The 110,662-nt window shown below is 72.1% G+C and carries 112 protein-coding genes, 2 pseudogenes and 1 riboswitch (2 of these 115 running past the window's edge); of the genes and pseudogenes, 59 read left to right on the forward strand and 55 right to left on the reverse strand.

All coding sequences use genetic code 11. The annotated features are described in order from the left end of the window. The 9 genes from OG276_RS17290 to OG276_RS17330 all read left to right on the forward strand — a co-directional run. Window positions 1-896, forward strand: the 3' portion of a protein-coding gene (locus OG276_RS17290) for a DEAD/DEAH box helicase (protein WP_266906462.1). The gene continues 637 nt to the left of window position 1, outside the view; only the last 896 of its 1,533 coding nucleotides appear in the window; its start codon lies beyond the left edge, outside the window; the stop codon is at window positions 894-896. Window positions 897-957: 61 nt separating this feature from the next. Beyond that, the gene (locus tag OG276_RS17295) at window positions 958-1,371 is read left to right on the forward strand and encodes a CBS domain-containing protein (RefSeq protein ID WP_266912892.1); all 414 of its coding nucleotides are present in this window, start codon (window positions 958-960) and stop codon (window positions 1,369-1,371) included. Window positions 1,372-1,423: 52 nt separating this feature from the next. Further along, window positions 1,424-1,738 (forward strand): SCO5918 family protein, encoded by a 315-nt coding sequence (locus OG276_RS17300; protein ID WP_266906464.1) that lies wholly within the window; start codon window positions 1,424-1,426, stop codon window positions 1,736-1,738. Window positions 1,739-2,705: 967 nt separating this feature from the next. Next, window positions 2,706-3,044 (forward strand): MerR family transcriptional regulator, encoded by a 339-nt coding sequence (locus tag OG276_RS17305; RefSeq protein WP_266906466.1) that lies wholly within the window; start codon window positions 2,706-2,708, stop codon window positions 3,042-3,044. A 406-nt stretch (window positions 3,045-3,450) separates the two neighbouring features. Further along, the gene (locus OG276_RS17310; RefSeq protein WP_266906468.1) at window positions 3,451-3,882 is read left to right on the forward strand and encodes a hypothetical protein; all 432 of its coding nucleotides are present in this window, start codon (window positions 3,451-3,453) and stop codon (window positions 3,880-3,882) included. Between the two features lie 28 nt (window positions 3,883-3,910). After that, entirely contained in the window at window positions 3,911-5,263 is a 1,353-nt protein-coding gene (locus tag OG276_RS17315) for a hypothetical protein (RefSeq protein ID WP_266906470.1), read from the forward strand. 35 nt (window positions 5,264-5,298) lie between these two features. Continuing rightward, window positions 5,299-5,793, forward strand: coding sequence for a hypothetical protein (locus tag OG276_RS17320; protein ID WP_323182341.1), 495 nt, complete (start codon window positions 5,299-5,301; stop codon window positions 5,791-5,793). A gap of 2 nt (window positions 5,794-5,795) precedes the next feature. Further along, entirely contained in the window at window positions 5,796-6,257 is a 462-nt protein-coding gene (locus tag OG276_RS17325) for a hypothetical protein (protein ID WP_266906474.1), read from the forward strand. A 202-nt stretch (window positions 6,258-6,459) separates the two neighbouring features. Further along, window positions 6,460-6,696: a hypothetical protein gene (locus OG276_RS17330; RefSeq protein WP_266906476.1), complete on the forward strand. Its 237-nt coding sequence runs from the start codon at window positions 6,460-6,462 to the stop codon at window positions 6,694-6,696. A 66-nt stretch (window positions 6,697-6,762) separates the two neighbouring features. Here the strand turns inward: OG276_RS17330 and OG276_RS17335 are convergent, their stop codons facing one another. Beyond that, on the reverse strand, window positions 6,763-8,856 hold the full coding sequence (locus OG276_RS17335) for a SpoIIE family protein phosphatase (protein ID WP_266906478.1): 2,094 nt from the start codon (window positions 8,854-8,856) through the stop codon (window positions 6,763-6,765). A 509-nt stretch (window positions 8,857-9,365) separates the two neighbouring features. On the opposite strand from OG276_RS17335, the gene OG276_RS17340 reads away from it, so the two are divergent. From OG276_RS17340 to OG276_RS17350, 3 genes are all read left to right on the forward strand, one after another. Next, a complete protein-coding gene (locus tag OG276_RS17340) occupies window positions 9,366-9,941 on the forward strand; it encodes a DUF5994 family protein (protein WP_266906480.1) in 576 nt (191 codons plus the stop codon). A 93-nt stretch (window positions 9,942-10,034) separates the two neighbouring features. Further along, window positions 10,035-10,301, forward strand: coding sequence for a hypothetical protein (locus tag OG276_RS17345; protein WP_266906482.1), 267 nt, complete (start codon window positions 10,035-10,037; stop codon window positions 10,299-10,301). 51 nt (window positions 10,302-10,352) lie between these two features. Next, window positions 10,353-10,625 carry a hypothetical protein gene (locus OG276_RS17350; RefSeq protein ID WP_266906484.1) on the forward strand — a complete coding sequence of 91 codons (273 nt, stop codon included), beginning with the start codon at window positions 10,353-10,355 and terminating at the stop codon, window positions 10,623-10,625. A gap of 59 nt (window positions 10,626-10,684) precedes the next feature. On the opposite strand, the gene OG276_RS17355 is transcribed toward OG276_RS17350, so the two are convergent. From OG276_RS17355 to OG276_RS17365, 3 genes are all read right to left on the reverse strand, one after another. Next, window positions 10,685-11,287 carry a barstar family protein gene (locus OG276_RS17355; protein WP_266906486.1) on the reverse strand — a complete coding sequence of 201 codons (603 nt, stop codon included), beginning with the start codon at window positions 11,285-11,287 and terminating at the stop codon, window positions 10,685-10,687. A 124-nt stretch (window positions 11,288-11,411) separates the two neighbouring features. Then, window positions 11,412-12,071 carry a response regulator transcription factor gene (locus tag OG276_RS17360; protein WP_266906488.1) on the reverse strand — a complete coding sequence of 220 codons (660 nt, stop codon included), beginning with the start codon at window positions 12,069-12,071 and terminating at the stop codon, window positions 11,412-11,414. After that, entirely contained in the window at window positions 12,068-13,216 is a 1,149-nt protein-coding gene (locus tag OG276_RS17365) for a sensor histidine kinase (protein WP_266906490.1), read from the reverse strand. Before OG276_RS17365 ends, OG276_RS17360 begins: the two co-directional genes overlap by 4 nt. Window positions 13,217-13,421: 205 nt before the next feature. On the opposite strand from OG276_RS17365, the gene OG276_RS17370 reads away from it, so the two are divergent. The 6 genes from OG276_RS17370 to OG276_RS17395 all read left to right on the forward strand — a co-directional run bounded on the left by OG276_RS17370 (window position 13,422) and on the right by OG276_RS17395 (window position 19,143). Next, window positions 13,422-13,775, forward strand: a complete 354-nt coding sequence (locus OG276_RS17370) for a DUF6223 family protein (RefSeq protein WP_266906492.1) — start codon at window positions 13,422-13,424, stop codon at window positions 13,773-13,775. Window positions 13,776-13,903: 128 nt separating this feature from the next. Then, entirely contained in the window at window positions 13,904-14,461 is a 558-nt protein-coding gene (locus tag OG276_RS17375) for a hypothetical protein (protein WP_266906494.1), read from the forward strand. A gap of 192 nt (window positions 14,462-14,653) precedes the next feature. Further along, window positions 14,654-15,442: a hypothetical protein gene (locus OG276_RS17380; protein ID WP_266906496.1), complete on the forward strand. Its 789-nt coding sequence runs from the start codon at window positions 14,654-14,656 to the stop codon at window positions 15,440-15,442. A gap of 25 nt (window positions 15,443-15,467) precedes the next feature. Beyond that, the gene (locus tag OG276_RS17385) at window positions 15,468-16,637 is read left to right on the forward strand and encodes a sensor histidine kinase (protein WP_266906498.1); all 1,170 of its coding nucleotides are present in this window, start codon (window positions 15,468-15,470) and stop codon (window positions 16,635-16,637) included. Between the two features lie 49 nt (window positions 16,638-16,686). Continuing rightward, complete coding sequence (locus OG276_RS17390; protein WP_266912894.1) at window positions 16,687-17,415, forward strand: response regulator transcription factor; 729 nt, start codon at window positions 16,687-16,689, stop codon at window positions 17,413-17,415. 93 nt (window positions 17,416-17,508) lie between these two features. Continuing rightward, a complete protein-coding gene (locus OG276_RS17395; RefSeq protein WP_266906500.1) occupies window positions 17,509-19,143 on the forward strand; it encodes a carboxylesterase/lipase family protein in 1,635 nt (544 codons plus the stop codon). Between the two features lie 19 nt (window positions 19,144-19,162). Here OG276_RS17395 and OG276_RS17400 read toward each other — a convergent pair whose 3' ends face one another. Both OG276_RS17400 and OG276_RS17405 read right to left on the reverse strand, forming a co-directional pair. Then, window positions 19,163-20,119: a sigma-70 family RNA polymerase sigma factor gene (locus tag OG276_RS17400; RefSeq protein WP_266906502.1), complete on the reverse strand. Its 957-nt coding sequence runs from the start codon at window positions 20,117-20,119 to the stop codon at window positions 19,163-19,165. Window positions 20,120-20,136: 17 nt separating this feature from the next. Then, window positions 20,137-21,384, reverse strand: a complete 1,248-nt coding sequence (locus OG276_RS17405; protein ID WP_266906504.1) for an NAD(P)/FAD-dependent oxidoreductase — start codon at window positions 21,382-21,384, stop codon at window positions 20,137-20,139. A gap of 317 nt (window positions 21,385-21,701) precedes the next feature. On the opposite strand from OG276_RS17405, the gene OG276_RS17410 reads away from it, so the two are divergent. Both OG276_RS17410 and OG276_RS17415 read left to right on the forward strand, forming a co-directional pair. Next, window positions 21,702-22,232, forward strand: a complete 531-nt coding sequence (locus OG276_RS17410; protein ID WP_266906506.1) for a hypothetical protein — start codon at window positions 21,702-21,704, stop codon at window positions 22,230-22,232. Between the two features lie 203 nt (window positions 22,233-22,435). After that, window positions 22,436-23,665: a transposase gene (locus OG276_RS17415; protein WP_266906508.1), complete on the forward strand. Its 1,230-nt coding sequence runs from the start codon at window positions 22,436-22,438 to the stop codon at window positions 23,663-23,665. A gap of 421 nt (window positions 23,666-24,086) precedes the next feature. Here OG276_RS17415 and OG276_RS17420 read toward each other — a convergent pair whose 3' ends face one another. Further along, on the reverse strand, window positions 24,087-24,947 hold the full coding sequence (locus OG276_RS17420; protein ID WP_266906510.1) for a helix-turn-helix transcriptional regulator: 861 nt from the start codon (window positions 24,945-24,947) through the stop codon (window positions 24,087-24,089). Window positions 24,948-25,212: 265 nt separating this feature from the next. Between OG276_RS17420 and OG276_RS17425 the strand changes: the two genes are divergently transcribed. Further along, window positions 25,213-26,052: an alpha/beta fold hydrolase gene (locus tag OG276_RS17425; RefSeq protein WP_266906512.1), complete on the forward strand. Its 840-nt coding sequence runs from the start codon at window positions 25,213-25,215 to the stop codon at window positions 26,050-26,052. Between the two features lie 6 nt (window positions 26,053-26,058). Here the strand turns inward: OG276_RS17425 and OG276_RS17430 are convergent, their stop codons facing one another. After that, on the reverse strand, window positions 26,059-26,454 hold the full coding sequence (locus tag OG276_RS17430) for a hypothetical protein (RefSeq protein ID WP_266906514.1): 396 nt from the start codon (window positions 26,452-26,454) through the stop codon (window positions 26,059-26,061). 64 nt (window positions 26,455-26,518) lie between these two features. Continuing rightward, on the reverse strand, window positions 26,519-27,145 hold the full coding sequence (locus OG276_RS17435; protein WP_250750119.1) for a TetR/AcrR family transcriptional regulator: 627 nt from the start codon (window positions 27,143-27,145) through the stop codon (window positions 26,519-26,521). A 162-nt stretch (window positions 27,146-27,307) separates the two neighbouring features. Between OG276_RS17435 and OG276_RS17440 the strand changes: the two genes are divergently transcribed. Continuing rightward, window positions 27,308-28,294 carry a GlxA family transcriptional regulator gene (locus OG276_RS17440; protein WP_266912896.1) on the forward strand — a complete coding sequence of 329 codons (987 nt, stop codon included), beginning with the start codon at window positions 27,308-27,310 and terminating at the stop codon, window positions 28,292-28,294. A 16-nt stretch (window positions 28,295-28,310) separates the two neighbouring features. On the opposite strand, the gene OG276_RS17445 is transcribed toward OG276_RS17440, so the two are convergent. Continuing rightward, window positions 28,311-29,246, reverse strand: coding sequence for an alpha/beta fold hydrolase (locus OG276_RS17445; RefSeq protein WP_266906517.1), 936 nt, complete (start codon window positions 29,244-29,246; stop codon window positions 28,311-28,313). A gap of 131 nt (window positions 29,247-29,377) precedes the next feature. Here OG276_RS17445 and OG276_RS17450 point away from each other — a divergent pair, with 131 nt between their 5' ends. Continuing rightward, a complete protein-coding gene (locus tag OG276_RS17450) occupies window positions 29,378-30,016 on the forward strand; it encodes a TetR/AcrR family transcriptional regulator (protein WP_266906519.1) in 639 nt (212 codons plus the stop codon). On the opposite strand, the pseudogene OG276_RS17455 reads toward OG276_RS17450, so the two are convergent. From OG276_RS17455 to OG276_RS17475, 5 genes and pseudogenes are all read right to left on the reverse strand, one after another. Further along, a pseudogene (locus OG276_RS17455) lies at window positions 29,970-31,464 on the reverse strand (alpha/beta hydrolase). The gene OG276_RS17450 and the pseudogene OG276_RS17455 overlap by 47 nt on opposite strands. 87 nt (window positions 31,465-31,551) lie before the next feature. Beyond that, window positions 31,552-31,839: a hypothetical protein gene (locus OG276_RS17460; protein ID WP_266906521.1), complete on the reverse strand. Its 288-nt coding sequence runs from the start codon at window positions 31,837-31,839 to the stop codon at window positions 31,552-31,554. A 115-nt stretch (window positions 31,840-31,954) separates the two neighbouring features. Further along, window positions 31,955-32,707 (reverse strand): CbtA family protein, encoded by a 753-nt coding sequence (locus tag OG276_RS17465; RefSeq protein ID WP_266906523.1) that lies wholly within the window; start codon window positions 32,705-32,707, stop codon window positions 31,955-31,957. Between the two features lie 30 nt (window positions 32,708-32,737). Then, window positions 32,738-32,956, reverse strand: coding sequence for a CbtB-domain containing protein (locus OG276_RS17470; protein ID WP_266906525.1), 219 nt, complete (start codon window positions 32,954-32,956; stop codon window positions 32,738-32,740). Between the two features lie 38 nt (window positions 32,957-32,994). Continuing rightward, a riboswitch (cobalamin riboswitch) is annotated at window positions 32,995-33,131 on the reverse strand. Between the two features lie 90 nt (window positions 33,132-33,221). After that, on the reverse strand, window positions 33,222-34,508 hold the full coding sequence (locus OG276_RS17475) for a phytase (protein WP_266906527.1): 1,287 nt from the start codon (window positions 34,506-34,508) through the stop codon (window positions 33,222-33,224). A 121-nt stretch (window positions 34,509-34,629) separates the two neighbouring features. Between OG276_RS17475 and OG276_RS17480 the strand changes: the two genes are divergently transcribed. Continuing rightward, window positions 34,630-35,097 carry a histidine phosphatase family protein gene (locus OG276_RS17480; RefSeq protein WP_266906529.1) on the forward strand — a complete coding sequence of 156 codons (468 nt, stop codon included), beginning with the start codon at window positions 34,630-34,632 and terminating at the stop codon, window positions 35,095-35,097. A 9-nt stretch (window positions 35,098-35,106) separates the two neighbouring features. Here the strand turns inward: OG276_RS17480 and OG276_RS17485 are convergent, their stop codons facing one another. From OG276_RS17485 to OG276_RS17500, 4 genes are all read right to left on the reverse strand, one after another. Further along, window positions 35,107-35,724 carry a TIGR04222 domain-containing membrane protein gene (locus OG276_RS17485; protein WP_266906531.1) on the reverse strand — a complete coding sequence of 206 codons (618 nt, stop codon included), beginning with the start codon at window positions 35,722-35,724 and terminating at the stop codon, window positions 35,107-35,109. Window positions 35,725-35,940: 216 nt separating this feature from the next. Continuing rightward, on the reverse strand, window positions 35,941-36,858 hold the full coding sequence (gene pucL, locus OG276_RS17490; protein ID WP_243330865.1) for a factor-independent urate hydroxylase: 918 nt from the start codon (window positions 36,856-36,858) through the stop codon (window positions 35,941-35,943). 255 nt (window positions 36,859-37,113) lie between these two features. After that, window positions 37,114-38,493, reverse strand: coding sequence for an aspartate aminotransferase family protein (locus OG276_RS17495; RefSeq protein WP_266906533.1), 1,380 nt, complete (start codon window positions 38,491-38,493; stop codon window positions 37,114-37,116). 97 nt (window positions 38,494-38,590) lie between these two features. Next, window positions 38,591-39,367, reverse strand: a complete 777-nt coding sequence (locus tag OG276_RS17500) for an SDR family NAD(P)-dependent oxidoreductase (protein ID WP_266906535.1) — start codon at window positions 39,365-39,367, stop codon at window positions 38,591-38,593. 396 nt (window positions 39,368-39,763) lie between these two features. Between OG276_RS17500 and kdpF the strand changes: the two genes are divergently transcribed. Genes kdpF through kdpC form a run of 4 tightly spaced genes read left to right on the forward strand, consistent with a single transcriptional unit; the run spans window position 39,764 to window position 44,273 of the window. Then, on the forward strand, window positions 39,764-39,853 hold the full coding sequence (kdpF, locus tag OG276_RS17505; RefSeq protein WP_243330869.1) for a K(+)-transporting ATPase subunit F: 90 nt from the start codon (window positions 39,764-39,766) through the stop codon (window positions 39,851-39,853). A gap of 5 nt (window positions 39,854-39,858) precedes the next feature. Then, window positions 39,859-41,523 carry a potassium-transporting ATPase subunit KdpA gene (gene kdpA, locus OG276_RS17510; protein ID WP_266906538.1) on the forward strand — a complete coding sequence of 555 codons (1,665 nt, stop codon included), beginning with the start codon at window positions 39,859-39,861 and terminating at the stop codon, window positions 41,521-41,523. Next, complete coding sequence (gene kdpB / locus OG276_RS17515) at window positions 41,520-43,619, forward strand: potassium-transporting ATPase subunit KdpB (RefSeq protein WP_266906540.1); 2,100 nt, start codon at window positions 41,520-41,522, stop codon at window positions 43,617-43,619. Before kdpA ends, kdpB begins: the two co-directional genes overlap by 4 nt. A 21-nt stretch (window positions 43,620-43,640) precedes the next feature. Then, complete coding sequence (kdpC, locus tag OG276_RS17520) at window positions 43,641-44,273, forward strand: potassium-transporting ATPase subunit KdpC (protein ID WP_266906542.1); 633 nt, start codon at window positions 43,641-43,643, stop codon at window positions 44,271-44,273. On the opposite strand, the gene OG276_RS17525 is transcribed toward kdpC, so the two are convergent. Beyond that, window positions 44,263-44,646, reverse strand: coding sequence for a Ser-Thr-rich GPI-anchored membrane family protein (locus OG276_RS17525; protein ID WP_266906544.1), 384 nt, complete (start codon window positions 44,644-44,646; stop codon window positions 44,263-44,265). The two genes, kdpC and OG276_RS17525, sit on opposite strands and share 11 nt — an antisense overlap. Window positions 44,647-44,939: 293 nt before the next feature. Between OG276_RS17525 and OG276_RS17530 the strand changes: the two genes are divergently transcribed. After that, entirely contained in the window at window positions 44,940-45,881 is a 942-nt protein-coding gene (locus OG276_RS17530) for an SMP-30/gluconolactonase/LRE family protein (protein WP_266906546.1), read from the forward strand. Window positions 45,882-45,924: 43 nt separating this feature from the next. Next, window positions 45,925-46,476, forward strand: a complete 552-nt coding sequence (locus OG276_RS17535) for a GNAT family N-acetyltransferase (RefSeq protein WP_266906548.1) — start codon at window positions 45,925-45,927, stop codon at window positions 46,474-46,476. Window positions 46,477-46,606: 130 nt separating this feature from the next. On the opposite strand, the gene OG276_RS17540 is transcribed toward OG276_RS17535, so the two are convergent. Then, window positions 46,607-48,109, reverse strand: coding sequence for a hypothetical protein (locus tag OG276_RS17540; protein WP_266906550.1), 1,503 nt, complete (start codon window positions 48,107-48,109; stop codon window positions 46,607-46,609). Between the two features lie 128 nt (window positions 48,110-48,237). Here OG276_RS17540 and OG276_RS17545 point away from each other — a divergent pair, with 128 nt between their 5' ends. The 5 genes from OG276_RS17545 to OG276_RS17565 all read left to right on the forward strand — a co-directional run bounded on the left by OG276_RS17545 (window position 48,238) and on the right by OG276_RS17565 (window position 52,388). After that, window positions 48,238-49,491, forward strand: coding sequence for a 3-oxoacyl-[acyl-carrier-protein] synthase III C-terminal domain-containing protein (locus OG276_RS17545; RefSeq protein WP_266906552.1), 1,254 nt, complete (start codon window positions 48,238-48,240; stop codon window positions 49,489-49,491). A 35-nt stretch (window positions 49,492-49,526) separates the two neighbouring features. Then, on the forward strand, window positions 49,527-50,408 hold the full coding sequence (locus OG276_RS17550) for a hypothetical protein (protein ID WP_266906554.1): 882 nt from the start codon (window positions 49,527-49,529) through the stop codon (window positions 50,406-50,408). Window positions 50,409-50,912: 504 nt separating this feature from the next. Beyond that, the gene (locus OG276_RS17555; protein WP_266906556.1) at window positions 50,913-51,581 is read left to right on the forward strand and encodes a class F sortase; all 669 of its coding nucleotides are present in this window, start codon (window positions 50,913-50,915) and stop codon (window positions 51,579-51,581) included. 135 nt (window positions 51,582-51,716) lie between these two features. Then, entirely contained in the window at window positions 51,717-52,097 is a 381-nt protein-coding gene (locus OG276_RS17560; protein WP_266906558.1) for a hypothetical protein, read from the forward strand. A gap of 132 nt (window positions 52,098-52,229) precedes the next feature. After that, window positions 52,230-52,388, forward strand: a complete 159-nt coding sequence (locus OG276_RS17565; RefSeq protein ID WP_266906560.1) for a hypothetical protein — start codon at window positions 52,230-52,232, stop codon at window positions 52,386-52,388. A gap of 269 nt (window positions 52,389-52,657) precedes the next feature. Here the strand turns inward: OG276_RS17565 and OG276_RS17570 are convergent, their stop codons facing one another. From OG276_RS17570 to OG276_RS17580, 3 genes are all read right to left on the reverse strand, one after another. Beyond that, window positions 52,658-53,071, reverse strand: coding sequence for a hypothetical protein (locus tag OG276_RS17570; RefSeq protein ID WP_266906562.1), 414 nt, complete (start codon window positions 53,069-53,071; stop codon window positions 52,658-52,660). Window positions 53,072-53,139: 68 nt separating this feature from the next. Beyond that, entirely contained in the window at window positions 53,140-53,547 is a 408-nt protein-coding gene (locus OG276_RS17575) for a RidA family protein (RefSeq protein WP_266906564.1), read from the reverse strand. A gap of 61 nt (window positions 53,548-53,608) precedes the next feature. Further along, window positions 53,609-54,082 carry an Rrf2 family transcriptional regulator gene (locus OG276_RS17580; protein ID WP_266906566.1) on the reverse strand — a complete coding sequence of 158 codons (474 nt, stop codon included), beginning with the start codon at window positions 54,080-54,082 and terminating at the stop codon, window positions 53,609-53,611. Window positions 54,083-54,202: 120 nt separating this feature from the next. Here OG276_RS17580 and OG276_RS17585 point away from each other — a divergent pair, with 120 nt between their 5' ends. The 4 genes from OG276_RS17585 to OG276_RS17600 all read left to right on the forward strand — a co-directional run bounded on the left by OG276_RS17585 (window position 54,203) and on the right by OG276_RS17600 (window position 59,695). After that, window positions 54,203-55,030, forward strand: coding sequence for a hypothetical protein (locus tag OG276_RS17585; protein ID WP_266906568.1), 828 nt, complete (start codon window positions 54,203-54,205; stop codon window positions 55,028-55,030). Window positions 55,031-55,123: 93 nt separating this feature from the next. Next, window positions 55,124-57,166, forward strand: coding sequence for an FUSC family protein (locus OG276_RS17590; protein WP_266906570.1), 2,043 nt, complete (start codon window positions 55,124-55,126; stop codon window positions 57,164-57,166). 523 nt (window positions 57,167-57,689) lie between these two features. After that, window positions 57,690-58,421 carry a hypothetical protein gene (locus tag OG276_RS17595; protein WP_266906572.1) on the forward strand — a complete coding sequence of 244 codons (732 nt, stop codon included), beginning with the start codon at window positions 57,690-57,692 and terminating at the stop codon, window positions 58,419-58,421. 17 nt (window positions 58,422-58,438) lie between these two features. Beyond that, window positions 58,439-59,695, forward strand: coding sequence for a HAMP domain-containing sensor histidine kinase (locus OG276_RS17600; protein ID WP_266906574.1), 1,257 nt, complete (start codon window positions 58,439-58,441; stop codon window positions 59,693-59,695). A gap of 126 nt (window positions 59,696-59,821) precedes the next feature. On the opposite strand, the gene OG276_RS17605 is transcribed toward OG276_RS17600, so the two are convergent. Then, window positions 59,822-61,924 (reverse strand): PhoX family phosphatase, encoded by a 2,103-nt coding sequence (locus OG276_RS17605; RefSeq protein WP_266906576.1) that lies wholly within the window; start codon window positions 61,922-61,924, stop codon window positions 59,822-59,824. A gap of 292 nt (window positions 61,925-62,216) precedes the next feature. Here OG276_RS17605 and OG276_RS17610 point away from each other — a divergent pair, with 292 nt between their 5' ends. Then, window positions 62,217-63,881, forward strand: coding sequence for a VWA domain-containing protein (locus tag OG276_RS17610; protein ID WP_266906578.1), 1,665 nt, complete (start codon window positions 62,217-62,219; stop codon window positions 63,879-63,881). Between the two features lie 60 nt (window positions 63,882-63,941). Here OG276_RS17610 and aspS read toward each other — a convergent pair whose 3' ends face one another. Next, on the reverse strand, window positions 63,942-65,747 hold the full coding sequence (aspS, locus tag OG276_RS17615) for an aspartate--tRNA ligase (protein ID WP_266879572.1): 1,806 nt from the start codon (window positions 65,745-65,747) through the stop codon (window positions 63,942-63,944). A 147-nt stretch (window positions 65,748-65,894) separates the two neighbouring features. On the opposite strand from aspS, the gene OG276_RS17620 reads away from it, so the two are divergent. The 3 genes from OG276_RS17620 (at window position 65,895) to OG276_RS17630 (ending at window position 70,942) form a co-directional block, all read left to right on the forward strand. After that, window positions 65,895-68,075: a SpoIIE family protein phosphatase gene (locus tag OG276_RS17620; protein WP_266906581.1), complete on the forward strand. Its 2,181-nt coding sequence runs from the start codon at window positions 65,895-65,897 to the stop codon at window positions 68,073-68,075. Between the two features lie 92 nt (window positions 68,076-68,167). Beyond that, complete coding sequence (locus OG276_RS17625) at window positions 68,168-69,826, forward strand: hypothetical protein (protein WP_266906583.1); 1,659 nt, start codon at window positions 68,168-68,170, stop codon at window positions 69,824-69,826. 72 nt (window positions 69,827-69,898) lie between these two features. Continuing rightward, window positions 69,899-70,942: an AI-2E family transporter gene (locus OG276_RS17630; RefSeq protein ID WP_266906585.1), complete on the forward strand. Its 1,044-nt coding sequence runs from the start codon at window positions 69,899-69,901 to the stop codon at window positions 70,940-70,942. Between the two features lie 131 nt (window positions 70,943-71,073). Here OG276_RS17630 and OG276_RS17635 read toward each other — a convergent pair whose 3' ends face one another. Both OG276_RS17635 and OG276_RS17640 read right to left on the reverse strand, forming a co-directional pair. Then, on the reverse strand, window positions 71,074-71,595 hold the full coding sequence (locus OG276_RS17635) for a hypothetical protein (RefSeq protein ID WP_266906587.1): 522 nt from the start codon (window positions 71,593-71,595) through the stop codon (window positions 71,074-71,076). 97 nt (window positions 71,596-71,692) lie between these two features. Next, complete coding sequence (locus OG276_RS17640; protein ID WP_266906589.1) at window positions 71,693-72,367, reverse strand: TetR/AcrR family transcriptional regulator; 675 nt, start codon at window positions 72,365-72,367, stop codon at window positions 71,693-71,695. A 128-nt stretch (window positions 72,368-72,495) separates the two neighbouring features. Here OG276_RS17640 and OG276_RS17645 point away from each other — a divergent pair, with 128 nt between their 5' ends. Beyond that, window positions 72,496-73,401 (forward strand): NAD(P)-dependent oxidoreductase, encoded by a 906-nt coding sequence (locus tag OG276_RS17645; protein WP_266906591.1) that lies wholly within the window; start codon window positions 72,496-72,498, stop codon window positions 73,399-73,401. Between the two features lie 6 nt (window positions 73,402-73,407). Here the strand turns inward: OG276_RS17645 and OG276_RS17650 are convergent, their stop codons facing one another. Next, window positions 73,408-74,097, reverse strand: coding sequence for a hypothetical protein (locus tag OG276_RS17650; RefSeq protein ID WP_266906593.1), 690 nt, complete (start codon window positions 74,095-74,097; stop codon window positions 73,408-73,410). A gap of 239 nt (window positions 74,098-74,336) precedes the next feature. Beyond that, complete coding sequence (locus tag OG276_RS17655; RefSeq protein WP_266906595.1) at window positions 74,337-75,335, reverse strand: pirin family protein; 999 nt, start codon at window positions 75,333-75,335, stop codon at window positions 74,337-74,339. 224 nt (window positions 75,336-75,559) lie between these two features. Here OG276_RS17655 and OG276_RS17660 point away from each other — a divergent pair, with 224 nt between their 5' ends. Beyond that, the gene (locus OG276_RS17660) at window positions 75,560-76,774 is read left to right on the forward strand and encodes an NAD(P)/FAD-dependent oxidoreductase (protein ID WP_266906597.1); all 1,215 of its coding nucleotides are present in this window, start codon (window positions 75,560-75,562) and stop codon (window positions 76,772-76,774) included. Between the two features lie 148 nt (window positions 76,775-76,922). On the opposite strand, the gene OG276_RS17665 is transcribed toward OG276_RS17660, so the two are convergent. Then, window positions 76,923-77,303 (reverse strand): hypothetical protein, encoded by a 381-nt coding sequence (locus tag OG276_RS17665; protein ID WP_266906599.1) that lies wholly within the window; start codon window positions 77,301-77,303, stop codon window positions 76,923-76,925. A 194-nt stretch (window positions 77,304-77,497) separates the two neighbouring features. On the opposite strand from OG276_RS17665, the gene OG276_RS17670 reads away from it, so the two are divergent. Next, a complete protein-coding gene (locus OG276_RS17670; protein ID WP_266906601.1) occupies window positions 77,498-77,935 on the forward strand; it encodes a hypothetical protein in 438 nt (145 codons plus the stop codon). A gap of 68 nt (window positions 77,936-78,003) precedes the next feature. Here the strand turns inward: OG276_RS17670 and OG276_RS17675 are convergent, their stop codons facing one another. The 5 genes from OG276_RS17675 to OG276_RS17695 all read right to left on the reverse strand — a co-directional run bounded on the left by OG276_RS17675 (window position 78,004) and on the right by OG276_RS17695 (window position 81,010). Next, entirely contained in the window at window positions 78,004-78,369 is a 366-nt protein-coding gene (locus OG276_RS17675) for a peptidase inhibitor family I36 protein (RefSeq protein WP_266906603.1), read from the reverse strand. 102 nt (window positions 78,370-78,471) lie between these two features. Beyond that, complete coding sequence (locus OG276_RS17680) at window positions 78,472-79,431, reverse strand: helix-turn-helix domain-containing protein (protein ID WP_266906605.1); 960 nt, start codon at window positions 79,429-79,431, stop codon at window positions 78,472-78,474. A gap of 27 nt (window positions 79,432-79,458) precedes the next feature. After that, window positions 79,459-79,926 carry an SseB family protein gene (locus OG276_RS17685; protein ID WP_243330916.1) on the reverse strand — a complete coding sequence of 156 codons (468 nt, stop codon included), beginning with the start codon at window positions 79,924-79,926 and terminating at the stop codon, window positions 79,459-79,461. 48 nt (window positions 79,927-79,974) lie between these two features. After that, window positions 79,975-80,178: a DUF397 domain-containing protein gene (locus OG276_RS17690; RefSeq protein WP_266906611.1), complete on the reverse strand. Its 204-nt coding sequence runs from the start codon at window positions 80,176-80,178 to the stop codon at window positions 79,975-79,977. Continuing rightward, the gene (locus tag OG276_RS17695) at window positions 80,159-81,010 is read right to left on the reverse strand and encodes a helix-turn-helix transcriptional regulator (RefSeq protein WP_266906613.1); all 852 of its coding nucleotides are present in this window, start codon (window positions 81,008-81,010) and stop codon (window positions 80,159-80,161) included. Before OG276_RS17695 ends, OG276_RS17690 begins: the two co-directional genes overlap by 20 nt. A gap of 118 nt (window positions 81,011-81,128) precedes the next feature. Between OG276_RS17695 and OG276_RS17700 the strand changes: the two genes are divergently transcribed. From OG276_RS17700 to OG276_RS17720, 5 genes are all read left to right on the forward strand, one after another. Next, a complete protein-coding gene (locus OG276_RS17700) occupies window positions 81,129-81,335 on the forward strand; it encodes a hypothetical protein (protein WP_266906615.1) in 207 nt (68 codons plus the stop codon). Next, window positions 81,332-81,739: an ATP-binding protein gene (locus OG276_RS17705; protein ID WP_266906617.1), complete on the forward strand. Its 408-nt coding sequence runs from the start codon at window positions 81,332-81,334 to the stop codon at window positions 81,737-81,739. The genes OG276_RS17700 and OG276_RS17705 overlap by 4 nt, the downstream gene beginning before the upstream one ends. A 67-nt stretch (window positions 81,740-81,806) precedes the next feature. Continuing rightward, complete coding sequence (locus OG276_RS17710; RefSeq protein ID WP_266906619.1) at window positions 81,807-83,633, forward strand: acyl-CoA dehydrogenase; 1,827 nt, start codon at window positions 81,807-81,809, stop codon at window positions 83,631-83,633. Window positions 83,634-83,815: 182 nt separating this feature from the next. Further along, window positions 83,816-84,559 carry a hypothetical protein gene (locus OG276_RS17715; RefSeq protein WP_266906621.1) on the forward strand — a complete coding sequence of 248 codons (744 nt, stop codon included), beginning with the start codon at window positions 83,816-83,818 and terminating at the stop codon, window positions 84,557-84,559. A gap of 99 nt (window positions 84,560-84,658) precedes the next feature. After that, entirely contained in the window at window positions 84,659-85,954 is a 1,296-nt protein-coding gene (locus OG276_RS17720) for a M18 family aminopeptidase (protein WP_266906623.1), read from the forward strand. Between the two features lie 73 nt (window positions 85,955-86,027). Here the strand turns inward: OG276_RS17720 and OG276_RS17725 are convergent, their stop codons facing one another. The 3 genes from OG276_RS17725 to OG276_RS17735 form a co-directional block, all read right to left on the reverse strand. After that, on the reverse strand, window positions 86,028-87,866 hold the full coding sequence (locus tag OG276_RS17725; protein WP_266906625.1) for an NHL domain-containing thioredoxin family protein: 1,839 nt from the start codon (window positions 87,864-87,866) through the stop codon (window positions 86,028-86,030). A gap of 99 nt (window positions 87,867-87,965) precedes the next feature. Next, complete coding sequence (locus tag OG276_RS17730; protein ID WP_266906627.1) at window positions 87,966-88,850, reverse strand: hypothetical protein; 885 nt, start codon at window positions 88,848-88,850, stop codon at window positions 87,966-87,968. Next, window positions 88,847-89,368, reverse strand: coding sequence for a SigE family RNA polymerase sigma factor (locus tag OG276_RS17735; protein WP_266906629.1), 522 nt, complete (start codon window positions 89,366-89,368; stop codon window positions 88,847-88,849). Before OG276_RS17735 ends, OG276_RS17730 begins: the two co-directional genes overlap by 4 nt. A 339-nt stretch (window positions 89,369-89,707) precedes the next feature. On the opposite strand from OG276_RS17735, the gene OG276_RS17740 reads away from it, so the two are divergent. Continuing rightward, a complete protein-coding gene (locus OG276_RS17740; protein WP_266906631.1) occupies window positions 89,708-90,139 on the forward strand; it encodes a hypothetical protein in 432 nt (143 codons plus the stop codon). Here the strand turns inward: OG276_RS17740 and OG276_RS17745 are convergent. Next, window positions 90,136-90,657, reverse strand: coding sequence for a DUF4240 domain-containing protein (locus OG276_RS17745; protein WP_266906633.1), 522 nt, complete (start codon window positions 90,655-90,657; stop codon window positions 90,136-90,138). The two genes, OG276_RS17740 and OG276_RS17745, sit on opposite strands and share 4 nt — an antisense overlap. Window positions 90,658-90,685: 28 nt before the next feature. Further along, the gene (locus OG276_RS17750; RefSeq protein WP_266906635.1) at window positions 90,686-91,486 is read right to left on the reverse strand and encodes a hypothetical protein; all 801 of its coding nucleotides are present in this window, start codon (window positions 91,484-91,486) and stop codon (window positions 90,686-90,688) included. 32 nt (window positions 91,487-91,518) lie between these two features. Here OG276_RS17750 and OG276_RS17755 point away from each other — a divergent pair, with 32 nt between their 5' ends. After that, entirely contained in the window at window positions 91,519-92,022 is a 504-nt protein-coding gene (locus tag OG276_RS17755) for an LURP-one-related/scramblase family protein (protein WP_266906637.1), read from the forward strand. Between the two features lie 39 nt (window positions 92,023-92,061). Here OG276_RS17755 and OG276_RS17760 read toward each other — a convergent pair whose 3' ends face one another. After that, window positions 92,062-92,817 carry a hypothetical protein gene (locus OG276_RS17760; RefSeq protein WP_266906639.1) on the reverse strand — a complete coding sequence of 252 codons (756 nt, stop codon included), beginning with the start codon at window positions 92,815-92,817 and terminating at the stop codon, window positions 92,062-92,064. 88 nt (window positions 92,818-92,905) lie between these two features. After that, complete coding sequence (locus tag OG276_RS17765) at window positions 92,906-93,685, reverse strand: carbon-nitrogen family hydrolase (protein WP_266906641.1); 780 nt, start codon at window positions 93,683-93,685, stop codon at window positions 92,906-92,908. Between the two features lie 172 nt (window positions 93,686-93,857). On the opposite strand from OG276_RS17765, the gene OG276_RS17770 reads away from it, so the two are divergent. Further along, a complete protein-coding gene (locus tag OG276_RS17770) occupies window positions 93,858-94,688 on the forward strand; it encodes a maleylpyruvate isomerase family mycothiol-dependent enzyme (RefSeq protein WP_266906643.1) in 831 nt (276 codons plus the stop codon). Between the two features lie 27 nt (window positions 94,689-94,715). After that, on the forward strand, window positions 94,716-95,708 hold the full coding sequence (locus OG276_RS17775) for a helix-turn-helix domain-containing protein (RefSeq protein WP_266906645.1): 993 nt from the start codon (window positions 94,716-94,718) through the stop codon (window positions 95,706-95,708). A gap of 413 nt (window positions 95,709-96,121) precedes the next feature. On the opposite strand, the pseudogene OG276_RS17780 reads toward OG276_RS17775, so the two are convergent. The 4 genes and pseudogenes from OG276_RS17780 to OG276_RS17795 form a co-directional block, all read right to left on the reverse strand. Further along, window positions 96,122-97,411, reverse strand: a pseudogene (locus OG276_RS17780) (nitrate/nitrite transporter); the annotation flags it as partial. After that, complete coding sequence (locus OG276_RS17785) at window positions 97,408-98,067, reverse strand: GntR family transcriptional regulator (RefSeq protein WP_266906649.1); 660 nt, start codon at window positions 98,065-98,067, stop codon at window positions 97,408-97,410. The gene OG276_RS17785 and the pseudogene OG276_RS17780, both read right to left, overlap by 4 nt. An 83-nt stretch (window positions 98,068-98,150) precedes the next feature. After that, window positions 98,151-98,486: a protease inhibitor I42 family protein gene (locus OG276_RS17790; protein WP_266906651.1), complete on the reverse strand. Its 336-nt coding sequence runs from the start codon at window positions 98,484-98,486 to the stop codon at window positions 98,151-98,153. Between the two features lie 30 nt (window positions 98,487-98,516). Continuing rightward, window positions 98,517-100,433: a C1 family peptidase gene (locus tag OG276_RS17795; protein ID WP_266906653.1), complete on the reverse strand. Its 1,917-nt coding sequence runs from the start codon at window positions 100,431-100,433 to the stop codon at window positions 98,517-98,519. A 265-nt stretch (window positions 100,434-100,698) separates the two neighbouring features. Here OG276_RS17795 and OG276_RS17800 point away from each other — a divergent pair, with 265 nt between their 5' ends. Then, window positions 100,699-102,222, forward strand: coding sequence for an MFS transporter (locus OG276_RS17800; RefSeq protein WP_266906655.1), 1,524 nt, complete (start codon window positions 100,699-100,701; stop codon window positions 102,220-102,222). 57 nt (window positions 102,223-102,279) lie between these two features. On the opposite strand, the gene OG276_RS17805 is transcribed toward OG276_RS17800, so the two are convergent. From OG276_RS17805 to OG276_RS17830, 6 genes are all read right to left on the reverse strand, one after another. Beyond that, window positions 102,280-103,110, reverse strand: coding sequence for a hypothetical protein (locus OG276_RS17805; RefSeq protein ID WP_323182342.1), 831 nt, complete (start codon window positions 103,108-103,110; stop codon window positions 102,280-102,282). 69 nt (window positions 103,111-103,179) lie between these two features. Continuing rightward, window positions 103,180-103,812, reverse strand: coding sequence for a hypothetical protein (locus OG276_RS17810; RefSeq protein ID WP_266906657.1), 633 nt, complete (start codon window positions 103,810-103,812; stop codon window positions 103,180-103,182). A gap of 131 nt (window positions 103,813-103,943) precedes the next feature. After that, window positions 103,944-104,822, reverse strand: coding sequence for a hypothetical protein (locus OG276_RS17815; RefSeq protein ID WP_266906659.1), 879 nt, complete (start codon window positions 104,820-104,822; stop codon window positions 103,944-103,946). 210 nt (window positions 104,823-105,032) lie between these two features. After that, complete coding sequence (locus OG276_RS17820; protein ID WP_266906661.1) at window positions 105,033-105,518, reverse strand: GNAT family N-acetyltransferase; 486 nt, start codon at window positions 105,516-105,518, stop codon at window positions 105,033-105,035. Beyond that, window positions 105,515-105,694: a DUF397 domain-containing protein gene (locus OG276_RS17825; protein ID WP_266906663.1), complete on the reverse strand. Its 180-nt coding sequence runs from the start codon at window positions 105,692-105,694 to the stop codon at window positions 105,515-105,517. The genes OG276_RS17820 and OG276_RS17825 overlap by 4 nt, the downstream gene beginning before the upstream one ends. Further along, window positions 105,691-106,563 carry a helix-turn-helix transcriptional regulator gene (locus tag OG276_RS17830; protein WP_266906665.1) on the reverse strand — a complete coding sequence of 291 codons (873 nt, stop codon included), beginning with the start codon at window positions 106,561-106,563 and terminating at the stop codon, window positions 105,691-105,693. Before OG276_RS17830 ends, OG276_RS17825 begins: the two co-directional genes overlap by 4 nt. Before the next feature lie 222 nt (window positions 106,564-106,785). Between OG276_RS17830 and OG276_RS17835 the strand changes: the two genes are divergently transcribed. From OG276_RS17835 to OG276_RS17845, 3 genes are read left to right on the forward strand one after another with little or no spacing between them, the layout of a single operon-like run. Then, on the forward strand, window positions 106,786-107,178 hold the full coding sequence (locus OG276_RS17835) for an ATP-binding protein (RefSeq protein ID WP_266906667.1): 393 nt from the start codon (window positions 106,786-106,788) through the stop codon (window positions 107,176-107,178). Between the two features lie 42 nt (window positions 107,179-107,220). Continuing rightward, on the forward strand, window positions 107,221-108,450 hold the full coding sequence (locus tag OG276_RS17840; protein ID WP_266906669.1) for a DUF1266 domain-containing protein: 1,230 nt from the start codon (window positions 107,221-107,223) through the stop codon (window positions 108,448-108,450). Next, a complete protein-coding gene (locus OG276_RS17845; protein WP_266906671.1) occupies window positions 108,447-109,019 on the forward strand; it encodes a GNAT family N-acetyltransferase in 573 nt (190 codons plus the stop codon). Before OG276_RS17840 ends, OG276_RS17845 begins: the two co-directional genes overlap by 4 nt. Before the next feature lie 19 nt (window positions 109,020-109,038). Here OG276_RS17845 and OG276_RS17850 read toward each other — a convergent pair whose 3' ends face one another. Beyond that, window positions 109,039-110,283, reverse strand: a complete 1,245-nt coding sequence (locus OG276_RS17850; protein WP_266906673.1) for a DUF418 domain-containing protein — start codon at window positions 110,281-110,283, stop codon at window positions 109,039-109,041. Between the two features lie 36 nt (window positions 110,284-110,319). After that, window positions 110,320-110,662 carry the 3' portion of a DMT family transporter gene (locus tag OG276_RS17855; RefSeq protein ID WP_266906675.1) on the reverse strand. It continues 602 nt past the right edge of the window, so 343 of the gene's 945 nt are visible here — the last part of the coding sequence; its start codon lies beyond the right edge, outside the window — the gene reads right to left on this strand; it ends in the stop codon at window positions 110,320-110,322.

Below are 110,662 nucleotides of genomic sequence, written 5' to 3' on the forward strand. Positions count from 1 at the left end.
GGCTGAAGGACCTCATCGACCGGGGTGACTGCCGCCTGAACCAGGTCGCCATCACCGTCCTCGACGAGGCCGATCAGATGGCCGACATGGGCTTCATGCCCCAGGTCACCGCGCTGCTCGACCAGGTGCGTCCCGAGGGCCAGCGGATGCTCTTCTCCGCCACCCTCGACCGCAACGTCGACCTGCTCGTGCGCCGCTACCTGACCGACCCGGTCGTGCACTCCGTCGATCCCTCACAGGGCGCGGTGACCACGATGGAGCACCACGTCCTGCACGTCCAGGGCGCCGACAAGCAGCGGACGACCACGGAGATCGCCGCCCGCGAGGGTCGCGTGATCATGTTCCTGGACACCAAGCACGCCGTGGACCGCCTCACCCAGGACCTCCTCGACAACGGGGTCCGCGCCGCGGCCCTGCACGGCGGGAAGTCCCAGCCGCAGCGGACCCGTACGCTCGCCCAGTTCAAGACCGGACACGTCACCGTGCTGGTCGCGACGAACGTGGCGGCGCGCGGCATCCACGTCGACAACCTGGACCTGGTCGTCAACGTCGACCCGCCGACCGACCCCAAGGACTACCTGCACCGCGGCGGCCGTACCGCCCGCGCCGGCGAGTCCGGCAGCGTCGTCACCCTGGTCACCCCCAACCAGCGCCGCGAGATGGCACGCCTCATGCAGGCCGCGGGCATCACCCCGCAGACCACCCAGGTCCACTCGGGCGACGAGGCCCTGAACCGCATCACCGGCGCGCAGGCGCCCTCCGGCATCCCGGTCACCATCACCGCCCCGGTCTCCGAGCGGCCCAAGCGCAGCACGGCCTCCCGTGGCCGCCGCGGGCCCGCTTCAGCCGCCCGGCGCGCGAGCGCACGGCAGAACTCCTTCGACGCGGCGGCCTGAGCACCACGTGATCAGGACACTGACCCACCTCTGCAGGAGGCACCTTTTGACGCTGGTCCAGATGCAGCCCCGCCCGGCGCAGGCCGATGCTCATGCCGACGCTCATGCCGACCTCGTCCTGCGGACGGTGGACGGCGCCATGGAAGCGGCCGGTCCGCAGGTCTGTGACGACATGACCGTCGAAGTGGCCCTGGCCGTCATGGCCGGCTCCCGCACGGATCGTCTGCTCGTCTGTGACGAGGACGGCCTGTGTACGGGGCTGGTCACCCAGGCCCGGCTCGCCGACGTCCGCGAGAGCGCGGCGTACACGGACCGGCTCCGTTTGCGCGATGTCCTCGGCGAACGCGGGCCGTTCACCTCGCCCATGACCACGGTCACCGAGGCCGAGCACGCGATGCACTACCGCAGGCTCACCGCTCTGCCCGTCGTCGACGAGCAAGGCAGCGCTCTGGGCGTCCTCGCCCTCGCCCGCTGAACCACCAGCTCGCCGTGGTCGGACCGTTCCCCTCTTCACCCTGTGAGGCAACATGCGCTGTGTCATCGCCCGCTTCCCGTTCGACCTGACCAAGAGCGGTGTCCTGGAGTCGATGAAGGGCATCAAGCCCGAGGAGATCCTCGGGGAGTCCGTGATCATCGGCCGCCGGATCTACCCCGTCAAGCAGGTCGGCCAGGTCATCACCCGCCAGGACCGCCGCGACTTCAGCGTCGGCGAGGTCCTCCGGGCCATGACCCAGCTCGGCTTCACCTGCCGCGGCAGCCTTCCCCGACCCGCCGTGGCCCCGCGCATGCTCAGCCCCCTGCAGCGGGCCTCCGCGATGCTCGGCACCCCCGTGACCGCCTGACGGGTGCCCGGCGCCTGCCGCCATCCGACCAGTGAAGAGGGCCCGACCGGCACATGCCGCTCGGGCCCTTTCGCGTACCCGGAGGGAAGCGCAGACGGGTGAACCGCGGTACATCGCACTCGCCGCCGTCCCCGCCCACGGCCTGCCCTCGGCCTGAGCGGCCGTTGCGCCCTGACCCACGATTGTTCGATCCGACGGGACCCGATTACCTCACCGACATGCATTCAAAAATCTATCCTGGCCGGAGTAGACATTGGGCGGTGACGTGGTTATGGTTTCTCTCGTAGCACAGAGAGACCGCAGGGCCGGGCAGAGACGAACTGCCGGGCAGCAGTACGCAGTACCCGTAGGTGCAGTACGCAGGACGGTGCGGTGGTGGAGTTCCGAAGCCAGGGCTGGTGCAGGACGGCGACGGTACTGACGACTGGACCGGGTGGCCCGCAGTGATCAGGGGCCACCACGAGCGGTACCCAGCAGTGAAGTCAGTGAGCAGCACCTCGGTGAAGGCGTCGGCTGCGGGCGCGCGCACCGGGAGGTTCGGCAGTGGGGTTCCAAGCCAGAGCAGATGCAGGATGGGCGACGGGGCTGGCTGCCGGAACGTGGCGCCAGGTCGGGCCACGCGCGGTACAAGCAGCATGAGCAGTTCCAGCAGTTCCAGCAGTAGGCATTACCAGCATGACGCAGTACCCGTTGGACAAGTAGTTGATCACTGAGGGAAGAACGGAGGAGCTGAGCGCCATCAGGATCGCCCGGGCCGGCAGGTTGGAGCCCGGGTACCGCAGGACATCGATAGTGAGGTGGTCTCCGGTCAAGCAACCGCGATCCCCGCACCCCGCTCACGTATGAGTCGGGTCTGCGGACACAGAGGGCCGGCGCAGTATCAGGGCCGGCAGATGGTGTAGTAGTTCCTTCGGGGCCCTGGTGCCATAGGCACCAGGGCCCTCCACGCGTTCCAGAAAGAGGTTCAATGACAGCAGGTGACTCGTTCGGCCGTCTCGACGACGACGACTACCCCGCCTACACCATGGGCAGGGCCGCAGCGATGCTCGGCACCACCCAAGGCTTCCTCCGCGCCCTGGGCGAGGCCCGCCTCATCACCCCGCTCCGCTCGGACGGCGGCCACCGGCGCTACTCCCGCTACCAGCTGCGCATCGCCGCCCGCGCCCGCGAGCTCGTCGACCAAGGCACCCCGATCGACGCCGCCTGCCGCATCATCATCCTCGAAGACCAACTCGAAGAAGCCCAACGCATCAACGCCGAATACCGCCGCGCCAACGAAACACCCACCCCACCGACCTCGGCCTGAGGGTGCGTACCGTGCCGGGCGGAGCGCGTGACCGTCATCGTGACCCCGAGCTCACCGCCTGGCCGACGAGCACACCCCGGAACGGGCCGCAGCGAGGATCCGGGCGAGCCGGCACCTGCCCGACGGCCCCGTGCACGACGTGATCCGATCCCCAAGCCCGTAGCGCGGGTTCGATTCCCGCCCTCCGCTCTTCCATGAAGCCCCGGGTCAACGACCTGGGGCTTCGTCGTTGCCTGGGACCGATCGAGGGACCGGGGCGCCCCTGCCCCCATCCGTGGCTCCCATGGGGAGTTGGGGTGGAGGGAGGGTGGACAGTCTGTGTCCCCAATTCCCTTCGGCACGAGGGGGGTTGCAGAGTCGGACGGCACTCGTCCTATGATCACAATCTGCCGACACGGGGGGCACCATGGCCGCGGATTCTGCTCAGGAGTGGGGGCGTGCACCTGCGGGCGGCGCGGACCAGCAGGTGCGTACGCAGGTGAACGGCATCCCGCCCGAGCCGTCCGGACCGGGCGGCGGGAAAGCGGACTTCGCTTCGACGCCGGCGGAGAAGAAGGCGGCGGCCGGCACCATCGAGAACGAGCTGGAGCCCAGCACGAAGAAGGCCGCGGAGCACGCGGATGACTCCACCAGCTCGGCGCACAAGGGCTTCGGCGGCTGGGAGACCGCCGCCGGGCTGAAGACGGTCGCGGACACGTGGGACCAGCAAGTGCGAGCCCTGATGGGCCGCCTGGCAGCGGAGAAGAACGCGCTGCGCGGAACTTCGGGCCTCTTCGTACGCAATGACACCGGCGTGGGTGACCAGCTTCTGTCCCAGTCCAAACTGAACAACCTGTAGGGCTGCGGTGCCGACCTACCACGAAGTCATGACCATGGACCTGGGCCTGCTGACGGCGGCCGCCTCCAAGTGGGAGGCGATGGCGGGCGAGTTGGGCAAGGTGGAGATCCGCTACGGCGACACCGTACAGAAGATCACCATGGGCCCCGGCTGGGCCGGCGTGAGCGCCGGCGCCGCCCGGACGAAGTTCGCGGCCACCCGGTACGAGTACTCCGCGGCCCAGAGCCAGGCCAAGGCGATCGCGAGCCTGCTGCGCGACGCCCACGAGAAGTTCACCGATCTCAGGCAGAAGCTGGAGAGCGCCCGCGACGACGCGATGGCCGCCGGCATGACCGTGTCCGAGCAGGGGCGCATCGGCTTCGACTACTCCAAGCTCACGCCCGCCGAGCGCAGCGCGTACCACCACGATCCCGACGGTCAGAGCATCATCCGCGCCTCCGTCGCGGCATGGCAGCAGCACATCGACGACCGCGTGAAGGCCGTCTCCGAGGCCGACCAGAGCGTCAGGACCGCCTTGAGCGCCGCCGTTGTCGACAGCAACAGGGACGCCTTCGGCGGGGGCGATGACGCCACCTTCAACGGGTTCAACGCCCACCCCGAGGGGGACCTGGCGAAGGCCGGGGCACCGAAGGCGGACGGGGCCGCGACGAAGACCGATGGATGGACCTCCGAGGGCAGCGCCTCGGCGAAGGGCCCCGGCGCCGAGTTCAAGGTGACCGGCCCCAAGTACGGCAAGGAGGGCTCGGTCAAGGCCGCCGCCGACCTCTTCCACGTCAACGCCGAAGGGTCGACGACCAACGGGGACTGGAAGCTCTCCGGGGTCGCCGACGCCTACGGGGGCGCCCGGGCCAGCGCGAACTTCGGTTTCACCGACGCGGGACTGGCCGCCAAGGCCGAGGCGTCCGCGGGACTCCGCGGGCTCGCCGAGGGGCGGGCCGAGTACGGCCCCTACGCCGGCGTCTACGGGCGGGCCGAGGGCTTCGCCGGCGCGGAGGCGAGCGCCGGCCTCAAGGCGGGCAAGGACGGAGTCGTCGTCAACGCGAAGGCGTTCGCCGGGGCGAAGGCCTCCGTCGCCGGGGGCGGCGAGGTCGCCGGCATCGGCTTCGGCGGCACGGCCGAGGGATGGGCCGGTCCCGGTGCGGAGGCCAAATGGGGCTTCGAGAAGAACGACGAAGGCGTGTACAAGCTCGGCGGCAAGGTGGGCCTCTCCCCCGTCCTGGGCGGCTCCGTGGGTCTCGAGTTCACGGTCGACCCGGACAAGGTGGCCAAGAGCGTCGGCGACGCGGCCGACGCGGTGGGCGACGTGGTCGGGGACGGAGTCGACGCGCTCGGTGATGCCGCCGGCTCGGTCAAGGACACCGTCGGCGGCTGGGTGTTCTGATGTACTTCCCCGCGTAAGGAGGGCCCACGATGCCCATGACACTGCCGATACCGATCGAGTTCCGCCTACCGGGAGGCTGGCTCCCGGCCGCGCCCCCGGACGGCGTCGACGTCCCCGGGGTGGCCTTCGCCGCGGTGCATCCACACCCGGACCACGGGTTCACCGCCAACATCACCGTCGCCGGCGAGGTCCCGCGGGATTCGGCGACCCTGGCGGAACTCGCCGACGAATCGGCGCAGCGCCTGCGCGAGGCCGCCCGGCCGGTCGTGGTGGCCCATCGCCGCGAGGTGGGGTCCGCGGACGCACCCGCCCTGACCCAGCGGCTGATCTTCTCGGCCGTCGTGGGCGACGTGCGACACGACCTCGTCCAGTCGCAGGTGTTCCTGACCTTCCCGGACGTCCGGGACCCGCACAGGCGGGCGATGATCCGGCTGGCACTGACCGCCACGGCCGCCCAGCACGACGAAGTCCTGCGGGACTTCCAGGAGTTCGTGCGCACGGTTCGCCCGGACACCGGGGACGGGGCATAGCGATGGGCCTCCTGGACCACTACTTCGGCACCCGGCGTCCCGACGAGGGTGTCGCACCGCGCACACCGCTGGAGGTCCGGTCAGCGCTACTGGCGCTCAACGGGCCGGGCGTCCCCTTCGCCGTACGCAACGGGACCCCGAAGGAGGGCGACCTGGTCGCCGAGTGCCGGCTCCCGCAGCTGCGCGTGCGGCTCTGGACCCGAATGCGGCTGGACGCGGCGAAGCACGAGGTACGGGCCGTCGACGAGCAGTGGGAGGTCTCGCTGAGCGAGCACGTCCTCGGGCAGCGCTCCCGCGGGCCGGCGAACGCGGTGTACCGGGTGTGGGGGAAGGAGACGGGGCCCGACGGGCGCGAGCACAGGGTCGAGACGCTCCGCTTCGAGACCCGCGAGATGAAGGACCCCCTGCGCCAGGCGGTCCTCGACGCCGGCTGGACCTGGCGCGGAGTGCTGTTCCGGCTCTGACCGGCCTTGGCCGGTCCTGCGGGGCGGATCGCGTGGCCGCCCGGCTCGGCGCCGCAGGCACTGCGCCGTGATCGACGCCATGGACAGGGACGGGCGTCACCCGTAAGGCACGCTCCGTAGCCGAAATGATGCAGATTGTCCATCTTCCTGTCAGCGTGATTCGCGAGGAATCCCCGTCCCCCGCATCGAGAGGAATCACGCCATGGGCGCTACACAGGGCAAGCACCAGGAGCCGGGCAAGGGCCGCGAGGCGCAGGAACACCATCGCTCCGGAGACCCCGCGCGCCCCCAGCCGGGCAAGGCCTCCCGCGAGCAGGGAGAGAAGCAGGGAGAGGAGCAGGCTCAGAAGCACGGCCGGAAGCAGGGCCAGAAGGAGAGCTCGCGCCGCCGCGAGGACGACCTGCTGCGCGAAGAGGACCTGCACGACGAGACGTTCTGAGCGGAGCACCGCGCGCCCACGCGCGCCCACGCTCGCCCACCCGCGCCCGCTCGCTCCCGCGCGCGTTCAGCCCCGTACGCGGGCGATGAGCAGGGCGACGTCGTCGTGGTCGCCGGGGTGCCGCAGTGCGCGGAGGAGCATGTCGCAGGTCTCCTCCAGGGAACGCGGCGGCGCCGCGAGGAGGGCAAGGAGAACGTTCAGGCGTTCGTCGATGGCCTGGTCGCGGGTTTCGACCAGGCCATCGGTGTAGAAGACCAGCTGGTCGCCGGGGTGCAGATCGAACAGGGTGGTGTGGAAGAGGAACTCCCCGACACCCAGAGGCACTCCGGTGGGCAGGTCCAGTAGTTCGGGCGGCCGGCCGCGACGCATCACCACGGGGGGCAGGTGTCCCGCGTTGGAGATGAGGCACCGGGTGTGGTGGGGGTCGTAGACGGCGTAGACGCAGGTCGTGATGGTCTGCCCCATGCGGTTCGTCAGGCGGTCCAGGTGGCGCAGTACCTGCGCGGGGTCGAGGTCGAGGTCGGCCAGTGTGCGGGTGGCGGTGCGGAGTTGGCCCATCGTCGCGGCGGCGCTGATGCCGCTGCCCATGACGTCGCCGACGACGAGGGCGGTCTTGTCCGCCGTCAGGGGGATGACGTCGAACCAGTCGCCGCCGACCTCGTCCGCCGCTTGGGCGGGTTGGTAGCGGTACGCGATCTCCAGGCCCGGCGGGTCCGGTGGCTCCTGGGGGAGCAGGCTGCGCTGGAGGGTGAGGGCGGTGTTGCGCGCCTGCTGGTACCAGCGTGCGTTGTCGATGCACACGGCGGCCCGCGCGGCCAGCTCGCCGGCCAGGACCTCGTCGTCGGCGGTGAACGGTTCCGGATTGCGCAGGCGCTTGAGGTCGAGGGCGCCGAGGACTTCGCCGCGGGCGATCAGCGGCACGGCCAGGTAGGAGTGGAGTCCCTCGGCGGCCAGCATGCCGACGGCTTCGGGACTGCGGGCGATGCGGATCAGGTCCTCGGCGTCCACGTGGGACAAGCGGACCGGACGGCCGGTGTTCACGCACCGGGTGACCAGCCGGTCGGCGTCGTAGCGGGCCACCTCACCCGGCTGATCGGCCGCGACCACCGCGTCCGTGGGGTACGCGGCGGCCACGGCCAAGGCCCTGAACACCGTGGCCCCTTCCTGTACGGCAACGGCCGCGCGGCTGTGCAGGATGCTGTCGAGCACGTCCACCGCCGCCACGTCGGCCAGTTCCGGGACGGAGACCTCGGCGAGTTCCCGGGCGGTCTGGTCGAGGTCGAGCGTGGTCCCGATGCGCAGCGAGGCATCGGCCACGAGCGCGAGGCGCTGCCGGGCCCGGGCGGCCTCGGCTTTGTCGCGATGGCGCTCACTGACGTCGACGACGGACGTCGCGACGCCGAGCACCTTCCCGTTGGAAGCCTCCAGCCGGTAGAAGGACACCGACCACACGTGCTCGTGGTCCGGGTCGGCCGGGGTGCTCCCCTTGGACTCGCGGTCGAGGATCGGGATTCCGTCGGCCAGGACCTCACGCATCGCGGACTCGATGGCCTCGGCGTCCAGGAAGGGCAATGCCTCGCTGACGTGCCGGCCGACGTGCTCTGCCGCTGGCAGGCCGTTGATGCGTTCCAGCGCCGGATTGACGGTCACGTACCGCAGCTCGGTGTCCACCACCGCCAGCCCGATCGGGGACTGCGAGATCAGCCGCGTGGACAGCGCCAGATCCCCCTCCACCCGCCGCAACGTCTCCTGGTCGGTGGCCAGGACCAGGGCGTAGACGGCCTTCCGGCCGTCCGCCAGCCGCATGTTCCGGAACTCCACCAGGCGCGTGCCGCCATCCTTGTGGCGCACGGGGAAGACGCCCGACCAGCCCGCCCCGCCGGTCCCGCCCTCCTCGCCCGCCATGACGCGCGCGAACAGGTCGACCACCAGCTCCAGGTGATCCTCGTGGACCAGGAGCGGGCCCGCGAACCGGCCGAGGGCCTCGTCCGCGGTGAATCCGAACAGTTCCTCGGCCTGCGGGCTCCACAGCACGATCCGGCCGTCCGCGTCGAGCACCGCGGCCGCGACCCTCAGGACGTCCAGCAGTCCCCCCGACTCGGGGCGATCACCGTCCGACGGCCGGCCGGGGTGCGCCGGGAAGGATTCGGTTGCGCCCATCCCGGGACTCCTTCCACCCGCTGCCCGCGTCCTTGGCGCCCTGGGGTCCGGGCGTCCTGGGGTCCGGGCGTCCTGGGCGTCCAGGCGTCGTCCTCGGCGTCCAGGCGTCCCTGGCCTCCAGGGCCGGCCTTCGTGCCCGCGCCTCGGTGCCCGCGACTCCCATCGTCCCTCCCCCACGGCCGACCCCGCACCTCTGCCCGAGCGGGGAGGCGGCCGGTCAGCGCGCTGACCGGCGTACGGGCAGCCCGGTCTCGGCGTCGCGCGTGCGCGAGCCCGCCGTCGTTCCTCGACGCCTCGGCCAGGCCCCGCCGCCCCCCGCCCCCCGCGCCCGGCGCCCGGCGCCCGCCGCCCGGCGGAAAATGCCTGGTCACGCCCGGCACAGTCCACCGGACGGGCGTACAGTTGAAGCACCGGGAGTATTTCGCGCACCTGCTTTCACGCGGGTGTCATTCCTGGCGATCGCCTAGAAGCCGGGCCGCCGACGTGCGGTCCGGGGGCAGGCCCGCATCATGATCACCACCCTCGACCGGACCGTGCCCCGCGATCTCACCGCGCAGCCCCCGGCCCGGTTGTCCCTCACCCCGAAGACCATGCTCGCCGGCCAACTGGACGGCGCCTGGTGGCCCCGCTCCCGCGACCTCGAAGCCGAGCTCCCACCGCTCGCCGCCGCCCTGGAGGAACCCTGGGGGCGCATCACCCGCGTCACCGTGAACCCCATCCGCTGGCCCGCCGTACCGCACACGGTGCCGGCGGACGGGCGCACGCTGCACGTGGCCTGGTTCACCGAGCAGGACCCCGACAAGCTGATCCTGCTCTCCTACACCGTCGGCCGCTGGGACCTCCTCGTCATCCCGCCCGGGACCGAGCCCGTCGCCGCGGCCCGGCTGATGGCGGCCGCCGCGATCCCCGGCAGCGTACTCACCGCCGGCGTGCTGATGGCCAACGAAGCCGCCATCGGGCGCGGCATCCGCGACACCCAGCGCCGGGAAGCCGGCTGGGAGAGCGAAGGCGGAGCCTGCATGTCCCCCGTCGGAAGTCCGCTCGACCGGCGCACCCTCACGCTGCCCGGGAACGGCTGGACGTGAGCTCCGTTGTGCCCCCGACCGGGCCCGACGGGCGAGGCGCCCCGCGCCCACCCGCCGCATCCTCCACCCACTAGCGAAGGGGACACGCCCCACGTGAAGTACATCGAGACCCAGATACTGCCTTCGCTCGCAAGCGCCGAGGTCCGGATCGTCGCACACACCCCCGAAGCCGCCCGCGCCGTCGCAGAAGCCCTCCGCGGCTGCTTCGCCGGTTCCGAACAGCGCAGTTACCCCGGTCGCAACGGCGGTACGCGCCTCCACCTCACGGTGGACACGGCGAGACCCGCCGGCGCGGCCCGCACCTGGCTGGCCGCCAGCCGGACCCCCGTCGGCACCGGCGCCCACTCCGACGAGCCCTGACAGCCCCCGCGGACCCCGGAGCCCACCCCCCACATACGAAAGGACGCGGTCATGGCCACACTGCGCGAACGCAAGACCTACCGCGACCAGGTGCTCCGGGTCCTGTACGAAGCCGTCGAAGGCAACCGCCTCCTCGGCATCACCGGAGCACAGCTACGGCGCGACCTCCACGTACCGGAACAGGACCTGGCCGCCGCCTGCACCTACCTGGCCGGCGAAGGCCTGATCACCGTCGACTGGGAGCCGGGCAACACCCCGGCGATGGTCACCCTGACCCACGAAGGAATCCGCCGCATGGAGACCGAGGAGGAGGACCAGGGCTGAATCCCCTCGCCTAGGTGAAGAGCGATCGACGCCTCAGTACCACCTCGCGGTGAAGCCGCTCAGGCCGGCTGGGAGGTGTGGGCGGTCGGGGGCCAGACGGGGTCGCCGCCCCAGGTGTCCTCGGCGGTCAGGGTGAGGACCAGTCGGCCGTCCACCACGGCTGCGGCCACGTCCTCGTCGTTGACGGAGGGCTCGGCGAAGTCGGCGGGTGCGATGCGGTCCAGCAGGAAGACGAAGTGGAGGGCGAACGGTGAGCCGTACGAGTGGGGGTCACCGTCGGCGTCGACCATGAAGTTGGCCCGCCAGGCGCCCGTGCACAGGGTCCACACGAGGTCACCGAGGAAGTCGGCTTCCAGCAGCGGGTCCGCGCCGTCGATCAGCACCGCGACGTCCTGGTTGCCGTGCCCGGGCCCGTGCCAGTCGCCGAGGCAGTCCACCATGGCGTCCCAGTTGTGCCCGAAGTAGCCGGGGAACCCCAGTTCGCGGGCGAACGCCCGGAACAGACAGCCCTTCTCGTGCAGTTCCTCGCCGTCCAGGCGCAGGACGATCCCGCCCCGGGTCCGCAGCTCGGCCTCGGCCGCGGCCACCCACGGGTCGGTGGAGGAGGTGAAGGTGACCCAGGGCGACCGGCGTTCGGTGAGGGTGGGAAGGAAGCTGCTCATGCGGCATGCTCGCACCCCGCCCGCCCCGGTCGCCCCTGGATTACGGCCGCCGGTGGGCGCCACCACTCGCATCACCGCCGCGCCTCCGCTCGCGGCGTCGCTCGCGCACCGCGGGGGCTTCGGGCTAGCTGCGCCGGATCACCAGGCCCGATTCGTAGGCGAGGATCACCAGTTGGGCGCGGTCGCGGGCGTGGAGTTTGGTCATGGCCCGGTTGACGTGGGTCTTCGCGGTCAGGGGTGTGATGACCATGCGGGCCGCGATCTCTTCGTTGGACAGGCCGTGCGCGACCAGGACGACCGCTTCGCGTTCGCGGGCGGTCAGGTCCTTCAAGGCCGTCCTCGTGTCGGTGGGGAGGGGTTGGGTGACGTACCGGTTGATCAGTTTGCGGGTGATCGAGGGGGCGAGGAGGGCATCACCGCGTGCGGCCACGCGTACGGCGTGCAGGAAGTCCTCCGGCAGGATGTCCTTGACGAGGAACCCGGCGGCGCCCGCGGACAGGGCGTCGAAGACGTACTCGTCCAGGCCGTAGTTGGTGAGGATGACGACGTGGACGCCGGCCAGTTCCGGGTCGGCCGCGATGCGCCGGGTCGTCTCGATGCCGTCGAGGACCGGCATCTGGATGTCGATGAGCGCGACGTCGGGCAGGTGCTGCCGGGCGAGCGCCAGGCCCTCCCGGCCGTCGGCGGCTTCGGCCACGACCTCGATGTCGTCTTCGAGGTCGAGGAACGCCCGGAATCCGCTGCGGATGAGCGGCTGGTCGTCGACCAGCAGGACACGGATCACAGAGCACCACCCTCCACGGGGAGTTCGGCCCGGACCGTGAAGCCGCCTCCGTCGCGCGGCGCCGCCCGGAGGTGGCCGCCGAGGGCGGTGACGCGTTCGCGCATCCCGAGCAGTCCGATGCCGGGCACGGGAATGGTGTCCGGCGTGGCCTTGCCGTCGTCGTCGACCCGCAGGGCGACGGCGTCGGGGCGGTAGTCGATGTGGACCGATGCCGTGGTGGCGTCCGCGTGGCGGGCGATGTTGGTGAGGGACTCCTGGACGATCCGGTAGAGCGTACGGCCCACCGCGGCGGGTACGTCGTGCTGCCGGCCTTGGCCCTGGATCGTCAGTGTCGCCCGCACGCCGGTCTTGCCGGCCCGTTCCACCAGGTCGGGGATGTGGTCGAGGCCGTGCGGTGGGGTGGTGTCGTCGTCGCGCAGGGCTTCCAGAGTGGCACGCAGCTCCCTGGAGGCCTCCCGGCCGGCTTCCCGGATGGCCAGCAGGGCCTCCGGGACGTCCTCTCCCCGCTTGCGGGCCACGTGGACCGCTGCTTCGGACTGCACCTTGATGACCGAGATCTGGTGGGTGAGGGAATCGTGCAGTTCCCGCGCGATGTGCAGCCGCTCCTCGTCTGCGCGGCGCCGCGCGGTCTCCTCCCGGGTGCGTTCGGCTTCGTCGGCCCGCTGCTCGGCCTGCCGGAGGGCTTCGCCGGCGGCGCCGGCGGCGATGAGCCAGGCGATCTGCAGGGCTCCCCGGGCCTGGGCGAACGCCTCGCCCGTGTCGTGCAGGCCCGAGGCGAGGGCAGCGACGGGGAGAGCGGCGAGCACGGCCACGCTCACCGCCACCGTGACGACGCGGTGTCCCGCCCGCATGGCCGCGTACACGGCGAAGAGGAACGCGACGGCGGCCACGTCGAAGCCCGCCGCCTGGTAGCCCACCGCGCACAGCCCGGTGACGGCGAGGACGGCGACCGGGGCCCGTCGGCCCGCGGCCAGCGCCAGGCCGCCGGCCACCAGCAGGGCGTAGCCGAGCAGGCCGGGGGCCGTGGCGGAGTGCTGCCCCTGCCCCTGCCCCGACAGACCGGTGACCAGCAGCGCAGCCGCCACGCCCAGGGCGATCAGCCAGTCCCTGACTCCGGCCCGTACGCGGAACCGTCCTTTGTCCATGCGCGCACCGTAACCCCGGGCCGCCGCGGGCGGATCACGCTCGCGGACGAGCGGGCGGCTACCACGCGCGCAGTAGCTCCGCGGGACCTGCCGCGAGCGCGGTAGCGCGAAGTGTCTGCGGCTGCGGGACGACCCGGCGGGGCCCGGCCGACATGCTCGAAGCACATCCCGTCGTGGGAAGAGAAGGAAGACGAGGAGCATCCTGATGTCCGCTCACCACCTGTTCGCCGCCGGTGTCACCGAATTCGGCCCGGGGAGGCTCGGAGCCACCACCGGCGGGCTGCTGGGGCTGGCCGCCGTGGTCGTCGCCGTGCTGGCGGTGACCCGGCCCGCCGGGCGCCTCGGCGTGGCCAACGGCTCGCTCGGGGCCACGGCCGCCGTGGTCGCGGGGCTGATCGCCACGGCCCTCGGCGGGCTGGTCGCGGCCACCGCCGACGGTGGACTCGGCACCGGCAACGGGCTCGGCGGGGCCTACGTGGCCCTGCTCCTCGGGTTGACCGGGTCCGCGTTGGGCGGTCGGGCACTGATCCGCACCCGCCGCGCCCGCCAGACCACTTGACCAGCGGTCCCCCGGCCGGTCGGCACGGACCCGCCGACTCAAGTGAACGCACGTACGAACGCGCCGGACGCCGGACTGCCGCCGAGTCGCCTAGTGCTGTGACCGGAAACCGGAAAGGCCGCCACCACATGCCCGTCGACCAGCGATCCTGGGAAGCCGCGGTCCGCCATCTCTTCGAAGACGCGAACCCCTACGACGCCACGGGCCCGCGCCGCCACGAGGACTGGGTCCTCGATGTCATCGCGCTGATGGAGGGGGTCCCCGACCCGCGGGGCTGGGCCGTTCTCGACGATGCGGCGGAAGGCCGGTACGAGCGGCCCCCCACGTACCACTTCCCGGCGCACACTCCGGAGTTCATCGCACGGCGTCTCCAGGAGATCGACCGGACCGGCGCCGAGAACCTGCTCCTGGCCCTCACGGACGACGGCTGCACCCTGTCCAGCCTCAAGCGCTTCACGGAGAGCGAGGAAGAACTGCGGGCCATGGCACGCACGATCCTCGCCCGGTACGGGGACACCGCGACGTTTCACACCAACGTCAACCGGCCCGGACGCGTCCCCGGCACCCTCGACTTCACGACGCAACACTGGGGGTACAGCCCGCTGAGCTTCTACTCCGAGGACTACGGCCTGATCGTCGTCTCGGACACCGAAGTGGGACTGTTCTGGAACTTCGCCGACTACTGATCCGGCTGCCGATCCCTACACGCGCAGCCCTGACCAGGCGATTTGAGAGAAGAACGCCCCCGTGTCCGTCCCGTATCGGACCGTGGTCCGATACGGGGCCGGGGAACGGGCCTCGTCGGACCTGAGGCCGACGGTGGGAAGCGGACCGTGCTCCGACGCGGTGGGGAGCCGGTGGGCGGGATCGTTCACGCCATGACGAACACGACGCGGAGCACACGGAGCACGCCCCCGGTCTGCGACACCACCGCCCCGGCCGGACAGCGGCTGCTGCCGGTGGACTGGTCCGGCTTCCCCGGGCGTTGGGCGGGCGGGGTCTCGCTCGTCGCCGGTCCGCTGCTGCTGGGCGCCGGGGTCCTGCTGAGACTGCCGTTCCACTTCTTCTACCCCGAGCAGCTCGCCGCCCGCGTCGAGCACCCGGTTCTGATCGCGGTCTCCTACGGTGCCTTCGCCGCCGGGACCGTCCTGCTGTGGCCCGCCGTTGCCGTACTCGCCTCCCGGATCGGCCGTCGCCGCCCCGGACTGGCCCTGTGGGGCGGGATCTTCGCCGTTCTCGGGCTCTTCGCCCGGACCTTCCACGCCGGGGTCGACCACCTCGCCTTCCAGCTCGCCGAACGGCAAGGAGCCGGGGCCGCAGCCTCGTTCGTCGGCGAGACGTACGGCGCGTTCCACGTCTTCAGCGCCCTCAACCTCGCCGTCATGGGCGGCTGGCTGCTCCTCGCCGTCGGCTCCTGGCGGGCGGGCGTACTGGGTCCGGTGCGCGCCCTCGCCCTCGCGGCGGCCTCCGCGCTGCCGCTCGGGGTGCTCAAGGGCACCACCCCGCTGTCGGTCGCGGCCGTCGCCGGGCTCTGCCTGGCCCTGGTCCCGCTGGGGGTCACCGTGCTCCGCGACGGCCCGGCTCCGCGCCGAGCCGTCGTACTGCGCTGGGCCGCGGCGATCGCCTTCACGGTCCTGGCCATGACCCTGATCGGCCGGGCCGGTTGACGATATGGCGATGTACGGTCGGGCCATGCGTCTCCCCCGGCGACCGCACGACAGCCATCTCCTCGCGCTCGACCTGGCCGCCGCGCTGCTGATCGCCGCGACGTACACCGGGTTCGCCCGGATGTCCGGGAGCGATGCCCAGCCCGCCTACACCGGACCGCCGTGGGCGGGCGTGCTCGTCGCCGCGCTGGTCGGCCTCCCGGTGGCGGCCCGCCGGCGGTGGCCCGTGGCGGCCGCCTTCACGGCCCTCGCCGGGCTCGCCGCCGCCACCCTCCTGGACATCACCCGCGAGCCGTACGCCGCCCTCGGCCTGATCCTCTACGCCGTCGCCCTCACGCGGAGCCCGCGGCGCTCGGTGCCCGTACTGGCCCTCGTACTCGCCGCTTCGGCGGCCGCGGTGCTCACCGGGGAGGCCCTGGTCACCCCGGCCGAGACCTGGAGCGGGGCGGCCGGGGTCGCGGCCATCGTCTGGCTGGTCCTCGGCGGCGGCTGGGCGGCGGGCTACGCCGTACGCGCCCGCCGGGCCCGGGAGGCGGACCTCGCCGACCGCCGCACCGAGCACGCCATCGCCGAGGAACGGCTGCGGATCGCACGGGAGTTGCACGACATCGTGTCGCACAGCCTCAGCCTGATCGCGGTGAAGGCGGGAGTCGCCGGGCACGTCGCCCCGCGGCGGCCCGAGGAGGCGGTGGACGCGCTGCGCGTCATCGAGCAGACCAGCCGGGCGGCGATGACCGAGATGCGCCGCACCCTGGGCTTGCTCCGCGCCGACGCGGCCGCCGCCCCGCTGGGCCCGGCACCCGGCCTCGACGCGCTCGACGGGCTGGCGGAACAGGCCCGACAGGCGGGCGTGGAGGTGGAGTTGAACGTGCGGATACCCGACGGCGGTCTGCCCGCGGGCATCGCCCTGGCCGTGCACCGGATCGTCCAGGAGTCCCTCACCAACGCGGTGAAGCACGCGGCCCCCGCACGCTGCCGGGTCGCGGTCGAGGCCGACCCGCGCGAGGTGCGGATCGACGTCACGGACGACGGCGTACGGGGCGCGGCCCGCGCACGGCCTGGGGGTCACGGCCTGGTCGGCATGCGGGAGCGGGCGATCATGTACGGCGGCACGTTCAGCGCGGGACCGCGCCCCGAGGGGGGCTTCGCGGTCTCCGCCCGACTGCCGCAGGACGGCACGAGGAGGACCGCATGACGGAAGCGGCGGACACGACGGAAGCGGCGGGGGTGACGGGGTGACGGAAGTGACCGGCACGACCCGCGTGCTCGTCGTCGACGACCAGGTGCTGCTGCGCGGCTCCTTCCGGATCCTCGTCGAGAACGAACCGGGCCTCACCGCCGTCGGAGAGGCCGGCAACGGCGCGGAAGCCGTCGAGCTCGCCCGCCTGCACCGTCCGGACGTGGTCCTGATGGACGTCCGGATGCCCGTCATGGACGGGATCGAGGCGACCCGGCGGATCTGCGGGTCCCCTGAGACCGCGGGCGTACGGGTGCTGATCCTGACCACGTTCGACCTCGACGAGTACGTCTACGCGGCCCTGCGGGCCGGTGCCGCGGGCTTCCTCCTCAAGGACGCCCCGCCCGCGGAGGTGCTGGCGGCCATCCGGGTCATCGCCGCCGGCGACAGCCTGCTGGCTCCGTCCGTGACCCGCCGCCTCATCGAGGAGTTCGCCCGCAGACCGGAACCGGAACCGGACCCGGACCCGGACCCGGACCCGACCCCCGTCCCGGGCCACGGGCCCGCCCCGCTGGCGGGGGTGACGGAACGGGAGCGCGAGGTCCTGGAGCTGATCGCGCGCGGCCTGTCGAACGACGAGATCACGGCACGCCTGCACCTGAGCATGGGCACGGTGAAGACCCACATCGGCCGCCTGCTGTCCAAGCTCTCCGCCCGCGACCGGGCCCAACTGGTCATCACCGCCTACGAATCGGGAGTCGTATCACCCTCCGACGGCGGGCTGGGCGGGGCCTGAATCCTGTCGAGCGTGTGCTGGGGGTAGCCCCACCCCGCGGTCGGGGGCCTACCGGCCTGTGGGCCACACCCCCGGATCCATACGCTCGTATACATGTTGAAGCGGACAGCACACGCAGTCATCGTCGGCGCCCTCGCGCTGAGCACCGCCGCGGCCGTCACGGTCCCCGCGCACGCGGCCACCACCTTCGGGGCCGACCACACCGACAGCCGCACCGACGGCCCCCATGGCGGGCCAATTGTCCGAACCGAAAAGGGAGTTGTGCGCGGTACGGCCACCGGCGCCGTGCGCACCTTCCAGGGCATCCCTTACGCGGCGCCCCCCATCGGGGCGCGCCGCTGGGCGCCCCCGGCCCCCGCCGTCCGGTGGGAGGGCGTGCGGGACGCCACCGAACCGGGGGCCGCCTGCCCCCAGACGGGGTTCCTCTCCCCCGTCGGTCCCGCGTCCGACCAGGAGGACTGCCTCTTCGTCAACGTGACCACCCCGCGGGCCCCTTCGGCCCGCCCCCGCCCCGTGATGCTGTACCTGCACGGAGGCGACCACACCGACGGCACCGGAGCCATGTACGGGGCCGAGCGGCTCGCCGCCTTGGGCGACGTGGTCGTCGTCACCGTCAACTACCGTCTCGCCGCCCTCGGTTACCTGGCCCACCCGGACCTGGAAGCGACCGGCGGCGAGTCCGGGAACTACGGTTTCCTGGACCAGCAGGCCGCCCTGCGCTGGGTGCAGCGCAACGCCCGCGCCTTCGGCGGGGACCCGGACCGGGTCACCCTGTTCGGCCAGTCCGCCGGCGGCTACAGCACGTGCGCCCACCTCGCCGCCCCCTCCTCCGCGGGCCTCTTCGACCGGGTCATCCTGCAGAGCTCACCCTGCACGGGGCCCGATGGCCGCCGCGACCGCACCGCGGCCCTGGCCGACGGTACGGACGCCGCCGAGGCGATCGAGGCCGCGCCCGGGGTGCCCGACTGGCGCACCGCCGCGCCCGAACACCTCGTCAACCCCTTCGGCACGGGCCCCGAGTACACGCCGGTCTACGGGGGCGGGCTGCTGCCCCGTACCCCCGGCGAGGCGTTCGCATCGGGGCGGTTCAACAAGGTTCCGGTGCTCCAGGGCATCAACCGGGACGAGGAGCGGGCGCGGGTCTACGGCCTCGAACTGGCCAAGAAGGAGCGCACGCACGATCCGGACGCCCGGTTCGACGAGGCCGACCGGCTGGACGTGCTGGAGGACACCTTCGGCGAGGAGCGGGCCGCCGTCGTCGCGGCGCAGTACCCCGTCTCCGCCTACGGAGGTTCCCCCGGCCTCGCCCTCGCGGCGGCCCTGACCGACCGGAACTGGGCCCGGCACTCCGTCGAGACCGGCCGGGCGTTGTCCCGCCACGTCCCCACGTACACCTACGAGTTCGCCGAGCGCACCACCCCGTGGTACTCCGACCCGCAGTTCCCGAAGCCCGGCTTCGAGCCGGGTGCCGGCCACACCTTCGAGCTGCCCTACCTCTTCGAGGTCGACGCCTACGAGAAGCTCACCCCGGAGCAGACGCGGCTCTCCGCCGACATGATCGCCATCTGGGCGGACTTCGCCCGCACCGGCAGGGCCGGCTGGAAGGCCACCACGCCCACGGCCCCGAACGCACAGTCCCTGGCCTCCGGCCCCGGCGGCATCCACCCCGTGGACTTCGCCAAGGACCACCGGTACGCGTTCTGGAAGTCTCTGGAGTCCAACCGGTGAGTCCCCGTGCGCCGGTGGGTCACCACTCGGCGATCAGCGGGGTCCGGGGTGCGTACTGCCGCCAGGCCTCGGCGAGGCGGACGAGGCGGGCGGGGGCGGCGATGCCGCGTACGGCTGCGATCTTGTCCTCGGTGACCTCGAACGCCACGGCGCCCATGACCTGGTCGCCGAGGACGAAGAGGACGGCGGGGGCGCCGTTGACGACCGCGTAGTGGAGGTCGAGCGCGCCGCCGGCGAGCCGCTGCTTCGCGGGCGTGGACGTGAAGCCGCCCCGCATGACGGTGGCGACGCGCCGCGGAGTGTCGTACCGCAGCAGCTTCTCCGCCAGGCCGGCGCCGTCGGAGAGCGCGATCACGTCGTCGGTGAGCAGGGCCACCAGCCGTTCGGTACGGCCCGAGGTGGCGGCGGTCAGGAACTCCTCCACGATCCTGCGGGCCGACGCGGGGTCGATCTCCTGGACGCCGCGGCGGCGGTCGGCGGTGACGCGGGCCCGGGCGCGGTGGAGGTGCTGCTGGCTCGCGGACTCGGAGATGTCGAGGATCCCGGCGATCTCGGCGTGACCGTACGAGAACGCCTCGCGCAGGATGTAGACGGCCCGCTCGACGGGTGACAGGCGTTCCATGACGGTCAGCACGGCCAGGGAAACCGATTCGCGCTGCTCGTAGGTCTCGGCCGGGCCGAGCATCGGGTCGCCGTCGAGGAGCAGTTCGGGGAACCAGGCCCCGGCGGTGCGTTCACGGCGCGCCTGCGCCGAGCGGAGCCGGTCGAGGCACAGGTTGGTGACGACCTTGGTCAGCCAGGCTTCGGGCACCTCGATCTGCTGCCGGTCGGCGGCCTGCCAGTGCAAGAACGCGTCCTGCACGGCGTCTTGGGCGTCGGCGGCGGAACCCAGCAGGCGGTAGGCCAGCGAGGCCAGCCGGTTCCGGCTGGCCTCGAACCGGCTGGTGTCGAAGCGATCGGCAGCACTGGTGTCCACGTTCCCACCCTAGGCGGCTAGGCCCCCGTCCCGGCTACGGGAACGTCCGAGGCGTACGGGACTGCGGGCGCGGCGGACGCGTCCGGTGCGGGGGCCAGGCGGCGTTGGCGCTTGGGCACGCCGAAGGTCGGGTGCGAGGTGCTCCACAGCGACATCTTGAGGATGCCGGCCTTGATCCGCGCGGCCTTCCGGCCGCCCACGTACTTCGGCTTGGCCCGGGCTTCGTGGTCGACGAACTGCAGGATCCCGTCCTGCCGCCCGAGGCTGATGTGGTTGCCCGGGTAGTCCAGCTTGACGTGGCCGGTCTTGCCGCCGGTGAGGGTGCCCACGATGGCCTTCATGGCCTGCATGCCGGTGAAGCCGGCCGAAGCACAGGACATCGGCAGCGGCTGCCCGTTGGCGCCGATGGTGTGGACGCTGTCCCCGGCCGCGTAGACCTCGGGGTGCGAGAGCGAGCGCATGGTGCCGTCGACGAGGATCCGGCCGCTCTCGGTGACCGCGAGCCCGGCGGCGGCCGCGATGGGGTGGACCGCGAACCCGGCCGTCCACACCGTCGCGCCGGAGGGCAGGGCGGTGCCGTCGGCGCACAGGACGCGGGTCGCTTCGACGGCTTGGACGGCGGTGTGTTCCAGGACGGTGATGCCGATCCGGTCGCAGGCCCGGCGCAGGTGGGCGCGCGCTCCGGCGGAGAGGGGGGCGGCCAGCTCGCCGCGGGCGATCAGCGTGACCGACAGGCCGGGCCGGGACTCGGCGATCTCGGTGGCGGTCTCGATGCCGGTCAGCCCGTCGCCGACGACCAGGACGTTCCCTCCCTCGGGCAGGCCGTCCAGGCGCTCGCGCAGGCGCAGCGCCGAGGGCCGGGCGGAGACGTCGAAGGCGTGGTCGGCGGCGCCGGGGACACCGCGGTCGTCACCGTGGCTGCCGAGCGCGTAGAGGAGGGTGTCGTAGCCGAGCTCGTCGGTGCCGGCGCCAGTGCCGGCGTCACCGCCGGTGTCGGCCACGGAGACGACCCGGCGCTCGGGGTCGAGAGCGGTGACCCGGGCCAGGCGCAGGCGGATCCCGGTGCCCGCGAAGACGTCGGCGAGCGTGCGGGTCTCGATGTCCTGGCCGGTCGCGACCTGGTGCAGCCGCAGCCGTTCGACGAAGTCCGGCTCGGCGTTGACCACGGTGATCTCGGCGTCCGCCGGGGACAGCCGACGGGCCAGGTTCCCGGCCACGTAGGCCCCGGCGTAGCCGGCACCGAGGACGAGGATGCGGTGCTTCATGTGGTGCTCCTGTCGGTTCGCTGGGCTCTCGGTGACTTGAGCGGGACAGCGGACCGATTCCTGACAGGAACCGCGTGTGGCGTGGGTCACATGGGGGGGCGGCGTCGTGGCCTTCGCCGGCTCCGCACCGACCCTGAGCGTCACGACCCTCGCCTGACCTCGACCGACAGCCCACATGGCACCACCACCGCGCGCATGGCGCCACTAAAGCCTCGCAGTGGCGCCATTCATGTGCCATGATGACACCACTGCGGCACAGTCAGCGGTCCGCACGTTCACGGAGTCGCCAACGGGATCACCAACGGAGGGGTTGGATCATGGAGACAGTGCAGAGCCGGAAGCAGGACGCAGCCGGCGCCTTCACCGCCTTCTCCCGCTTCGTGCTCTGCGGCGGAGGGGTGGGGGTCGCCTCCAGCTTCGCCGTCGCGGCCCTCGGCTCCTGGATTCCCTGGATCCTGGCCAACGCCCTGGTCAGCGTGGTCTCCACGCTCCTCGCCACCGAGCTGCACGCCCGCTTCACCTTCGGCGCGGGCGGCCGGGCCACCTGGCGCCAGCACGCGCAGTCGGCCGGATCCGCGGCGGCCGCGTACGCGGTGACCTGCGCGGCGATGCTCGTCCTGCGGCAGCTCGACGCGTCGCCCAGCGCCCTGCGCGAACAGGTCGTCTACCTGTCCGCCTCCGCACTCTCCGGCGCCGCGCGCTTCGCGGTGCTGCGCCTCGTCGTCTTCGCGCAGCACCGCTCGAAGACCGCGGCCGCCATCGGTACCACCCGCGCCGTACCCGTGCCCGCGGCCGTGGCCCGTACCGCCGCCCCAGCCGGGGCGGCGGACCTCTGCCGCGCGGCCTGACACCGTCCGCCGGGGACTCAGGGCGTCACGATCGGGAAGCCCAGGGTCGGCTTTGGCCACCTGATTTCTCCTAGGATGCCCCGACCTTTAGGGCGGGGAGGAACAGCTCCTTGGGTCGGAGGCGCGGAGCGCCGGAGTTCGGTTCGCATCTGTTCTGACCTGCTCTTTCGGCTGTTGTCAGTGGTGGGGGATAACTTGCTGGAATGACGAGGGCGCCGATGGTGGGGGATGCCGGGCATGCCCGGTGGACCTTCCGGCTGCGTGTGTCGTCCACGGCCCGCACGGCCCTGGCAGGCGAGTGGGACCGGTGCCGCTGGGTGTGGAACGAGTCCTGCGCGAAGTCGAAGCAGACGCACCTCGCGAACAAGTACCGGCCCGAAGGCACGGACAGGCGGACGTGTGGTCCGGCGCAGCTCGACAAGATGCTGACCGAGGCCCGGAAGGCGAACGCTTGGCTGCGGGAGGGCTCCTCGGTGCCGCAGCAGCAGTTGATCCGCGACTTCGGGAAGTCCCGTGCGAAGGCGCAGAAGGACATCAAGGAACGGCTGCCGATGCGGCAGCGCGCCGGGATGCCGAAGTACAAGAAGAAGCGGGAAGCGCGGCCGTCCCTGAACTACACCAAGCGCGGCTTCCGGATCAAAGACGGGAAGCTGCACCTGGCCGGCGGCATCGCCCTGACCGTGGTGTGGTCGAGGGAAATGCCTGGCGACCCGTCCAGCGTGCGCGTCTACCAGGACAGCACGGGAGCCTGGTATGCCTCCTTCGTGGTCCCTGTCGAGGTGCAGCCGCTCCCCGAAACCGGTGCCGTGATCGGTATCGACTGGGGCGTGCGCGAGACCGCGACCACCACATCCGACGCTCACGACCTTCCCCACGCCCAGCACGGGAAGAAGGCCGCCGCTGGCTTGGTCCGCTATCAGCGGATGATGGCCCGGCGCAAGCCGCCGAGGGGCAAGCCCGGCTCGAAGGGATACCAGCGGGCGAAGAAGCTGACGGCGAAGCTGCACAGGAAGGTGGCCCGGCAACGCCAGGACACCGGCCGCAAGTGGGCCAAGCGCGTGGTCCGCGACCATGACGCCCTGGCGGTGGAGGACTTCAAGCCGAAGTTCCTCGCCAAGTCCACCATGGCCCGCAAGGCTGCCGACGCGGCGATCTCCGCGACGAAGACGGCCCTGATCGAGATGGGCCGCAAGCACGGTCGGACCGTGTACCTGGTCCATCCCGCGCACACCACGATGGACTGTGCGCAGTGCGGAGCGAGAACCAAGCACGCACTCCCTCTCTCAGAACGAACCTACGCCTGCACCGTGTGCGGAGCCGTGTCCCCCAGGGACAAGAACTCCGCCCGCGTGATGCTGGTCCGGGCTGGTCTCAACCCGGCTAGTGCTGATCGCGGAAGACCAGACCAGGCGCTGCCTGGCCTGGCAGCGTGAGCTAGAAATCCCCGATCAGCCCTGGAGGGCGAGGAAACCCTCCCCCCAGGGAGGGGAGGATTCAAGTAGGAGAACAGGCGGCTGAGCTGAGCTGAGGAGGGCCGGGGATCCCGTGGTGGAGATGGTGTCCAGTACCCGGCCCGCCAGGACGGCCAGGGGTTCGGGCTTGGTGAGCGTCACTGTCAGACCCGCAGGGGTGCGGGGATCGGTGACGGTGCGGTGGGTGAGGGCGTCGTTGTGGAGGGTGAGGCGGTGGCGAGGACCAGGTCGATGGAGGCCCGGGGGCCGTCTCGGCGGCTCGGCAGATTTGAGCGGGTCGATGACGATGACTCCGCGGTCTCCCTCGACGAGGTTCATGTTCGAGAGTCGGAGTGGACTGTACGGGCCGTAGGGGCTGCGGGGATCGCCCGCGGCCGGCGCCTCAGCCCGGCTGCGCGAACTGTTCGGTGCCGACGACCCGGAGGAGGTTCAGCCGGTCGGCCGTGTCCGTGCCCGGCGGGGGCGTCAGGAGCAGCAGGCGCTGGTCGCCCTCCGGGGCGAGGAGCACCTGGCAGTCGAGGTCCACGGGACCGACGACGGGGTGGATCACCCGCATGCGGCTGTGCCGGCGGACGGCGACCTCGTGCAGCTCCCACAGGGCGGTGAACTCCTCGCTGGCTTCCTTCAGGCGCTCCACCAGACGGGTGGCGGCCGGGTCCGCGGAGCGCCTGGCGACGGCCGCCCGCAGGTCGGCCACGTGCAGGCGGCTGTACTGCTCGTGCTCCTCCGCCGGGTACGCGTCCCGCGCGGCCGGGTCGGCGAACCAGCGCCAGACGACGTTGCGGCCGTGCTCGGACACCGTGCACACCCCGCCCAGGAGGCTGCGGGCCATCTCGTTCTGGGCCAGTACGTCGCCCAGGTCGCTGAGGACCTGCGCCGGCGTTCCGGGCAACGCGTCCAGCAGGTGCAGCAGGCCCGCGCCGACCTGGTCACCGGCGACCCGCGCGGCGGGCGGGCGGTGCCCCGCGAGCAGGTGGAGGTGGTCGCGGGCGTCGTCGCCGAGGCGCAGGGCGCGGGCGAGGGCGGACAGGATCTGCGGCGAGGGCTGCGGGCCGCGGGCCTGCTCCAGCCGGATGTAGTAGTCGGCCGACATGCCCGCGAGCTGGGCCACCTCCTCGCGCCGCAGCCCGGGCGTACGCCGCCGGGGCCCGGCGGTGAGGCCCGCGTCCTGCGGGCGCACCCGCTCTCGCGAACGGCGGAGGAAATCGGCGAGCTCACTGCGGTCGATCGTCATGTTGATCATCCTGCCGGACGCTTCCCGCGCGGGACATGCGGTGATCACGTCGTGGACGGGGTCACCGCCCATCCAGCGGTGGCCGCCCGCAGTGGCCGGGGTCGCGTCCCATCCAGCGGTCGCCGCCCGCAGTGGCCGGGGTCGCGTCCTATCCAGGGATCGCCGGTCCCAGGTTCACGGGGTCTCTCCCGCCCCCTGCGCCCCGACGGCACTGTTGGTCGAGCCGGAGGGGAAACGCCCCCGGCAGCCACCACCGCCCCGAGGAGCAGCAGCCATGTCCACGACCCTCACCGCCACCGCCGACGCCGCCGCCATCGTGAGCGCCACCGTGCGCGTCGCCGACGCCGAGGTCTACTACGAGCGCACCGGCACGGGCCCCGCACTCGTCCTCGTGCACGGCACCGGCTCAAGCGGCTCCGCCGTCAACTGGGGTCAGACCCGGCCCCGTTTCACCGCCGACCACACGGTGATCACCCCCGACCTCTCCGGCACCGACCGCACCCGGGACGGCGGGGGCGCGCTGACCGTGGAGGGGCTGGCCGCGCAGGTCATCGCCGTCATCGAGGACGCGGGCACCGGGCCGGTGGACCTGCTCGGCTTCTCCATGGGCGCGCCGGTCTCCGCCGCCGTCGCCGCGCTGCGCCCCGACCTCGTGCGCCGGCTGATCCTGGTCTCCGGCTGGGCCCACACCGAGGGCGACGAGTACCTGCGCAACATCTTCACCCTGTGGCAGCAGCTCGGCGCCTTCGACCCGGCTGCGTTCGGCCGCGCCATCACCATGACCGGCTTCAGCCGGGGCTTCCTCAACGCGATCGGCCGCGAACAGGTCGAGCTCCTGATCCCGAACCTGCCCCCCACCCCCGGCACCCTGCGCCACGTCGACCTCGACACCCGCATCGACATCCGCGGCCTGCTGCCGCTCATCGAGGCGGAGACCCTCGTCATCGGCGCCACCCTGGACATCACCGTCCCGGTGGAGAACAGCCGCGCGCTGCACGCCGCGATCGCACACAGCTCGTACGCCGAGATCGAGGCCGGGCACGTCGCCTTCTTCGAGAAGGAGGACGAGTTCGTGGAGCTGGTCGACGGCTTCATCCGCGGGGGTCGGGCGTAGCGCAGCTCAGCCCTGTACGGCCAGCACGATCCGGAGCACGCAGGCCGCGAGCACGGCGCCGGACACGATGCTGGTGATGGCCGCCCCACGGGTGCCGCGGGGCAGCCGGTCCGGCAGGGTCACCGTCTGCGGGCGCTTGGGGTCGTAGATGACATCCATCCGGCCCCCGATCTGGACCGGCGGGAAGACGAACGGGCCCACGGTGTACTGGCGTGCGGGAGAGCCCACCGGGGTGTACTCGAGCAGGATCATCGAACCGTGCGCGACCTGGCCCACGTTGACGCAGACGGCAGAGTGCCGGATGCCCCGCTTCAGCAGCGGGCTCGCGTGGAGGTAGATCCCGAGCGAGACGCAGAACACCACCAGCGCGGCCAACGCGACCAGAAAGACCCAACCACTCACCGACAACGCCCCCGCCCGACGGAAAGACCAGATCATCTCCGACCGTCGGCAGGGCCACAAGGCCTTATGCCGGTGCCGCTCCGGTGAGGGTGTCGACCAGAGCCTGGGCGAGGACGGTCGCGGCGCCGATCCTGGTGTCCTCCCGCTCGTCGCCGGTGACCTTTCCGATCACCGCGTCACGGACGGACACCGAGATGTCGGGGCCCCCGTACAGCTCGGGGAAGGACAGGGCCATCAGGCAGACGCCCACGTTCGCCGAGAGGATCGACTGTCCGGCCAGCGCCGGGGTCGTCCGCAGTCGGCCGGCGTCGCGGCACCGCCCGACGGCCGTCAGGAGCAGGGCCTGCGCCTCCGCGATCGCCTGCGGCTTGGCCGTACCGGCCGGCGTGAACATCAGCCGGTAGAGGTGGGGATTGCCGAGGGCGAACGCGACGTGGCTGTCCCAGGCCGCCCGCAGGTCCGCCACCGGGTCGCCGGTCTGCGGATTGCGGCGCTTGTTGGCGAGGAACCGCTCGAAGCCGAGGTCGGCCACCGCGGTGAGCAGCCCCTCCTTGTCACCGAACTGGCGGTAGATCTCGGGCATGCCGACCTTGGCCCGGTCGCAGATGGCCCGGGTGGAGATCGCCGCCGCGTCCTTGTCCGCGAGCAGCTCCGCGGTGGCTTCCAGAATGCGTTCTCGGGCCGTTGACATGGCGTCGATGGTAGCAGCGCTAACATCATGCGTAAGCATCGCTTACGATCCGTGTTAGCGTTGCACACACCTGCTCGTGAGCGCCTGCCGAGAAGCACCGACGGAGACGTGATGGAGACCCATGGACACCGGCTGGACCTCGATTCCGCGGACGGATCGCCCCTGGAACCCCTCGCGCGACTGATCGTGATCGTGCTCTTCGACGGCGTCGACCTGCTCGACGTCACCGGGCCGCCGGAGGTGTTCTCCCTGGTCCCCCGGGAGACGGACGACGCGGCCGGCTACCGGGTCGTCCTGGCGGCCGGGACCCTCGATCCCGTCACCACCTCGGCCGGGGTGCGCATCCTGCCGGACCTGACCTTCGCCGAGGCCGCGACGCGGAGCATCGACACGCTCCTGGTGCCCGGCGCGGTCGAGCTGGACGCCGAGCGCCGCGTCCGCGCCCTCACCGACCCTGAGGTGGTCGACTGGGTGCGGACGCTCGCCGCGCGCACGCGCCGGGTCGCCTCCGTCTGCGTGGGGGCGCACCTGCTGGCCGCGGCCGGGCTGCTCGACGGCAAGCGGGCCACCACCCACTGGTCCACCGCGGAGCAGCTCGCGGCCGAGCACCCGGCGGTCGAGGTGGACGCCGACCCGGTCTTCATCCGGGAGGGCGAGGTGTGGACCGGCGCCGGGATCAGCGCCTGCCTGGACCTCTCGCTCGCCCTGGTGGCCGAGGACTTCGGCGAGGCCGTCGCCCTGCGCGTGGCCCGGCAGCTGGTGATGTACCTGAAGCGGCCGAGCGGGCAGAGCCAGTTCAGCGTCCCGCTGGAGCCGCCCTCCGCGACGCGGCGCGCCGAGGACCTGCGGCACTACATCCGGCGGCACCTGGGCGGCCGGCTGAGCCTGGCCGACATCGCGGAGTACGCGCACGTCAGCGAGCGGCAGTTGGCCCGGATCTTCAAGTCCGAGCTGGGCATGACCCCGGCCGCCTACATCGAGTCGGCCCGCGTGGAGCTGGCGCGGGGCCGGCTCGAAACCACCGATGCCACGCTCGAACGGATCGCCTCCGCCTGCGGGTTCGGCACGGCCGACACCCTCGTACGGGCCTTCCGCCGCACGCTCGACACCACGCCGACGGAGTACCGGCTCCGCTTCCGGACGGCCTGAGGCGCCCGCCTCCGCGCTACGCGGCTCCGCGCGCGGCCGGGTCGAGGGAGTCGACGTCCTCCATGAAGCTGAGCATCCGGGCGTTGACCAGCTCGGGGTGGTCGAGCTGCGGGCCGTGCCCGGTCGCGGAGACGATCTCGGCGCGGGCTCCGGGGATCACCCGCGGCACCCGCTCCAGCTGGCGCTTCGGGTGCACGAGCAGGCTCCGCTTGCCCATGATCAGGTAGAACGGCGTCCGGATCGTGCCCAGTTCCGCGTCCGACAGCGGCAGCGGGGCGGGGCGCTTGATCCGGAAGGCGCGGACGCCCGCCTGGATCCACCTCCGCAGTTCGGGGACGACCAGGACCGGCTGCTCCAGCCACTTGGCCAGCGTCGGGCGCAGCGCCTTGGGGGCGAAGGTGGCGAAGAGACTGGCGAAGATCCACACGAAGAAGCGCAGCCCCACCTTCTCCAGGCCGCCCGGGTCCAGGGCGGTGACCGAGGCGAGCCGGCCGGGGCGCAGGTGCACCTGGTTGATGACCAGCCAGCCGCCGTAGGAGGAGCCGACCAGGTGGACGTGGTCCAGGCCGAGCGCGTCGAGGGCCTCGTCCATCCACTGGGCCGCGCGCTCGGGCTGCCACATCGGTGCGCGGTGCATACTGCGGCCCGGGTCGCCGGGGGTGTCGAGGGCGTAGACGGGCCGGTCGGCGCTGAGGGCCACGGTGTTGGGGTACCACTGGGCCGAGCAGCCGCCCGAGCCGTGGATCAGGACGATGGGCGTACGGGACTCCGCCGCCGGGTCCGTGGGGCCGTACCGGTAGACGTGCGTGGTCCCGAAGCTGGTCTCCACGTCCGTCTCGGAGCGGGCGGGCGCCCCCTTCGCGTAGAGCGCGTCGCAGGCGGCGAAGTAGCGGTCGCGCAGCTCGTCGCTCACGTAGCGGCCGATGTCACGGCGGGGCTTGTTGTCGGGCACGGGGCACCTCCTGGAGGACCGGGGATCCGTTCTTCGTGATACGACCGTACCATGATGTTGATACGGCGGTACCATGAAAACGAGCCGCGGGCTCATCACCCACGGGCACCGACGGGCGGAGACACCAGAACATGCCGAAACGCGTGGACCACGAGGAACGGCGCACCCAGATCGCCGAGGCACTCATCCGCGTCGCCGGACGGCGCGGGCTGCACGCCGTCGGCATGCGCGACGTGGCGGCCGAGGCCGGAGTCTCCCTGCGCCTGGTCCAGTACTACTTCCAGACCAAGGAGAAGCTGCTCTTCTACGGGCTCCAGCACCTGACCGACCGCTTCACCACACGGGTCGGCGCCCGCCTGGCCGCCGCCGGCCCCGACCCCGGCCCGCGCGCGACGATCGAGGCCCTGCTGCTGGCCTCCCTGCCGACCGACGAGGAGAGCCGCACCTTCCACCTCCTCTACAGCTCCTACTCGATCCTGTCCGTGACCGACGAGGCCCTCGCCGCCCAGCCCTTCATCGACAACCCCGACGCCGCCGAGAACGCGGTGGCCGGGCTGATCGCCCAGGCCCAGGAAACCGGCCTGGCCGACCCGGACGTCGACGCGCGCACGGAGGCGATCAGCCTGCTCGCCATGGCGGCGACCATGGGCACCAGCATCCTGGTCGGCCAGCGGGGCCCCGAGTCGGCCGTCGCGGTGCTGCGCCACCACCTGGACCGGATCTTCAGGACGGGCACACGGAGTCCCGCAGGGGACGCTCCCCCGTCGTGAGGTACGCGGTGACCGTGCGGTCGGAGCAGGCGTTGCCGTTGCCCAGGTAGACCCCGTGGCCGCCGTGGTCGACGGTGAGCAGCCGGGCGCGCGAGCCGAGGGCTTCGCGCATCTTCAGGGAGGCGGTGTACGGGGTCGACGGGTCGCGGAGGTTCTGCACCATCAGGATGTTCGAGGGGCCCCGGTCGGTGATGCGGGTGGGGCGTTCGGCGGGGGCGTCGGGTGACGTTCGCCGGCATCCCGGCCGTCAGGGGGTGCGCGGCGCGGTCCGCGGCCACTGCCCGCTCGTACCCGGAGACGTTCTTGGGCCAGGCCACGACGTTGCAGATGACCCCCACCATCAGCGACGCGTCCGAGTCGGGGAGCACCGCGGCGAGCTCCTTGGGCAGCTCGGGGACCGCCCCGGGGTCCCGGGCCTCGCGGACGAGGCGGGCGAAGGCGGGGAACTGGGCGTCGCCGTAGAGGGCGGTCTGCAGGGCCTGGCGCAGCATCGTGCCCGTCAGCGGCAGGCCGGGTACGTTCGAGGGCTTCGGGGAGCGGTCCAGCTCCGCAGCGAGGGCCAGGAACAACGGGCGTACGTCGTCCGGGTGGTCGGCGAGCCGCAGCCCCTCCCCCGCCCGCGCCGGGTCCGCCGCCCAGGCCGCGAAGTCGGGGAAGCGGTCGTCGGCGCCCTGCGCCATGTTCGCGAGCCAGCCGCGCGCGACCCGCGTCGGGTCGGGGTCCCCGCTGCTGTCCAGCACCAGGCGGTCGGTGCGGTGCGGGAACTTCTGCGCGTACACCGCCGTCACGTAGGTCCCGTAGGAGACGGCCCACACCGAGAGCTTGCGCTCGCCGAGGGCCTCCCGGAAGCGGTCCATGTCGCGCGCCTGGTTGGCGGTGGTGAAACTGCGCAGCTCCGCGCCGCCGTTCGCGGCACAGGCCTCGGCCACCCGGCGGGAGCGGTCGACGTTCTCCGCGATCCCCCCGTCGGCGCCGGGCCAGGAGCGCAGGGTCGTCAGGCGCCGGTCGGCCGCGTCCAGGCCGCATTCGGCGGTGACGCTGCCGCCGACTCCGCGCGGGTCGAGCGCGACGAGGTCGTACGCGCCGTCCAGTTGCCCCGCCAGCGCGGCCCCCTTCTGCGAGAGCCGCTGCACGCCCGAGCCGCCCGGCCCGCCGGGGACCACGGCCAGCGTCCCGCGCCGGGCGGCGGGACGGGTGCTGGGCAGCCGGGACACGGCGAGGTCGACGTGCGGGCCGGCCGGGTCGGCGTAGTCGAGGGGGACGGACAGCTTCGCGCACTGCTGGCCGTCGAGGTGGCCCGTGTGGGTGCACGCCGTCCAGGCCAGGGTGGGCGCGGCGGCGCGGCCGGCGGCGGTGGCGGCCGCGGCGCCGGCGGTACCGGTCAGCGTGGCCGCCACGGCCGTGGCGGCCAGGGCGACGAGTGCGGTCTTGCTGCGGTAAGTGGTCATGAAACGAGGATGGTTGGGCATCCCCGGCCATCACATCCGGGAGCCGGGAAGGTCGTTCGGGGGGCTAGCCCCCCGGCGAGCCCCCCGTCAGACCACGACCACCGCCACTGCCGCCGCACCCATGAGCGCGGCGGCGGAGTGGATGGCCGCATGGCCGTAGTCACCCGACCAGAGGTGGCGGGCCAGACCGGCGACGGCGGTCAGGCCCGCGATGATGCCGATCTGCGCGAGCAGGGTGACGGTGGAGAAGGGGGTCAGCAGCAGGAGCACCGCGTTCAGCCAGAACGGGGCCGCGCCCGTCCAGCCCCGCCACTCCCGCACGTCTCGCCACTGCTGCCGGTTGGGCAGGTGCGGCAGGCGAAGCCAGTGCGGCAAGTGAAGCCAGTGCGGCGCCTCCCGGCGGCCTTTGGGTCTTCGATGGTCCCCGAGCTCTCGGGTCGCCGTCGCCACCGCGCCGTCACCAGCCTCTCATTCACTTGCACGCAAGACGTCAACTCGCAGGCTGTACAGCCTCCTTGGGTGTTGCGGCGGGGACAAGAGCCCGTTCGGCAAGAAATCCGAAAGCCAGGCCGAAAGTTCCCCACATCGCGGCCTGAATGGCGAGCGAGGCGAGCCGGAACTGCCAGACGAGCGCCGCCGGGAAGCCCGTCGGCACCTCGTTGATGCCGGGCAGGAACGCGTAGGCGACGGCGACGGCCACCACGAAGGCGAGCGAGGCTGCGATCGAGGCGTTCCAGTTGCCCAGGCGCGGCGCGAGGCGCCGGCCCAGGATCAGCGCGGCGGCCGCGAGCAGCAGGCCGAGCGCGAGCATCAGGACGTAGAGGGTGGTCCGCTGGACCGTGGTCTCGGGGTCTCCGACGGCCGGCGGGTTGGCGGGGTACTTGAAGAACGGCACCAGGGTGACGGTGACGAACAGACCGCCGGAGACCAGCAGCGCCGTGGCCCGGGGGCCGAAGCGGCCGATCCGGCCCAGGGCGTAGCAGTAGACGAGCGCGGCGATGCCGCCGAGCGCGATCCCGTAGAGCAGGGTTCCGGTGCCCAGCCCGGCCGTGGCCTGGAGGGCCCGGCTGACCGGAGCCGCCTCGGCGTCACCGTGATCGTGGGATCCGGCTTCCTCCAGGGCGATCGCCGCGTCGACCTGGGACTCGCCCAGGAAGTACGCGACGAGGAACGCGGCAACTCCGGCGAGCAGGCCGGCGAGCATGCCCCTGATGAGGAGCACGCGGGGGGAAATGGGGTTCATGAAGTTTTCGGTCCCTTGCGGATCGGTGGATCAGTGGCAGGGGAAGCCGAGGAGGTGGCGGCCGTCGTGCATCCACTCGTGCACGGTGTCGCCTTCGAAGATCGCGGTGGCGCCCTGCTCGGCGCCGACGAGGTAGAGCAGGACCAGCATCAGAACGCCCACGAACAGCGCCCAAGGGGCCAGGGTGGAGAGGGAGATGGGTGCGACGGCCAGCGGGGCGGCAGTCGTGGGCACGGCGGAGTCGGCCATGGCAGGAACCTCCAGAGGGAACACGCGTCCCGGTCAGTGGTGCTTGCGACGACGGTGGCGGGTCTGACTTTCCTCCCCCTCCGGGAGGATTCACAGTGGCGCGACCGTGCCGGATTCTCAACCGGACTTCCGTCATACCGTCGTCTTGTCGTCCGCCACCGTACCGCTCTTTATGGCGGCCTTACAGCGTCCTTGCAGGAGGGTTCCGTCTCACCGGCTCGTCGCACCGGCTCGTCTCACCGGCGCGTCTCACCGGCCGACGGCGTCAGCCGATGGCGTCGACCACCTCGCCCAGGCCGACGAACTTGAAGCCGGTCGCCTCGCGGTCGCCGTCGCCCGGGGTTTCCCGGCCGTCCTGGACGACGAGCAGGCCGCGGGGATAGCGCGTACCGAGGGGGGCGTTGAGGGCGGCGGCGCCGTCGCAGACCTCGGAGCCGTCAAGGGTGGCGGAGGCCGCGGTGATGCGGAAGGCGCCCTCGAACTCGTTGTGGTCCTCGCGCTCGCGGTCGTAGGCGACGAAGGTGTCGTCACCCTGGCTGGAGGCGAGCAGGTAGCCGTCGCCGTCGGCCTCGGTGACCAGGGTCAGGCCCTCGACGTCGGCCTTCAGGCGCTTGCCCCCGTAGCCGGGATCGGCGCCGGGCGCGCACTCCTCGGTCTCCTCGTCGTAGGTGCCGGGCACGCCGTACTCGCGCACCTTGTCGATCAGCTTCGGCGTGCCGCCGAGGCCCGCGTCGATGCGCCAGATCCCGACGTCCTCCTGCCCCGCGTACAGGGTGCCGTCCGCGGGGTCGACGACCATGCCCTCGATCTGCGGCAGTTCGCCCGGCTCGGCACAGGGCGTCCAGGAAGCGCCGTTCGGCAGGCGGAAGGAGGACGGCAGGTCCAGCGTGCGCACCTGGCGGTAGTCGACCGTGCCTGCGGGGGTGGCGACCAGCTCCAGCAGGGCGATCCGGGTGCGGTTGCGCTGACTGACCGCCGCGTAGGACCGGCCGCTCTTGCGGTCCGTCCAGGTGGCCAGGCCGTACGCGGTCTTCTGCTCGTTGATCTCGGCCTGGTCGGCGGAGAAGACCGGGCGCGCTCCCGGGTCGGTGACGTCGGTGAGCGGGCCGCCGGGCCGGTTCCGGTCGATCCGGTAGATCCGCAGCCGGTCGTTGCCCCGGTCGCTGACCACCGCGACATCGGCGCGCCCGCCGCCCAGGCGCAGGCCGCTGACCAGGTCGACGTTGTTGAAGCGGCCGGGTGCGTCGTCGGCGCCCGGTCCGGCCGGGGCGGGCAGCGACTGCACCTGCCGGGCCTCCAGGTCGTAGACCCGCAGGCCGCCCTGCTTGGCGGTCGCGATCACCAGGCTGCGGCCCGGGTCGGCGGCGTTGCGCCAGATCGCCGGGTCGTCCGCGTTGGCGTCGCCGCCGGCCTCGTCGTCGTACAGCGGCGCGGTCTCGGCCCTGGGCCGGACGGTGCCGATCGAGGAGGCCTGTGCGGGGAGCGCCACGGACCCGGCGAGTGCCGTGCAGAGCACGAGTGCGGAGGCGCGGGCGGCGAGACGTGTGGTCAATGTTCTTCCTTTATGAGGGTTTTGCCCTGAGAGGAAGACGCTCGCGGGGTTGATTGTCATGTCCGCACCCAACAGATGGCCGATGGTTGAACGCGGTGCGAAACCCCGGAAGAATCGGACGGTGCACCCCACCACCGTACGAGTCCGTCTCGTGATTCCGCCTCTGGACGAAGCGGGGCGCCTCCACCGCTTCCCGTCCGCAGATCCGTGCCCCGGGCACGAAGGGCTGCGCGGGCAGGACCACGGCGCCTGGGCCGGGCGGGCCATGGACGACGTGGCCGGGGAGGACCCCGAGGGGCTGCGGAGGTGGATGACCGACACCGCGTACGCGCCCCCGGGCGGCGGCGAGTCGGTCGAGACGCTGATCGCGCGGGTCGGCGCACACCTGGGCGCGCTGGCGCCGGGGACGCACCGGGCGGTGGCCGGGCAGGGCGTCGTACGGGCGGCCGTGGTGTGGGCCCTGGAGCTGCCGGCGGCGGCCTTCTGGCGGCTCGACGCACGCCCGGGGTCGGTGACGACGCTGACGGGGCGCTCCGGGCGCTGGAACCTGCTCGTGGGCGGGCCGGAGGATCCGCCGGGCAGTCCCTGACTCCCCGCCTCACTCACCGCCGCCTCCGCCGTCGCCGCCTCCGCCGCCTCCGCCGCCGTCGGAGTACGAGCCCGAGTGCGAGCCGGGATCGGAGTCGCCGTCCATGCGCGGCAGCCTGCGCCCCGACGTCGGGCCACGACGGCGTGGAACCGCCTGCGCGCGGCCGACCGGGCGGCCGACCGGGCGTCGGGCCGTGGCGTCCAGGACGCCGGCGGCCCCGCGCAGGACGTACTCCGGGATGCTCGCGTCGCGCCCGGCCGCCTCCAGGTGTCGTCTCCCGCTACGGGTCACGCGGCGGTCCGCGCCCTTCACCAGGCCCCATGCGGCCAGCCGACGGCCGATCTCGTAGCCCTCCAGGGAGCGGTGCAGGTCGGCGCGGACCGAGTCGACGCTCCTGGTGCGCCCGCAGAACGCGAGCACACGACGCTCGACCGCGTGCCCGGGCAACTCCCCGCCCACCGTACGCACCTGCGCCTTGTGCACCACGAGCAGGCCGCGCCTGTTCAGCGCGACCATCGCGCTGTCCGCCACCCGCCGCGCCCCACCCGCCAGGAACGCGATGTCGTACACGTCCAGGTCCCGCATCTCGTGCGAACCCCTTGCGAACTGCCGGAACACCCACCGCATACCGGGTCCACCCCCCGTTTCGGCCCGCCTCGTCTGTCAGCAGTGTCACCTGACGGTGCGGCGCCCAACCCCCGTCCTGCCGTCTCAGAGCAAGACTTGAGCTTCACGGCGCGGCGTCGGATCGGGGCGGGCCGGGCTGAGTCGGGCCGCGAACGCGCAGCGGCCCGGACCCCGCGACGCGGTCCGGGCCGAACTACCGTGGGTGGGGAGCGGGCGTCAGGCCACGATCCAGTCGCTCGTCGCGATCACCGGCTGCACGCCGTCGCGGTGCACGGTGCCCTCGATGAGGCCGTACATGCGGTCGGCCGCGAAGTAGACCTCGTTGTCGTTCTTGAGGCCGAAGGGCTCCAGGTCGACGAGGAAGTGGTGCTTGTTGGGGAGGTTGAGGCGCACCTCGTTGACCTTGGGGCAGTTGTCGAGCACGCGCTCGGCCATCTGGTTCAGGGTCTGCTGCAGGGAGTACGAGTAGGTCTCCGCGAAGGCTTCCAGCATGTTCTTGCGGACCTTCTTGTACGACTGGTCCCAGTCGTACTCGGCGTCGTCGGCGGCGAGCGCCGAGTGCGCCCAGCGCGCGGTGACCTTGGTCGCCAGGATGCGGTCGTACGCCTCCTGCAGCGTCGTGTACTTGTCCTTGATGAAGCCGTGGAACTCGGAGTTGGTCGAGTTCATCACGGTCAGGTCCTTCAGACCCGAGATCACCTGGAGACCGGTGGTCTCGCTGTACGTGATCTGCGCGGTGCGCACCTCGGTGCCCTTGAGGGCGAAGGAGTGCTGCTCCTTGCGCGTCGGGACCGGGATCCGCTCCCAGGCGTACTCCTCGACGCGGATCTGCGCCTCGCGGATCGGGGCCTGGGAGGAGACGAAGTGCTTGGCGAGCAGGATGCCGAAGGCCTCGGGGGAGGCGACGCCGTGCTCCTTGGAGAAGGCGTACACCGTGTTCTTGGTGGTGTCCGTGGGCAGGCAGTTGGCGTTGTCACCGGTGAGGTGGACGTCGCGGAACTCGCCGCGCAGCGCGACGGAGACGTTGAGGTCGCGGATCTCGTGCCAGGAACCGTCGCTGCCCTTGCGGGTGACCTTGACGATGCGGTTCTCGGCCTTGCCGTACTGGTTCTGGGCGAGGATGTGCTTGCTCATGCGCTGTCTTCCTTCGGGTACTCGGGAACACGGAGTCCGGTCGTCTGGATCCCGTACGCCCGGCGTCCGGCGGACGCGCAGCCCGCCCCCCGCCGTTCGGTCACGCCGATTCCCCGCGTGGACCGCCCCGGGACTGACGTGCATCCCGGTCCGTAGGTGCCTGTTGATTCCAGCACGTCCCCCTGCTGTTCGTAAGGGAGCGGATCCTCCGATAACAAGCACCCACGGCTTGGGCAACCGTACGATCTGCGCAGGTCAGACCGTGTGCGCGTCGGCCACCGACAGGGCCTCGTCGATGATCCGCAGCCCCTTGTCCACATCCTCGGCGGACACGTTGCAGGGCGGTGCGACGTGGATGCGGTTCCCGGCGAGCAGCGGCCACAGCCCGGCCTTCTTCAGGGCCGCCCCGAACTCGGCCATCGGCGCGTTGTCCGCGCCGGCGGCGTTGTACGGGACCAAGGGCTCGCGCGTCTCCTTGTTCCGTACGAGCTCCAGGGCCCAGAACGTGCCGAGCCCCCGGACCTCCCCGACGGACGGGTGGCGCTCCGCGAGGGCGGCGAGGCCCGGCCCGAGCAGCTCCGCGCCGGTGCGGGCGGACTGCTCCACGGTGCCCTCCTCCTCCATGACATTGATCGTCGCGACGGCGGCGGCGCAGGCCAGCACGTGCCCGGAGTACGTCAGCCCGCCCGGGTAGGGCCGGCGGGCGAAGGTCTCCGCGATGGCGGCCGAGATGGCGACCCCGCCGAGGGGGACGTATCCGCTGGTCACGCCCTTGGCGAAGCAGATCAGGTCGGGGGTGACGTCCCAGTGCTCGGAGGCGAACCACTTACCGGTGCGGCCGAAGCCGACCATGATCTCGTCGAGGATGAAGACGATGCCGAAGCGGTCGCAGAGCTCGCGCACGCCGGCCAGGTAGCCGTCGGGGTGCACGAGCACGCCGGGGGCTCCGCCGACGGTCTCCAGGATGATCGCGGCGATGGACTGCGGGCCCTCGAAGACGATGGTGTCTTCCAGGTGGCGCAGTGCGCGCTCGCACTCCTCGGCGGGGGTGGCCGCGTAGAAGGGCGAGCGGTAGGCGAAGGGGCCCCAGAAGTGCACGACGCCGGCGGTGGCGCTGTCGTTGCCGAAGCGGCGCGCGTCCCCGGTGAGGTTGATCGCGGTGGAGGTGGCCCCGTGGTACGAGCGGTACGCGGAGAGCACCTTGGCGCGGCCGGTGTGCACCCGGGCCATGCGGACGGCGTTCTCCACGGCCTCGGCGCCCGCGTTGGTGAAGAAGATCTTGTCGAGGTCGCCCGGGGTGCGCTCGGCGATCAGCCGGGCGGCCTCGGAGCGCACGTCGACGGCGAAGCCGGGCGCGACGGTGCAGAGCTTGCCGGCCTGCTCGGCGATGGCCGCGGCCACCTTCGGGTGCTGGTAGCCGATGTTCGTGTAGACGAGGGCACTGGAGAAGTCGAGGAAGCGGTTGCCGTCGTAGTCCCAGAAGTAGGAACCCTCGGCACCGGCCACGGCGAGCGGGTCGATGAGCTCTTGCGCCGACCAGGAGTGGAAGACGTGACTGCGGTCGTCGGCCTTCACGGTGGCCTTTGCGGAGGAGGCCTGTGTGGCGGCGTCGCGTGCGTCGGCTTCTGCGTTCATATTCCGAGGGTAGTTGTCCACGATGTGGAATCCGGTGGGGACGGCCGGCAGGGGGCCGGGGACGGGCTTGGGGCGGGTCGGCAGCGCGCCGGGGGCGTCAGACGACGTGCCGGCCGCCGTCGACGGTGAGCACGTCGCCGGTCGTGTAGGCGGCGTCGACCAGGTAGAGCGCGGCCTCGGCCACGTCCTCGGGGGTGCCCACGCGGCGCAGCGGGGTGTTCTCGGTGATCCACTCCCGCGAGCTCTCCCAGACCTGGTCCTCGCCCTCGTACCAGGGGGTGTCGATCAGGCCGGGCGCGATCGCGTTCACCCGGACGGCGGGTCCGAGCTGGGAGGCCAACAGCCGGGTCATGTGGTTGACCGCGGCCTTGCTGACGGCGTAGGGGACGGAGCTGCCCAGCGCGCGGGTCGCGGAGACCGAGGAGATGTTGACGATCGAGGCCGGGGAGCCGCTCGCGCCGGATTCCCGCAGGTGGGGGGTGGCGGCGGTGATCATCTGCCAGGTGCCGACGACGTTGACCTCGAATATCTCGCGCCAGGCGTCGGCGTCGGCCGCGTCCAGGTCGCCCAGGGGGATGAACCGGGTGACGCCCGCGTTGTTGACCAGGATGTCGAGCCGTCCGTACGTGTCGATCGCCGTCCGGACGATCCGCCGCGCGTCGGCGGCGTCCGCGACGTCGCCCCGTACGTAGACCGCGTCGGGCAGTTCGGCGGCGAGCGCCTTGCCCGCGTCCTCGCTGCGCGCCGAGTTCAGGACCACGCGGATTCCGGCCGCCGCCAGTCTGCGGGCGATGCCCGCGCCGATGCCGGAGGAGGAACCGGTGATCAGGGCGACACGGTTCTCGACTCGGTTCTCGACTCGGGTCTCGGACATGGGATTCCTCCTGGCAGGGGTTCGCGCTCCGCGTGCGGACGACCGGAGCATAACGCGAATACCACATCCTGGAAAAGAATTTCCGTTATATGGAATTCGATCTTCCACCCCTTAGGCGGGGATCGCCACATACCGGGCATATCACCCCACATCCACTTAGCCTGAGCCAACGACACGTCCACCCGCGTTAGGGACCCGTCAAGGCCGCGCCAACGGGCGTATGGGCCCCGTCAAGGAAGCCTGTGAGCAGCCGAAAAGGCGTTCCACTCAGAGGTGTCCGAAAAACGCCCGCCCTCGAACCCTCCGGGAGCTCACGATGGCCGATCTGGCCTTCGTCGTCACCACGATCGCGGTCTTCGCGCTGGTGGTCCTCGTCGCCAAGGGGGTGGCCAAGCTGTGAACGCCGAAAACGTCATCGGCCTGCTGGTCGCCGTCGCGCTGCTGGGTTACCTCGTCGTCGCCCTCGTCTTCCCGGAGAGGTTCTAGCGCCGATGAGTCCCGTCCTCGCCGGGGTGCTCCAGCTGCTCGCGCTCGTCGCGGCCCTGGCCCTCGCCTATCGCCCCCTGGGCGATCACATGGCCCGCGTCTACTCCTCGAAGAAGCACTACGCCCCCGAGAAGTGGATCTACAAGGCGGTCGGCGCCAATCCGAACGCCGAGATGCGCTGGCCGGCGTACCTGCGCTCGGTCCTCGCCTTCTCCGCGGTGAGCGTCCTCTTCCTCTACCTGCTCCAGCGCCTGCAGGGCCACCTGCCCGGCTCCCTCGGCTTCGTCTCCATCAAGCCGGACCAGGCCTTCAACACGGCCGCCTCCTTCGTGTCGAACACGAACTGGCAGTCGTACGCCGGTGAGCAGGCCATGGGCCCGCTCGTGCAGACCGGCGGCCTGGCCGTGCAGAACTTCCTCTCGGCCGCCGTGGGCATGGCCGTCGCGGTGGCCCTCGTACGGGGCTTCGCGCGCTCCCGCACCGGCGAGCTCGGCAACTTCTGGTCCGACCTGGTCCGCGGCACCGTGCGCATCCTGCTCCCGCTGGCGGCGATCGCCGCAGTCGTGCTGGTGGCCTGCGGGGTCATCCAGAACTTCTCCGGCATCCACGAGGTCGGGCAGTTCCTCGGAGCCAAGCAGCAGTGGAACGGCGGGGCGGTCGCCTCGCAGGAGGCCATCAAGGAGCTGGGCACCAACGGCGGCGGCTACTTCAACGCCAACTCCGCCCACCCCTTCGAGAACCCGACCCCCTTCTCGAACCTCTTCGAGATCTTCCTGATCCTGCTCATCCCCTTCGCGCTGACCCGCACCTTCGGCCGGATGATCGGCTCGGTCCGCCAGGGCTACGCGATCCTCGCCACGATGGTCACCATCTGGCTCGGCTTCACCGCCCTGATGATGTGGACGGAATTCGGCCACCACGGCCCGGCGCTCCAGGCCGCCGGCGGTGCGATGGAGGGCAAGGAGGCCCGCTTCGGGATCGGCGCGTCCGCGATCTTCTCGGTCGCCACGACGCTGACCTCGACCGGCGCCGTCAACTCCTTCCACTCCTCCTACACCGGCCTCGGCGGCGGGATCCAGCTGCTGGGCATGCAGCTCGGCGAGATCGCACCCGGCGGCGTCGGCTCCGGCCTCTACGGCATGCTGATCATGGCGATCATCGCGGTGTTCATCGCCGGCCTGATGGTCGGCCGCACCCCCGAGTACCTGGGCAAGAAGATCGGCACCCGCCAGATCAAGTTCGCGGCCTGCTACATCCTCATCACCCCCGCCGTGGTGCTCGGGTTCACGGCCCTGGCGATGGCCCTGCCCACCCCCGGGCACTCCATGTCCAACGGCGGCGCGCACGGCTTCTCCGAGGTCCTCTACGCCTACACCTCGGCCGGCAACAACAACGGCTCGGCCTTCGCGGGCCTGAACGCCAACACCCAGTGGTTCAACACCACCACCGGTCTGGCCATGCTGCTCGGCCGCTTCCTGCCGATGGTCTTCGTCCTGGCCCTGGCCGGCTCGCTCGCCGAGCAGCAGCCGGTCCCGGCCACCGCGGGCACCCTGCGCACCGAGAAGCCGCTGTTCACCTTCCTGCTCGTCGGCACGATCATCATCGTCACGGGCCTCACCTACTTCCCGGCCCTGGCGCTGGGCCCGCTCGCCGAAGGGCTCGCCTCATGAGCACCGTCACCTCCACCCGAGCCCCGCACGGGGACCTGCCCAGCGGTCACAAGCCCGAGAAGGCCAAGATCGGCGGCGGCATCTTCGACCCGAAGCAGCTGCTGAAGTCCTTCCCGGACGCGGTCCGCAAGCTCGACCCCCGGGTCATGGTCAAGTCCCCGGTCATGTTCGTGGTCCTGATCGGTTCCGTACTGACCACGGCGCTGGCGATCTCCGACCCGGGCAACCTCTTCGGCTGGGCGATCACCGTCTGGCTGTGGCTGACCACCCTCTTCGCCAACCTCGCCGAAGCGGTGGCCGAAGGCCGCGGCAAGGCCCAGGCCGACACCCTGCGCAAGGCCAAGACCGACACCGTCGCCCGCCGCCTGAACGGCGCCGTCGAGGAACAGGTCCCGGGCACGGATCTCCGTATCGGCGACCTGGTGGTCTGCGAGGCCGGCGACATCATCCCCGGCGACGGTGATGTCGTCGAAGGCGTCGCCTCGGTCGACGAGTCCGCCATCACCGGCGAATCGGCCCCGGTCATCCGCGAGTCGGGCGGCGACCGCTCCGCCGTCACCGGCGGCACCAAGGTGCTCTCCGACCGGATCGTCATCAAGATCACGACGAAGCCCGGCGAGACCTTCATCGACCGCATGATCAACCTGGTCGAGGGCGCCTCCCGGCAGAAGACTCCGAACGAGATCGCGCTCAACATCCTGCTCGCCTCGCTGACGATCGTCTTCCTGCTCGCCGTCGTCACCCTCCAGCCGTTCGCGATGTACGCGCACGCCAAGCAGTCGATGATCGTGCTGACCGCGCTGCTGGTCTGCCTCATCCCGACCACCATCGGCGCCCTGCTCTCCGCCATCGGCATCGCGGGCATGGACCGCCTGGTCCAGCGCAACGTCCTGGCCATGTCGGGGCGCGCGGTGGAAGCCGCCGGCGACGTCTCGACCCTGCTCCTCGACAAGACCGGCACCATCACCCTCGGCAATCGCCAGGCCTCCGAGTTCGTCCCCGTCACCGGCGCGATCGCCGCCGAGCTGGCCGATGCCGCCCAGCTCTCCTCGCTGGCCGACGAGACCCCCGAGGGCCGCTCCATCGTGGTCCTCGCGAAGGAGAAGTACGGCCTGCGCGAACGCCACCAGGGCGAGTTGGCCGGCGCCGAATGGATCCCCTTCACCGCGCAGACCCGCATGTCGGGCGTGGACGTCGACGGCCGCAAGGTCCGCAAGGGCGCGGCCGGTTCGATCATCGCCTGGGTCGGCGAACAGGGCGGTACGGTCGCCCCGGACGCGCGGGCCAAGGTGGACGAGATCTCCGGCGCCGGCGGCACCCCGCTGCTCGTCGCGCTGGAGGACGAGAAGGGCGCCCGGATCCTCGGCGTCATCCACCTCAAGGACGTGGTCAAGGAGGGCATGCGCGAACGCTTCGACGAGCTGCGGCGCATGGGCATCAAGACCATCATGATCACCGGTGACAACCCGCTGACCGCCAAGGCCATCGCCGAGGAGGCGGGCGTAGACGACTTCCTCGCCGAGGCCACCCCCGAGGACAAGATGGCCCTCATCAAGCGGGAGCAGGCGGGCGGCAAGCTCGTCGCCATGACGGGTGACGGTACGAACGACGCCCCGGCTCTGGCTCAGGCGGACGTCGGCGTCGCGATGAACACCGGCACCTCGGCCGCCAAGGAGGCCGGGAACATGGTGGACCTGGACTCCAACCCCACCAAGCTCATCGAAATCGTGGAGATCGGCAAGCAGTTGCTGATCACCCGGGGCGCGCTGACCACCTTCTCCATCGCCAACGACGTCGCCAAGTACTTCGCGATCATCCCGGCGATGTTCGCGGCGGTCTACCCGGGCCTGGACAAGCTCAACATCATGGGCCTGCACTCCCCCGACTCCGCGATCCTCTCCGCCGTCATCTTCAACGCGCTGGTGATCATCGCCCTGGTCCCGCTCGCCCTCAAGGGCGTCCGGTACCGGCCCACCAGCGCCGACAAGATGCTCCGCCGCAACCTCACGCTCTACGGACTCGGCGGCCTGGTCGCCCCGTTCATCGGCATCAAGCTCATCGACATGGTCGTCTCCCTCATCCCCGGCCTGCGCTGAAAATCAGGAAGTGCTGACCCCATGAACAACTCCGTAGGCAACACCGCCCGCCTCCTCGGCGCCGGGCTGCGCGCCCTCCTCGTCCTCACCGTGCTGTGCGGGGTCCTCTACCCGCTCGCCGTCACCGGCATCGCCCAGGCCGCCTTCGGCCACAAGGCCAACGGCTCCGAGGTCGAGGACGCGAGCGGCAAGGTCGTCGGCTCCTCCCTGATCGGCCAGTCGTACGGGGACGACCCGCGCTGGTTCCAGGGGCGCCCGGCGGCGGGACTCGCCAAGAACACCGTCAACCAGCAGTACGAGCTGCTGGTCTCCGGCGCCACCAACAAGGCGGCGGACAGCCCGGAGCTGCTGAGGGCGGTGCAGGAGGCCAGGTCCAGGGTCCTGCTCGACAACACCGTGCCGGGCTACGCCCCGCGGCTCTCCGACATCCCGGCGGACGCGGTGACCTCCTCCGGCTCCGGCCTGGACCCGGACATCTCCCCGGCCTACGCGGAGCTCCAGACGGCCCGCGTCGCCCAGCGCAACGGCCTCCCCGTGATGGAGGTCGCGAAGCTGGTGAAGGCCCACACCGAGGGCCGCACCCTCGGCTTCATGGGCGAACCGCGCGTCAACGTCCTGGAACTGAACACGGCCCTTCGGGACCTCAAGCCGTGATGGTGACCGGCTGGCTGTAGGAGTCGAGCGCGCCCGTCGCAGAGGTGACGAGGACGAGGTAGCGGCCCGGGGGGAGGGCGGGGACCGTCACCGTGACGCCGGTGCGGTGGGTGGCGACGCCGGTCACGAGGACGGCCCTCGTCCGGGACCGGCTGCCGTCCATCGTGACGAGCTCGACGTCCACCACGTCCCCGGCCGGGCCCACCACGTACCAGGCGACGGCCTGCCGGGTGCCGCGGGGCCAGACCGCGCCCGCCCCGGGGGTGTGCACCAGGAGGTTCTCCGACTCCAGGAGGACCGCGACTTCGGGGCGGTTCAGGCCCTTCCAGACGTACCTGGCGAGGGACTTCAAAGAGGGGGCGGTGATCGCCATGGGGGGGGCTCCTTCACTGGGTGCGCGGCCGGCTGCGGGTGGTGTCCGTGGTGAGTCCGGTCAGGGGGTCCAATCCCCCATTCAAGAGTCGCCGCCGGACCCCTCGGCCGCCTCGTCCTTTTGGCCGGTCCCGCCTCGTCCCTGCGGGGAGGCGGCCGCGGGGCGGCACCGAGGCAACCGCTGTGATCCACACCTCTCCCTTCGGGAGGATCTTGCGTGGGCCATACGTGATCCTGCAATGTCTCTCTTGAGCCGAAGGACATTCGGCTTCTCTGCGAGATGAGGGGGATCTCATGTACGAGAAGTTCGACGAACGGTTCAGGACCGGCCGGTGCATGAACGGGGACGACGCGCTGGAGGTCCTCCACACCGGCTGCCGCTGGGCCGAGGGCCCCGTCTACGTACCCGCGTGGCGGCAAGTGGTCTGGAGCGACATCCCCAACGACCGGATGCTGCGGTGGGACGAGGAGACCGGGGCCGTCTCCGTCTTCCGGCGGAACGCCGGGCACACCAACGGCAACACCCTCGACCGGCAGGGCCGGCTGGTCACCTGCGAGCAGGGCAATCGCCGGGTGACGCGGACCGAGCACGACGGCACGATCACGGTGCTGGCCGACCGCTGGCAGGGCAAGCGCCTCAACAGCCCGAACGACGCCGCGGTCAGGTCGGACGGCTCGATCTGGTTCTCCGACCCGGACTTCGGCATCACCAGCGACTACGAGGGGTACGTGGCCGAGAGCGAGATCGGCTCCAACAACGTCTACCGCATCGACCCCGGCACCGGTGAAGTCCGCCTGGTCGCCGACTGTTTCGAGGCCCCGAACGGTCTCGTCTTCTCCCCCGACGAGCAGCGGCTCTTCGTCTCCGACACCCGCGGCGGCGCCATCCGGGTCTTCGACGTGCGCGAAGACGGCACCCTCTGCGACGGCAAGGTGTTCGCGGACGCGGCGGCCCGTCCAGGGGCCCGCTTCGACAACCTCCGCTTCGACGACGCCGGCCGGCTCTGGGCGGCCGCCATGAGCGACGGGGTGCACTGCTACGACCCCGACGGCACCCTGATCGGGCGGCTCCGCGTCCCCGAGACGGTGTCCAACATCGCCTGGGGCGGGGCCAAGCGCAACCGCCTCTTCATCACGGCCGAGACCAGCCTCTACTCGGCGGTCATGGGCGTCACCGGCACCCACCCCACCGGACCGGGTCGCAGGCCCTGGCTCGACGGCTCCGGCCGCCCCTGAAATCCCGGTGCCGGGGGCCGGACCGCCCTGGCAGACTCCGCGCATGGACGACACCAGCGGCAGGGATGAGCCCCGCCACCGCGTACGCGAGATGACCGAGCCCGACATCGACGCCGTGGCCGCCGTGCGGGTGAGCGGCTGGCGCTACGCCTACGCCGGGCTGATGCCGCAGTCCTATCTGGACGGGCTCAGCGCCGCCGAGTACGCCGGGCAACGGCGTGCCGCCTTCGCCGATCCCGCCAATGCCGTGACCAACCTCGTGGCCGAGGGACCGGACGGCGCGGTCCTGGGGTGGGCCGCCTTCGGCCCCGCCCAGGGCACGGATCCCGAGGGCGCGGCGCCCGACGAAGGCGAGCTGTACGCCCTGTACGCGCGGCCCGACGTCATCGGCACCGGCGTCGGGCGGGCCCTGCTGACCGAGGTGCTGCGCCGGGCGGCCTACCCCGCGGTACGGCTCTGGGTGGTCGAGGGCAACGATCGGGCACGCCGGTTCTACGAGCGTGCCGGGTTCCGTCCCGACGGCGGAGTCCTCGTCGACGAGACGGACGGCTTCCCGGTGCACGAGGTCGGCTACCGCCGGACCGCTGCGGGCTGAGCGGCCCTCCACGTCCCGGCCTGCCTCGTCCCGTCCCGGCCCTGCCCCGTCCCGGCCCTGCCCGTCCCGTACCGGCCCGCCCCGTCCCGTACCGGCCCGCCCCGTCCCGTACCGGCCCGCCCCGTCGCGTTCACGGCAGCCTCTCCGCCAGCGCCCGGGCCATCGCCACGGTCGGGACCGCCTCCCGCGTCCGCCGGTACGGGGTCAGGTCGCGCAGCAGCCGGCCGAGTGCCTCGCGTACCGCACGCGACTGCACCGCCGGGGCGGCCGTGAGGAACGCCCGCCAGTGCTCGCAGGCCCGGGTGAGGTGTCCGAGGCGCAGCAGGGTTTCGGCGAGCGCGGCGTGCGTGAGCGCGGTGGCCCGGTGCTGGCCGGCCGTGCGGCCGCGCAGGGACCGCTCCAGGGCCTCGACCGCTGCCGGGAACTCCCCGAGGGCGAGGTGGGCCCGGGCCCGCGCGAAGTCGAGATCGGCCCGGGCGTACGAATCGAAGGGCCCGTCGGGCGGCTTCACCGCGTGCCACCCGTGCAAGCGGTCGGCGGCGGCCAGATCCGCTGCGGCGGCGGCCCGTTGACCGGCGTGGGCGTGCGCGGCCGCGCGCTGGACCAGGAGGAACGCCAGCGTGCCGGGTTCTCCGTCGGCGGGCGCGGTCTCCACCGCCGTCCGGGCGAGCCGTACCGCGTGCGCGGGCTGCCCGAGCCGGCCGGCGTGCGCGCTCATCGCGCGCAGGGTGATGGCGTACATCCGCCGGTCGTCGGCCTGCCGGGCCAGTCCGAGGGCGATGCCGTGGTACTCCTGCGCGAGCCCGTGGTAGCCGGAGTCGGCCGTCATCTCCGCGAGCAGATGCGCGAGTTGGGCGTACCCGCGCCACACCTCCGCCTCCCCGCGGCCGCGCCCCGACACCCCCCGGCCGCGTAGGCCGGCGGGCCCCGGGCCGTCCGTGTGGCGGGCCGCGAAGGCGCCGGCGTCCTGGGCCAGCCAGGCGGCCAGGGCCGCGCGGGTGTGGACGCCGCCGTGGGTGAGGTAGAGCCCCGAGAAGCTCACCGCGAGGGCCTTCAACTGCTCTGCGTGCGCCGCGAGATGCCGTCGGGCGGCGAGCTCCGCGATGCTGGTGGCGGTACCTGTGCCCGTGCCCGTGCCTCTGCCCGTTCCCGTGCCCGTACGCGGACCGGTGACGGCGCCCGCGCCGTCCGCGCCGCCCTCCGCCGGATCCGGGTCCCATACCGGGGCCGGCACCGGGACCGGCTGGTACGGGCTGCGCAGCAGCGGCGGCCTGCCGTGCGGGTCCGCGTCCGCCCTGGCCTGGAGCGCGAGTCGGAGCAGCCCCTCACCCCCGCCTCCGGCGGCCGCCCCGGGCCGTCCGCCGGGCCCCGCCGAGCCCGCGCCGAGGCCCGCCTCCGCCACGGTGACCAGCCGCCCGCACCGTTCCGTCAGCGCCGCCGCGATCAGCTCGGGCACGGGCCGGCGCGGCCGGGTGCCCGACAGCCAGTGGGCGACGGCGGTCCGGTCGTAGCGCAGGGCCAGTCCGTGCAGGGTCCCGAGCCCGTTGACGGCCCGCGCCAGCTCCGCCCCGCTCCACCCGGCCTCGGCCAGCAGGTCCCCCAGCCAGGCATTGGCCACCCGCCGCCCGCTCACGAGGACCACCCGCGGCGGGAGTCGGAATTCAACGCTTTCACCACTGCACCCCCCGCATTCCCTTCTCCCCGTCCGCTCCCTGGTGTTCGCTGGAGCCGTCCCCATCGGATTCCACGGACCGGAGAAACATGTCTGCCTCGGAAACGGCCACCCCCTCCGCACCCGCTCCGTACGCGTACCCGTTCCCCTACCGGATTTCCGGTGTCGGCGCGCAGATCGGCGAGATCATATCCGTCGAGAAATGGGCCGAACTCGCGCACATCCCGCACCGCAAGCGGGTCGGCAAGGAAATCAGCGGCACCGATATCGAGCGCATCCTCGGGGTCACCTCCAAGAGCTGGGACCGGGACCGTTTCGCCTCGCTCGACACCGTCGTCGACGTCGCCCGCGCGGCCCTGCGCTCCGCCCTCGCCGAGCCCGAGGACATCGACGCCGTCTTCGTGGCCACCTGCACCCCGTACGAGATCATGCTCGACCAGGACGCCTTCAACCTGCTGCGCCGCCTGCGCATCCCGGACAGCGTGCCCCCCTTCCAGCTCGGCGCCGGCTGCGGCGGGCTCTCCCGCGTGGCGGCGCACCTGGCCCGGACGGGGGCCCGGCGCGCGCTGGTGATCTCGTACAACGCCGCGAGCCCCATCGGGATGGACGAGAACGGCGTCATTTCCCAGTACAGCGGCGCGGACGGAGAGCATCCCTTCGCGCACACCCTGTGGTGTTCCGGGGCGCTGTTCTCCGATGCCGCGACCGCGCTCGTATTCGAGCGGGACGAAAGCTTCGAAGGCGGCCTCGGTTTCTATTCGCGCGATTCCCTCGATTTCGGGGGCGAGCCCGGATTCAGCGATCCGCTCATCCATTACCCCGGCGGCGGCGCCGCCCACCCGCCGGGCTTTGCCGGGTCCGCCGAACTCTCCGCATTCGGGCTCAACGGGCCGGAACTGGCCCGTTATTATTCGCGCGGCATGATGCTGAACCAGGAGACCCTGGACGCCCACCGCCCCGGTTTCGTGGACGAGGTCCGCCGGATCTACACGCACCAGGCCGGCCCGGCCCTGGTCGAGAACTACCACCAGCTCGCCGGCCTGGACACCCGGAAGGCCCCCGCGCACGCCCGCGAGCTCGGCAACCTCGTCACCTCCGCGACCCCGGTGCTCTTCTACACCGACGTGATCAACGGCCTGGTCGGCGCGGGCGACAGCGTCTGCTTCTCCGTCATCGGCGCCGGCCCCGAGCGCGGGGCCTTCCTCACCCGGGTCGCGATCCCGGGCGAGGTCACCGTCACCACACCGCTGCCGCCCGTCCCGGCCGCCGCCGGGACCGCCGGGGCCACCAGGGCCGCCGGCTCCCCCGGAGCCATCAGAACCACCGCCACCGCCACCGCGTAGACGCACGCGCCCACCTCCCTCGAAACGAGTCCGCCGTGCACATCGCCCTCGCCGGGGCCGCCAGCCCCACCGGCATCCGGCTCGCCGCCGAGCTGCTCGGCCGCGGCCACCACCTGACCCTGCTCACCGCCACCGACGTACGGCAGAGCAGGCTCCTGCTGGCCCGTCAGCTCGCGCTGATCGGGCTGTATCCCGAGTACGTGGACCTCCTCTCGGCCCGGCTCCACGCGCGCCGGGGCGCCGAGGTCCTGTCCGGCGCCGCACCCGCGTCCGCGGCTTCCGCAGCCCGGTCGGGCCGCTTCGACGCCGTCTGGTGCGTGGAGCAGCCCGCCGCCACCGCGGCCGCGCTGCTGCCGCTCGCCTCCGGAGGGGAGGGGCGTACGGCGTTCCACCTGGTCACCGTCGGAGACGCGGGTCCGGCCGGGCGTACGGTCGCCGCCGCGGCCGTACGGGACGGGTTCCCGGCCGGGGTGCACTGCCTGGCCCCGACCGTCAGCGACCTGGCCGACCATGCGGAGCTGCCCCGGCCCGCTTTCACCCGGCTCGCCGTCGCCGAGTCCGTCCGGCCGGCTCCGGCGGCGCCACCGTCGCCGGAGCCGGGGGCCCCGGCGACGGTCAGCCTGCTTCCGCTGGCCCCCGCCGCCCGCGCCCTGGCGGAGGCCGCCGGGGAACCGGGCTGGTCGGGGCTGCGCCGCATCGGCTGGGTGCACGCACACCCCACCGAGGGCACGGAGCTGACCCGTGCGGTCGGCCCCGAGCTGGCCCCGGGGCTGCTGCGGCGCCTGTCGGAGCTCCAGCCCGCGGCCGCCACGACCGAGCTGGACGGGCCGCCGCTCGGCGCCGGGTACCTCACCCGGGCTGCGGCGCCCGTCCTGCCTCCGGTCCGGCGGGCCGCCCGGCAGCCGGAGCGGGTGTGAACGCGGCGGAGCGGCCCTGATGGGAGCGGCGCGTGAGGGACGGCCTCGCGGACCCGGCCGGAAGGGTCGGCAGGTGCGGACGGGCCGGCAGGAGCGGACGGGTCGGCAGGAGCGGACGGGTCGGAGGGCAAGGGGCCCCCATGGCCAGGGCATATGCGTATGGGTCATTCATGATCCAAGGACAAGCCGCCCGGACCACCCCCGCAACTCAGGCCGAAGGTCCGGCACATCGGTCCGCTTGACAGGTTTTCGCATGTGGCAGAACGTGCCGCCGATCCGACACGCCCAAGGTCCGCCCTTGACGTTCTCACCCGTTCGGGCGCACACCCCCCACACCCGGTCCGGCCCCGGTCCACCGCCCGCCATCTGCGAAGACGTGTCCGAGGGAGGTCCGTACGGCGATGACCTGCCGTCAGTTGTCCGTGTTACGCGCCCCGCCGGGGGGCGTGGAGGGGTCCACTGCTCTCGGGACCGGCCGCCCGAGCCGGACCAGGAGGGATTCCCATGCCCCGCGCCAAGTGGGTGGTCGGCGTACTGACGGTGGCTCTGCTGTGCACCGGCCTAGGGGTGTTGCGCACCACCGAGGGCGGCAGGCCCGCCGCCCCGACCGCGGGCGACGCACTGCCCTCGCGGGTCCTGGGGCTGTCCGGCCCGCGCCGGCTGGCCCGGCAGCTGGAGCACTCAGGCGGACACACCACCGGCAAGGGCTCGCGGCGGCCCGGACGGTCGGGGGTCACGGCCCTGCCTGCCTCGCCGCCGCTGCGCCTGCTCATCCCGGCCCTCGGAACGGACGTACCGCTGACGGGCGGTACCCCGCCGGACGCCGGGAACGCCGGTCCGCAGGGGCCGTACGCGGCGGAGCTCCAGCCCGGCGCCGCCGACGCCAAGGCGCCCGCCCCCGAGAGCGCCGTGTGGGACTCCGCGGGCCCGGCCCCGGGCGCGGCCGGCACCGCCGTGGTCTCCGGAGACCTCCCCCGGATCGGCGAACTCCGGCGCGGGCAGACGATCGAGGTCGTGCGCGCCGACCGGCGTACGGCCGTGTTCACCGTGACCCGCGTCTCTCCCGGGGCCGCCGGGCGGGGAGGGCCGTCCGCACGGGCCCAACTCCGGCTGGTCAGCGGTGAAACGGCCGTCCTGGCCCGCCTCACCGGCCACCGCCGCACCCTGCGCTGACCTGCGGCCTTCCCCCGGAAGACCGACGCCCCCTGCGGCCACCTGACGGGCCGTGGGGGGTGTCTTCGTCCCCCGGTCGAGGGATGCTGCGGTTCCGGCGGAGAGTCCGCCCGCGTGTCGGGGCACACCCTCCGCATGAGCGGGACACAGCGTGCGCTGACGGCACCGGACAGGGCCCTGATGACGGCCCTGACGGTGCTCTGCGTCGTGCTGCTGTGCCTGTTCGGCGTCGGCGGAGCCGGTCCGTCCACCGCGACGGCCGAAGGCCCCCGCCCGGCGCCCACCGCCCCGGCCGAGCCCACCGAGGCACCGGCCGATCCGGCCGGCGATCCCGAAGTACGGGTGGCGGTACGGGTGCCCGCGCGCGGCGTCCCCGGCGTACGGGGCCTGCAGCGGCCGGTGTTTCACGTGAAACCTCCCCGGTCCGGCCCCATGGAGCCGGCCGCGGACCCGACGGGGGCGCTCGCACCCGCGGCATCCCTGCGGGCGGTACGGAGTGTGGTCCTGCGCTGCTGACGGGGCCGAGAGGCCGAGCAGCAGCACCGCGCGCCCGGCACGGCCGGTCCACCGGGCACACCCGGCTCCCCCGGCTCCCGATGGCCCTTGGCGCGCGTCCCCCCACACCCCGACACACCGTGAGGTTCCGCCATGCCCTTCGACCCGTACCTCGCCCTGAACGCCATGCTCCGCGCCGAGGCCGCCCGCTTCTCCCCGCCGGCCCCGCCCGCACGCCAGCCGGAACCCGAGTCCGCCAAGACCGCCCAGACCACCGCCGAGGCCCCGGCCGGAGACGACACGGCCGCGTAGGGCGTCGCGCAGGGGCATCAGGACATGAGGGGGCACCGGTTCCCGCGCCCTCGGCAACGGAGAGTGGTCACGTGAGGTTCGACCACGGGGCACGGAAACCGGCGCCTCATTGAGTCTCGGTCACCGACCCACTCACTCACCTCGGCCTTTTGTCCGTATGTGACCCGCCGAAAGTACCGCGCCGCCGAGTTGCCCACAGAGGCACACACCGGAGCCCCGGCCACCCGCCACGTGCGGGGGCCGGGGCTGCGGCGTACCGACACCGCGCCCTAGGCGGCGTTGCGCGTGTGGTACCGGTAGAAGGCGGCCGCGCCGACGCCCGCGCCGACGAGCAGGCCCAGGCCGGAGCTCTTCAGGATGGACTCGCCGGCCAGGCTGTAGAGGTAGCCGAAGGAGATGCCCGCGAAGATCCCGTACGCCGCCGCGTGCGGCTCCTGCGCCAGCCGCGGGCCGATCCGGGCCAGCGCCACCAGGCAGGCGGCGAAAATCGCGCCGCACAGGATCCCGTAGAAGACGTTGCCCGCGTCGACGGGCCCCATCTGACGTTTCATGAAGGCGGCGTAGACGCCGTAGACCAGTCCCATGAGCAGGGGTCGCGTGAGGGCGGACCTGCTCGCGTGGGCCGCCGTACGGGACGCCGGCTGCCGGTGCCCCCGGGGGGCGGTGGGTGCCGCATGTGCCATGACGGGCTCCTCTCTCCCATCATCCAGGGCACACCCGCAACCCGGGACCGGCAACCGGAGCAGGCGGCCTAGGCGGTCGGAGCCGCCCGGACCGCCACCGCGTCGATCTCGAAGAGCATGTCCGGCAGGGCCAGCGCGGCCACGCCGATCAGCGTCTGGGCGGGCAGTTCGGTGCCCCAGGCGGCGTGCAGGTGCTTGAGCAGCACCTGCAGCTTCTCCTGGTCGTGCCCGACGACGTACGTCCCGATGCGGACCACGTCGCCGAGGCCCAGACCCACGGCCTCCAGGGCCGTGCGGAGATTCGCGAAGGCCTGGCCGACCTGGGCGTCGAACGCGTCGGAGACGACGTGGCCCGTCGGGCCGGAGCCGTACTGGCCGGCTATGAAGACCTGCTCTCCGGGCGCGGAGACGACGTGGCTGTAGCCGTAGCCGGTGGGGTCGTGGAGTTCTGCCGGGTTGGTGATGCTGCGCGTCATTCCAAGCTCCTGGGTCAGTTGTCCAAGGGGTGGGGCGGCACGGAGCCGCGTCCGTACGCGCCTAGTGGGCGGCGGCGAGCCAGGCGCGCAGGCGTTCGGGGGCGTCGGGGGCCTGCCGTTCGGCCTGCTGCCGGATCTCGTCGAGGGTCTGGGCGGCCAGCGCGCGGCGCCAGGCCAGTTCGGCCCGGCCCATCGCGTGCGCGATGGCGCAGTCGGCCGCGGGCGGCTCCTCGCCGCCACCGGGGCCCTGCTGCCGGATCTCCGCGCACCGGAAGGCCTCGTCCGGCCCTTCCACGGCGGCGACCACGTCCATGAGCGAGATGGAGTCGAGCGGGCGCGCGAGGCGGAAGCCGCCCCGCGGGCCGGGCGTGGAGGTGACGATGCCCGCCCGGGCCAGGGCCTGGAGCTGCTTGTTGAGGTACGCGGCGGGCAGCTCGTGCCAGGCCGCCAGCCGGGCCGCCGGGACCGCCCTGCCGTCACCACTCCAGGCCAGGTTGAGGCAGCTGTGCAGGGCCCATTCGACGCCCTCGCTCATTTTCATAACCTGGATATTAGATGTCCAGAATAAGGTCCGCAAGGGAGACACGCCCGACCGCACCACCCGGCCGCAGCAACCCGGCTCGCGCCGCGCGCCCGGCCCCCTTTCCCTGGTGACGTGCGGACCTTCCTCTCGGCGGTACTCGTCGCGCTCGTGGCCCTGCTGGTGCCCGCGAGCGCCGTCGCGTACTGGGCCGATCACGAACTCGGCAGCGTCGACCGCTACACCGCGGCGATGTCCCCGCTCGCCTCGGATCCCGCCGTCCAGAACCTCGTCGTCACCCAGGCCGGCCGCGCCCTCTCCGGGCAGATCGACGCCGGCCCCTTCCAGGACGGGGTCGACACCCTGCTCGGCGAGGCCCTGCGCTCCTTCGTCGGCACCGCGGCCTACCAAACCGCCTGGGACGCCGCGAACCACGCCGCCCACGGCGCCTTCTTCCAGGCGCTCACCACCGGTGACGGCAACGCCGTGACCATCGACCTCGCCCCCGTGATCGCCCGGGTCAAGGGCGATCTCGTCGAGAACGGGGTGCCGTTCGCCGACCGCATCCCCGAGACCCACCTCTCGGTGAAGGTCATGGAGTACGACAACCTCGGCGCGCTCCGGAAGGGCTTCCGCATGCTGCAGATCGCCGGGGTCTGGCTCCCCGTGCTCACCCTGGTGCTGGCCGCGGCGGCCATCGCCGTCGCCGTCCGTCGCCGCCGGGCCGTCCTGGCCACCGGGCTGGGGCTGGCCGTCGGAGCCGTCCTGCTGTGGGCGGCCGTGGTCCTGTGCCGCCGCCTCACCCTGAACGACCTGCCGGCCGACATCGACCGGCCCGCCGCCGAAGCGGTGTACGACGCGCTCACCGCGTTCCTGCGGACCACCGCCTGGGTGGTGCTGGCCGTCGGGCTGGCCGCCGCGCTGGCCGCCTGGCTGACGGGCCGACTGCGCCGCACCCCATAAGCTCGGAACGGGCGGATTGGCACGCAAATCCGTAGAAGAATCCATAGAGCAGCGCAGAAGAACCGATTCACGAGCGGCGTCACGGAAGCGGGAATGAGCACCGAACGCACCGAAGGCATACCGTCCGGGCGGGCCGGGCGGACAGGACCGGCCGGGCCGGCGGCAGCCGGACGGTTCGGTCCGCTGGCCCCTCCCGCCTGGCTGCTGAAGGGGCTGCGGCCCAGCTCCGCACCGATCCCCTGGGCCGCCGCACTGCGCGCGGCCGTCGCCATGGCCCTGCCACTGGCCGTCGGCTTCGCCCTCGACGAGCCCGAGTACGGCGCGCTGGTCTCGATGGGCGCCCTGTCCGGGGTCATCGGCGACACCGCGGACGCCTACCGGATGCGGATCCTGAACATCGCCGTGCCCCAGCTCTTCGGGGCCGTGGGCGTCGCGCTGGGCACCTTGGTCTTCGGCCACGGCTGGGTTGCGGTCGGCGTCCTCACCCTGATCGCCCTGGTCTCCGGGATGATCTCCTCCATCGGCACGGTGGCCTCCGTCTCCGGGCTGCTGCTCCTCCTGAACGCCGTCGTCGGCGCCGGCCTGCCGATGCCCAGCCCCTGGTGGACGGCCCCCCTCCTGCTGAGCGCCGGCGGGCTGTTCGTCCTCCTGCTGACCCTGCTGGGCTGGCCGCTGCGCGGCCGGCAGCCGGAACGGGCCGCCGTCGCCGCCGCCTACCGGGCCCTGGCCGACAGCCTGGAGGCCGCGGGCGGACCGGGCCCCGCGTACGAGGCGCGCCGCCAGCAGGTCACCCAGTCCCTGAACCACGCCTACGACCTGGTGCTGGGCCGCCGGACCCGGGTACACGGCCACAGTCCCTCCCTCGTGCGGATGCTGGCCCAGCTGAACGTGCTGATCCCGCTCGTCGAGGCCGCGCCCGCCGCGCACCTGCGCCGCAGACCCCTCTCCCCCGCGATCCCGGCGGCCGTACGGGACCTGGCGACGGCCGTCGAGGAGGGCCGCACGGACATCCCCGTACTGGACCTGCCCGCGCCGGACGGCCAGTCCGAGCGGGCCATCGACGCGGCCCTGCGGCACGCCGCGACGATCGTGCCGCTGGCCGAGCCCGACATGCACAACGTCGACGACCGCCTCGGCCGGCCCGCCGCGCTGCGGGTCCGGGCCCGGCGGGTGGTGCGCGACATGATGTTCTCCGAGGCCTCCTGGCGGTACGGGCTGCGGCTCGCGCTGTGCATCGGGCTGGCGCAGTCCCTCGTATCGGTAGTGGAGATCGAGCGCTCCTACTGGGTCGCCCTCACGGTCACCTTCGTCCTCAAGCCCGACTTCGGCTCGGTGTTCTCCCGGGCCGTGCTGCGCGCGCTGGGCACCGCGGGCGGGCTCGTCGTGGCGGCCGCCGTGCTCTCGGAGGTTCCCCGGGGATGGTGGGACGTGCCCGTCATGGTGGTCCTGGCGGCCCTCATCCCCGTCTTCTCGGTCAAGGGCTACGCCTTCCAGACCGCGGCGATCACCCCGGTCATCCTGCTCCTCTCCGACCTGCTCAACCACCAGGGCTTCGACCTGGTCCGGCCGCGGCTGCTCGACAGCCTGATCGGCTGCGCCATCACCCTGATCGCCGGGTACATGCTCTGGCCCGAGAGCTGGCACACCCGGATCGGCGACCGGCTCGCCGACACGGTGGACGACGCCGCCCGGTACGTGGAGCGCGCCTTCGGCGCCCACCCCGACACCGAAGCCGGAGTCCGCGCGGCCCGCACCGCCCGGCTCCAAGCCCGCCGCCGCATCTACCGGGACCTGTCGGGCGTGCGCAACGAGTTCCAGCGGGCCCTGACCGAACCGCCGCCGACCGGGGAACGGGCCGCCGCGTGGTGGCCCCTGGTAGTGGCCGTGGAGCGGATCGTCGACGCGACGACGGCCGCCCGGGTCCGCGTCAACCACGGCGCGCACCCCCCGGGCCCCCAAGAGGTCAAGGCCATCGCCAAGGACCTCCGAGCCCTGGCCCAAGGCGTCCGCCGAGTCGACACCCCCACCCTGCTCCGCCCCACCCCACCCCCCGAGATCGACGAATCCTCCGTCCTCTCCCCGGTCCGCCAGGAACTAACAGCAGCAAGAGCCATCACGGACCCCACCCTCGGCTAAATCCACCCCGGCCGACCCAAATCCAGGCCCGCCGACCCAAATCCCGGCCCGCCGACCCATCCAGGCCCGGCGACCCAAATCCAACCCCGCCGGGCCAAATCCAGCCTCGCCGGCGTTTGAGGCGCGGGGTCTGGGGCGGAGCCCCAGGACACGGCGCCGCAGGTCACCAAGGGGCCGAGCCCAACCCCAGCCCCACCGGGCCAAACCCAACCCCGCCGGGCCACACCCAGCCCCGCCGGCGTTTGAGGCGCGGGGTCTGGGGCGGAGCCCCAGGACACGGCGCCGCAGGTCACCAAGGGGCCGAGCCCAAACCCAGCCCCGCCGGCGTTTGAGGCGCGGGGACCCGGGGGCGGAGCCCCAGGCAACGGCGCCGCACACACCCACCGGGCCGAGCCCAAATCCAGCCCCGCCGGCGTTTGAGGCGCGGGGGCCCGGGGGCGGAGCCCCAGGCAGCGGTGCCGCCCCGTCCCCCCAATGGCTCCGCCCCCGGGCCCACCCCGCCCCCACGAGGGAGCATCGGGATATGAGCCTCCGCCGGCGCAGCCGGGCGATCCTCCTCACGGCCGCCACGGCCACCCTGGCGGCCACGGCGGGCTGCGCCGACGTGGAGGGCCTCCAGGACGACGGAGACCTCGGCACCGCCCACGCCCCCCGCACCCTGTGGAAGAACATCCGCCCCGACCCCCCGGCCCCCGGCCAGCAGCCCGGCACGGCCACCGCCGTCCCCGGTCTCGCCAAGGTCCCCGAGCTGTCCATGCGGGGCGTGAACGCCGTGGACGTCGTACGGGCCGACATCACCGCCGCCACCGCCGCCGACGCCGGCACCGGCCGGCTCGTCGACCCCCGGGCGATCCAGCGCATCGCACTCTGCACACAGGCTGTGGACGGCGGCCCCGACTGCCCGGTCCGGCCCGCGGTGCTGGCCGATGTGACGGGCAACGGCAGGGAGGAGCTGATCACCGCCCTGGACATCGACGGCCGGCTCAGCGAGCTGCGCGTCTACACCGTCCAGGACGACGGGACGATCGCCCGCATCCTGTCGCGGCGCGCGGTCCTGGAGGGCGTGGAGGTGGCCGCCGAGCACCTGGCGGTCCGCGAGCCGACCTCGAACCCGAAGAAGGTCTCCATCTCCGACTACGTGTGGGACCCGGAGGCCGGGATCATGAACCTCGACCAGCTCACCCTCGACGAGTGCCCGAACCAGGGCAACACCTCCCCCTGCCCGGCCCCCCGCACGGGCACGGGCACCGGCTGAGGGGGGCCGGGACCCCGATGCTCCCGACGAGCAGCCTGCGCTGGAAGATCGCCATGACCACCACGGCGGTGTGCTGCGCCGTCGCGGCGGTGCTCGGCATCCTCGTGCACAACGTGGTCGCCCGCCAGCTCGTGGGCGAGGTCCGCAAGGACGTGGACCGGGAGCTGGACTACGCCCTGGCCCAGTACGAGTACGGCACCGCGCGCGGCGAAGGGAACAGCGCCCTCGACCCGCCCGGCCTCCCGGCCCCGCTGCGCGAGCTGGTCGCGCGCGGACTGACCGGCAGCATGACCGGCACCCAGGACGGCAAACCCGTCATGTGGGCGGCCGGCCCCGCCGACGGCAAGCCCCTCGCCGTCTGGGTCCCCTACGAGAGCACCCGCACCCAGCTCCGGGAGACCGACGTCGCCATCCTGGTCTCCGCCGTCCTCGCCGCCGGGGTGGTGGCCCTCGCCGGTCTCTTCCTCGCCAACCGCATCAGCCGCCGGCTCGCCACCACCGCCGCCGTGGCCCGCAGGATCAGCGCCGGGGACCTCGACGCACGCGTCGGGTTCCCCGCCGACGGGGAAGGGCCGCGCCCGCGCTCCCGCGACGAGGTGCGGGACGTGGCACAGGCCCTGGACTCGATGGCGGCCTCGCTCCAGGCCCGGCTGGAGGCGGAGAAGCGGTTCACGGCGGACGTCGCGCACGAACTGCGCACCCCGCTCACGGGATCCCTGGCCGCGGCCGCGCTGCTGCCCGAGGGCCGGCCCAAGGAGATGATCAACGACCGGCTGGGGGCCCTGCACCTGCTCACCGAGGACCTGCTGGAGATCTCCCGGCTGGACTCGGGCGTCGAACGGGCCGACCTGGCCCGGGTGGAGCTCGGCCGCGCGGTGGAGCGGGCGGCGGCGAGCACCGGGCTGCCCGTCGCGGTACGGATCGAGCGGGACGCGGTGGTGCTCACCGACCGGCGCCGGCTGGACCGGATCCTGGCCAACCTGCTGGTCAACGCCCACAAGCACGGGCAGCCACCGATCGAAGTGACCGTCACCGGCCCGCTGGTGACCGTACGGGACCACGGACCCGGCTATCCGCCCGAGCTGATCGAGCAGGGCCCGCGGCGCTTCCGTACCGGGGATCCGGGACGCGGACGGGGCCACGGGCTCGGCCTGACCATCGCCGCCGGGCAGGCGGAGGTGCTGGAGATCGATCTGCGCTTCTCCAACGCCCCCGACGGGGGCGCGGTGACCACGCTGCTGCTTCCGGTCGGGCGCCTGACGGAAGGCAGTTGAGGGGCGCCGGTCGATGTTTCACGTGAAACATCCACGAACATCGACAAGCATCGACCGGTGCCCCTCGGGTCAACTCACCTCGGCTCAGGCGTCAGACGTCAGGCGTCAGGCGTCAGGCGTCAGACATCAGACCCCGATGTTCCTGCCGTCCTTCCGCCAGACCGAGACGACCGACGGGCGGACGATCTTGCCGGGACCGTCGGGCCACACCGACTGCGGCTTCTCGACGGACGCGCCGTCGATCTCGCCCGGGTGCTGCACGGCGACCAGGACGCGCTTGTCCTGGATGATCGGGCCGCAGGTCTCGGCACCGCGCGGGACGGTCAGGAACTGCTTCAGCTCACCGCGGCGGTCACCGGCGGTCGCGACACCGAACAGGCCGTCGTGCGAGCCGAGCTGGTTGCCGTCCGTGGAGATCCACAGGTTGCCGTGCGGGTCGAACGCCACGTTGTCCGGGCAGGAGATCGGGCTGACCTTGTCCTTCGGGAAGCCCGCGAAGTAGGTCGCCGGGTCGTTCGGGTCACCGGCGACCAGGAAGAGGCGCCAGGCGAAGCCGTCGCCGGCCGCGTCGTCGAAGTTCTCGGCGAGCTCCAGGATCTGGCCGTGCTTGTTCAGGTTGCGCGGGTTGGCCTCGGTCGCGCCTTCCTTGCCCGGCTTGCCGCGGTCCGTGTTGTTCGTCAGCGCGATGTAGACGCGGCCGGTGCGCGGGGACGGCTCGACGTCCTCGGGGCGGTCCATCTTGGTCGCGCCGACCTTGTCACCGGCCAGGCGCGTGAAGACGGACACCTCTTCGGCGGTCATGCCCTCGACGTGCGAGACGTTCCCGGAGGGGGAGGAGGTGAGGAGCTTGATCCAGACACCGGAGCCGTCGAACTCGCCGTCGGTGGGGAGCTTGCCGGAGCCGTCGGTCTCGGCGGCCGGGGTGTCGCCGGTGAGCTTCGCGACGTAGAGGGTGCCCTCGTCGAGCAGCGTGAGGTTGTGCTCCTTCGCCGCGCGGGAGTCGCCCTTCTTCATACGCTTCGACGAGACGAACTTGTAGAAGTAGTCGAAGCGCTCGTCGTCGCCCATGTAGACGACCGGGCGGCCGTCCTCGGTCAGGCGGGGCTGCGCGGCCTCGTGCTTGAAGCGGCCGAGCGCGGTGCGCTTGCGCGGGACGGAGTTCACGTCGTACGGGTCCAGCTCGACGACCCAGCCGAAGCGGTGCGACTCGTTGGGCTCCTGCGCGACGTCGAAGCGCTTGTCGAACCGCTCCCACTTGCGCTCGGTGGCACCGGACGTCACGCCGTAGCGCTTCAGGCGGGCGGCCGCGGTCGGGTCGGTGACCTGGCCGGCGTTGCCGAAGTACTGGTTGAAGTTCTCCTCGCCGTGGAGGGTGGTGCCCCACGGGGTGGTGCCGCCGGCGCAGTTGTTGAGGGTGCCGAGCGCCTTGGTGCCGGTGGCGTCGACCGAGGTCTTCACCAGGTCGGAGCCGGCGGCCGGACCGGTCAGCTTGAACTCGCTGGTGGCGGTCAGGCGGCGGTTGAGGCGGTGGCGGTGGACGGCGGTCAGCTTGCCGCTGCGGTGGTCCTCCTGGACCACGACCACGGACAGGCCGTGCGCGGCCCAGGCGATCTCGACCTGCTCGCGGGTCGGGTTCGCCGAGTCGTACGCCTTGAACATGAGCTGCTCGTCCGTGTACTCGTGGTTGGCCACGAGCAGCTGCTGGCGCTCGTAGTCGCCGCCGAGCGGGAGCAGGCTCAGGAAGTCGTTGTTGTAGCCGAACTGACCGGCCTGGGCGGCGGCGGTCTGGTTGTCCGGGTTGAAGCCCGGGGCACCCTTGACGATCGGGTCGCCCCAGCGGATGACCACGTTCTGCTCGTGGCCCTCGGGGACGGTGACCTGGTCGGCGGTGTTCGGCGCGACCGGCTTGAAGCGCAGACCGCGGGCACCCTCGGCGTTGACCCCGGCGGCGCCGGCGCGCTGCGCCTCGACCGTCGGGTCCGCGGAGGCGGCGGAGCCGTTGCCGCTCAGCGTGATGGCCGTACCGGCGGCCGAGGCGACCGTGACGACGGCGGCGGAGCGGAGCATCGCGCGGCGGGAGTAGGCACGGGCTATGACGTCACCGGCGTACTCGTTGTCGCTGGTGTTCGGCACCTCGTGGAAGCAGGCGTCGCCGCAGCGGTAGCGGCAGGTGAGAGCGGAACGGCCGCCGCCATGAGAAGTGCCGATGAGCGGCAGGAGCTTGCGCACGAGTGTCCTCCGTAGATGCACGGTCCCCGACAACGTGTCGGAACAATCCGTCGGTGACGCTATGGGCGGGTTGCGCCGAAGCGGCGGCCGCTGGGTGAACGCCCGGTGAATCCGGCACGTCGGGGCGGCAGTTCGGGGGCGGAACGGGTGTGTTTGAGCACCGGGCGCCACGAAAGGTGCCCCTCCCGAAGTTCCAGCCAAGGGGCCGATAACCTTACGTGTCCACTCTGGGCAGGGATCTACCGCGCAGCTCGGACAAATGATGCACGCACTCATGCGAAAGGCCTGGCCCATGGGTATTCGGAGCTTGTTGCGCAAGGTGTTCGGACGGACCTCAGAATCGGTTCCGGAGACGACCGGCACCACTTCGGCGGCCCTCCCGAGCCAGACCGAACGCACCCCCCTGGACGCGGCGGCCGAGCTGGTCGCCGCCTCCTTCGACAACCCCACTGTTCCCCCGCAGTCCACCCCCCGGGACCTCGAACCGGGCACGGTGCTCACCGCCCCGGCCCCGGCCCCCAACCCGGACCCCACGGTCCCGGAGGCCCGCCGGTCCTCCACCGGGGGTTCGTCGGCAACCCCCGCGACTCCGTCCACCACGACGGCCCCGGCCGCAGCCGAAGCGGAGCCCGTAGCCGCCGAAGCGGAACCGGCCGCCGAGGAGGAGCCCCCGGCTGCCGCAGCCGAGGTTGCGACCGAGGCCGTGGCCGAAGCCGAGCCCGAGGCTGTGGCTGTGGCTGAAGCCGAGGCCGAAGCCGAGCCCGAGGCTGTGGCCGAGGCCAAGGCCGAAGCCGAGCCCGAGGCCGAACCGGCCGCCGAGGCAACGCCGGAGCCCGCCACCACCGAGCCGGAGCCCGTCGCGGCCGAGGCCGAGGCCACCGCCGAGGTGGCGGAGGCCGAAGCCGAGCCCCTCGACGCTCCGGCGGCCGAGGCCGAAGCCGCCACCCCCGAGGTCGAGGCCGAGCCGGTCGCCGCCGAGGCGGAGGCCGAACCGGCCCTGGCCGCGGCGCCCGAGGAGGAGCCCGCCGCCGAGGCGGACACCGAGCCGCAGGGCGACGTAGCCACCCCGGAAGCGGACACCGAGGCCGAGGCCGAGCCGCAGCCCGAGGCGGAGCCCGTCGCGGCCCAGGCCGAGGTCATCACCGAGGCGGAGCCCGAGGCCGCCGAGGCCGAGCCGGTCGCGGCCGAAGCCGAAGCCGAGCCCGTAGCGGCCGACGCCGAGGTCGACGCCGAGGTCGACGCCAAGGTCGACGCCGAGGACGAGCTCCTCACCGCCGATGCCGCCGCAGGCGGCCCCGCGCACAGCCTCGCCGCCCTCAAGCGGCAGGCGCCCCCGCTGGCGGCCGCGTACAAGGCCGCCGGACAGGCCCTGCGCACGAAGGGCAAGGCCGGCGCCCGCGCCACCGTGTTCCTCGTGCTCGACCGGTCGGGCTCGATGCGCCCGTTCTACAAGGACGGCAGCGTCCAGCACCTCGCCGACCACGCCCTCGCCCTCGCCGCGCACCTCGACGAAGAGGCCACCGTCCGTACGGTGTTCTTCTCCACCGAGCTGGACGGTACGGCCGACCTGTCCCTCGACGCCTACGACGAGGCCTGGGTCGAGACCCGCCACGCGGAGCTCGGCCGGATGGGCCGCACGAGCTACCACGTCGCCGTGGAGGCCGTCGTGGAGCGCTACCAGAAGGACGGCGGCGAGGGTCCGGCCCTGGTCGTCTTCCAGACGGACGGCGCGCCCGACAGCGTCCGCCCCGCCCGCCAGGCGATCGCCGACGCCGCCACCGCGGCCCCCGGCATCCACTGGCAGTTCGTCGCCTTCGGCGAGGACGACGCCAAGGCCTTCGACTTCCTGCGCAAGCTGTCCGCCGACTCCGACAACGCCGGCTTCTTCCACGCCGGCCCCGCCCCGGCCGAACTGACCTCGGCGGCCCTCCTCAAGGGCCTGCTGGAGAAGTTCTAGGAGCAACGGAAGAAGGGCCCGGGATCCGTACGGATCCCGGGCCCTTCTTCATGTGACGGCTTACTGGTGCGGCTTGACGGCCTTGTCGACCGGCTCGCTCGTCTTCGTCTCCACCGGCTTGCGCAGCGCGATGTTCAGCTCGCGCAGGCGGGACTCCTCCAGGATGGTGGGCGCGCCCATCATCAGGTCCTGCGCGTTGCCGTTGAGCGGGAAGGCGATGGTCTCGCGGATGTTCGGCTCGTCGGCGAGCAGCATCACGATGCGGTCCACGCCCGGGGCGATGCCGCCGTGCGGCGGGGCGCCGAGGCGGAAGGCGCGCAGCATGCCGGCGAACTCGCGCTCGACGGTCTCGGCCTCGTAACCGGCGATCTCGAAGGCCTTCAGCATGACCTCGGGCTCGTGGTTGCGGATGGCGCCGGAGGACAGCTCGATGCCGTTGCAGACGATGTCGTACTGCCAGGCCAGGATGTCGAGCGGGTCCTTCTCCTCCAGGTCCTTCATGCCGCCCTGCGGCATGGAGAACGGGTTGTGGGAGAAGTCGATCTTGCCGGTCTCCTCGTCCGCCTCGAACATCGGGAAGTCGACGATCCAGCAGAAGCGGAAGACGTCCTCCTCGAACTGTCCGGCGCGCTTGGAGGCCTCGACGCGGACGCCCGCCATGATCTTGGAGACCTCGTCGAACTCGCCCGCGCCGAAGAACACGGCGTGACCGGCGGCGAGGCCGAGGCGCTCGGTGAGGACCTTGACGTTCTCCTCGGTGAGGAACTTGGCGATCGGGCCGGTCAGGCCGCCGTCCTCGCCCACGCGGACCCAGGCCAGGCCCTTGGCGCCCAGCGAGATCGCGTACTCGCCGAGGCCGTCGAAGAACTTGCGGGGCTGGGCGGCGGTGTCCGGGACGGCCAGCGCGCGCACGTGCTTGCCGGCGAACGCCTTGAACTCCGAGCCCTCGAACACGTCGGTGATGTCGACGAGCTCCAGCTTGGAACGCAGGTCGGGCTTGTCGTTGCCGTACTTCATCATCGACTCGCGGAAGGGGATCCGCGGGAACGGCGAGGTGACCGGGCGGCCCTTGCCGAACTCGGTGAAGATCTCCGTCATCAGCCGCTCGATGGGCTGGAAGACGTCCTCCTGCTCGACGAAGGACATCTCGACGTCGAGCTGGTAGAACTCGCCCGGCGAACGGTCGGCGCGGGCGTCCTCGTCGCGGAAGCAGGGCGCGATCTGGAAGTACCGGTCGAAGCCGGAGATCATCAGCAGCTGCTTGAACTGCTGCGGCGCCTGCGGGAGCGCGTAGAACTTGCCCGGGTTCAGGCGGGACGGGACCACGAAGTCACGGGCGCCCTCGGGGGAGGTCGCGGTGAGGATCGGGGTCGCCATCTCGTTGAAGCCGAGGGCCACCATCTTGGAGCGGATGGAGGCGATGACGGCCGAGCGCAGCATGATGTTGCGGTGCATGCGCTCGCGGCGCAGGTCGAGGAAGCGGTACTCCAGACGGCGCTCCTCGTTCACCCCGTCGTCCGTGTTGATGGTGAAGGGCAGCGGGGCGGCGGCGCCGAGCACCTCGACCGCGGTGACCTCGACCTCGATGTCGCCGGTGGCGAGCTCGGGGTTGACGTTGTCCGCGCCGCGGGAGACGACCTTGCCGTCGATGCGGACGACGGTCTCCTTGGTGACGCTGCTGAGCGCCTCGTTCGCGGCGGTGCCGGGACGGGCGACGAGCTGCGTGATGCCGTAGTGGTCACGCAGATCGATGAAGAGGATGCCGCCCAGGTCTCGACGATTGTGCAGCCAGCCGCTCAGCCGGACGTCGGAGGCGACGTCGGAGGCACGAAGCTCGCCGCACGTGTGGGACCTGTACCGATGCATCAGTCATCCAGTTCTACGTGATACCAGGGTGGATTCAACCGTCCCAAGGTTACCGTCCGGGGCGCGAGCCCGTGCGGGCCCGTGCGGGGCCGCCCTCCGGGGGTGGTGAACAGGCACGTCAGGCGGATGACCTGTAAAGATGACCGGGTGCGCACAGAGGACGTCCTGGCCGCCATCGCGACCGGATTGTGGCGATGGGACAACGCGTCCGGGACGGTCACCCTCGACAGCGAGGCCGCCCGGCTGCTCGGGCTGCCCGCCGAGCCCGTCGCGCTGCCCGAGGTCGCCGTGCGCTCGCGCTTCCACCCGGTGGACTGGAACGAGATCAACGGCATCGTGAACCTCGCGGTCGCCGAGGGCACCCTCGCCGAGGCCCGGCTGCGGATCATGGACGAGGACGGGCGCGTGCTGCGCACCGTGCGCAGCCGCTCGAAGCCGCTGGAGAACCGCACCGCGGACGGCCGCCTCGACTACGAGCTGATCGGCACCATCCAGGAAATAGCCGAGGCCCAGCCCGGCACCACCGCCGTACACACCCCCATCACCGGCGACTGGCGCCGCTCGCGCGAGGCGTTCCTGCTCGACGCCGGGCGGGCGCTGGCCGAGGCCCGCTCCACCGCCGAGGTGCTGCGGGTGGCGGCCTCGCTGTCCATGCCCGGGTTCATCCCCGACGGCCTGGCCGTCTTCGGCGTGTCCGGCGACCGGCTGTCGATCATCGGGCACCACGGGCACGATCCCGGGGACGAGGGCCCCTTCGCGGACATGCCGCTGCACACCGACTACCCGGCCGCGGAGGTCGTCCGTACCGGGCGGGCGATCTACCTGCCGAGCCCCGACGACTACAAGCGGCGCTTCCCGGCCACCTGGCCGCTCGCCCAGCGCTTCGACCGGATCTCCTGGGCCTTCCTGCCGCTGATCGTCGCCGGACGGACCATGGGCGCCTGGATGGCCGCCTTCAAGCACCCGGTGTCCTTCTCCCCCGACGAGCGCTCCGTCCTGACGACGGTGGCCCGGATGCTCGCGCAGGCCCTCCAGCGCGCCGGTGTGGCCGAATCCGAGCGGGAGCTGACCACGGGCCTGCAGCGCTCGATGATGCCCCAGCTCGGCCCCGAGATCCCCGGGATGACCCTCGCCGCGCGCTACGTGCCGACCGGCGGCGGGCTCCAGGTCGGCGGCGACTGGTACGACATGATCCCGCTGCCGTCGGGACGGTTCGCGCTGGTCATCGGCGACGTCCAGGGCCACGACGTACGAGCGGCCGGGCTCATGGGCCAGCTCCGGATCGCGGTGCGCGCGTACGCCTCCGAGGGCCACCGGCCCGACGCGGTGCTCTCGCGCGCCTCCCGCTTCCTGGCGGGCCTGTGCTCGGAGCAGGACACGGGGCCGGGGACGGGCGCGGACACGAGCGGGTACTCCGATTTCCAGAGCCCGCGCTTCGCGACCTGCCTGTACGTGGAGTGCGATCCGCAGACCGGCCTGCTGGAGGTGGCCCGCGCCGGGCACCCCGACCCGGCGGTGCGGATGGCCGACGGCACGGTGCTGATGCGGCCCACGGCGGGCGGGCTGCCGCTCGGCATCGTGCCGGACACCGACTACCCGACGACGCGGTTCACCCTGGAACCCGGCGAGACGATGATGCTCTGCACCGACGGGCTCATCGAGACGGGCGGGCACGACCTCGACACGGGCTGGGCCCGGCTGCGGGCCATCCTGGAGTCGCAGACCCCCGACCCCCAGGACCCGGAGCCCCGCCACCTGGAGCGGCTGGCAGACCTGCTGGTCCAGGCGGTGCACGGCCCGTCCTCGCACCACACCACCGGCCCGCTGGCCGACCGGCGCGAGGACGACATCGCCGTCGTCCTGCTCTGCCGCGAGGGCGAGGGCTGCGGCTGCGAGACCCCGCTGCTGCACCCGTCGCGGCCGGCCCGGCGCACGATGACCACCGTCGCCCAGGCGGAGCCGGAGCGGGTCGCGGGGGTCCGCCAGCAGATCCGGGAGCTGCTGCACGACTGGGCGGACCCGGAGCAGGTCGACGCGGCGGTGCTGATGGTCTCCGAGATGCTGACGAACGTACTGGTCCACACGGACGGGGACGCGCTGCTGATCGCCGAGGCGGTGGGCGAGCTCGGCTCGCGCCGGCTGCGGGTGGAGGTGGCGGACGCCTCCGACGAGCTGCCGCACAAGCGGCACCCCGGGGAGATGGCGTCGAGCGGGCGGGGCGTCCTGCTGCTGGAGATGCTGGCGGACGACTGGGGCGTCGACCCGCGCGGCGAGGGCAAGTCCACCTGGTTCGTGCTCCTCGAACAGTCCAAGCCCGACGAGCCGTAGATCACACCCGCGTACAACCATCCCGCGGGGTCGGCGGTCCTTTCAGCGGTCGGTCCAGTGACCGACCGCTGAACGCGTCTCCGGGGGGACATATGAAGAAGCGCATCCTTGCCCTGCTCTGCACGGCGACAGCCGTGGGGGCCGTATTGGCCGGGCCCACGGCGGCCCACGCCGCGGACCCCTACAGGTTGCTGAAGGCAGAGATGGAGTACGAGAGGGTCGTCCTGGACTTCGGCGCCCCGGAGCAGCCCGATGGCCTCAAGGTGCACGTGCGCAAGAAGGGCACGACCGAGCGGGTCGCCACCGTCGCGAGCTTCAGCTCGAGGGACCGGTGCTCGTTCGAATGCGGCATCGGCGAAGTCACCTCGCGCTCCTTCCTGACCGACCCGCTGGTACTCCCCGAGCTCGGGGAGTACACCGTCGACGTGGAGTACGACGGCACCGAGGGCGAGACCGTCCTCCACCAGGACGAGGCTGCCGTCAACTACCGGCTCCGGCCGGTCTTCGAGGACCTGAAGATCTCGAACGGGGTCTCACTCACGCAGCCCAACACGGTGATCTCGGGCGACATCAAGATCCACGACCCCCGCGACAACTCGCAGAAGGCGATCGCGGGCGGCACGATCACACCCCGGTTCGGCGCCCTCACCACCCCGTTCAAAGCCGACGCACAGGGACACTTCCAGTACAAGGCCGCTTTCACGGGCGGCGAGGAAGTTCACACGTCCTGGGCAGAGCTCGAATACGGGTTCACCTACGCGAGCATCGACTTCACGACCACGCTGAACGGCGTCAAGGAACAGGATTACGTACGCGTCCCCGTCACCAGTACGCAGGCACGCATCGCCCTGGCCTCCTCGAAGGCGACCGGCGCCTACGCGACACGGGGCAAGGTCAGCGGCACGGTCACCTGGCAGGCCTCCGACGGCACGTGGAAGCCGGCGCCGGCCGGCACCTGGGTCTTTGGTGGCGCGTGGAGCAGCAGCAGCAACAGCAACACGACGGACAGCGCCGGCCGTTTCACCGTGTCTCCCACGTTCCTCAACGACGGCACCTGGCCAATCGAGACATCCTCGAACTGGCTGCACGCACCTGACCGGTACGTGACGGTCGACACCACGGCGGGGACCTACTTCAAGTACCCCTGGGCCTCGGTGGACCAGAACAAGACCGTGAACGTGAAGGCCGACTTCGAGCGCGTCCAGATCCCGGCCGGCATCACCTCCCTGAAGGTGGAGATCCAGCACTCGGCGGACGGCAAGACCGGCTGGACCACCCGCAAGAGCGTCAACGTCCCCACCAAGCCCGGCGCCAACCAGCCGGCCACCGTCGATGCGACGCTGCCCTACCCGGGTGCCGGCTACTTCCGGCTGCGGTACGCGGGCACGACGGCCATCCACGGCTGGACCACCCCGGCGATGAAGGTCGCCCGGACCATGACGGCCGTCCCGGAGTTCAACGCCGCACCCGAGCCGGTCAAGAAGGGCAAGCCGATCACCCTCACCGGCAAGCTCACCCACTCCGACCCGGCGTGGAAGCCCTTCGCCGGCCAGACCGTCCACTACTACTTCCGCCCGACCGGAAGCACCACCTGGAAGGTCATGGGCAACTCCAAGACCGCCGCCGACGGCACCTTCAATAAGGCCTTCACCGCCGACCGCACCGGCTCCTGGACCGCCCGCTACGAACAGACCGACGCGACCCACTTCTACGCCGCGAGCCGCGTCGACGAAGTCGTCGTCACCCCGTAGTACCCGGGCCCCGGCCGCACCTCCGGCGGGGCGCGGCCCGGGGCGCCTCCCCGGCCGTGTTTGTATGAGTTTGTGCCGACAACTCACCTGCTGCCCGAGCCCGTACGCCGCCTCGCCGCCTGGTGCGTCGTCGTCCTCCTCGCCACCGCCGTCCTCGCGCTCGTGGTGTGGCTGTGCACCGTGTTCCGGACGGTGGTCACGCCCGTGCTGCTCGCCGTGCTCGGCACGGCCCTGCTCGGGCCGATGCACCGGCGGCTGGTCCGGATGAAGGTCAACCGCTCGCTCGCCGCGGCCCTCACCTGCCTGACCGTGGCCGCCGTGGTCGGCGGGGCCGGCTACATCGTCGTCCTCGCGCTCATCGAGACCGGCGACCAGATCATCGACTCCCTGCGCAAGGCCGGCCAGGACCTCGCGAAGCACTTCGGGGCGCTCGGCACCTCCCTGGAGGACGTCGCCGAGAACTCCAAGGAGCTGCTCACCAAGTTCGGCGGAACGGCCGCCTCGGGCGTGGTCACCGGGCTCAGCGTGGTCGCGACGATGATCGCGACGGCCCTGCTGGCCATGGTGCTGATCTTCTTCTTCCTCCGCGACTCCGACCGGGCCGTGGGCACCCTGCGCTCGATGGTCCCGAGCCGCTCGGGCGACCTGATGGAGGCGATGGGGCGGCGCGCGTTCGAAGCCGTCGAGGGCTTCATGCGCGGCACCACCTTCGTGGCCCTGGTCGACGCCGTGCTGATCGGCGCGGGTCTGCTGATCCTCCGGGTCCCCGGCGCCGTGGGGCTGGCCGCCCTGGTGTTCGTGACCGCCTACATCCCCTACCTCGGCGCCTTCCTCTCCGGCGCCGTGGCGGTCCTCGTCGCCCTCGCCGACCGCGGCTGGGTCATCGGCCTGTGGGCGCTGGGCGTGGTGCTGGCGGTCCAGATGATCGAGGGGTACGTCCTCCAGCCGATGGTGCAGAGCCGCACCGTGCAGATGCACCCGGCGGTGGTCATGCTGGCGATCACGGCCGGGGCGAGCGTCGCCGGCATCCTCGGGATGCTGCTGGCCGTACCGCTGACCGCGGCCTTCTTCGGGGTGGTCTCGGAGCTGCGGTCCCGGTACGCGGCGCAGGCCTGAGCGCGCGGCGCGGCCGGGACCGGGACCGGGACCGACGGTGTGTCAGCCTCTGGAGCCGGTCGGCCTCCTCGCATCCAGGACGCGGGCCGTGACCGCCCGCCCCAGGCTCCGGTTCAGGTCGGCGAAGCCGATCAGGGCCGTGACGTCCGGGGAGGGGCCGAAGCCGACGCGCGGGGCCGCCGGAACCAGGCCGCGCTCTCCTTCTTCAGGCAGCAGGACAGGACGACGGCGGTGAAGACGAAGCTCGGCCCGGACGTCCCGTCTCCGGAGATCAGCCCGAACAGGGAGTTCGCGCCGATGAGTGCCGCGATGACGATGGCGGCGATGCGGACGCCGTTCCCGCCCTTGCGGAACTTGAGGCCGATCACCAGGCACACGACGCCCGTGAGCAGGGTGATCAGAGCGACGATCAGGAGGGCCCCGTCGGTGAGCCCCGCCTCGCCGGTCTCGTCAGCGACCGTCCCGGCGAAGGTGAGCACCAGGACGGAGAGCCCGATCACGAAGTTCAGGCCCGCCCCGGCGAACAGCGCGATCCGCGCGGATTTCACCGCACGCGGCATCTCCTGCGAGGCCGGGGCGTACGTACCGCCGGGCCCCACGGGGTACGGGCCGGCGGGGTGCGTCGGGGGGTGGGGAGGCTGTTCGGTGTTCAACTCGGGCTCTTCCGCTGGGCTGATCGGCTGTACGTGTATGGCTCGGATAAGCCAACAGCCCCCGGTCGGCGCCGTCGCCCGCCGAAGGTCCTGATGATCAGGCCGATCGTCCCGGCGCGGTTCCGGTGGCGTACGAGGAGATCAGGCGCGACAGGTGCCGGCCCGCCAGGAGGAGGGGGGTGCGGCTGCGGGTGACCTGGGAGGTCATCTCGGCGCCCTCCAGGGTGTTGATCACGGTGACCGCCAGCTCGCGGGCCTCCGCCTCCGGGTGGCCGCAGGCCAGGAGCTTCGCGGCGACGAGCTGCTGCCAGTTCGCGAAGGCCTGGGCGCAGGCCTCCTGGAGTTCCGGCAGGCGGCCGACCGATTCCAGCGCCGTGGTCGTCACGGGGCAGCCGTCGCGCCAGTCGGATGCCTCGAGCGCCTCGGCGAGCAGCTCGGCCACGGCCTCCACGGCACGCGCCGGGTCCGCGTGCGTGGACAGCCCGAAGCGGAGGGCCTCGGCGAACTCCTCGTCGCCGAAGTGGATCGCGGCGACCGCGAGCTCCAGCTTGCCTCCGGGGAAGAAGTGGTACAGCGAGCCGAGGGTGGCCTGCGCCTCGCGGACGAGCTGCTTGACCGGCGTGTTCTCGTACCCGCCGTGCTGGAGGAGGCGCGAGGCGGTGCGGACGAGCCGCTCCCGCGTCCCGAGCCCGTCCGCCACCGCTGCCGTCGCTGTCGTCGCCGTCGTCGCCGTCGTCGCCGCTGCCGTCTTCGCCTCTGCTGCTGCCGCCATGGAGAAAACCCTACCCCGAGAACTAGATAGAGCGTTCGTTCTAGTGCGTGCTACGTTCGTTCCGAGCGCTGGATAGAGCGTTCGTTCTAGAGAAGCAGGCATCGATCCGAGGCGAGGAGAGCTCTGCGATGAACCAGGTCACCCACCAGGACGCGAAGCACGGCGCGAAGCACGACACGAACCAGGTCACCGTCATCGGACTCGGCCCCATGGGCAGGGCCATGGCCGCCGCGTACCTGGACGCGGGGTACGAGGTCACCGTCTGGAACCGCAGCCCCGGCAAGGACACCGAGCTCGTGGCCCGCGGCGCGCGGCGGGCCGGCGACGCCGCCGAGGCGGTCGCCGCGAGCGGGCTGACCGTGCTCAGCCTCATCGACGTGGACGCCATGTACACGGCCCTGGCCGACGCCGACCTCGACGGCCGGGTCCTGGCCAACCTGTCCTCCGACGTGCCCGACAAGGCCCGGGCGGCCGCCCGCTGGGCGCAGGAGCGCGGGGCCTCGTACCTCACGGGCGGGGTCAACGTCCCGCCCACCGGCATCGGCCGGGAGGGCTCGTCCGTCTTCGTCAGCGGCCCGGAGGAGGTCTACGCGGAGCACCGCGCGGCGCTCGACGTGCTCGCCGCCACGGACTACCGGGGCGCCGACGCCGGGTACGCGCAGCTCTACTACCAGCTCAACATGATCATGTTCTGGACCGCGTACACCGGCTGGTACCAGGCCCTCGCCGTGGCCCGGGCCAACGGCCTGACGGCCGCGGACATCGTGCCGTACGCCGGCTACACCGCCGACACCATGCGCGGCTTCTACGAGGGCTCCGCCCCGCTGATCGACGCGGACGCGCACGAGGGCACGTACGCGCGCCTCGCCATGTGCGCGGCCAGCGTGGAGCACACCCTGCACACCGCGGCCGACTCCGGTGTGGACACCGGGATCCTGACCGCGCACGCCGACCTGTACCGCCGCGGCGTCGCCGCGGGCTTCGGCGCCGACAGCAGCTCGCGGCTGATCCAGCTGCTGGGGGCGGGCGCCTGAGACCGCCTAGCCCGCGGCCACCTCGAACTCGATGGTCTTGCTTCCGCTCTGACCCCAGTCGGTGGTGACGTCGGCCTGCAGCGTGTAGGTGCCGACTTCCCTGAGGCTGTCGTCAAAGTTGAAGAGGGTGATGCTCGGCGGCCGGCAACGGCCGCTGCTGTGGAGCTTGACCACCTCGCCGGCGCGCTTGAGCGTCCACTGCACGTAGCAGCTGGTGTCCAGGCGACCCGTCGCGTCGTAGACCTCGGTGTTGGCGCCGGGCGTGGACCGGGCCCGCCAGACGTTCGGCCCGATCTTGCCGCTCGACCCCATCAGGATGCGAACGGTCAAGGGGCCGGTGTGCTGCGGGGATTGCCGCGCGGCAGGCGCGGAGGGCGGGTTCACCGGCCGCGAGTTCTCGGGCTCGGAAGCGGGCCGCCGCGACGGCGTGGTGCCCTGGTCGGTCCCGGACCGCTCCGTCTCCTGCACGACAGGCGGCACGCGCGTGGCACTGCCGGCGTCGGGCGACACCGAGCCGTTCGGACGCGACGAGGGCTGCAACGAGGCCTGCGCCGGGGGCTGTCCGGACGCCGCGGGCGGCGGGGCGTCCGAGGCCAGCAGCTCCTTGACGGCGACCAGTCCGCCGAGAACGGTGAAGATGAAAACGACGATGACGATGAAAGGGTGATCAGCCAGATTCTTCTGTCCGCCGCTCAACGAGATTCCCTCCCCTAACCCCGCTCTTCGCTGCCGGGGTGACCTCGTGGGCTGCCGACCCTAGCGGCTCCCGGACCACCCCTGCGGGCGAATGCCGACGCCGGCCCGACCGCCGGCCCGACCGCCGGCCCCGCCCGGCGCGCCAACGGCGCGCGAACGACGTCCGGCCGGTCCGGGCTCGCGCCCGGCCGGCCGGTGACGTACTGCGAGACCGGGCCCCGGACGGGGCCCGCTGCCTCCTACTCGGCGTCCGCCTCGCCCGTGCCGCGGTGGCCGAGGCCGGTGCGCGCGGTGGTGGGGATGCGGCCCAGCCGGCCCGCCTGGAAGTCGTCGAACGCCTGCTGCAGCTCGTGCTTGCTGTTCATCACGAACGGCCCGTAGTGCGCCATCGGCTCCCGGATCGGCTGCCCGCCGAGCAGGACGATCTCCAGCGCGGGGGCATTGGAGTCCTGACCCTCGTCGGCCCGCAGGGTCAACGAGCCGCCCTCGCCGAAGACCGCGGTCTGCCCGGTGTGGATGGGCCGCCGGTCCTCGCCGACCGAGCCGCGCCCGGCCAGTACGTACGCCAGGGCGTTGAAGTCCTCGCGCCACGGGAGGGTGATCTGCGCGCCGGGTGCGACCGTCGCGTGGATCATCGTGATCGGGGTGTGGGTGATGCCGGGGCCCTGGTGACCGTCCAGCTCACCGGCGATCACGCGGAGCAGGGCGCCGCCGTCCGGGGTGGAGAGCAGCTGGACCTGGCCGCCGCCGATGTCCTGGTAGCGCGGGGGCATCATCTTGTCGGAGGCGGGGAGGTTCACCCACAGCTGCAGGCCGTGGAACAGCCCGCCGGACACCACGAGCGACTCCGGCGGCGCCTCGATGTGCAGCAGGCCGCTACCGGCTGTCATCCACTGCGTGTCGCCGCCGTTGATGACTCCGCCGCCGCCGTTGCTGTCCTGGTGGACGAAGGTTCCGTCGATCAGGTAGGTGACGGTCTCGAAGCCGCGGTGGGGGTGCCAAGGGGTCCCCTTCGGCTCGCCCGGTGCGTACTCCACCTCACCCATCTGGTCCATCATGATGAACGGGTCGAGGTACTGGTAGTTGATCCCGGCGAACGCACGGCGCACCGGGAATCCCTCACCCTCGAAGCCACCCGGGGCGGTCGTGACGGCCAGCACCTTGCGGGCGGTCGTCTCCTGGGCCGGCTCCCCGACGCGCGGGAGCGTCAACGGGTTCTCCACAGTCACTGCAGGCATGGTCGGAACCTCCTTCTGGCGTCGAGTTTAGTTGAAACCCGAACTTTCTGCCACCCGACAGAACAGCCGGCCCGCCCACGGCATTCCCGGGCCGCTCCACCCCGGCGGCCGGGCCCGGATCCGTCCCGACGGTGGGCCCGCAAAGTGACCTGGGTCACAAGTTGTCACAGGGGTGGATCACGCGGTGTCTTAAGGCCGAACCCCTGAAGCGGAGGAGAGACACCATGGCTGAGAACACTCGGAACACTGCTGTTGTCGTCATCGGTGGCGGATACGCCGGTGTCATGGCGGCCAACCGCCTGACGCAGCGCGCCGACGTGACGGTGACGCTCATCAACCCTCGTTCCACCTTCGTCCACCGGGTCCGCCTGCACCAGCTGGTGGGCGGGTCCGACGCGGCGGTCGTGGAGTACCGGGAGGTGCTGGCCGAGGGCGTCGGCCTGGTCGTCGACTCCGTGACCCTGATCGACGCGGCCGGGCGCAGCGTGCTGCTGGCCTCCGGCGACGCGATCCCTTACGACTACCTCGTCTACGCGGTCGGCAGCGGCAGCGCCGACCTGCTGGTGCCCGGAGCGGCCGAGTTCGCCCACCCGATCGCCACCTTCGAGGACGCGCAGCGGCTGCGCCCGGTCCTCGACGCCTCGCCCTCGACGGCCGCGGTGACGGTGGTCGGGGCCGGTCCGACCGGCATCGAGACCGCCGCCGAACTGGCCGAGCAGGGCCGGGCCGTGACCCTGGTCTGCGGCGGAGTGCTGGGCCCGTACCTCCACGCGCGCGGCCGGCGCTCGGTGGCCGGGCGGCTGGCGGCGCTCGGCGTGACCGTGGTCGAAGGCCCGGACACGAAGGTGACGGCGGTGACCCGCGATGCCGTACGCCTCGCCGACGGCCGCGAGCTGCCCAGCCGGGTCACCATCTGGACCGCCGGATTCAGCGTCCCGGACCTGGCCGCGCGCAGCGGGCTGAGCACCGACGCCCTGGGCCGCCTCCTCACTGACGAGACGCTGACCAGCGTGGACGACGTACGGATCCTGGCGGCGGGTGACTCGGCGGCTCCGTCGGGCCTGCCGCTGCGGATGAGCTGCCAGGCCGCGATGCCGCTGGGAGCGCGGGCCGCGGACACGGTCCTGGCCCGGCTCGGTGACGAGCAGCCCGAGACCCTCAGCCAGTCGTTCGGCGCCCAGTGCATCAGCCTGGGCCGCCGCGCCGGCATCTTCCAGTTCGGCAACCGGTCCGACATCGCGGTGGGGGTCCACATCGACGGCCGCCTGGGCGCGAAGATCAAGGAGACCGTCTGCAAGGTCATCGTCAAGCACCTGGCCGAGGAGGCGCACAAGCCCGGCGGGTACAGCCTGCACAAGGCTTCCGGAGACGCCCGGAGCCGGCGGCTGCTGCAGGCCCGGCCCGTCGACGCTCCGGCCGCCACCGAACGTGCCGCCTAGTGCCGTGACCGGAAAGGCTTGCCGGGGCGCGGCGTCGGGCCACGGCACTAGGGCCTCCGCGTGGGTACGACCCCTCACCGTGCGCGGAACGCCGGAGCGGGCCGGAGGAGGATCCCCCGGCCCGCTCCGCCCCCGTAGTGCTGTCACGTCACTCCGAAATGACCACCGAGTTGATCGGGTGCAGATCCACGGGCACGAACTCGTCGATGGGCATCGAGGTACAGGTGCCCCCGCCCTTCCAGCCGGTACACAGCTTGAACTTCCAGTTCTTGGTCTGGTTGTTCAAGACCCAGTGCCACCCCTCCTGGCCGCTGAGGTTGTAGCTTCCCGCCCGCGAGAAGTGGTGGGTCGGCGCGACTCCCGCCGCCGGCGAGTCCTGCGGCCAGATGCACGCCTCGCCGGAGAGGCACCCGTAGACGGTGCCTTCCGACGCCTGCGCCGGGCTCGCCGCCAGGACCCCCGTACCCAGCGCCATCACCCCCGTGGCCGCCACTGCCGCGAGCTTCGTGCGTAAGGACGTACGTGCCATCACAGTCCCCTTGTCAGTAGGAGCGGGATTCCCCCCGCAGCACTGATGTTCGGGAGTCCCGGCCGCTGCCGCGATCCTTTCGGGTACCGCCGAAACCTGCGCTCGGCGTCCCGGGACAACCACAGGCCCCGGACGGGCGTCCTCATGATCGTTACGTACGGACCGACGCCCACCGCATGACAGGAGCCCGATCAGTGACCACCCCGACGCACGAGGCCGACGGCGCGCAGCCCAGCGCGGAGGCGGCGGACACCGGGCACGGGAACCCGCGGGCCGCGCTCGCCGCGCTGGGCTGGTCCGCCGCCGTCACGGCCGCGGTCGTGGCCGTCGGGTACTCCTCCTACCGGTGGGCGGCCACCGGCCTCCCGCTGGAACCGCTCCCCGGCTCGCCCTGGCCCTACCTCGCCACCTGGGGCGCCCTCTGTCTGGCCTGCTGCCTGCTGCTGCGCTGGTCGACGGGGTTCCAGGGCGTGGACGGCGCCGCCCAGGCGGTCGGCGCCCTGGCCTTCGGGGGCGTCCGCACCTCCCTGGCCCACCGCCCCGACCTCGCCCTCCTGTGGACGTACGGCGCCCTCGCCCTCGCGCTGACCGCGGCGGCCGCGGTCTTCTGGCGGCTCCGCCACCGCTCCTGAAACACGGCGACGCCCGCCCCGGCCGCGTGCTGCGGCGGGACGGGCGTGGCGGGCGCAGGGCCGGGCGACTAGCAGGGGTCGATCTGGGCGACCGTCCCCCAGTTGATGCCGCCGCTCACCGCGTAGTAGGCGCCGTACGTGTGCACGCTCGACCCGTTGGTCAGGATGAACCGCGCACGCGTGCCCGACGTCTGGTTGTTGATCCACGAGCCGTTGGTCGACCACCAAGGGATGGCCCGCACGTCGCTGCACTGCCACATCTTGACGTAGGCCCCGGTGAAGTTCGGCCCCTCCCAGGCACAGAAGTAGGTGTACGGGCAGTCGGCCGCCGCCGACGCCTCGGCCGGCGATGCCGCCAGGACCCCCGTGCCCAGCGCCATCACCCCCGTGGCCGCCACTGCCGCGAGCTTCGTGCGTAAGGACGTACGTGCCATCACAGTCCCCTTGTCAGTAGGAGCGGGATTCCCCCCGCAGCACCGATGTTCGGGAGTCCCGGCCGCCGCCGCGATCCTTTCGGGCAGCGCCGAAACCTGCGCTCAGCCGCCGCTGTGGAGGAGGTCCACGCCCAGGGCCGTCGCCGAGTGCAGGACCGCCTTGCCGTCCCGTGCCGTGGTGATCAGGCCCGCCGCGCGCAGGGTGCGGGTGTGCTCCGAGACCGACGGGAGGCTGATGTCGAGGTCGCGGGCCAGCTCGGAGGTGGTCCGCTGCTGGATCAGCAGCTGGAGCACGGCCGCACGGGTCCGCCCCAGCAGCGCGTCCAGTGCGCCTTCCGCCCGGTCCGGGGAGACCAGCGGCAGGGGGGTCAGCGCCGGGTAGAGGAGTACGTACGTCCCGTCCGGGTGGTCGTCCAGCAGCGGCCGGCCCGTCCAGAACGGCGAGGGCATGAGGACGAGTCCCCGCCCGCCGAGCCGGACCTCGTAGTCCGGCGGCCGGCCCACCTCGAAGACCAGGCCCGACCAGTCGGCCGCCGGGTGCGTGCTCGCCAGGCAGGCCTTGATCCCGTGCGCGGCCAGCAGCCGGGTCCGCCAGGCCACGTCCGCCTGGAAGGACTGCCGGATGCGCGGCCAGTGCGGGGCTATCAGGACGTCGTACGCGGAGCGGATCGCGGAGTCGAGCTGGTCCCAGGCCTCCCGGTCCTGCCCCCACAGGGCGCGCAGCCAGGACGGGGACCCGGGCGCCCGTACGGCGGCGCGGGCCAGCCCCTGCGGCGTGAGGAAGGGGACCCGGTCCCGGATGACGGTGAGGCCCTCCTCCAGGCTGCGCGCGTACGGCTCCACGAAGTGCGGGTTGTCGCCGTCGGGGCGCAGGAGGTCGAACAGCGGCCGCACCCGGCCCGGCAGCTCCCGCGCGGCGAGGCTCCGCCAACGTCCGAAAACCGCCTGCTGGTCCGTACGCTGCGCGGCCACCAGCGCGAGGGCCAGCTCCACCAGGGGCAGGGGCTCGCTCGCGAAGGTGACGTTGAGCAGGTCCTCGGCCTCGAAGTGCACGCGCAGCATGTGAGCCCCCCGGCCGTGTGTGCCTGCCTAGCCGTACATGCGGCGCATGGCGAAGTCGACCATCTGCTCGACCGCCTTCGCGTCGAAGACCATCCGGTGGTCGCCCTCCATGTCGAGGACGAAGCCGTAGCCGGTGGGCAGCAGGTCGATCACCTCGGCGCCGGTGATCACGAAGTACTTGGACTCCTTGCCGGCGTACCGGCGCAGCTCCTTGAGCGTGGTGAACATCGGGATGACCGGCTGCTGGGTGTTGTGCAGCGCGAGGAATCCCGGGGTGTCGCCGCGCGGGCAGTAGACCTTCGAGGAGGCGAAGATCTGCTGGAAGTCCTCGGCGGACAGCGACCCGGTCGTGAAGGCGCGTACCGCGTCCGCGAGGGAGGGCGGCGAGGGCTCGGGGTACAGCGGCTGCTGAGGCTGCTGCTGCGCGTAGCCCTGCTGGGGCTGGGCGTAGCCGCCCTGCTGCCCCGCGCTCACGTTCTGGTCATAGCCGTACATGGCCCGAAGCCTACCGAGGGCGTGGCCCGCCGGGACGACGAGTTCCGGTCAGTGGGACTTCAGCCCCGTAACGAAGCCCGCCCAGGCGGTGGCTCCGATCATGAGGACGGGGCCGCCCTGCACCTTGGAGTCCCGGACGGGGACGAGTCCGGTGAGCCCGTCAGCGACCTCGACGCAGTTACCGCCGTCGCCGTTGCTGTAGCTGCTCTTGCGCCAGTTGGCCGTACGCAAGTCAGCGTTGGTGCTTGCCATTTCGGTAGTCCTCAGCCGCATCCTCGATCATCGCGAGGGACGCCTCCGGCGGCAGTGCGGCGGCCCTGAGCCGATCGTATGCCTTGCGGTAGTGCTTCACGAGGGCCGGATCGTCGACCGTCTGGCCGTGATACGGCCCCTCCGTGTACATCAGCGGCGGCTCGTCATCGAATTCCATGAACATGAGCGACAGCTCCATGAAGGGCCGGGTCGGCGCGTTCCACAGAAGGATCTGTGGAACGATGCGCCTTCGCCTCGCCAGGGCAGCGATCTGGTCCAGCTGCTCGGCCATCTCGGCTGGCGGGAGAAGCGGATTCCGCACCAGCGACTCGTGCAGGACAGCCCAGTACTCCGGCCTCTTCGGTTCGTCGAAGAGCTTGGACCGTCGCAAGCGCATGCTGATCTTCGCGTCCACTTCCTCCGGGAGGTCCAACGGATGGGTGGCGTGAATGACCGCGCGAGCGTACGCCTCGGTCTGGAGCAGCCCCGGAATGAGCGCGTTGCACCACTCCTCAATCGTCTGCGCCCGCAGCTCGGCTTCCGCTACCGGTGCGAAATACCCGGCGTGCGCACCCTGCTTCGCGTTACGAACGTCCTCGCAGCAGCGCGCGAAGAAGCCGTCCGTCCGCAGCACCTGATCAACATGCTGCGCCAGATCCACCGGCATGCGTCGCTGACCGCGCTCGATCTCGCTCAAGTAACTGGCCCCGTAGAAGCTGCCGTCGACGGTCTGCTGAAGCGTGAGCCCCGCCGCCTCCCGGCGCCAGCGCAACTCCTTGCCGTAGAACGCCGGGACGCTCGCCGAGCCGTCAATGTCCTTGCTCGTACCCACCGTCAGAGCCTGCTTTCCACACTTCGCGCTGTGGACGGAAATCCCTTCCCAAGCTACGCCGGACCACGCCAGCCTGTGAGCAGTTCGTCACTCCCCGCTGCGAAAGGCCGGCTCCGCCATGAGCGACCACCCCCACGACCACGAGGCGACCCAGGCCCTGGACAACCTCCGCTCCGCACTCGCGGGACACGGGATCGTCCTCCCCTCCCTCGACCTCCACCTCCTCTCCTACGCCGGGCGGTACGCGAGTCCACCCCTCATCGCCCTCGGCAACTGCAACCCGGCCACGGCCCAGCGCCTGGCCGAAGCACTGGCGGGCCGGTGAACAGCGACCTCACGCTCCGCCTCCTGGTCACCCCCGGCGCCATCCCCCTGGCCCGCCACGCAGTGCGGGAGCACCTGGGGAGCCACACCGCCGAGCTCTGCGTCAGCGAGCTCCTCACCAACGCCCTCGCCCACCTGGGCCACGGCACGCCCGTCACGCTGCGGATCACCGGAAGGGCAGCCCGTACGCGGGTCGAGCTCACCGACAGCCACCCGCACGCATGGCCCGTACGGCGGGAGGCCACGGGAGACGACGAATCCGGCCGCGGCCTGGCCCTGCTCGATGCGCTGGCGCTGCAGTGGGGGGTCGTCCAGGGGCCCGGGAGCAAGACCGTCTGGTGCGAGCTCGAACTTGACCCTGGTCACAGTCGCCACGGAAGGGTTGCCCTTATTACCGGCGGGTAGCATCATTACGTTACCGATTGGTATGCACGAGGAACCACTCTCACCGAGCCTTAACGGAGCCGTCGCCATGGGGCACTACAAGTCGAATCTCCGCGACATCGAGTTCAACCTCTTCGAGGTACTCGGCCGCGACAACGTGTACGGCACTGGCCCGTTCGGTGAGATGGACACCGAGACCGCCAAGACGATCCTCAGCGAGATCGCCAAGCTCTCCGAGAACGAGCTGGCCGCCTCCTTCGAGGACGCCGACCGCAACCCGCCGGTCTTCGACCCGGCGACGAACACCGCGCCCGTCCCGGCGTCCTTCAAGAAGAGCTACAAGGCCTTCATGGACTCCGAGTACTGGCGCCTGGGCCTGCCCGAGGAGATCGGCGGCACCACCTCGCCCCGCTCCCTGATCTGGGCCTTCGCCGAGACGATCCTGGGTGCGAACCCGGCCGTGTGGATGTACTCCTCCGGCCCGGCGTTCGCCGGCGTCCTCTTCGAAGAGGGCAACGAGGTCCAGAAGAAGATCGCCGCGCTCGCCGTCGAGAAGCGCTGGGGCTCCACCATGGTCCTCACCGAGCCGGACGCCGGCTCGGACGTCGGCGCCGGCCGCACCAAGGCCGTGCAGCAGGACGACGGCTCCTGGCACATCGAGGGCGTCAAGCGCTTCATCACGTCCGGCGAGCACGACATGGAGGAGAACATCCTCCACTACGTCCTCGCGCGCCCCGAGGGCCACGGCCCGGGCACCAAGGGCCTGTCCCTCTTCCTGGTCCCGAAGTTCCACTTCGACTGGGAGACCGGCGAGCTGGGCGAGCGCAACGGCGTCTACGCGACGAACGTCGAGCACAAGATGGGCCTCAAGGCCTCCAACACGTGCGAGATGACCTTCGGCGACCAGCACCCCGCCAAGGGCTGGCTGATCGGTGACAAGCACGACGGCATCCGCCAGATGTTCATGATCATCGAGTTCGCCCGGATGATGGTCGGCACGAAGGCCATCGCGACCCTGTCGACCGGCTACCTGAACGCGCTGGAGTACGCCAAGGAGCGCGTGCAGGGTCCGGACCTGGCCGAGTTCATGGACAAGGCGGCCCCCAAGGTCACCATCACGCACCACCCCGACGTGCGCCGCTCGCTCATGACGCAGAAGGCGTACGCCGAGGGCATGCGCGCCCTGGTGCTGTACACCGCCTCGATCCAGGACGAGATCCAGCTCAAGCAGGCCGCCGGTGAGGACACCGCGTCCCTGGTCGGGCTGAACGACCTGCTCCTGCCGATCGTGAAGGGCTACGGCTCCGAGAAGTCCTACGAGCAGCTCGCACAGTCGCTCCAGACCTTCGGCGGCTCGGGCTACCTGCAGGAATACCCGATCGAGCAGTACATCCGCGACGCCAAGATCGACACCCTCTACGAGGGCACCACGGCCATCCAGGGCCAGGACTTCTTCTTCCGGAAGATCGTCCGCGACCAGGGCGCGGCCCTGAACGTCCTCTCCGAGACGTTCAAGAAGTTCCTGGCCGAGGGCCCCGGCGGCGAGGACCTCGCCCCGGCCCGCGACGCGCTCGCCAAGGCGGCCGTCGACCTGGAGGCCATCGTCGGCCAGATGATCGTGGACCTCACCGCCACCGGCGAGGACGTCAAGAACATCTACAAGGTCGGCCAGAACACCACCCGCCTGCTGATGGCGTCCGGTGACGTGGTCGTCGGCTACCTGCTCCTCAAGGGCGCGGCCGTGGCCGCCGAGAAGCTGCCGACCGCCTCCGCCAAGGACGTGCCGTTCTACACCGGCAAGATCGCGGCGGCGAAGTTCTTCGCCTCCCAGATCCTGCCCGGCGTCTCGGTGGCCCGCGCGCTCGCCGAGTCCGTCGACAACACCCTGATGGAGCTCGACGAGGCCGCCTTCTAGGCCCGGTCCCCTCCTCCCCAGCTGTACGCGGTGTACGTACGCGCAGTCGGCCGGGTCCTCCGCACGGGGGCCCGGCCGTCGGCGTGCGCGCGGTCGGCATCGGACACCCGGCGCGCAGCCCCGTACCGCCTGTGGGCTGCGGGGTTCCCGGGATGTCGGTGGTTCGTGGGACGCTCGTGGGTATGAGTCCACAGGAGCAGCAGCGCGGCAGCAGGGGGTACTCGGTCCCGACCGGGCGGCCCTATGCCCTCAAAGAGCTGCAGTCCGCCGTGGGCAGCCTCGGAGACCACCTCAAGGAGCTCTACGAGGGCGCCCACCCCACCGAGTACGAATCGGTGGCCGACGCCCTCTACACCGCCTTCCAGACCGCCGCCGGGCTCGCGCCCGCCAAGAGCTACACCGGCTGTCCGGAACACCCCAACGGCGCGCTGGACCCCGAAGCGCCCGAGGGCTGGGGGCGCTGCCTGATCTGCAACGACCGGCGCCGCCTCGGACTGCGCGCCCAGGGCGCCCGCGCCGCGTCCGCCGCCACCCCGCCCGCCGGGGAGCAGCGCAGGCTCGGCTATCCCGTGCCCGAGCCCCCGTACACGCTCCAGGCGCTGCAGACCCGCCTGCGCACGGTCGAGGAGCGGCGCTTCCACCTGAGCCTGTCCTCGCCCCCCGACGACTTCGTCGCGATGGCCGACGACCTGCACCGCGCCTTCATCGTGGCCCGCGAACTGTCGCGGCCGCGCAACGCCTCGGGCTGCTCCGAGCACCCCGGCGCACCCATCGACCCCGACGCCCCTCCCGGTGAGGCCTGTATCTTCTGCGCCGGACGCAAGAGGCGCGCGCAGCGCTCCGCGCAGACCCCGGAAATGCTCCCGCGCATCCGCCGGGGCGAGCGCAGACAGTTGCAGCGCCGCTTCGACCGTCCGCCGGGCTGACAAGCACCGGGAGCCCGGGACACACCCCCCGCGGCCCTTCCTCCGGCTATCCGCCGCAGTCCGGCCATGACGAACACGACCGTCGTTAAGGTGAACTACATGAGCTCTCCCGCCGCCCGCTTCGACCGCGGCCACACCGACGACCTGATGACCTTCCTGGCGGCGAGTCCGTCCCAGTACCACGCCGTGGCCAACGCGGCCGAGCGGCTGGAGAAGGCCGGATTCAGGCAGTTGGCCGAGACCGACGCTTGGGACGCGAGCACGGGAGGCAAGTACGTACTGCGCGGCGGCGCGATCATCGCCTGGTACGTGCCCGAAGGCGCCGCCGCGCACACCCCGTTCCGGATCATCGGCGCGCACACCGACTCCCCCAACCTGCGGGTCAAGCCGCTGCCCGACACCGGCGCCCAGGGCTGGCGGCAGATCGCCGTGGAGATCTACGGCGGCACCCTGCTCAACACCTGGCTCGACCGCGACCTGGGCCTGGCCGGACGCCTCACGCTGCTGGACGGCACCGAACGGCTCGTCAACATCGACCGTGCGCTGATGCGCGTGCCCCAACTCGCCGTGCACCTGGACCGGTCGGTGAACACCGACGGGCTCAAGCTCGACAAGCAGCGGCACATGCAGCCGATCTGGGGCCTCGGCGACGTCCACGAAGGCGACTTGATCGCCTTCCTGGAGGACGAGGAGGGCCTGGAGCGCGGCTCCGTGGCCGGCTGGGACCTGATGGTCCATTCGATCGAGCCCCCGGCCTACCTGGGCCGCGACCGCGAGCTCCTCGCGGGCCCGCGCATGGACAACCTGCTCTCCGTCCACGCGGGCGTCGCGGCCCTCGCCGCGGCCTCCACCTCGGGCAAGCTCGACCACATCCCCGTCCTGGCCGCCTTCGACCACGAGGAGAACGGCTCACAGTCGGACACCGGCGCGGACGGACCCCTGCTGGGCAACGTGCTGGAACGTTCGGTCTTCTCGCGCGGCGGCTCCTACGAGGACCGCGCGCGGGCCTTCGCCGGCGCGATCTGCCTCTCCTCGGACACCGGCCACGCCGTGCACCCCAACTACGCGGAGCGGCACGACCCCTCGCACCACCCGCGCGCCAACGGCGGCCCGATCCTCAAGGTCAACGTCAACCAGCGCTACGCGACCGACGGCAGCGGCCGCGCGGTGTTCGTGAACGCCTGCGAGCGCGCCGGCGTCCCGTGGCAGACCTTCGTCTCCAACAACTCGATGCCGTGCGGCACGACGATCGGCCCGATCACCGCCGCCCGCCACGGCATCCAGACGGTCGACATCGGCGTGGCCATCCTGTCGATGCACAGCGCGCGCGAACTGTGCGGCGCGGACGACCCGTACCTCCTGGCCAACGTGATGCTGGCGTTCCTGGGGAACTGAGACCGCGTCATCACCGCGTCGTGACCGTGCCCGCCGGGGAAGATCCCCCGGCGGGCACGGTGCTGATGCAGGCTCAGGCGTCCATCCCGGCGAGCACCAGCGGCAGTCGGGTCGCGCCGCCGGGGGTGATGCTGACCGGGACCCCCCAGTCCTGCTGGTGGACGTGGCAGGCGGGGTACTCGTTCTCGGGGTCGTCGTCGCAGGACGCGGCCATCGCGGAGACGTGCAGGACGCCCCCGGTCAGCTCCGGGTTCAGCGCGAGCTCCCGGAACAGGTCGGTCCCGGCCCCCTCCCCCGCCGTCAGCAGCTCGGGCGGCGTCGAGGAGACCAGCAGGCGGGTCGAAGGCCCGTAACGGGTGTCGAGCTTCTGCCCGGACGGCGCCTGGAAGACGATGTCGAGCCGCAGCGTGCCGGGGGCCACCTCGGTGGCGGCCCGCTGCGTGCGGTGGGCGACCGCGTCGACCCGTACGGCCTCCTCGGGAAGGCGCAGGCGGGTCAGCCGGTGCCGGGCCGACTCCACGACCACGATGTCGTCCCCGACGAGCACGGCGTCGCTGGGCTCGCGCAGATCGGTCGCGAGGGTGGTGACCTGCCCGGTGGCGGGGTCGTAGCGCCGCAGCGCGTGGTTGTACGTGTCGCACACCGCGACCGACCCGTCGGGCAGCGCGGTGACGCCGAGCGGGTGCTGGAGCAGCGCCTGGCCGGCGTCGCCGTCCCGGTGCCCGAAGTCGAAGAGCCCGCTGCCGACGGCGGTACGGATGTCATGGCCGCCGCCCTCTCCCGCCTCGACGTACCTCAGCGAGCTCGTCTCGGAGTCGGCGATCCACAGCCGCTCCTCCGTGGCCGCGAGCCCGGACGGCTGCGCGAACCAGGCCTCGGCGGCCGGCCCGTCGTGCAGCCCCTCGTTGGTCGTCCCGGCGGCGACCTCCACGGTGCCGCTCTCCGGGTCCCAGGTCCACAGCTGGTGGACGCCCGCCATGGCGATCCACACCTTGCCCTGCCACCAGGCCACGTCCCACGGCGAGGACAGGTCGACTTCGAGGGCCGGCCCCGAGGTCGGCGTCCCCTGCCACCACTGCCGCCCGGTCCCGGCGACGGTCTCCACGGCCCCGGTCACGGGGTCGAAGCGCCGCAGCGCGTGATTGACGGTGTCGGCGACGACCACGGACCCGTCGGGCAGCAGCGCCAGCCCCTGGGGCTCGCTGAAGGCCTCCGGCCCGAAGCCCCGCTCCCCGCCGCCGACGCGCCGTACGACGCTCTCCCCGTCGGGAGCCAGCTCCACCAGCTGGTGCCGGGTCGTATCGGAGACGAGCAGGTTCCCGGAGGGCAGCACGAGCGCCTTCCCGGGGAACCGCAGGTCCCCCGCCACCGGCTCGGGCGCCACGTACGGCCCGTCCCCGCGCCGCAGCGTCCCCTTGGCCTCGTGCTCGGCCTCCAGCTCCTCCACGAGCTTCGCGATGGCGTGCGCGTGCCCCTCCCCGGCGTGCTGCGCGACGACGTACCCCTCGGGGTCGATCACCACGAGCGTGGGCCAGGCGCGGACCGCGTACTGCTTCCAGGTCGCGAGCTCGGGATCGTCGAGCACGGGGTGGTGCACCCCGTACCGCTCGACGGCGTCGACGACGGCGGAGTGCTCGGCCTCGTGCACGAACTTCGGCGAGTGCACCCCGACGATCACGACGGTGTCGCGGTGCTTCTCCTCCAGCTCGCGCAACTCGTCGAGGACGTGGAGGCAGTTCACACAGCAGAAGGTCCAAAAATCTACAACAACGCACTTACCTCGCAGGTCGGCGAGGGTCAGATCCTTCCCACCGGTGTTGAGCCAGCCCCCCTTGCCGATCAGCTCGGGGGCACGGACTCGGGCGCGACGGGGTGCGGGCGCGGGGGTGGGCGCCGGGGCAGCATCGTTCATGCTTCAAGCTTGCCATCCACCTGTGAACGCCGGATCACGCCCGTACGAAGCACCTGCTCAGGGCACCCGCACCGCCGGCGCCCCGGCCGGTGGTGCGGGTCATCCGCCGCAGGATTTGGCGATCTTCGCGTTCTCGTCGATGTCGATCGGGAAGGCGGAGGCGCCGCCGAGGTTCACGGTCCATCCGTGGGTCAGGGTTCCGGACGAGGGGTTGTCGGCGAGCCAGAAGGGGGGCGTGGTGACGGAGCAGGTGCCGGCGGTCGGGCCCTGGGCGGAGCGAAGGTGCCCGGTCACGAACTGTTTTCCGAGCGTCGCCGGTGCCGTGGAGTCGCCGGACTTGGCGGCCGTCACCAGTCCGCCGTAGAAGCCGGACACGGTCGGGTCGCCCCCCTTGCCTCCTGCGGAGTTCGTGGCGCAGGTCAGCTCGACCACCTTCCCCGTGGTCGCGTCAAAGGTGACGGAAGGGATCCGGTCGAGCGGTTCGGTCCCCCGGTACAGCAGGACCCCGCCCGACAGCAGCACGCCGTCGACCGCGGTGCCGCAGGTCACGCCGAGCGAGTCGGCGCCCCAGATCCGCCGATAGTTGGGCTCGTTGGAGAACAGTGCCGCCACCTCGGCCGGATCCACCTGGGAGCGGGTGGCCGGGTTCTGGTAGCGCAGGGCGGAGAGGAACAGGGTGTTCATGCTCCGTGACAGGTCGAACGGGGGCGGTTCGACGGGCACGGAGGGGGCGGGGGGCATGTCGGGACTCGGCGCGGTCGCCGCCGGTGCGGGCGTCGAGGTGCGGTCCCTGCCCTCCCGGACGACGAAGCCGGCCCCCAGGGCCACGATCACCGCGGCCGCCACCGCACCCGTCTGCAGGCGGCGCCGGCGCAGCCGCACCCGCCCGATGAGGCCGTCCACGTCGTAGCCGCGCGGCGGTTCCTGGCCCGCACGGTCGAGCATGGCAGCGGCCAGCTCCTCCTCCAGGTCGAAGTCCTTCATGCCGCCCCTTCCGAACCCGCGCGCAGTGCCTGTGTACCGACGGTCGACCGGAGCTTCGACAGGCCCCGGGCCACCTGGGACCGGACCGAGCCGGCCGAGATGTTCATCAAGCGGCCGATCTCCGCGTCGTCGAGGTCTTCGAAGTACCGCAGCACCAGTACGGTGCGCATGCCGACCGGCAGGCACTGCAGTTCGCGCATCAACTCGTCGCGGACCACGAGCCCTTTGTACGGATCGACGTGCCCGCCCCCGATGCCGTCGTCCAGGGGGACCTCCGCACGCCCGCGCAGCTTGCGCCAGCGGTCGTTCGCGAGGTTCACCAGGATCCGGCGCGCGTAGGCCTCCGGTGCGTCGGCGGAGCGGACCCTGCGCCAGTGCCGGCACACCTGCTCCAGCGTGGACTGCACGAGGTCGTCGGCCACGTGCCGCTCGCCGGTGATCAGCAGGGCGGTCCTGAACAGTGCCGGGGACCGTGCCTGCACGAAGGCCGTGAAGGCGGGAACGTCAGCGGTTCGCATGGCCACCCGGCCCGTGCCTCTTGCGCATCTGCACCTCTCCCGAAGCCCCTTTGGCTCCCCCGGCCTACCTGACGGAGCCCGCTCCCCGACTGCTGCACGCGAGCTCCAACCGTGACCCAAGCGTTATCTCCCGCGCTCCCTCCGGCGCCGAGCGCGCTCCCCGGCGCCCACCCCCTGCACGGCTCTGACCAGGTACGCGGGGCAGCGCAGGATGAGTAGGCGTACTCAGGTGGCGGGACCCGGCAGCTCCGAGACTGGCAACAGAACGAACGAAGCGGAACGGGACTGGACGGGGCGGGGAACGAAATGGTGCGGCGCTGGTCGAAGACTGAGATGTGGGTGCCCGGTGCGTACCTGGCGCTGGTGGTCGCGATGCTGGTGTACCTCGCGGTCGGCAGCCGGACGGGCGACGTCGGGATGTTCGGAGCCCTGCCCATCCTGGCTACGGCGCCGGTCAGCATGCTGCTGCTGTCGTCCTTCGGACCCGCGGCGGACGCCCTGGAAGCGGCCCCGCCCGTGGATCCCCACCCCTACACCGGCTCCGAGCCGCCCACGAAGCTGCCCACGGACTACCCCTGGTTCGCCTCGGACGCGGAGCCGCTCCCCGCGGACTACGTACCGGACACGTCCGTCGACTCGAAGCTCGACATGGGGGGCGAATTCGGCCTCTACGGCGCGGTCCTGGTCAGCGCCCTGATCAACGCCACGGCGATCTGGGCCCTGCTCCGCTACGCGGCACGGTCGTACGTCGCCAAGTGCGCGCCCGCCTAGCCGAAGAGGCCGCTCAGCCGAGGGAGGCGGCGTGTGAGCTCCGCGCCGTCGCCGAAGTCGAAGTCCCAGGCCGGGTCCAGGGGCGGGTACGTGATGGTGAAGGAGCCCGACGGGAGGGTCTGGCCCGTGGCGGACTCGTAGGCGGTCCAGGCTATGGACAGGGCCCTCTCGTCCTCCAGGTATTCGCCGCCGGCCGATGCCGCGCGGACCCGGGGATGGTCCGCCAGGGAGTCCGGGTCCGACAGGGCGGCCGTGAAGACCTCTTCGCCCTGGACGAGGAGCCAGCCTCGGAAGTAGTCGAAGCCGTCGTCCGAGCAGCCGCCGTTGATCAGGTAGGCCGCGGCCCAGAGCGGGGCCCGGTAGGACTCCGCCAAGAGGTCCCACAACACCTGCTGGGCCGCCGCCACTTCCGCCGCGGGGTGCTCGGCGAGCAGCGCCGCCGCGCGCTGCGCCACCCGGTCCGGCTCCGCCTGCGCGCGGGCCGTTTCGATCAGCTTCCAGAACGTCTGCTTGTCCATGGCCCGAGGCTCGCACCCGGGTCTGACATCAGGCTCCGAAGCTGTGGAGGGAGCGGACCAGCGCGGTGACGAAGGCGTCCTGGGTCTCGGTGGGGAGGAGGTCCAGGGAGAGGTACGGGTTGAGGTCCTCCAGCTCCACCAGGAGGAGGTCGCCCGAGGGGGCCCGGCAGGCGTCCACGCGCTGGATGCCGTGGGTGAGGGTGTTCCAGTCGATGAAGGTGCGGGCGAAGGAGAGGTCCGCGGGGGTGGGCTCGTACGGGACCAGCTCCCAGCGGCGGGCCGGGTCCGGGGCGTACAGGGCGTACTGGAAGGTGTCGTCGACGAAGTAGAAGGACACCTCGTACGCGAAGTCGATGCGCGGCTGGATCAGGAACTCCCCCGGGGCGCAGTCCGGGTGCGAGGTGAAGGTGAGGCCTATCGAGTCCGCTCCCTGCTTCGGCTTCACCGCGTAGGCGGGGGACGCGGGAAGGAGGGACAGGTGCGCCGGGTCGTCGATGGTGGGGATGACCGGGTGGCCGGAGGCGGTCAGGTCCACCAGGTATTGCTTGCCCGCCATGTCGCCGCGGCCCGTCAGGGGGTTGTAGACGCGGGTGCCGGCGGCGAGGGCGGCCGCGCGGAAGGAGTCGTAGGCCTCCTGGTGGTGGAGGACCGGGCCGCTGTTGCGGACGACGACCGTGTCGAAGGCCGGGAGGAGGGCCTCCGCGTCCAGGGGGTGGCACAGGGCCAGCGGGAAGTGCTCGCGCAGGCGTGCGGTGAGGAAGACGTCCTCGTCGCCGTAGCGGCGTCCGCGCGCCGGGTAGGCCAGGTCGGTCACGTAGAGGAGAGGCATGACCGGAACCTATCGCGGGCAGCGATGAGGGCGTGAAATACCTGGTACGGGACAAGATGCTGGCCATCGGGGACGACTACTGGATCGAGGACGAGGACGGCCGGCACGCCTTCCTCGTGGACGGGAAGGCCCTGCGGTTCCGGGACACCCTGGAGCTCAAGGATCCCGACGGGCGGATCCTCATCACACTGCGGGAGAAGCTCTTCGCCCTGCGCGACGCGATGACGCTGGAGCGCGACGAGCGGCGGCTCGCGGTGATCCGCAAGAAGCGGCTCTCGCTGCTGCGCAACCACTACCTGGTCACGCTCAACGAGGGCACCGAGCTCGATGTCAGCGGGCGGATCCTGGACCGGGAGTTCAAGGTCGAGTACGACGGGGAACTGCTCGCCCTGATCTCCCGGCAGTGGTACCGGATCCGCGAGACGTACGCCGTCGACGTGGTCCGCGAGGACGCCGACGCCTCGCTGCTCATCGCCGTCGCGGTGTGCGTGATCCGGATGGCGGAGAAGGAGCGGGAGGGCCCGGGCGAGGAGTAGCGCCCCGGCTCAGTCGCCGTCGCCCCGGCCGCAGTCGTCTCAGTCGCAGTCGCCCCGGCCGCAGTCCTGGAGCGGGCCGGCGCCGGGGATGTCCTCCAGGAACGCGCGCAGGGCGGCGCGCTCGGGTCCGGTGAGGCTCTCGTCGTAGGTGACCTTCAGCCGGGTCCCGGTATCGAGGCCGGTCTCGTAGATGCCGGTCACCCCGTACTCCCAGAGCTCCCCCTCGTGGAGGCCGTCCTGGGTGTACAGGCGGCCCTCGACGTCGACGGAGTACGCGTAGGAGGGCCGCAGCCAGGCGTTGTACGCCAGCGAGCCCGCGGCGGTCAGCGCCACCGCGGCCACCAGCACGGAGACGGCGGCGCACACCGAGGCGCACACCGTGCTGCGGCGCGGATCGGCCCAGGCGGCGAGCAGCAGGACGATCGCCGACGGAAGCACCGGGAGGAAGCCGAAGGTTGCCAGCAGGATCCCGATGAGGAACCCGAGGCCGCCGACGGTGATGCACAGGGTCCGGAAGGCATCGCGCTCCCGGACGAAGAGGGTCGAGGCGATGGCGACGAGCGGGAGGAGCAGGACCATGCCGAGCGGGGACGTCGCGCAGACGGCCGTCAGGGCGGCCATCAGGAGGGCGGCGAGGCCGGCCATCGAGCGCTGGAGCCAGTGGATCCGTTCCTCCGGCCCCGCGTGCTCCTCCAGGGCTTCCACCGGGCCCCACTCCTGCGGCCCCGACTCCTGCGGCCCCCACTGCTCGGGCCCCGACGGCTCCGTCCCCGCGCCCGCCGTCACGTCCGTCATGGCCCGCACCCCGTCCCCGTACTCGTACCCGCCCCCGCCCTCGTCTCCCGATGGCTCCGGGCGAGTAAAGCACGCAGGTCCGGCCGGGTCAGAGGCCGAGGCGGCGGTCCTTCAGGGCCGGGAACTGCTCGCGGGTCTCGGCGACCTTCTTCGGGTCGAGGTCCACCGTCAGGACCTCCTCCCCCGGGCCCGCCTCCGCGAGGACCTCGCCCCACGGGTCCACGACCAGGCTGTGGCCGGCCTGTTCCACGCCGCCGTTGGTGCCGGCCGTCCCGCACGCGAGGACGTACGACTGGTCCTCGACCGCGCGGGCCCGGTTCAGCAGCGTCCAGTGGCCCCGGCGGCGGGCCGGCCAGCCCGCGGAGACGACCAGCGTCGTCGCGCCGGCGTCGACCAGGCCGCGGAACAGCTCCGGGAAGCGCAGGTCGTAGCAGGTGGCGAGGCCGAGGGTCTGCTCCGGCAGGGCGACCGTGGTCAGGGACTCGCCCGCGGACATCAGGACGGCCTCGCCCTGGTCGAAGCCGAAGCGGTGGATCTTGCGGTACGTGGCGGCGAGCTCGCCCGCCGGGGAGAGGACGAGCGCGGTGTTGTAGAGCGAGCCGTCGCCCGCGCGCTCCACGAAGGAACCGGCGTGCAGCCAGACGCCGGCGTCGCGGGCGGCCGCGGCCATGGCCCCGTAGGTCGGTCCGTCCAGCGGCTCGGCTTCTGTCTCGAACTGCTCGTAGGCGAAGGCGCCCACGGTCCACAGCTCGGGCAGGACGACGAGGTCCGAGCCGGACTGTTCGCGCACGAGCTCAGCGGCACGGGAGCGGCGGGAAACCACCGACTCCCCCTCATTCACCGCGATTTGGATCAGGGAAGCGCGCACAGTACCACCGTCCTGGCTTTCAAGCCGTCAACTCGGGCCTACGATCGTCACACGAAAGCACTGCCGGGGTGCTCACCGGCAGCGTAGTTTTGAAGCCATTGCTCAAGCTTCCAGAACGCGCCAATGCGCCAAACGCGCCAACAGGCCAATGATCAGCACGCGAGGGGTCCCGTTGACCGTCCATCCGCATCCCAGCCTTCAGCCCTATGCCGACGCGTGGACCCACTCCATCGAGGCGATATCCGAGCTGGTCCTTCCGTTGACGGAAGGCGAGTGGAGCCGGGCGACGCCCTGCCCCAACTGGTCCGTGCGCGACGTCGTCTCCCACGTCATCGGCATCGAGTGCGAGCAGCTGGGCGATCCGCGGCCGATCCACACCCTGCCGCGGGACCTGCGGCACGTGGTCGACGAGTTCTCCCGGTACATGGAGGTGCAGGTCGACGTGCGGCGGCACCACACCGCGCCCGAGATGACCTCCGAGCTGGAGTACACGATCATCCGCCGCTCCCGGCAGCTGCGGAACGAGAAGCGGGAACCGGACACGATCATCCGCGGCCCGCTGGGCGAGCCGGCGACGCTGGAGGACTCGCTGCGGCTGCGCGCGTTCGACGTGTGGATCCACGAGCAGGACCTGCGGGCAGCCCTGGGCGCACCGGGCAACTGGGACTCGCCGGGCGCCTACGTGGCCAGGGACGTCCTGCTCTCCGGGCTGCCGAAGGTGGTCGCGAAGAAGGCGGGCGCGCCCGCGAACTCGGCCGTCGTCATCGACGTGCACGGGGCGCTGGAGTTCATGCGGACCGTACGGGTCGACGCGGAGGGCCGCGGCACCATCGACAAGGCCCCCTCGCTGGGGCCCGCGGTGACGCTGACCCTGGACTGGGAGACGTACGTACGCCTCGCGGCCGGCCGGGTGCGTCCGCACACCGTGGCCGACCGGGTGAAGGTGGAGGGCGACCCGGCACTGGCCGAGGCGATCCTGGCCAGCTTCTCCGTGACTCCTTGAGTTCGGAGAACACCCTTGGTGTGGTCGATGATGTCGTCCGCTGCCGTGCCGGCGGCGGACCGGTTCGATTGGTTCGCCGACGTGGTGGCGCAGGAGTTGGTGTCCACGTCGATCAAGAGTGAGCACGCCCAGGACTTCCGGGCGGAGGCCGCCGTGCTGGACCTGGGCTCCGTCCAGGTGAAGCAGCTCGGCTACGCCCCCCTGCACTCCCGGCGCACGGCGGCGCACGTGCGCAGCAGCGATCCCGAGCAGTACCAGCTGGGGCTGGTGACCCGTGGGACCACGTGGGTCGCGCAGAACCGGCACGACTCGGGGCCCTTCTCGGGGGACCTGGTGCTGTGGGACACCTCCCGCCCCTTCGAGTCGGGCGTCCTCGGCACCCAGCCGCTCCACGTCGTGATTCTCTCGCTGCCCCGCACGGCGCTCCCCCTGCGGTCGGACCGGGTGGAGCGGCTGCTCGCCGAGCGGATCCCCGCCGACCGGGGGATGGGGGCGATCCTCGCGCAGTACATGCGCTCCCTGGCCGCGCACGGGGAGGAGTGCGGGCCCGGCGAGCTGGAGCAGCTCGGGTCCATCGCCCTCGACCTGGCCGGGGCCTGCCTCGCCGGGCGGATCGGAGCCGAGGACGAACTGTCCGAGGAGAGCCAGACCCGGGCCCTGCTGGCACGGATCGACGCCTTCATCGGGCACAACCTCGGCGATCCGGAGCTGAGCCCGTCCGTGGTCGCCGCCCGGCACAGCCTCTCGCTGCGCCGGCTCCAGCTCCTCTTTCGGGAGCGCGGGGAGAGCGTCGCGGCCACGATCCGCCGGCGCCGCCTGGAGCGGTGCCACGCCGACCTCGCCGATGGCGCACAGCTCGCCGTCCCCGTCCACACCGTGGCCCTGCGCTGGGGGTTCACCAACGCCTCCGTGTTCAGCCGGCTGTTCCGCGACACGTACGGGGTCAGCCCCAGCGGGTTCCGCCACGCGGCGGCGCGGCAGGCCGCGGCGACCGGGGAGGATCCGGCGCGCGAGGAGTAGCGGGCCCCGGTCGCGGCCGGGGCCGCTGCGCGCATTGTCAACGACCCCTGCGCGCAGTGCACAACCGGCCGCGCGGGGCCCTCATAGGCTCGGCACGCGTTGGCCGGAACCCGGATCCGCGGAGCGGACGGACGGACGGGTGGGAGAGGACGGGGGTCTATCCCACTCGGGGCTCGTCCCGCTCGCGGTACGGGTGGCCTACGCGCACATCGGGCCGGCTCCGGACGTCATCGGGCCGGCTGCGGATCGGGGGGGCCGACGGGGGCGCCGGCCCCGGCCCCGGCGGCCGCCACGGCGGTGACGCCCGGGGCCGGGGCGGGCGGGGCGGCCGGTACGGGAACCTGGGCCTGGGCCTGGGCCTGGGCCGACGGGGCGGCCACGGCCGTCCCCGCCGCGACTCCCGCTCCTGTTCCCGCTCCCACCCGCTCGCGCTCGCGGGCCAGGGCGCGGCCGCGCAGGCGCAGGATCTGGGCGATGCCCAGGAGTTCCAGGACGAAGACCGACGAGAACGCGATGCGGTAGTTGTCCCCGGTGGCGTCGAGCAGCAGGCCCACCACCAGCAGGGTCGTCATCGAGGCGATGAAACCGCCCATGTTGGTGATTCCGGAGGCGGTGCCCTGACGTTCCGCCGGGTTGGCGGGCCGGGCGAAGTCGAAGCCGATCATCGACGCCGGCCCGCACGTGCCCAGCACCAGGCAGAGCGCGATCAGCAGCCACATCGGCGCGTGGTCCCCGGGGTAGGCCAGGACCGAGCCCCACAGGAGGGCCGTCAGGGCGACCGTGCCCAGGGCGAGCGGGATCCGGGAGGACTGCCTGCGGCCCACGACCTGGCCGTAGACCAAGCCGAGCGCCATGTTCGAGGCGACCACCAGGGTCAGCAGGCCGCCCGCGGTGGTCCGGGACAGCCCCTGGGCCTCGACGAGGAAGGGCATGCCCCACAGCAGCAGGAACACCATCGCCGGGAACTGCGTCGTGAAGTGCACCCACAGCCCGAGCTTGGTGCCCGGCTCCCGCCAGGAGTCGGCGATCTGGCGCCGTACGAATCCCCCCGCGCCGGAGGCTGCCGAGGGCGCGGGCTCGTGCCCTTCCGGGTGGTCGCGCAGGAACAGCACGAGCGGGACCAGGACCACCAGCCCCGCCACCGCACTGCCCGCGAACGCCGGCACCCAGCCGACCCCGTGCAGCACGGGAGCCAGCACCAGCGTGGAGATCAGGTTGCCCGCCATGCCGACCAGGCCGGCCAGCTGCGCCATCAGCGGGCCCCGGCGGGCCGGGAACCAGCGGGTGCCGAGCCGCAGCACGGAGATGAAGGTCATGGCGTCCCCGCAACCCAGCAGGGCGCGGGCCGCGAGGGCCATCCCGTAGGAGGGGGAGAGCGCGAAGCCGATCTGGCCGGCGGTGAAGAGCACGGCGCCGAGGGTGAGCACCTTCTTGGTGCCGAGCCGGTCCACCATCAGGCCGACGGGTATCTGCATGCCCGCGTAGACCAGGAGCTGGAGCAGGGAGAAGGTCGACAGCGCCGAGGCGTTCACGTGGAAGCGGTCGGCGGCCTCCAGCCCGGCGACTCCGAGGCTGGTGCGGAAGATGACCGCCACGAAGTAGACGGCGACGCCGATCGACCAGACGAGCACCGCCTTACGGCCGCCCGGCGGGTCCTTGAAGGCGGCAGGGGAGGCCATGGACTCGGAGCGCGCGGAGCTCATCGGGCGGACCCCCGCACCAGTTCGCCGACCCGGCTCACGTGGGCCCGTACCGCCGCGGCGGCCGTATCGGCGTCGCCCGCGCGCAGGGCGTCGAGGATCTCCCCGTGTTCGGCCAGCGTCCGCTCCACCCGCTCGGGGTGCGCGTGCAGCAGGGCCACGCCCATGCGGAGCTGGCGGTCGCGCAGTTGGTCGTAGAGGCGGCAGAGGATCTGGTTGCCGGCGCTGCGCACGATCTCCGCGTGGAAGGCCCGGTCGGCGGCCATCATCGCCGCGAGCTCGCCCGCGTCACCGAGCCGGCGCTGCTCCTCGACCAGTTCCGCGAGCCGTTCCAGCAGCCCGGCCGGGGCGGGCACGGCCTGGCGGACGGTGAACTCCTCGACCAGCAGCCGGGTTTCGATGACGTCGGCGATCTCCTGGGCGGAGACCGCGAGGACGAGGGCGCCCTTCTTCGGGTACAGCTTGAGCAGCCCCTCGGTCTCCAGCCGCAGCAGCGCCTCGCGGACCGGTGTGCGCGAGACCCCGACGGCGACCGCGAGCTCGCCCTCGGTCAGCAGCACCCCGCCCTCGTAGCGGCGGTCGAGCACGGCCTGCTTGACGTGTTGGTAGACGCGTTCGGCAGCGGTCACGGTGGTGGCGGCGGTATGAGCGGGTGGCATGCGCACAGCATAGATACAACAGAGGTGCAACCCGGGAGCCCGTCCACGATGTGGACCTTCACCCTGTGGACCGGCCTCGACCCTCACCGCACCATGACGTCCAGCACGAACTCGTCGTACGCGGCCTCGTCCGGATACGCCGGACGGACCTGCGCGAAGCGGATCCTGGCCCGGCCTGCCACCCGCCCCCGTACGAGGTACACCCGCTCCACCGTCGCCCCGGGCAGCGGCTCCGGGGGCTCCGGCGGATCCGGCGCCCCCGCGGCAGCGGCCGCAGTCTCCGGCGCCCCCTCCGCCACCGAGACCGCGTCCGCGTCCCCCGTCACCCGCCAGGTCCAGACGTAGCCGCGCGCACCGCGCCCGGTGAGCCGCAGCTCGTACTGCTCACCGGGCGCGAGCACCACCTCGCGCACCTCCACGCGGACTCCTCTCCTGTGGAGACGGACGGCCTACGCCGGGCCGATCACCGCCCCCTCGTGCCAGCCGGCGCCGTCGCGCCGGTAGTGCTGGAGCAGGCGGTCGGTGCGCAGGACGATCACCTCCAGGTTGAACCCGAAGCTGCCCTGGAGCATCCCGGTGACCGCCAGCACGTCGTGGCCGAAGACCGCGGAGCGCTGCCAGGCGCCGCCCCCGGCGTTGCCGCGCCACCAGTGCTCGATGCGCCCGCCCGCGCCCGTCACGCACAGCTCGTAGTTCCCGGCGGTGTCCTCGTCGGCCGCCCCGTGCTGCGCCTCGATCAGGCAGGGCGCGGAGGCGATGCCGGAGCCGAAGATCTCGCCGGGGCGCCAGACGAACCCGTTCGGGTCGTCGCGCCACCACAGCTGCATCCGGCCGTCGGTGCGGGTGGCGACCAGGTCGAGGTGGCGGGAGCGGGTCTGGACCAGGGCCGGGCCGAAGTGCGCGATGCCGGTGGCGAAGCGGCCGCCGTCGTTCCAGGTCCAGGGGGCGCCGTTGATCCGCCACCAGTGGTTGAGGCGGCCGTCGGCGGTGCGGACGACCACCTCGAAGTTGCCGGGCGTCCCGTAGTCGCTCTGGATGAAGGCCGGGGTCGAGCCGACCGCCGCGTCGCCGGGACCGAAGGCGCCGCCGTCGCGCCAGGCCGCGGCGAAGTGCTCGTAGTACCAGTGGCGGAGCCGGCCGCCGGTGGTCACGTGCAGCGACTCCATGTTCCGGTTGTACGTGGTCCCCGTGAAGGCGGGCTGGCCGGAGGCGTCGGAGCCGAAGCTCTGGGCACGGTTCCAGGCGAAGGGGGCCTCCCCCTCGCGCCACCAGTGGCTCAGGGAACCGCCGCCGGCTCCGGCGAGGGCCGCCAGTTCGAAGTTGCGGTGGGCGCGGCCGTTGCCGCTCTCGTAGACGTTGCCGGCGTGCAGGCGGCGCTTGCTCCAGGGGTCGATGTTGGTGTCCTGCAGCCCGCACTTCGCCCAGTCGTCGATCCGCGCCTCGCCGTACGCGATCCGGCCGTAGCCGCCCACGTGGTGGCCGGTCCCCCAGGAGTTCTTGAACAGCCAGCAGCCGGCCGCGTCGTCGTAGCCGGTGATCAGGACGCAGTGGCCGCCCGCCAGGCGGCCGCCGGTCTGGTGGTAGACGCCGGAGCCGAGGCCGAAGAAGTCCTCGTACACGTCGAAGCAGGCGGTCAGCGGGCCCACCGTGTCCAGCCAGACCTTCTGCTGCTCCACGTCGCCGAGCAGGACGTGGCCCCCGGTGATGCGGACGGTCCGGCCGGAGCGGTCCCAGCTCGGCGTGTACTCGGACCGCCAGGCCTCCCGGCGGTCGACGGGGGTACCGGGGGGCGGCGGCGAGTACGGCCAGCAACCCGGGTCCGCCAGCCCGCCGTTGGTCCGGATCCAGTCGAGGGCGGCCTCGGGGCTGCCCGTCTGCCCGCAGGTGGCCTTCATCCCGTCGTGCAGGTCCCCCTCGGACCGCTCGGCCCACACGTGGTGCTCGATGCGGGCCATCGACTCCACCAGACCGGCCGCCCCGAACGCCCAGCCGGCACTGCACGGGGCCTGGTCCTTCACCTTGGTGAGCCAGGGCCGGTCCCAGCGGCTGCGCCAGTCCACGGCGGAGGGGCGGGCGGCGGCGAGGGGGCGGCTTCCGGGGAGCAGCCCGTGCGCCGCCCTGCGCCGGGTGAGGTGCGGATTGCCGCTGACCCGGCCCACGAGGCTCCGCAGGTCCACCGGCGGCGCGGCCCCGGCGGGCGTCAGCTCCGCTGCCGCCGCCGTGCTCGCGCCCAGGCCCAGGGCGGGCCTCGGTACGGGATCCCCGTCGGCAAGGTGCTCGCTCACGGACCACCGCGCCCCGCGCGCCGCGAGCAGGGCCCGCAGTTCCCCCGCGGTCTGGACACGCCCCTCCGACTGCTCCGGCATTCCGGCCCCCCAACGCACCGTACGGATCCGAGCCCCGGGAGCGTCCACCTGCGCGGAGGGCGCGTCAAGGGGGTCCGTACGGTCGCGCGGCGGCACGCGGGGGCGCTGGCCGCTGGTGCCGTGACCGGGAGCCCGCTGCGGGGGCGGGTGTTCCCGGGGGCCGGAACGGTGTGATCCACATCGCATTCGGCCGTCCGGCCCGTTTGCGAGCACGATGATCGCGCAGACGGGACTGCTGGAACACCCCCGAGGAAAGGACCGGCCCATGGTGGCCCCCAATCCCCCGCAGGTGGCCGATCCCGAAGCGGTGAAGCGCCATCCCAGCCTCTTCCGTGCCATCAGGCAGCGCCGGAATCCCAGACTCCGCAGGACGGACATCACCGTCACGGACGAGGCGACGGTCAAGCGCGCCGTCAAGGCGGCCTCGCTCGGCAACGCCATGGAGTGGTTCGACTTCGGCATCTACTCCTACCTGGCCGTCACCCTCGGACACGTCTTCTTCCCGTCCGGGAACGAGACCACGCAGTTGCTGTCCTCGTTCGCCGCCTTCGCCGTGGCCTTCCTGGTACGGCCGCTGGGCGGGATGTTCTTCGGCCCGATGGGCGACCGTCTCGGCCGCAAGCGGATCCTGGCACTCACCATGATCATGATGGCGGTGGGCACGTTCGCGATCGGGCTCATCCCCTCGTACGACGCGATCGGCCTGTGGGCCCCCGCCCTGCTGATCCTCTTCCGCATGGTCCAGGGCTTCTCGACGGGCGGTGAGTACGGCGGCGCGTCCACCTTCATCGCCGAGTACGCGCCCGACAAGCGCCGCGGCTTCTTCGGCAGCTTCCTGGAGTTCGGCACCCTGGCCGGGTACGTCGGCGCGGCCGGCCTCGTCACCGCGCTGTACGCCGTGCTCGACGACGGCCAGATGGAGGCCTGGGGCTGGCGCGTCCCCTTCCTCGTCGCCGGGCCGCTGGGCCTGGTCGGTCTCTACCTGCGCATGCGCCTGGACGAGACCCCCGCCTTCCAGAAGCTGGAGGGCGGCAAGGCGCTCGCCACGGAGGCCACGGCCGGCGCGGCCGGCGCGGCCGCCACGGAAGCCGCGGAGACCACCACCAAGGGCGACCTCGCGAGGATCTTCCGCGACCACTGGCCGACGCTGGTCCTGTGCGTCTGCCTGGTCGGCGCCTACAACATCAACGTCTACCTGGTGCTGTCGTACCTGCCGACCTATCTGTCCGACGAGCTGGGCTACAGCGAGACGCACGGCCTGCTCGTCCTGCTCGGCATGATGGTCTTCCTGATGCTGGTGATCAGCCGGGTCGGCAAGCTCTCCGACCGCTTCGGCCGCAAGCCGGTGCTGATGACGGGCATGGCGGGGTTCTTCCTTCTCTCCCTGCCCGCGTTCCTCCTGATCCGCCAGGGCAGCGTCCTCGCGGTCGGGCTGGGCATGCTCGCGCTCGGGCTGTCGCTCGTCTGCCTGCTCGCGACGATGTCCGCCGCCCTGCCCGCCCTGTTCCCGACGCAGGTCCGGTACGGCTCCCTGTCGGTCGGCTACAACCTGTCGACCTCGCTCTTCGGCGGGACGACCCCGCTGGTGGTCACCGCACTGATCAGCTGGAGCGGCTCGAACCTGATGCCCGCCTACTACTCGATGGGGGCGGCGCTGGTCGGCATCGTCTCCGTGGCCTGCATGAAGGAGACCGCGCGCCAACCGCTCGACGGCTCCCCTCCCTCCGTCGAGACGCAGGAAGAGGCCGCGGAGCTGTGCGCGGCCCAGTCCCCGGACCCGAAGTTCTGAGCCGCCCGCGGCTCGGAAGGTGCCGGCGTCGGTCTTCGGCGCTGGTTCAGGTGGTGGTCACCCGGGCCGAGCGGGGCTGAGCGCGCAGGGCGGGGAGCCGGGCGCTGTCCTCCGCTTCGGCCAGGCCCTCGCCCAGGGCCAGCAGGGAGAGGAGCCGCACCGGCCGGCCGGCCGGCCGGCCGCGGCGGCGGCTTCCAGTTTGTGGTGGCCGTCGAGGAGGAAGTGGGTCAGGCCCCAGTGCGCGCAATAGTCGTCTCCGGAGTCGACGGCGGGCTGGCACACGTCCAGCGTGGAGACCGCCACGGCCGTGGGGACGGTTCCCCGCTCCATGAGCGCGACGTACTCCTCGACGCGAGCCCTCTCGTTCCACCTCGGAGGGACCATCGGCACGACGAACTCGTAGAGGTGGGCGTCCGCGTCGACGGCGGTCTCGAAGGTCCGGTAGTACGGAGTGTGCGGGTACTCCGGGAGACCCCAGAACGGATCGACCCCCCACGTCGTGAGCTGTTCGCCGCTGAAGTAGTCGCCTTCCTTGCCGGGGATGACCAGCCGGGGTTCCACGCTAAGGAGCAGCGGAAGGTACTCGCCCTCCGGCAGCAGCGCACCGAACGCCTCGATCACGCCGCCGTCGTCCGGATCGTCCAGTGCACCCGTGAGCCGCTCCTGCACGCTCTCCAGGGACAACGTCTGGTTCGCGCCCTCCAGCCTGCGGAACAGGAACTGGCACGTCCCGCAGAAGAAGCTCAGCTCGAAGGCGGGCTCGTCGTCGAGCATCAGCAAACGGCGCCCGGACCCGCCACCGAGCTTCTGCGTTTCCGTACCGAAGGTCAGCCGCGCCTCGGGGGCGGGGAGGCCGAGGCTGCGCGGGTTGCCCGTTTTGATCACCATGAAACGACCGTACGGGACGCTCCCGGTCGCCTCCACCGACTGATGCGCGCGTACCCGGCCGGGCGGGCTTCACAGCCGCTGTCCGGGCCCGATGACCGTGAGTCCCACCTGTTCGGCGATCCAATGCGCGTACGGCTCGTTCGTTTGGCGGCCGCCGAAGACGGCGCTGCGGACGTGGACGAGGACGGTGTGGTCGTCAGCGGGCTCGCGGAGGTGACGCGTGTGGGTGTTGAGGAGGAGGGTCACCTCGGAGTGCTTGTGCTCACCGTGAAAGCCGAGTTCGGGCGCGTCCGGCCAGCACAGCGTCTCCCAGTTGATCTCGCCCGTGTTCGGGCCGATCGCCGCGGTGAAGGCGTCCTCGATGCTCCCGACCGGCAGGTCGAGCAGCGAGCACTCCACCGGCAGCCGTCCGTCGTACGAGGCGGAGCCGGCCGGCAGACCGGGCCCTTGGACTCCGACGACCAGCGCGGGGTACTCCTGCAGCGGCACCCCGTCGAACTCGCCGTGCTCCTCCTGCCCCTGGAACCACCCCTCGGGCAGCTCCTTCGCCATCCGCCGCACCTCGGCGACGGAGAGGAGCTCGGCGTACACGGAGACCTCGGAGTGCTCGCAGCGGCCGAACTCCATGAGGCGGCGCGCGGTGCTCAGGGCGAGTGCCGGGTCGGGGGTACGGAACACGGGATAGGCGATGTCGTTGGACATGCCGTGACTGTGTCACCGTGCGGCTTCGCAGGTCATCGCATTTACGGCACACGCCGCTCGCCCGCGAGCGCCCCGGCGGGGCGCTGCCGCTTCTGGGGCGGGCAGCGCCGGGGCCGGGGGTGCGGCAGCCGCTACTGGACGGGGAGCGGGACCGGGAGCGGCGGGGCCGGGACCGGCAGCGGGGGGAGGCCCGGGAGGCCGAGGCCGGTGAGCAGGGCGACCAGGGCTGCGACCAGGTCGGTCACCACGTCCGTGGCCTTGGCCTTGGCGTCGGTGGAGCAGCCGCAGGGGCCGGCGGCCTTGGTGAGGCCGTCGACCGAGCCCTTGAGCTTGTCGATGGCGCCCGTGACCACGTCGAGCGGGCCTGCGGCGGGCTTGGCCTTGTGGGCGGAGACGGGGAGCGCCACGGGGACCGCGGGCGCCGCCACCGGGAGCTTCGGCGCCTCGACCGGGAGGGCCGGGGCCGCCACCGGGAGGGCCGGGGCCGCCACCGGGAGCTTCGGAGCCTCCACCGGGAGCTTCGGGGCGTCCACGGGCAGCTTCGGCGCCTCGACCGGGAGCTTCGGGGCCTCGATCGGCAGCTTCGGCGCCTCGACCGGGAGCTTCGGCGGGTCCACCGGGAGGGCCGGGGCGTCCACGGGCGGGAGCGGGACCGGGAGGGCCGGGGCGGCGGGCAGGCTCTTCTTCAGGTCCTCGAGCGCGGCGGCGATCTTCTCCTTGAAGGCGGCCAGGTCCGCCTCCGGGATCTTGCCGTCGGGGGACTTCAGGACGGCCGCCAGCAGATCGGTGATGGGTTTGAGCAGCCCGCCGACCCCGCCCAGGGACTGCACCTGCGCGAGCAGGGCCTCCGTACCGGGGATGGCCTTCCCGGCCGGCGCGGCCGCCACGAAAGCGGTGGCGGCCTGCGGCTTCGCGGACGACTCCGCCGCCGCCGACGCCAGACCGGGGGACGCGGTCAGCAGGCTCAGGCAGAGGGCGGCGGGGACGGTGTAACGCGTGATGCGGTGCAACGGATCTCTCCTGTCGAGGGCCCCGGCGCGGGACGTGCCGGGGCGTGCCGTGAAGTGGGACGTGACATGGGACGTGTCCCAGCCCACTCACCGACACCCCGTCAGCCCCCGCAACCCGAGCCCCCGCACCGCCCGTGCGGACACGCCGCGCAACCGGCCTACGTACGCCCTTGACCTGCGTCTACGCCGTCACCCTCGGGCGATGCCCCGTCAGGCGGGTCCCTCCCACCGGATCTCGCCGTCCTCGACCCGGTCCGTGGCGGCGAGCCCGACCCGCGCGGCGACGGCCGCGGACGCGGTGTGGTCGGGGTGAACGTGCGCGATGAGCCGGCGCACCCCGGCCTGCGCCCCGAGCCACTCGGCCATGGCCCGTGTCGCCTCGACCGCGATGCCGCGGCGCTGCCAGGGCGTGCCGATGACCCAGGCGATCTCGGCGACCTCCCCGGAGACGGTCGCCTGGACCGTGCCGGTCAGACAGTCCTCGGCGTCGAGCCGGACCACCCAGTTGCACCAGGTGACGGCGGGGTCCGGCGAACCGGCGACCAGTCGCGCGTAGCGCGTGCGCAGCTCCGGCGCGGTGAGGGGGGCTCCGCCGATGAACCCGTGCAGCTCCGGGTCGCCCAATACCGCGGCCATCTCATCCGCGTGCGCGACCTCCAGGGGCAGCAGGGTCAGCCGCCCGGTCCGGATGATCATCCCGCCTGCGTCGCGAACGCGGTCCACGCGGCACCACTCATCTCGATGACCGGCCCGTCGGTCTGCTTGCTGTCCCGCACGGCGACCGTGCCTGCGATGTTCGTGGCCACCTCGACGCAATCCGAGTCGTTGGTGATGTCGCTGTAGCTCGACTTCACGAAATTGAACTGCTTCATGCCTGGAAACCTTTACAGATGGCGTCGATCAGGTTCACGGAATCGTGAGGTGCGAGGCTCAGCCTTGAGAGTCGGTCGAACGCCCGGCGGAAGCGCTCGTTGGCTTCGGCTCCCTCGGCCCACACCGTAGCCGCGACACTTTCCGTGTAGCCCACGTCCAAGGCCCCCTGCTCGGCGAACGACAGGATGTTGAAGGCTCCCCCGACACCATGTGCCGCTCCCACACGGAACGGGAGCACTTGGATGTGGATGTTGGGCAGATGCGCCTTCTCCACCAAGTGGGCGAGCTGTCCGGCCATGACCGCCCGACCACCGATCTCCTGACGTAGAGCCGCCTCCCAAACGATGGCGTGAAACTCCAAGGGTCGTTCGCCCCAGAGCCGGTTCTGCCGACGGGTACGCGTGGTCACCATGACTTCGATCTCGTCGGGATGCGTCCAGGAATCGGAGCTGACGCCCAGCGCGCGAATGTAGTCCGAGGTCTGGAGGAGCCCCGGGACCAAGGCGAGCTGCCAGGTCCTGATGCGAGTGGCGACGTCCTCCATCGCCACGTACTCGGCGAAGCCTCCGACGGTCGGAACCTGCTGCCACCACCCCTTGGCCTTGCGCCGCTCCCGATCAAGCTTGGCCAGCGCCAGCAACCCCGCGACGGCCGACTCGTCCGTCTCCCCGTAGAGCTTGCACAGGGCGACGATGTCCGGGTCCCGGAACGGAACCCAGCCTCGCTCCATCTTGGCGACCTTGGCCGCCGTGGCACTCAGCACCTGCGCCGCTTGCGGCTGCGTCAGGCCCGCGGCGTCCCGCAGGCGCAGCAGTTCCCCGCCCAGCCGACGGGCCAGCACCGTGGATACCCGGTTGTCCGTGGGCACTTGCTCCACCTCCTCGTACCCGGGGCAGTCTTCCGCGCCCGGACCGAACCGCACAACTACTCCTTGGGGATAGATATCTCCGGAAGAGGTTGCACCCGACTGCGCGGTCACTCTACGGTCAGTAACGAACTACTCACCGCACAGAGTCAGTTGGCGGAAGCGCACCGGGCTGTCCACAAGACGGCACCGGCATGCCACCGCCCGTACCGGAGGTGCACGGCCATGAACGGACTCACGCGTCACGACGTACGGAACTACCCGCCCCGCCAGGACTCCGTACCCACCGCCCGCCGGCACACCGCATGGCTCGCCGTGGCGTGGGGGCGGCCCGAGCTCGCGGCGGACGCGGCGCTGCTGACCAGCGAGCTGACCACCAACGCGCTGCTGCACGGCTCCGTGTGGGACCGGTACTTCCGGGTCGAGATCAGCCTCACCGGAGCAGTGCTCCGCATCGAGGTCACCGATCCGAAAGGCGAGCGCCGCCCCGAACCGCGAGCGGCGGTCGGCGACCACGACCAGTTCGGGCGGGGGCTGCACATCGTCAAGGCCCTCGCGGCGCACTGGGGGTGCACGGACCGGATCGTCGGCAAGACGGTGTGGGCGGAGCTGAGCTGACCCAGGGCGGAGGGCAGGAGTCCCCCCGTTAGGGTGATCCACATGGATGGGTGGACGGCGCCGAGCTCCATCGAGCGCGAGCTGTACGAGGCCAAGGCGCGCGGGGACTGGGCGGGATACATGGACGCCCTCGCCCGCAGCGAGCTGTTCCTGCCGCAATCCCGGGCCCAGGTCGACGCCGAGCCCGCGACGGCCCGCTTCCACCCCACCCCGGACCGGCGCTGCCTCGTCGTCCACACCCGCGGCATGCTGCCCGTCCCCGACCCGCACACCGTGTACCTGCCCAGGTCACTCGCCTGGTTCGCGAACGCCTGGGACTCCGCCGACCCGCCCCACCTCGCCGTGAACCCCGGCTCCCCCACCGAGGCCTACCTCACGACCACCCCCGCCGACCTCGCCCGCTGGCGCGCCCACTGGGACGCCGCGGCCCCGGTCTGGGGCCTCGCCCCCGGAGCCGTGCACTCCCTGCACGTCGGCGGCCCGCTGCACGGGCCGGTCGCGCACGGGCTCGCCGTCGGAGCCCATCTCGCCGTCACCAACGGTGAGTTCTGGAACGCCCTCGCCTACCACGGCGGCGGCTACGCCCGGGAACGCGAACGCCTCCGCCGGGACTGGGAGATCACCGATTCCGCGGGCTGGCACCAGGTCCTGCGCGGCCTGCTCTCCGCCGGAATGGTCAGCCCCGTCTGGGAGTTCGCGCTGCGCGTGCGCCGCCTCCTCGCCTCCGACTTCGCCGGCCCCGTCGACGCGGAGCACTGGCGGCACGCCGCGGCCACCGCCCTGCGCCGCAGCGCCGAGCGCGCGGCCGAACCGCAGCTCACCCCCGAGGGGGTCACCCCCGCCGCGCCCCGGCCCACCGCCGAGGTGGAGGGCGAGGTCGCGGGCGTACAGCGGCTGATCGGCCGGATCGCCCGCTACGAGCAGCGCTTCCGCGCCGACGGGCTGCTCCCCGAGGACGGCTGGGTCCGCTCCGTCGAGGGCTGGGACCACGGCCGGGCCTCCCAGCTGGCCCGCTGGGGCCTCGGCGCCCGCTACGGCACCCTCGCCGAGGCCGAACGCGGCGTACTGGCCGCCGGGGCCGCGGCGCGCGGGGCCTACCGCTCGTGGGAGGAGTTCTCCGCGGGGTACGCGCTGGCGCGGTGCCTGCACTTCGACGAGGAGGAGTTCGGCGAGTGGTACGCGGGCTCCCTGGCCACCCACCTCACCCTGACCACCGACCCGGCGAGCCCCTGGCGCAACATCCCCTGGCGGGCACCCGAAGGAGCCGCATGACGCAGCAGGAAACCCTCACGACGGAGCGCATGGACGGCCCGGCCGCGCTGCGGGCGGCGGACGCGTTCAGGCTGGTCTACGCCGAAGCGTTCGCGGAGCCTCCGCACAACGAGACCGAGGAGGAAGTCGCCGACGCCTTCCTCCACTTCCCCGCACAGACCCGCAGGCCCGCCTTCCGCGCGGCCTTGGCCCGTACCCCTGACGGCGAGCCGGCCGGCGTGGCCTACGGCTGGACGCTCCAGCCCGACGCTGTGTGGTGGGACGAACTCACCAAGCCCGCGTCCGCCGCCATGCGGCGCGAGGACGGCCGCCGCACCTTCGGGCTCATCGAGCTCGCCGTGCGCGGGCCGTGGCGCGGACAGGGTGTCGCGCGGCGGCTGCACACGGCGCTGCTCGACGGCATCACGGCCGAGCGGGTGCTGCTGAAGGTCCACCAGGAGGCCGGGACGGCCTCGGCCGCCTACCGGTCGTGGGGGTACCGCAAGATCGGCGAGGCCCGGCCCCCGGGCGCGGACGCGGGCGCGGACACGGACCTCCGTGACGTGATGCTGCTCGACCTGCGGCGCTGAGGGCGACCGCCCCCCACGGTCAGGCTCCCCTGGCGGCCTGACCGTGGCGCTCACCGCGGCGCTCGCCGCGGCTCCGCGGGAGCCGGGCGAGGGTAACCGCTCGGAGCAGCCATTCCACCGGGCCGTACCGGTACCTGGCCATCAGGTGCTTGCTGAGGACGAGTTGGGCCCCGTACAGGACGAGCGCGCCGAGTTCGACGACGGCCGCGCCGAGGCGGTCGTACAGGGCGAGGCCGTAGGCGGTGAAGACGAGGGCCATGACGAGGGACTGGCTCAGGTAGTTCGTCAGGGCCATCCGGCCGGCGGGAGCCAGGAGTACCGCCGCGCGACCGCCCCGGACCGTCTTCATGAAGAGGAGCATCCCGCAGACGTACGCGGCGGTGAGCGCGGGGGCCGTGACCATCCCCACGACCGAACCGAGCAAGCTCCACCGGGGACCGAGCACGCCGCCGGCGGCCAGGGCCATGAAGATGCTGCCGGGCAGGCCCAGGGCGAGGCCGAGCAAGCAGATGCGGCGCATCCGGGCCGCGTACCGTCCCGTGTCGGCGAGGAGACGGCGCTTGCCGCAGTACAGGCCGGTCAGGAAGGCGGCCAGGACGAAGCCGCCCATCAGCAGCACGCCCAGGAACGCGTCGGGCAGCTGGCCGATGTTGGCCCGCACGACGGACGCCGGGTCGCCGCGGTACTCGGCAACCAGCGCCGCGAACTCCGGCGGAAGTGCGCCCAGTTCGGTCGCCTCGGCGTCCGACATGAACAAGGAGCCCAGGCCCAGGAAGAGCAGGAAGCCGCTCGCGCAGCCGTACACGACCCGGGCCGCGCGCAGGGCCGCCCCGGGCGAGCAGTTCCGTGCGGCGATCAGGACCAGGCCGAGCAGCGCGTAGGTCATGAGGATGTCGCCGGTGTACAGCAGTACGGCGTGCAGGAAGCCCAGGACGAACAGGCCCAGCGAGCGGCGCAGCATCCGGGGGACGGCGCTCGCGCCGTCGCGTGCGGCGGAGTCCTGCTGGAGGGTGAAGCTGTAGCCGAAGAGGAACGAGAACATCAGGTAGAACTTGCCGACCACCAGGGCCTGCACGACGCCCTCGACGGTCCGGTCGAGCATCGCCGCGTCCGGGTCGACGGTGCCGCCCGGGGCGTACGGGCTCGCCATCATCAGCGCGTTGACCAGCAGGATCCCCAGGAGCGCGAAGCCGCGCAGGGCGTCGACCTCCGGTATCCGCGTGGGCCGGTCGGTTCGTTCGTGCGCAGCAGCCGTTGCGGGCACCGCTTCCCCCCAGGTGGTCGTGCGTGTGTCGCGCCCCTACCGCGGATGCCCGCCGGTGGCCGCGGCCGGGGCGGTTCGGTCGTCCGGCCGGGGCTTGGAGCGCTTTCCTTCCGTGACGACCGTAGCCCGGCGGCGGGTCAGGGCCACGCCCAGGAGGACGACGGCCATGCCTGCGATCACGCGCGGGCCGGGCTCCTCGCCGAGCACGAGCGCGCCCAGCAGGACCGAGACCACGGGCAGGAGGTAGCCGACGGTCGCGGCGTTGGTCGCGCCCTCGTCGGCGATGATCCGGTAGGTGAGGTAGAAGGTGACGCCGGTGGCGAAGACGCCGAGGACCACGACGGCCGGCAGCGGCGCCGCCTGGAGCCTCACCGCGGTC

Source organism: Streptomyces sp. NBC_00086 (assembly GCF_026343255.1).
Taxonomy (GTDB): Bacteria; Actinomycetota; Actinomycetes; order Streptomycetales; family Streptomycetaceae; genus Streptomyces.

What these genes read in the sequence shown, in the direction of transcription:
- OG276_RS17820 (WP_266906661.1), bottom strand. Translation starts at nt 105,518, where the DNA reads ATGATCATCCGGACCGGGCGGCTGACCCTGCTGCCCCTGGAGGTCGCG.
- OG276_RS17800 (WP_266906655.1), top strand. Translation starts at nt 100,699, where the DNA reads ATGGTGGCCCCCAATCCCCCGCAGGTGGCCGATCCCGAAGCGGTGAAG.
- OG276_RS17680 (WP_266906605.1), bottom strand. Translation starts at nt 79,431, where the DNA reads ATGCTGCGCGTGCACTTCGAGGCCGAGGACCTGCTCAACGTCACCTTC.
- OG276_RS17750 (WP_266906635.1), bottom strand. Translation starts at nt 91,486, where the DNA reads ATGCCTCTCCTCTACGTGACCGACCTGGCCTACCCGGCGCGCGGACGC.
- OG276_RS17735 (WP_266906629.1), bottom strand. Translation starts at nt 89,368, where the DNA reads ATGCGAACCGCTGACGTTCCCGCCTTCACGGCCTTCGTGCAGGCACGG.
- OG276_RS17685 (WP_243330916.1), bottom strand. Translation starts at nt 79,926, where the DNA reads ATGTACGGCTATGACCAGAACGTGAGCGCGGGGCAGCAGGGCGGCTAC.
- OG276_RS17595 (WP_266906572.1), top strand. Translation starts at nt 57,690, where the DNA reads ATGAGCCTCCGCCGGCGCAGCCGGGCGATCCTCCTCACGGCCGCCACG.
- OG276_RS17435 (WP_250750119.1), bottom strand. Translation starts at nt 27,145, where the DNA reads ATGTCAACGGCCCGAGAACGCATTCTGGAAGCCACCGCGGAGCTGCTC.
- OG276_RS17655 (WP_266906595.1), bottom strand. Translation starts at nt 75,335, where the DNA reads ATGCCTGCAGTGACTGTGGAGAACCCGTTGACGCTCCCGCGCGTCGGG.
- OG276_RS17295 (WP_266912892.1), top strand. Translation starts at nt 958, where the DNA reads ATGCAGCCCCGCCCGGCGCAGGCCGATGCTCATGCCGACGCTCATGCC.
- OG276_RS17465 (WP_266906523.1), bottom strand. Translation starts at nt 32,707, where the DNA reads ATGAACCCCATTTCCCCCCGCGTGCTCCTCATCAGGGGCATGCTCGCC.
- kdpC (WP_266906542.1), top strand. Translation starts at nt 43,641, where the DNA reads ATGAACAACTCCGTAGGCAACACCGCCCGCCTCCTCGGCGCCGGGCTG.
- OG276_RS17805 (WP_323182342.1), bottom strand. Translation starts at nt 103,110, where the DNA reads ATGGTGATCAAAACGGGCAACCCGCGCAGCCTCGGCCTCCCCGCCCCC.
- OG276_RS17835 (WP_266906667.1), top strand. Translation starts at nt 106,786, where the DNA reads ATGAACGGACTCACGCGTCACGACGTACGGAACTACCCGCCCCGCCAG.
- OG276_RS17395 (WP_266906500.1), top strand. Translation starts at nt 17,509, where the DNA reads ATGTTGAAGCGGACAGCACACGCAGTCATCGTCGGCGCCCTCGCGCTG.
- OG276_RS17795 (WP_266906653.1), bottom strand. Translation starts at nt 100,433, where the DNA reads ATGCCGGAGCAGTCGGAGGGGCGTGTCCAGACCGCGGGGGAACTGCGG.
- OG276_RS17575 (WP_266906564.1), bottom strand. Translation starts at nt 53,547, where the DNA reads ATGACGCGCAGCATCACCAACCCGGCAGAACTCCACGACCCCACCGGC.
- OG276_RS17840 (WP_266906669.1), top strand. Translation starts at nt 107,221, where the DNA reads ATGGATGGGTGGACGGCGCCGAGCTCCATCGAGCGCGAGCTGTACGAG.
- OG276_RS17310 (WP_266906468.1), top strand. Translation starts at nt 3,451, where the DNA reads ATGGCCGCGGATTCTGCTCAGGAGTGGGGGCGTGCACCTGCGGGCGGC.
- OG276_RS17405 (WP_266906504.1), bottom strand. Translation starts at nt 21,384, where the DNA reads ATGAAGCACCGCATCCTCGTCCTCGGTGCCGGCTACGCCGGGGCCTAC.
- pucL (WP_243330865.1), bottom strand. Translation starts at nt 36,858, where the DNA reads ATGAGCAAGCACATCCTCGCCCAGAACCAGTACGGCAAGGCCGAGAAC.
- OG276_RS17580 (WP_266906566.1), bottom strand. Translation starts at nt 54,082, where the DNA reads ATGAGCGAGGGCGTCGAATGGGCCCTGCACAGCTGCCTCAACCTGGCC.
- OG276_RS17715 (WP_266906621.1), top strand. Translation starts at nt 83,816, where the DNA reads ATGAGTCCACAGGAGCAGCAGCGCGGCAGCAGGGGGTACTCGGTCCCG.
- OG276_RS17305 (WP_266906466.1), top strand. Translation starts at nt 2,706, where the DNA reads ATGACAGCAGGTGACTCGTTCGGCCGTCTCGACGACGACGACTACCCC.
- OG276_RS17845 (WP_266906671.1), top strand. Translation starts at nt 108,447, where the DNA reads ATGACGCAGCAGGAAACCCTCACGACGGAGCGCATGGACGGCCCGGCC.
- OG276_RS17320 (WP_323182341.1), top strand. Translation starts at nt 5,299, where the DNA reads ATGACACTGCCGATACCGATCGAGTTCCGCCTACCGGGAGGCTGGCTC.
- OG276_RS17645 (WP_266906591.1), top strand. Translation starts at nt 72,496, where the DNA reads ATGAACCAGGTCACCCACCAGGACGCGAAGCACGGCGCGAAGCACGAC.
- OG276_RS17375 (WP_266906494.1), top strand. Translation starts at nt 13,904, where the DNA reads ATGCCCGTCGACCAGCGATCCTGGGAAGCCGCGGTCCGCCATCTCTTC.
- OG276_RS17690 (WP_266906611.1), bottom strand. Translation starts at nt 80,178, where the DNA reads ATGGCAAGCACCAACGCTGACTTGCGTACGGCCAACTGGCGCAAGAGC.
- kdpB (WP_266906540.1), top strand. Translation starts at nt 41,520, where the DNA reads ATGAGCACCGTCACCTCCACCCGAGCCCCGCACGGGGACCTGCCCAGC.
- OG276_RS17325 (WP_266906474.1), top strand. Translation starts at nt 5,796, where the DNA reads ATGGGCCTCCTGGACCACTACTTCGGCACCCGGCGTCCCGACGAGGGT.
- OG276_RS17315 (WP_266906470.1), top strand. Translation starts at nt 3,911, where the DNA reads ATGACCATGGACCTGGGCCTGCTGACGGCGGCCGCCTCCAAGTGGGAG.
- OG276_RS17525 (WP_266906544.1), bottom strand. Translation starts at nt 44,646, where the DNA reads ATGGCGATCACCGCCCCCTCTTTGAAGTCCCTCGCCAGGTACGTCTGG.
- OG276_RS17785 (WP_266906649.1), bottom strand. Translation starts at nt 98,067, where the DNA reads ATGCCACCCGCTCATACCGCCGCCACCACCGTGACCGCTGCCGAACGC.
- OG276_RS17675 (WP_266906603.1), bottom strand. Translation starts at nt 78,369, where the DNA reads ATGGCACGTACGTCCTTACGCACGAAGCTCGCGGCAGTGGCGGCCACG.
- OG276_RS17600 (WP_266906574.1), top strand. Translation starts at nt 58,439, where the DNA reads ATGCTCCCGACGAGCAGCCTGCGCTGGAAGATCGCCATGACCACCACG.
- OG276_RS17495 (WP_266906533.1), bottom strand. Translation starts at nt 38,493, where the DNA reads ATGAACGCAGAAGCCGACGCACGCGACGCCGCCACACAGGCCTCCTCC.
- OG276_RS17355 (WP_266906486.1), bottom strand. Translation starts at nt 11,287, where the DNA reads ATGAGCAGCTTCCTTCCCACCCTCACCGAACGCCGGTCGCCCTGGGTC.
- OG276_RS17380 (WP_266906496.1), top strand. Translation starts at nt 14,654, where the DNA reads ATGACGAACACGACGCGGAGCACACGGAGCACGCCCCCGGTCTGCGAC.
- OG276_RS17485 (WP_266906531.1), bottom strand. Translation starts at nt 35,724, where the DNA reads ATGCGGTGGGTGTTCCGGCAGTTCGCAAGGGGTTCGCACGAGATGCGG.
- OG276_RS17545 (WP_266906552.1), top strand. Translation starts at nt 48,238, where the DNA reads ATGTCTGCCTCGGAAACGGCCACCCCCTCCGCACCCGCTCCGTACGCG.
- OG276_RS17340 (WP_266906480.1), top strand. Translation starts at nt 9,366, where the DNA reads ATGATCACCACCCTCGACCGGACCGTGCCCCGCGATCTCACCGCGCAG.
- OG276_RS17745 (WP_266906633.1), bottom strand. Translation starts at nt 90,657, where the DNA reads ATGGACAAGCAGACGTTCTGGAAGCTGATCGAAACGGCCCGCGCGCAG.
- OG276_RS17300 (WP_266906464.1), top strand. Translation starts at nt 1,424, where the DNA reads ATGCGCTGTGTCATCGCCCGCTTCCCGTTCGACCTGACCAAGAGCGGT.
- kdpA (WP_266906538.1), top strand. Translation starts at nt 39,859, where the DNA reads ATGAGTCCCGTCCTCGCCGGGGTGCTCCAGCTGCTCGCGCTCGTCGCG.
- OG276_RS17825 (WP_266906663.1), bottom strand. Translation starts at nt 105,694, where the DNA reads ATGAAGCAGTTCAATTTCGTGAAGTCGAGCTACAGCGACATCACCAAC.
- OG276_RS17710 (WP_266906619.1), top strand. Translation starts at nt 81,807, where the DNA reads ATGGGGCACTACAAGTCGAATCTCCGCGACATCGAGTTCAACCTCTTC.
- OG276_RS17700 (WP_266906615.1), top strand. Translation starts at nt 81,129, where the DNA reads ATGAGCGACCACCCCCACGACCACGAGGCGACCCAGGCCCTGGACAAC.
- OG276_RS17415 (WP_266906508.1), top strand. Translation starts at nt 22,436, where the DNA reads ATGACGAGGGCGCCGATGGTGGGGGATGCCGGGCATGCCCGGTGGACC.
- OG276_RS17570 (WP_266906562.1), bottom strand. Translation starts at nt 53,071, where the DNA reads ATGGCACATGCGGCACCCACCGCCCCCCGGGGGCACCGGCAGCCGGCG.
- OG276_RS17410 (WP_266906506.1), top strand. Translation starts at nt 21,702, where the DNA reads ATGGAGACAGTGCAGAGCCGGAAGCAGGACGCAGCCGGCGCCTTCACC.
- OG276_RS17760 (WP_266906639.1), bottom strand. Translation starts at nt 92,817, where the DNA reads ATGACGGACGTGACGGCGGGCGCGGGGACGGAGCCGTCGGGGCCCGAG.
- OG276_RS17640 (WP_266906589.1), bottom strand. Translation starts at nt 72,367, where the DNA reads ATGGCGGCAGCAGCAGAGGCGAAGACGGCAGCGGCGACGACGGCGACG.
- OG276_RS17335 (WP_266906478.1), bottom strand. Translation starts at nt 8,856, where the DNA reads ATGGGCGCAACCGAATCCTTCCCGGCGCACCCCGGCCGGCCGTCGGAC.
- OG276_RS17610 (WP_266906578.1), top strand. Translation starts at nt 62,217, where the DNA reads ATGGGTATTCGGAGCTTGTTGCGCAAGGTGTTCGGACGGACCTCAGAA.
- OG276_RS17565 (WP_266906560.1), top strand. Translation starts at nt 52,230, where the DNA reads ATGCCCTTCGACCCGTACCTCGCCCTGAACGCCATGCTCCGCGCCGAG.
- OG276_RS17730 (WP_266906627.1), bottom strand. Translation starts at nt 88,850, where the DNA reads ATGAAGGACTTCGACCTGGAGGAGGAGCTGGCCGCTGCCATGCTCGAC.
- OG276_RS17330 (WP_266906476.1), top strand. Translation starts at nt 6,460, where the DNA reads ATGGGCGCTACACAGGGCAAGCACCAGGAGCCGGGCAAGGGCCGCGAG.
- OG276_RS17555 (WP_266906556.1), top strand. Translation starts at nt 50,913, where the DNA reads ATGCCCCGCGCCAAGTGGGTGGTCGGCGTACTGACGGTGGCTCTGCTG.
- OG276_RS17720 (WP_266906623.1), top strand. Translation starts at nt 84,659, where the DNA reads ATGAGCTCTCCCGCCGCCCGCTTCGACCGCGGCCACACCGACGACCTG.
- OG276_RS17370 (WP_266906492.1), top strand. Translation starts at nt 13,422, where the DNA reads ATGTCCGCTCACCACCTGTTCGCCGCCGGTGTCACCGAATTCGGCCCG.
- OG276_RS17535 (WP_266906548.1), top strand. Translation starts at nt 45,925, where the DNA reads ATGGACGACACCAGCGGCAGGGATGAGCCCCGCCACCGCGTACGCGAG.
- OG276_RS17725 (WP_266906625.1), bottom strand. Translation starts at nt 87,866, where the DNA reads ATGAACGATGCTGCCCCGGCGCCCACCCCCGCGCCCGCACCCCGTCGC.
- OG276_RS17665 (WP_266906599.1), bottom strand. Translation starts at nt 77,303, where the DNA reads ATGGCACGTACGTCCTTACGCACGAAGCTCGCGGCAGTGGCGGCCACG.
- OG276_RS17420 (WP_266906510.1), bottom strand. Translation starts at nt 24,947, where the DNA reads ATGATCAACATGACGATCGACCGCAGTGAGCTCGCCGATTTCCTCCGC.
- OG276_RS17590 (WP_266906570.1), top strand. Translation starts at nt 55,124, where the DNA reads ATGAGCACCGAACGCACCGAAGGCATACCGTCCGGGCGGGCCGGGCGG.
- OG276_RS17530 (WP_266906546.1), top strand. Translation starts at nt 44,940, where the DNA reads ATGTACGAGAAGTTCGACGAACGGTTCAGGACCGGCCGGTGCATGAAC.
- OG276_RS17425 (WP_266906512.1), top strand. Translation starts at nt 25,213, where the DNA reads ATGTCCACGACCCTCACCGCCACCGCCGACGCCGCCGCCATCGTGAGC.
- OG276_RS17560 (WP_266906558.1), top strand. Translation starts at nt 51,717, where the DNA reads ATGAGCGGGACACAGCGTGCGCTGACGGCACCGGACAGGGCCCTGATG.
- OG276_RS17775 (WP_266906645.1), top strand. Translation starts at nt 94,716, where the DNA reads ATGATGTCGTCCGCTGCCGTGCCGGCGGCGGACCGGTTCGATTGGTTC.
- OG276_RS17500 (WP_266906535.1), bottom strand. Translation starts at nt 39,367, where the DNA reads ATGTCCGAGACCCGAGTCGAGAACCGAGTCGAGAACCGTGTCGCCCTG.
- OG276_RS17450 (WP_266906519.1), top strand. Translation starts at nt 29,378, where the DNA reads ATGCCGAAACGCGTGGACCACGAGGAACGGCGCACCCAGATCGCCGAG.
- OG276_RS17365 (WP_266906490.1), bottom strand. Translation starts at nt 13,216, where the DNA reads ATGGACAAAGGACGGTTCCGCGTACGGGCCGGAGTCAGGGACTGGCTG.
- OG276_RS17810 (WP_266906657.1), bottom strand. Translation starts at nt 103,812, where the DNA reads ATGTCCAACGACATCGCCTATCCCGTGTTCCGTACCCCCGACCCGGCA.
- OG276_RS17350 (WP_266906484.1), top strand. Translation starts at nt 10,353, where the DNA reads ATGGCCACACTGCGCGAACGCAAGACCTACCGCGACCAGGTGCTCCGG.
- OG276_RS17385 (WP_266906498.1), top strand. Translation starts at nt 15,468, where the DNA reads ATGCGTCTCCCCCGGCGACCGCACGACAGCCATCTCCTCGCGCTCGAC.
- OG276_RS17625 (WP_266906583.1), top strand. Translation starts at nt 68,168, where the DNA reads ATGAAGAAGCGCATCCTTGCCCTGCTCTGCACGGCGACAGCCGTGGGG.
- OG276_RS17660 (WP_266906597.1), top strand. Translation starts at nt 75,560, where the DNA reads ATGGCTGAGAACACTCGGAACACTGCTGTTGTCGTCATCGGTGGCGGA.
- aspS (WP_266879572.1), bottom strand. Translation starts at nt 65,747, where the DNA reads ATGCATCGGTACAGGTCCCACACGTGCGGCGAGCTTCGTGCCTCCGAC.
- OG276_RS17470 (WP_266906525.1), bottom strand. Translation starts at nt 32,956, where the DNA reads ATGGCCGACTCCGCCGTGCCCACGACTGCCGCCCCGCTGGCCGTCGCA.